This window comes from Burkholderia alba (assembly GCF_034721475.1).
GTDB lineage: Bacteria > Pseudomonadota > Gammaproteobacteria > Burkholderiales > Burkholderiaceae > Burkholderia > Burkholderia alba.
On sequence record NZ_JAWJWL010000002.1, the window covers coordinates 263,112 to 373,858 of the forward strand.

The following is a 110,747-nucleotide window of genomic DNA, read 5'->3' on the forward strand; positions in this document are numbered from 1 at the left end:
CGCATGCTCCGCGAGCAGCGCCTTCGATTCGGCCGCGCCGACGAAGCCGACCGGAAAACCGAGGATCAGCGCGGGGCGGGGCGCGCCCGCTTCGAGCATGGCGATCAGATGGAACAGCGCGGTGGGCGCGTTGCCGATCGCGACGACGCTGCCCGCGAGATGCGGACGCCACAGTTCGAGCGCGGCGGCCGAGCGCGTGTTGCCGAGGGTGCGGGCGAGATCGGGCACGGCGGGCTCGCCGAGCGTGCAAAGCACCGGGTTGCCGGCGGGCAGCCGCGCGCGGGTGATGCCTTCGGCGACCATCCGCGCGTCGCACAGAATCGGCGCGCCGGCCGCGAGTGCCGCGCGGCCGGCCGCGCCGGCGCCCGGGGAGAAGCGCAGATCGCGCGCGATATCGACCATCCCGCACGCGTGGATCACGCGCACGGCCAGTTTTTCGAGGTCGGGAGGGAGGCCGTCGAGGTCGGCTTCCGCGCGGATCGTCGCGAACGACTGGCGGTAGATTTCCTGACCGTCGCGTAGGTAATCAAACATCGGTGGTGAAGTCCTGAAGCGGGTCCGGTCCGTCGAGGCGGGCCGCGACCTGGTCGATCGTCAGATGGCGGGCGACCACGCGGCCGAAGCCCGCGGTGCCGTCGCGCCGATAAAGGTCGTAGTGTCCGGGCGCGGCCGCGAGCAGCGTGTGTCCGGCCGGGCGAGGCAGCGCGCAGCTGCGTTCGCAGCCGCTCAGATGCAGCTCGCGCGGTGCCGTGAGGCGTTCCGCCAGCCGCAGCGCATCGGTCTTGGTGTCGGCCCGCGCGCGGGCGCAGCCCGACGAGCCGGTGCAGGCGATCAGTGGCGCGACGGGATGCGCGGCGTCGCAGATCAGGCCGCATGCCCGCAGGCGCGAGAGCAGATCGCGCGCCGCGTCGCGCGGCACGCCGGGCAGCAGCACGCCTTGCCATGGCGTGATGCGCAGCGAACCGTCGCCGTGCGACGTCGCGAGATCGGCGAGCACGTCCAGTTGCGCGGCCGTCAGCCTGCCGAGCGGCGCCTGGCCGCCGACGTGACGCAGGCCGGCTGTGCGCTCCGGCCGGATGCCGAAGCGCAGCGCGGGATCCGGCATCGCTCGGCGCCAATGCGCGAGATGCGGGTCGCGGCGAAGCGCGAACGGCAACCGCGCTTCCGCCTGCGCGAGCAGGACATCGGGGGCGTGCGTCGCGAGCAGATGGCGGATCCGGGACGCGTCAGGCGGGGCGAGATCGAGGAACGCGCACACCAGCGCGCGGACCAGCTCGACCGCCTGAGCGGGCCGCACGGCGGCGAGCGCGGGCAGCCGGCGGGTATCGGTCGCCGTGTCGACGGGCGGGCAGCCGGCCAGCCCGATCGCGAGCCGGATGTCTCCCCGTGCGTCGGCCAGCGCCGACAGCCAGATGTCGTGCGGATGATCGAGCGCGGCGAGGCGTTCGCCGCCGTCGAGCAGGATCGAGAATTTCGGGGAGAGCGCCGCGATGCGCGGCTCAGTCTGCAGCATTGCGAGCAGCGGCGCGGCCAGCGCGGCGCTGTCGAGCAGCGCGTGCGGATCGCGGCCGGCGGTGGGACTCAGCATCAGGTTGCGCGCATCGTCGCGCGCGGCGGCGCGGGCCGCGTCGGGCGCGTCGTCGAGCCGCGGGCCGAGACCGGCGTCGAGCAGCGCGCCGAGCAGCGACGCTTCGCTTCCCGCACGCACGCCGCGCAACTGCAGGTTCGCGCGGTTGGTGGCGTCCAGCACGCCCGAGCCGTGGCGGCGCGCGGCCGCCGCGATCGCCTGCGCCTGCGCGGCGTCGAGCGCGCCGCCCGGCAGCCGGATCCGGCACAGACCGCCGTCGCGCGCCGCGACGATGCGCACGAGTCCCGGGCAGGCGGACGCGCGCGGCACGGACGCGGAATCGTCGAAAACGGCTTGGACAGGCTTCAAGGAGGCACCGGGTCAGCGTCGTGCGGCGGCCCGCGAGCCGCTCGCCCGCGGGCGCGGACAGCGGCACGTCATTGCATCGGTACACCCCGCCCGATGCGGGCCTGCACGAACGAATCTCACACCGGCAGGTCTCCTGGCTCGCAGGTCGTCATCCGTGCCCGGCCTTCCCGGCAGCCGGGCGGACCCGGCGAAACCAGTGGCGTGGGGAGGAAGCGGACTCGCTGCGCACAGTTGCGGGGGCAGCCGCAGCAGCACGGTAGCGTGCCCTGCGTTCCCTGTTAGGCCCATCGGGCACCGGCGAACGAACGCTGTATTATGCCTTTTTTTGAAACGGCCCCGGCCGCGCGACGCGCGCGGGCAGGGCGTTCTGGCGATGGCCGGATTGACGGGAAAAACGGATGGGGAACGGCGCATGACGGCCTGGCTGACGGTGGTCGGGATCGGCGACGACGGCGTCGCGGGACTGGGCAGGTCCGCGCGGCGCGCGCTGCTCGACGCGGCGGTGGTGATCGGCGGCGAGCGCCATCTGGCGATGCTGCCCGCGCGGCTCGGCGCGGTGCGCGAGCGCTGGCCGACGCCGTTCGATCTCGCCGCGCTGCTCGCGCGGCGGCCGGCGCGCGTGTGCGTGCTCGCGAGCGGCGACCCGATGTTCTACGGCGTCGGCGCGACGCTCGCGCGCACGGTGCCGGCGGACGAACTGCGGGTGCTGCCCGCGCCGTCGTCGCTCTCGCTCGCGGCCGCGCGGCTCGGCTGGGCGCTGCAGGACATCGAGGCGGTGTCGCTGGTCGGCCGGCCGCTCGCGGGCTTGCGGCGGCATCTGCACGACGGACGTCGCGTGCTGGTGCTGAGCGCCGACGGCGCGACCCCCGCGACGCTGGCCGCGTGGTTGGCGGAGCGCGGTTTCGGCGCAAGCCGGATGAGCGTGTTCGAGCATCTGGGCGGGCCCCTCGAGCGCCGGATCGACGCCCGCGCCGATGCATGGCTCGCGCCGCGCACGGCCGCGCTCAACCTCATCGCGCTCGACTGCCGCGCCGGCGACGACGCGCCGCGCCTCGCGTTGACGCCGGGCCTGCCGGACGACGCCTACCGCCACGACGGTCAACTGACGAAGCGCGACATGCGCGCGCTGACGTTGGGCCGCCTCGCGCCCGCGCCGGGCGAACTGCTGTGGGACGTGGGCGCGGGATCCGGCTCGATCGGCATCGAATGGATGCGTGCGCATCCGTCTTGCCGTGCGATCGCCGTCGAAGCGCATCCCGACCGTCAGCAGTGCATCGCGCACAATCGCGACGCGCTCGGCGTGCCGGCGCTGCAACTCGTCGCGGGCCGCGCGCCCGATGCGCTCGCGGGGCTCGCCGAGCCCGACGCGGTGTTCATCGGCGGCGGCGTCACCCGCGCGGGCGTATTGGACGCGTGCTGGTCGGCGCTGAAACCCGGCGGGCGGCTGGTCGCGAACGCGGTGACGCTGCAGGGCGAGGCCGCGCTGGCCGATTGGCGCGAGCGGCACGGCGGCACGCTCACGCGCGTCGCGCTGGCGGACGCCCAGCCGCTCGGCGGTTTCGACACCTGGCGGCAGGCGCTGCCCGTCACGCTGTTCGAGGCGCGCAAGCCGCGCGCGCCGCGGCCGGATTCCCGCTGATGCGCGACGAAACACCCGAGCAGCCGGCGCCCCTGCGCAGCGGCTATACGACGGGCAGCTGCGCGACGGCGACGTCGCTCGCGGCGGCGCGCCTGCTGCTCGGCGGACCGGCGGGCGACGCGGTCGAGATCGTGCTGCCGAAGGGCCAGCGGGTGCTGATGCGGCTGGTGTTTTGCAGGCTGAGCGGCGACGGCGCCGAAGCGGGCACCGTCAAGGATGCGGGCGACGATCCCGACGTCACGCACGGCGCGGTCGTGTTCGCGCGGGTGCGGCTCGCGGCCGCGCGCGGCGTGCGGTTCCACGCGGGGCCGGGCGTCGGCACGGTGACGCGCGCGGGGCTCACGCTGCCCGTCGGCGAGCCCGCGATCAACCCGGTGCCGCGCAGGATGATGACCGAGCATCTGAGCGCGCTGGCCGCCGAGTACGGCTATGCGGGCGGCTTCGAGGTCGCGATCGGCGTCGAGGGCGGCGAGGCGCTCGCGCTGAAGACGATGAATCCCCGGCTCGGCATCGTCGGCGGCCTGTCGATCCTCGGCACGACCGGCATCGTGCGGCCGTTTTCGTGCTCCGCGTATATCGCGTCGATTCACCAGGGCATCGACGTCGCGCGCGCGAACGGCATCCGCCACATTGCCGCGTGCACGGGCAACGCGAGCGAGGACACGATGCGCGCGCACTACCGCCTCGCGGACATGGCGCTGATCGAGATGGGCGATTTCGCGGGCGCGGTGCTCAAGCATCTGCGTCGCGCGCCGGTCGAACAGGTCAGCATGTGCGGCGGCTTCGGCAAGCTGAGCAAGCTTGCGGCGGGCCATCTCGACCTGCACAGCCGCCATTCGAGCATCGATCTGCGGCAACTCGCGGCGTGGGCCGCGCAGGCCGGCGCGGATGCCGCGCTGCAGGATGCGATGCGGGCCGCCAATACCAGCCAGCAGGCGCTCGCGCTCGCGCGCGACGCCGGCATCGCGCTCGGCGATATCGTCTGCGCGCATGCGTTGCGGGTCGCCCGCGACATCGTCCCCGCGTCGGTCGCCGTCGAGATGTTCGCGATCGACCGGCAGGGCGGCATCGTCGGCGTCGCGCGATGACGGCCGGTCCGCGCATCCTGCTGCTGGGCGGCACCGGCGACGCGCTGCGGCTCGCGCGCGCGCTCGGCCTGCGGCACGTGTACAGTCTCGCCGGCCTCGGCAAGGTGCCCGACGATCTGGCGTGCGCGGTGCGGGTCGGCGGCTTCGGCGGCGCGGCGGGCCTGGCCCGCTATCTGACGGACGAACGCATCGGCCTGCTGGTCGATGCGACGCATCCTTACGCGGCCAGGATCAGCGCGAACGCGGCGGCGGCGTGCGCGGCAACCGGCGTTGCGTACTGGGCGCTGCGCCGCGCGGCCTGGCAGCCGCGCCCGGGCGACGATTGGCGCGACGTGCGCGACTGGGCCGGCGTGCAGGCGGCGCTTGCGCCGTTCGCGCGGCCGCTCTTCACGCTGGGCCGCGAACCGCTCGCGCACCTCGACGCGATTCCCGTTCACCAGCACTGGGTGGTCCGCTGCCTCGATCCGCATCCGGGCCGGGCGCGCGCGCACGTGATCGCCGCGCGGGGGCCGTTTACGCACGACGGCGAACGCGCGCTGTTCGCGCTGTGCGGGATCGACGTCGTCGTCAGCAAGAACAGCGGCGGTGCGGCGACGGAAGCGAAACTCGACGTCGCGCGCGAGCGCCATGTGCCGGTCGTGATGGTGGCGCGTCCGGTGCTGCCGCCCGCCGAACGAGAATTCGGCGATGTGGCCGCGTTGCGCGATGCGCTGGCGGCCCTTGGCCCTTGATGGGCAATGATGCGCGGCGCGCGCAGGCGCCGCCCGTAACAATCAGACGGAGAACGGAATGACGGTGTTTTTTATCGGCGCGGGCCCGGGCGACCCCGAACTCATCACGGTGAAGGGGCAGCGCCTCGTGCGCAGCTGCCCGGTGATCCTCTATGCGGGATCGCTGGTGCCCGCGGCGGTGCTCGACGGCCACGGGGCCGAACAGGTGGTCAACACGGCGGACCTGGATCTCGACGCGATCGTCGCGCTGCTCGCGACGGCTCACGCGCAGGGGCGGGACGTGGCGCGCGTGCACTCGGGCGATCCGTCGCTGTACGGCGCGATCGGCGAGCAGATCCGGCGGCTCAAGGCGCTCGGGATTCCTTATGAAATCGTGCCGGGCGTGACGGCCACGGCGGCGTGCGCGGCATCGCTCGGCGTCGAGCTGACGCTGCCCGGGGTCGCGCAAACCGTGATCCTCACCCGCTATGCGGGCAAGACGACGATGCCGGAAGGCGAAGCGCTCGGCGCGCTGGCCGCGCACCGCGCGACGCTCGCGATCCATCTCGGCGTGCGCCACCTCGCGCGGATCGTCGACGAGGTGGTGCCGCACTACGGCGCGGATTGTCCGGCGGCCGTGATCTATCGCGCGAGCTGGCCGGACGAGACGCGCGTGAGCGGAACGCTCGCGGACATCGTCGGCAAGATTGCCGCGACGGGCATCGAGCGCACCGCGCTGATCCTGATCGGGCGCGTGCTCGACGCGGAGGCGTTCGACGATTCGACGCTGTACGCGCCGGCTGGCTGATTACGCGCGGCTGCCCGTCGCGGCGACGCGCACCGGCGCGAAGCGCGCCGCCATCGCGAACATCACGACGCAGACGGCGGCCATGAACGCCCACGCGGGCGTCAGGTCCGCGAGGTGCTGCCGGATCAGCCCGGCCGCGAACGGGAACAGCCCGGCGATCAGGTAACCGATCCCCTGCACGAAGGCGGTCAGCGCGCCGGCTTCGGCCGGATGATCGACGTGATCGAGCGCGACGATCAGCGACAGCGGGAACAGCGCGCCGATCCCCAGGCCGATCAGCAGCGATGCCGGCAGCGCCAGGCTCGACGGCGACGCGATCAGGACCAGCAGCCCCGCCAGCAGCGCCGCGATCGCGGCGAACAGAGCGGGCCGGCGGTCGTTCAGACGGTCGATGAAAGCCGATACGACGAGGCCCGAGGCCACCTCGGCGAGCGTGACGCCGCCGAGCAGTCCGCCCGCCGCTTCGGGCGACCAGCCGAGCGCGACGAAGTACGGCGGCAGCCACGCGAGCACCAGCGTGTACGCGCCGGTGCCGAGCCCGAAGAACAGCGCCAGGAGCCATGGCCGCGCGCCGTGCGGACGGCGGGTGGACGGGGCGGCGGTGCGCGTCGCGCCGGGCGCGGCGCGGCTCGCGAGCGGCCAGATCGCGACGGCGGCGAGCGCGGGCAGCGTCCAGCCGGCGAGCGCTGTGGTCCAGTGGGTCTGCGCTGCGGCAAACGGCGTGATGACGCTCGCGAACACCGCGCCGCCCATGATCGACGTGGAGTAGAAGCCCATCACGCTGCCGGCGCGCGCGCTGAAGTGCGTCTTGATGAACATCGGCAGCAGCGCCTGCACCATCGCGATGCCGACGCCGGCGCCGAGCGCGGTCGCGAGCAGCACGGCGGGCGCGGACGCGGCGAGCCGCGCGGCGCATGCGAGCGCGATCAGCGCGACGCCGAGCCAGACACCGGCGCGCACGCCGGCGCGGCGCTGCAGCCAGCGGGCGCTCAGCGCGCCCGCGCCCATCAGCAGGATCGGGACGGTCGTGAGCAGGCTGGCCGTGCCGTCGGCGATGCCGGTGGCGCGCTGGATCGCGTCGAGCAGCGGGCCGATCGACGCGAGCACGGGACGCAGGTTGAGGCCGACGAGCACGATGGCGGTGAGCCGCCAGGCAGGGGAAACAAGCGCAGGCATGAGGCGGAATTCCTTGGCGAACGGCCGGACGCCCTTCACGGACAGGCCGGCTGTTTCGTATAATTGTCTTGGCGTCAAGATAGTTCGAGTTTATCTCTACGTCAAGCTAACTGGATGAACGGGAGGGGAAATGGACCGAGCCGCCCACGCGGTCGAACAATGGCGCAACGAACGCCCGGATCTCGAGCCGTCGTCGATGATCGTGCTCGGCAGGCTGCAGGAAGCGGCGCTGGTGATCGCGCGCGACCGGCTCAATCCGCTGTTTGCGCGCTATGGGTTGCAGCCCGGCGAATTCGACGTGCTGGCGACCTTGCGCCGCAGCGGCGCGCCGTATGCGTTGACGCCGACCGCGCTGTACGATGCCGCGATGATCTCGTCGGGCAGCATGACGAACCGGATCGACCGGATCGAGAAGGCGGGCTGGGTCGAGCGGCGACCGAATCCGGCGGACGGACGCGGCACGCTCGTCGCGCTCACGCGCAGCGGGCTCGAGCTGATCGACGAGGCGGTGGGTGCGCATCTCGACAATCAGCGCGACATCCTCGCGGCGCTGAGCGCCGCCGAACAGACGCAGCTGGCGCGGCTGCTGGGCAAGCTGCTGCAGGGGCAGACGCCGTTGCCGGAATGACGGTCGGCGGGATCCGGGTCTGCGGCTTGCGTCGCGCGTGGGACACGTCGGCGACGGAGACGAATCGCGTTCCGGCCACGCCGGCATGTCGCCGTGGCGCACGTCCGGGCAATCTCGATGAGCGCATCGCGGGAGCGGTCGCCCGCCTGTCACGCGCGCCGCGCGGGCGGGGCGCGGCCGGCGCAAGCCGTTGCGCCGGCGGTGAATCCCGCCGGGCAGACGGGGGATCGTCGAGAACAAACGGCTAAAACCCCTCGCCGTGGCCGGCACGCTTCGTCCCGAAGCACGATTTCATTCGAACGCCGGTCCGTATTCGCTCGCTGCCGGAAAAGCATTGGATTTCAGCCGCGCGATTATCAATAACCGGATTTCAATACGCCGGAAGATTTGTGATTTTTCGTGGATTTCCCCGGCTTTCATATTCCATTACAAAAATTTACGAAGTATATTCACCCGGAGATTGAACGGTAGCTGAGGTGCGGAACGGCCCGGTACGCCATACCGCCGGATCGGATGAAGCATCGATTGCGCCGTTTCGTCGAGCGAGGGACCTGGGTGTCATCCCGGCGGGGTGGCAGCCGCCGAGCGGCAATCTACTGCAATTGAAATTCGCGAGCAGGCACGTGCCGAAGAACACGGCTTGTTTATCGATACGACATCAACAACAGGGCCGACCATCATGAATATCTTCACGTAGTTCTTCGTTAATTCATTCAGATATCGACGATGGCTTTTCTTCGCTGGCGATTTTTGGCGAGGAGGAATCGCTGTCGTTCGCTTTCGTGCGGCGTCCGCCGGTTTGTCTTCCGCCGGGGGAGGCGGTATGTGAATCGATCCCGACGTCTTCCACCTCGGCCGCGAGCCTGCGCCGGACGCAGTGTCGTCCGCGCGGATCCGCGCCCGGCCGCAGAGGCGTCTGCGTCATGCGGTGCCCTTCGGTTGCTCGATCGAAGGGAAAAGAGCGCTGGAATGTGTTTTTCCAATCGTCTTCGTCCAATTTGAATAGGATGACTGAATATGAAGAAGCTGCTGATGACATGCGCGGTACTGGCCGCCTGGGGATGTGCTTCGATGGCGCAGGCGGCCGATACGGCCGGGCTCTGGCATGACGCTCCTGCTTCGGCGGACGTCGCGACTCGTGGCGCGGCGACGTCCGTTCCCGCTTCCTATCGGGCGGTCACGCTCGACCTGGGCCATCTCAAGACCGAACTGTCGGCAAGCGCCGCGGCGATCGCCAAGGGGCAGGGCAGCCGGCTCGCATTGCCGCTGCCGGAAGGCGGCGTGACGTATTTCACGTTATCCGAATCGGATGTTCTGCCGCCGGCGCTGGCCAAACGCTATCCGGCGCTCAAGAGCTACAAGGGCGTGGACGACAAGGGGCGTCGCGCCCGCGTCGACATCACGCCGCAGGGTTTGCAGGCGGCGGTGTACGGAGACAAGGACGGCGTGTGGCTGGTGCAGCCGGCAGGGCAGCTATCGGGCCGGGCCAGCAAGGCGGCGGACAGCGGCGACGTGTACTGGTCGTTCAGGCGGGCAACCCTGCCGGGCTCGTCTCCGTTCAACGAGGACGGGGTCGACAAGAACCTGCTCAACGGCAGCGGGGTGCGAAAGAATTCGGCGAAGGCGGCGGCCGGCAACACGACCGGCTCGCGGGCGGGCGGCTCCGTGATGTACGACTATCGCCTGGCGATGGCGGCGACCAGCACGTATACCCAGGGCTTCGGAGGAACCGTCGTCGACGGGCTGGCCGCCGTGGCGACGATGGTCAACCGCATCAACGAAATCTATGAGAACGATCTCGGCGTGCACCTGACGCTGGTCGACCAGGAAGACAAGATCATCTACACGGATGCCAAGACCGATCCGTACGCGGGCCTGGCGCCCGGCGGTCCGCAGATCAACGGCAAGAACGTGCAGAACCTCGCCAAGGTGATCGGCAACAAGAATTTCGATGTCGGCCATGTGGTGGCGGGCAACGGCAGCGGCGGCAGGGCATCGATCGCCAGCACTTGCCAGGACGCCACCAAGGCGGCGGGCAGCACCGGCCGGCCCGATCCGGTCGGCGATGCGTTCGCGGTGGATTACGTGGCGCATGAACTGGGTCACTCGTTCGGTTCGTACCATTCGTTCAACGCCAATCGCAGTACGCCGGAGGAGGACGCGGTGGAACCGGGGGAAGGGTCCACCATCATGGGCTACGCCGGCGTCTACGGCGGCGACATTTCCTATCAGCCGCATAGCGATCCGTATTTCAACAGCAGCAGCATCGGCATGATCCAGGACTGGATCGCCAGCGCGGGAGGCAGCTGCGCGACCCGCACGCTCAACAAGAGCGGCGCGCCGTGGCTCGACCCGGAATCGCTGGTGCCGCCGGATGCGTTCGACACCGGTCGCGCGCACTATACGATTCCGGCCCGGACGCCTTTCACGCTGAAGGTGAAAGCGGCCCAGGGCAGCAAGGCCAGCGGTCTGACCTACACCTGGGAGCAATTCGATTTCGGCCCCGAGCAATTCGGCAAACTGAAGGACGACGGCCAGGGTCCGATCTTCCGTTCGTTCAAGCCGCACGCCGAGGGCGAGCAAACCTTCCCGCACCTGGCGGCTGTGCTGGGCGACGAGCCGCTCGGCAACGGCGAAGTCTATCCTGCGACCAATCGCAAGCTCAGCTTCCGCGTGACGGTGCGCGACAACGTGGCGATGGCCCGCTCGCTGGGCGTGGGACCGAACACCGCCAGCGGCAACATGTATGTGAACGTGGTGGATACCGGCGGCGCGTTCGCCGTCACGGCGCCGCGTGCCGCCGTGAAATGGGCGGCGGGCTCCGGACAAACCGTCGGCTGGAACGTGGCGCAGACCAATGCGGCGCCGATCGCCTGCGCCAAGGTCAAGCTGGATCTGTCGCTGGACGGCGGATACAGCTATCTGCCCGAACCGTTGCTGGCGAGCACCGACAACAACGGCCGCGCCAAGGTCACGCTGCCGGGCGTGGCGTCGAGCAAGGCGCGTATCCGGGTGAGCTGCACGGACAACGTGTTCTTCGCGGTGACGCCGAAGACTTTCACGATCGTGAAGTAAGCGGATGACCGACCTTGACGGCGGGTCGTTTCCGGCCCGTCCGTCAAGGCGGTTCCACGCGTGCGCGGCGGAAGGCGACGGCCGGCGCACGGTGCCGAAACGCCGCTCGCGCGGCGGGTCCGTCAAGCGTTTCGCCGCATGAAGGCATCGCATGACGACGCACGATGGTTCGCGTTCGGGCGGCATGGATTGCCCGAACGCGCCCCCTCGCCGACGCTTACCGAACCAGCGTCGTGATCAGATCCACTTTCGGGCTGCCCCAGCCGGTCACGAGGTCATAGCCCGTCGTCGCGGAGTAGCTGCCCGACTTGCCGCTCGTGATGTCGTGGAAATTCGCCGTATAGGCAGGCGTCAGCGCACCGTTGACCTCGTTCTGCGCATAGATCGACGGATTGAAGTAGCCGACGGGCGCTTGCCCCGACGCGGCCGCCTGCTGGTTCGCCAGCGCGATGAAGCCCGCCCACATCGGCGCGGCGAAGCTGGTTCCGCCATACTCGTTCGCGGTGCAGTCGGTCTGGTCGGCGCAGACGTAGAACGTGAAGTTGGCGTTGGCCGACACATCCGGCCCGTTGCGGGTGGTCGTCGATCCCTTGTTGCGGGAATTGATCACGCCGCTGATCTTCTGCCAGGACGGAATGGCGATGTGGTCGGGCGAGATGCCGCCGCCGCTGTCGGCCCACGCCGTTTCGGACTTCCACGCGCCGGCCGCCGAGCCGGTCGTCAGATCGGTTCCGCCGACGGAGATGACGTACGCGTCGTCCGCGGGCCACGCCTCGTTGGAACTCGACCAGGTCGAGGAGTCGCCGGACGCCGCGAAGAACGATTGGCCCTGGGCCGCCATCTTCTCGAAGTACGGGTCCAGCGTGGACGGATCGGCCGGCGTCCAGCCCCACGAGCAGCCGATCGTCGTCGGCAGCGGGCTGTTGGTCGTCATCGCGCTGAGGATCGCCGTGTCGGTCGAGCCCACGTACATCGTCAGGCTGGCGAGCCCGGGCGCCATGCCGATGGCCTGGGTCATGTCGAGCGTCTGTTCGCCGTCGTCACATTGGCTGGGGTCGCAGGACGTGCTGGTTCCATCGGTCGAGAGCAGCGTGACCGGAACCTGGTTGGTCTGGCCGATGTTGTTGAAATAGGTATTGAGATCGGCCAGTTCGGTTCCCGCGTATTCGAACAGGCCGAGATTCTGTCCCGCGCCGGTCAGGCTCGAGCCGCCGTAGTAGGCCGCGCGCATGTCGCTGCCGAGAAACGACGCGGAAGGTCCCGAGCCGGTCGTCGCATGGCTGACGACCGCGTCGGGGCTGATGCCGTGCGCTTTCGCGTAGTCGCTCTTCTTGACGAACAGCGGATGCGGGATCGAATAGTTGTCCAGCCCCGAGACGTGCCAGAGCGGAATCGCCAGCGAGGTCGTCGGCTCGCGATCCGGGCCGAAGAAGGTGCGGTTCTCCGACGGGTGATGGTAGAGATGGAGCTTGAGATTGAAGGCGGCTTCGACGGCGGACGCCGGTCCGGCGACCTGCACGTCCATCCCGTCGCGGCTGCCGCCCGTGACGGATAGCCCATGCTGGCGCAGATACTGCACGGTGGCATCGTAGTCGGCCTGGGTCGGACCGAATCGCGCGGTGAATTGGGCGGGCGTCAGGTATTGCCGGAAAGCGGGGCTGGCCGGGTTGGTCACGTTCGCCACGAACGCATCCAGTCCGGCGCGATCGCGCACCGGCAGGACCACGTCGAGCGCCATCCGGCGGTCGACGGGCACGTCGCCCAGCGTCGCCGCCGCCATCGCGGTGCTGAATCCGTCTCGCACGTGGCGGGTCAGCACGCCCGCCGCCTCGGCCGCCGATGCGGCGCCGAACGCCAGCACCACGGCTAGCGCGAGCGAAGCGGTGCGGGAAACCCGCCGCGCCGCGCCGCCGGTACATTGTTTTTCAATCGAATAGGTTTGCGTCATCGTTTGTTACCCCTTGAATGGACCCTGCACTGTTCAGAACATGTGTGAATGGAATGGCAGTCAAGCGTCTCGTCGGGCGTCTGTCTGGTGTCGGCCTCCTGGGTGAGTGATCGAATCGAAGCGGGAACGGGCATGCAGCCGGTGCGTCGTGCCGGCGAGCGCGCACGCGCTCATCCCGGTCGCGGTAATCCATTTGAAATTATCATTCGCACACCGAATCAATTGATGCGTTCGAGAAGCGGGGAATACCGACTGTTTCCGGATCTGCCTTTCATTATTTACGTGTTGCGGCGGTGTTGCGGAAGCGGCGGGCGAGCGCTCGCACCGGCACGGCAATCGATACTGCGCGCCTCCGGCACGAATCCCGTTTCAGGTACGGCTGAACGCGCGGGGCGAACCTGTCCCGCCGTGCGGTCCGCGTGCGGCGCTTGCAACTATCCCGGCAATCGGAACCGTTTTCGATCGGATGGTGCGTTCGTAGCTGGGAGAAGGATAGGGCGCGATGACTGAACGTCAAGCGCTTTTGTTCGCGCACCGGGTTCGATCGCGGCGGACCGCCGGATCGATGGGCAACGCCGGTGCGCGGGAGGATGGGGCGCCGCTTGCCGCGGGACGAGCCTGTCTCTCGCTCAGGACTCGCCACCGGGCGACAGGCGGCGCCCGCCGGCGGTCAGGACCGGCTGGGGATCGTCAGTCCGCGCGCGACCGCGGGCCGCGCGACGAATGCGTCGAGCACACGCGCGACGTTCGGGTACGCGTCGAATCCGACCAGCTCGCGCGCCTCGTAGAAGCCGATCAGGTTGCGCACCCACGGGAACGTCGTGATGTCGGCGATCGAGTAGGCGTCGCCCATGATCCATGCGCGGCCGGCCAGGCGGCCCTCGAGCACCGCAAGCACGCGCTTCGATTCGTCGACGTAGCGGTCGCGCGGGCGCTTGTCCTCGTATTCGCGGCCCGCGAATTTGTGGAAGAAGCCGACCTGACCGAATATCGGACCGATGCCGGCCATCTGGAACATCAGCCACTGGATCGTTTCGTAGCGCAGCGCCGGATCCTGCGGAATCAACTGGCCGGTCTTGTCCGCGAGGTAAAGCAGGATCGCGCCGGATTCGAACAGCGCGAACGGCTTGCCGCCGGGGCCGTCAGGGTCGATCAGCGCGGGGATCTTGTTGTTCGGATTGAGCGACAGGAACTCGGGCGACAGCTGGTCCTGCGTGTCGAAGCGCACGAGATGCGGCTCGTACGGCAACCCGATCTCCTCGAGCATGATCGACACCTTGACGCCGTTCGGCGTCGGCAGCGAATAGAGCTGGAGGCGGTCGGGATGCTGCGCGGGCCATTTCTTCGTGATCGGAAAAGCGGACAGATCGGGCATGACTAGACTCTCGTTCGATGAAAAGAGGGCAGACTGTTCCACCTGCCCGGGGGCGGCGGATACGCGGCGTTTCGGCGCGAGCGCCCAGTGTAGTCAAGTTTGTGAAGCCGCGCGGCATTCGCCGCCCGGCTCACCCCGCGGGCGGCGGTCATCGCTTCGCGCGCTCGGCTTCCTGCTCCTTGAGCACCGTGATGAACGCGCGCAGCTTCGCGCTGACATGCCGGCGATTCGTGTAGTAGAGCCACATCGGCGGCAAAGAGCGGCACGCGCCCGGCAAGACCTCGCGCAGCAGGCCGCGCCGCAGGTCTTCGTCGATCCGCTCCCGCATGAACACGAACGCAATCCCCACGCCCGCGCGCGCCGCCTCGATCACCGCGTCCGAATCGGTGCTGACGAAGTGTCCGTCGAGGCTGAGTTCGACTTCGCGCCGGCCCTCGCGTAGCGGCCATTTGTGCAGCCGCCCGCTTTTCGGGAACCGGAACCGGATGCACCGGTGCCTGGCGAGATCGGCCAGCTTCGCGGGGGTGCCGTGCTGCGCGAGATAGCCGGGGGCGGCGACGAGCGCGCAGGTCAGGGCGGGCGCGATCTTGACGCCGACCATGCCGGGCCGCAGACGATCGGCGAGGCGGATGCCCGCGTCGAGCCGTTCCTTCACGATATCGACGAGATGATCCTCGTAGCGCAGCTCGAGCGTGACCTTCGGGTAGCGGCGAAAGAATTCGGCGAGAACGGGCGCCGTCACGACGGATTTGGCGAGGTGCAGCGCGCTGATGCGCAAATGGCCCTCCGGTTCGTCGACGTCGGCGAGCAGCGCATCGCGCGCCCGGACGACATTCAGGTACGCGTGCGCGGTCTGCTCGTGATAGCGCTGGCCGAATTCCGTGAGACTCACGCCGCGCGTGCTGCGACTGAACAGCTTGACGTTCAGTTCGCTTTCGAGCTGACCGATCGCGAGGCTGACGGCGGCGGGTGTCAGACCAAGCGCCGCGGCGGCCCGCGTGAAGTTGCCATGGCTCACCACGTTCATGAAGACATGCAGGCCGCTGAGCGGATCGCGCCGGTTGGTCATTAAAAAAACTTAATACGTTTGTGAGCGGAATGCTGATTGTCTCAGATACCGGCGCTCCCTACACTGGCCCTCGGCAAAACCGTTAAGGACTCCATCGATGCAACCTGATCTCACCTTCGATGCCGCGCTGCGCATCGTCCACGAAGGGCTGGCGCAAGCTCGCGGGCGCGGTTTGCCGGGCGTGGCGGTCGCGGTCGTCGATCGCGGCGCGCACCTGGTCGCGTTCGCGCGCATGGACGGCACCTTTCTCGGCGCGATCGACCTCGCCATCGGGAAGGCGGCTACTGCCGCGCGCTTCCGGACGGATACCGCGACGCTCGGGACGATGTCGGGCGTCGGCGGGCCGCTCTGGGGCATCGAGCGGAGCAACGGCGGGCTTGTCACGTTTGGCGGCGGCCTGCCGCTGTTCGATGCGAGCGGCGCCTGTCTCGGCGCGCTCGGCGTCTCCGGCGGCACGGTGGCCGACGACGAATCGATCGCGCGGCGCTGCGCCGCCCCTTTTTCAACACATTGAAACGAAGGAGCCATCATGGAACGCAAACGCATTCTGGTGACGGGCGCAGGCTCGGGCTTTGGCCGGGAAGTGGCGCTGCGCCTCGCCGCGCACGGGCACGACGTCACCGCGGGCGTGCAGATCACGCCGCAGATCACCGAGCTGGCCCGAGAGGCGGCCGCGCGCGGCGTTGAACTGCGCGTCGAAAAGCTCGATGTCACGTCGGCGCGCGACCGCGCGTACGCGGCGCAGCGGGAGGTCGACGTCCTGTTCAACAACGCGGGCGATGCCGAGGCCGGGGCGATCAGCGAGATTCCCGTCGAGATCGTCCGCGACCTGTTCGACACGAACGTGTTCGGCCCGCTCGCGCTGACGCAGGACATCGTGCGCGGCATGGTCGGTCGCCGGCGCGGCAAGATCGTGTTCGTGTCGTCGATCGCCGGGCTCATCACGGGCCCCTACACAGGCGCGTACTGCGCATCGAAGCACGCGCTCGAAGCCGTCGCGGAAGCGATGCATCACGAGCTGGCGGTGGCCGGTATCCAGGTGTCCGTGATCAATCCCGGGCCGTACCGGACGGGCTTCAACGACCGGATGATGGAGACGCCGCGGCGCTGGTACGATCCGCGCCGGCATGCGACGGCGCCCGATAGCCTGCGTTTTCCTTTCGACCAGTTCGATCCGGAAGAGATGATCGCGCGGATGGTGGAAGTCGCGGAGCGCGACGACGGGCTGTTCAGGAACCTGCTGCCGGCCGGGATGGCGTCGTTCGTTCGGGAAGACCAGGCCGCGGCATGGACCCGGCGGCAGAACGGCGCACGTTGACCGCGCCTCGTCGCATCGGCCGGCGACGCATTGCGGCCGCTCGGCTCGCCGGGCGGCGCGGCTGATCGTGCGCGCGGCCGGATTGCCTCCCGGTTATCCCGGCGGCGTGGCGCGAGGGATGCGCGCCGAATAGTGTCGGGCGAATGCGCTCAGGCCAGCGCGAGCGGGCACCGCGCACGCCGCGCCCCGATCGATGCCAGCAGGCGCGCGATGGCGGCGCGCCCGAAGATCCGATTCGCCGCGCGCAACGCAGCCGGATCCGTGACGACGCGCAGCGCGACTTGCCCGTGCGCACCGAGCGACGGCGCGAACAGCGCGGCAATCTCGCCGTCGACGAGCAGCGCGACGCCCGTTTCGCCGTTGATCGATACCGCTTCGGCTTGAAAGGTCCGCTCGGCCGTCGCGCCGGCGCGGCCGACGACGTCGAGCGATGCCCGCGCGGCGGCCGGCGAATCGGCGACCCCGTGCGCTTCGTCGAGGAACCGCAGCAGCGCCGTCCGGTCCTGCGCGCCGATCGCCGCGCGCAGATCGTCGACGATTCGCCGCTGCCGCGCCGGATCGGCCGGCGCGGGCGGCCGATCGCTGCGCTGCAGGCGGGTTTTCGCGCGATGGACGATCTGCCGGCAATTCGCCTCCGTCTTGCCGAGGATCGCCGCGAGATCCGCATAGTCGCAGTCGAACGCCTCGTGCAGCAGGAACGCCGCCCGCTCGCCGGGCGACAGCCGTTCGAGCAGCAGCATCAGGCCGTACGAGAGCTGCGCGCCCCTGAGCGCCACGTCCTCGGCGGACGGCGCCCGTTCATCCAGCCAGGGCTCCGGCAGCCAGCCGGCTTCCCGGAGCGCGTGCTCGCTGCGCCGCTGCCGCAGCCGGTCGATCGACAGCCGCGTCGCGACCGTCGTGAGCCACGCGGCCGGCAGCCGGATGCCGGCCGTGTCGGCGAGACGCCATTTCAGCCACGCGTCCTGCACGACGTCCTCGGCTTCCGCGCGGCTGCCGAGCATCCGGTGCGCGAGCGACAGCAGCCGCCCGCGCTGGCTCTCGAACGATTCGACGGGATCGGGCGGATGCCGGTCGGTCTGAGGTTCCATCATGCTGAGTGCTCCGAAAGGGGCCGGCGCCGCTTCGGGCGCGACGGGCTCGCCGCCAGTCTGCCAGATTGCCGGCCTTCGTGCGCATGACGGCCGGGCCGGCCGCCGCGTGACAACGCCGAGCAAAAATATTCTCGTCACGCCGGGCCGCGCCGGGCCGTCATCAGGCTGATGCGCGACGCCGGCGGCACCGGCCGCCGCGCGCATCCCGAGCCCATTCCGCGAAAAGAGGAACCGCCATGTCCCATCCGTCCCGCCATCCGTCGTCGTCGAGCTTCGGGCTCGTGCCGACCGTCATCGAACAGTCCGGGCGCGGCGAGCGCGCCTACGACATCTTCTCGCGGCTGCTGCGCGAGCGCATCGTGTTCCTGGTCGGCCCGGTCAACGAACAGTCCGCGAGTCTGGTCGTCGCGCAGCTGCTGTTCCTCGAATCGGAGAATCCGGACAAGGACATCTCGTTCTATATCAATTCGCCGGGCGGCTCGGTGTACGACGGCCTCGCGATCTACGACACGATGCAGTTCATCAAGCCGGAAGTCTCGACGCTCTGCACCGGCTTCGCGGCGAGCATGGGCACGTTCCTGCTGGCGGCCGGCCAGCCCGGCAAGCGCTACGCGCTGCCGAACGCGCGCATCATGATCCACCAGCCGTCGGGCGGCAGCCAGGGCACGGCGGCCGACGTCGAGATCCAGGCGCGCGAAGTGCTGTACCAGCGCGAACGCCTCAATGCCGTGCTCGCGGACTGTACCGGGAAGTCCGTCGAGCAGATCGAGAGAGACACCGACCGCGACAACTTCATGTCGGCGGCGCAAGCGCAGGCGTACGGCCTGATCGACGACGTGCTCGCGCAGCGCGGCAGCGCCGCGCCGGAAGCGGCCCGCGCACCGGCATGAGCGCGGGCTGCCGCGGCATCACGCGGTGGCGGGGCGCCAGGCGACGGGCTCTTCCCAGGCGTCCGTCTGCGCGTCTCGCGCGACGGCGCCGCCGGCGGGCAGCCGGAAGGTCGCGACCGTCTCGTTCAGCTGCCGGCCCTGGGTCTCCAGCGATTTCGACGCCGCGGCCGCCTCCTCGACTAGCGCCGCGTTCTGCTGCGTCGTCTCGTCCATCTGGGTGATCGTCAGGTTGACCTGGTCGATGCCGCGGCTCTGCTCGGCCGACGCGGCGGCGATCTCGCCCATGATGTCGGTCACGCGCGCGACCGCCTGCGTGACTTCGCCCATCGTCCTGCCGGCTTCTCCCGCGAGCGTCGAGCCGTCCCGGATCGTCTGCACCGACGCGGAGATCAGCTCCTTGATCTCCTTCGCCGCGCTGGACGAACGCTGGGCGAGGCTGCGCACCTCGCTCGCCACCACGGCGAAACCGCGCCCCTGTTCCCCCGCCCGGGCCGCCTCGACGGCGGCATTCAGCGCCAGGATGTTGGTCTGGAACGAGATGCCCTCGATGATGCCGGTGATGTCGGCGATCTTCGACGAGCGCTCGCCGATCTCGGTCATCGTATCGACCACGCGGCCGACCACTTCGCTGCCGCGCTGCGCGACGTCCGACGCGTTCCCGGCCAGCGCGCTGGCCTGCTGCGCGTTCTCGGCGTTGAGCCTCACGGTCGACGTGAACTGTTCCATCGTCGCGGCGGTTTCCTGCAGCGACGCGGCCTGTTCCTCGGTGCGCTGGCTCAGATCGATGTTGCCCGCCGCGATCTGGCCGACCGCGACGGCGATATTGCCGCTGCCGTCGCGCACCCGGCCGACGATGCCGGTCAGCCGCTGGTTCATCGTGCTCAGCGCTTCAAGCAGATCGCGGGTCTCGTCGTTGCCGCGCACGTCGATATCGCTGCGCAGGTCGCCGTCCGCGACGGTCCGCGCGACCCGGACCGCGGTGCCGATCGGCACGGTGATCGCGCGGGTGATCCACAGTCCCGCCACCACCGCGAGCGCGACCGCGGCGGCGCAGATCGTCAGCAGCAGGTTGCGCTCGGAGGCGTAGCGATCGGAGAATTCCTGCGCGATCGCCCGTTCGCGTTCGTGCGTGTAGTCCGCATACGCGTTGGTCGCGCGGATCAGCTCGGCGAGCAGCGGGCGGCATTTGTCGTTGATTTCCGTGGTCGCCGCGTCGCGGGGGCCGGCCAGCGCCGCGTTGACGATCTCCAGCGCAACGGGGCCGTAGCGGGCTTCCACCTGCTCGATCTGCGCGACGAGCGCGCGGGCGCGATCCGTCGTGTCGGTGGCGCTCGCCATTGTCGACTTGAGCTGCCCGAGGTAGGTCTGGACGTCGGCGTGCGCGCGTTGCACGTCCGCCTTTTCGAGTTCGATGTCCTCGGGCCGGGTCACGAGCACCAGATTGCGGGCGGCGATGGCCCGCCGGTCCACCGCCATGCGCACCTGCGCGGCGAGGTTCGCGCGCGCGTTGATGCCGAGCGCGTAGCGGCTGAATGCGTCGTTCGACTCGGACAGGGCCTTGAGGCCCATGCCCGACACGATCACCACGACGGCCGCGAGTATGCCGAAACCACCGAGAAGCTTGGTCTTGATGGTCAGCCGAAATGATTTCATTGCTTGCCCCTTGCACGGAAAGAGATGCATTGATGGGTCATGCGCGACGGGTTGCGATGTCGTGCGTGCATTAACGGGACGATGGTCTTTTTCTTTACCCTTATAAACCCTGATTTTTATAATTGTAGATATTTTGAAATGCCAAAGAAATGTAGATTTATCGGTGAACTTAACTAAGATCGAAAGTGCCTGACGGGAGAGGGTGTCGGCGTGGAAAAACCGGACAGAAAGGTTGCTTCCAGCGAAAATCTCGACGGGTCTGGATTCAAATATGAATCAAGATCGGTTCTATTCGAGGTATTTTTTTAATTATAAATAATAGAATTTCCATTCTGGAATTCCCGATTCATCGTTTGAATAATTCTCGCAATGGCAGGCCGGTTTGCTGACGATGTGCTTGCATGTCCGAGGACGAACGAACCCGGACCGGACGCGCGATACGAATGCGCGCGGCGAGATGGACGGGGGGCGGGGAGGGCGCGGGCCGCCCTCCCCGAATCAGGCGTTCCCGCCGGCCGGCGGCGCGACCCGCCGGCCGATCCAGCCGAGCGCGTCGTAGACGAGCACCGCGAGCAGCGCGACGACGATCCCGCCTTGCAGAATGAAAGCGGTATTCGACGTCTGCAGTCCGGCGATGATCACGTCGCCGAGCCCCTTGGCCGCGACGGTCGAGCCGATCGTCGCGGTGCCCAGGTTGATGATCACCGCCAGCCGGATGCCGTTGAGGATCACCGGAAACGCCAGCGGCAGCTCGACCGAGCGCAACTGCTGCCAGGGGCTCATGCCCATCCCGCGCGCGGCGTCGAGCGTCGGCGGGGGGATATCCCGCAGCCCGGCGATCGTGCTCTCGAAGATCGGCAGCAGACCGTACAGGATCAGCGCCAGCAGCACCGGTTTCACGCCGAAGCCCACCGCCGGCACCGCCAGCGCGAGCACCGCGACGGGCGGGAAGGTCTGGCCGATGTTGACGATGCTGCGCGCGACCGGCAGGAAATCCGCGCCCGCCGGCCGGGTCACGAAGATGCCGGCGGCGAGCGCGAGCAGCGCGCCGATCGCGCTCGATCCGGCGACGATCGCCAGATGTGCGAGCGTGAGGTCGAGCAGGCTGGCGCGGTTGTAGATGACGGGCGCGCCGTTGTCCGCGAACGGTGCGAACAGCGGCGCCGCCCAGTCCGGCCGGAGCAGCAGCACGAGCAGGGCGGCGACGGCCGCCAGACGGGCGGCGAGCGCGAGGCGGCGCCCCTTCACGCCGGCCGCCTGGCGTGCGCGCGGATCGCGGCCAGCGAAATGCGCGAGGCGGCGCCCCCGTCGGCGTTCGCGACGGGCAGCGCGTCGACGCCGCGCCACAGCAGCTCGGAGATCGCGTCGCGCAGCGTGCCGTCGCCGGGCACCGGCGCGCCGTCCGCGTGGCCCGGTTCGGCGACCGCATCGATCCGGGTCAGCGACAGCAGCCGCAGCGGCCGGTCGACGCCCGCGACGAGCTGTTCGACGAAACCCGCCTCCGGTTTGCCCAGAATCTCGGCGGGCGTCCCGGCCTGCAGGATACGGCCGGCGTCCATCACGACAATCTGGTCGCCCAGCCGCAGCGCCTCTTCCATATCGTGCGTCACCAGCACGACGGTGATCTGCAGCCGCCGCTGCAGCGCGATCAAATCGTCCTGCGCCTTGCCGCGGATGATCGGGTCGAGCGCGCCGAACGGCTCGTCCATCAACAGGATCGCCGGCTCGGCCGCGAGCGCGCGGGCCACCCCGACCCGCTGCTGCTGGCCGCCCGACAGTTGGTGCGGGAGCTTGCCGGCGTAGAGGTCGGGATCGAGATTGAAGAGCGCGAGCAGCGCGCGCACCCGTTCGTCGATGCGGGCGGCGGGCCAGCCGAGCAGGCGCGGCACGGTCGCGATGTTGCGCGCGACGCTCCAGTGCGGGAACAGCCCGTTGCCCTGGATCACATAGCCGATGCCGCGCCGCAGCGATTCGGCGGGAACGGTCGCGGTATCGACGCCGTCGACGCGGATCGTGCCCTGCGTCGGGGCGATCAGTCGGTTGATCATCCGCAGCAGGGTCGACTTGCCGCTGCCCGACGCGCCGACCAGCGCGGTCACGGTGCCGCGCCCGATCGTCAGCGACACGTCGTCGACGGCGACGACCGGCGGCCGCCCCGGTTCGCCGAAATGGCGGCTCACATGGTCGATTTCGATCATTGACGGGATCCTTTCGCGAAGTCTGTCGCGGCTTCGAACAGCACGGCGCTCACCAGCGCGAGCGCGATCGTGGGCAGCGCGCCGAGCAGCACCAGGTCGGTGGCCGACTGTCCGATGCCCTGAAAAATGAAGGTGCCGAAGCCGCCGCCGCCGATCAGCGCGGCGACCGCGGCCAGGCCGATGTTCTGCACCAGCACGATCCGCACGCCGCTCAGGATCACCGGCAGCGCGAGCGGCAGTTCGATGCGGGCGAGCCGCTGCGCGCGCGTCATGCCCATCGCGGCGGCGGCCTCGATGACCTGGCCCGGCACCTGGCCGAGCCCGACCACGACGCTCGACGCGATCGGCAGCAGTGAATAGAGAAACAGCGCGAGGATCGCGGGCGCGACGCCGATGCCGCTGACGCCCAGCGCGGCCGCCAGCGGCACGCGCGCCGCGAGCAGTCCGAGCGGGACCATCAGCAGCCCGTACATCGCGATGCTCGGGATCGTCTGCACGATGTTGAGCAGCGGCAGGAACGCGCCGCGCAGCGTGGGCGAGCGGGCGCAGGCGATGCCGAGCGGCACGCCCGCGATCAGCGCCGCCGCCACCGAGCCCGCGACGAGCTGCGCGTGGCGCGCGGCCTCCTGCCAGAAACTGTCGGCGCGCACCGCGTATTCCTGCATGACCGACAGCCCATCCCAGGCCCCGCTGCGCAGTAGTGCCGCGACCGCCGCCACGGCGACGATCAATGCAATTAACCGCCGCGACGGCGTGAGCGAGAGGCGCGCCATCGCGTCGGCGATCAGGATCGCGTACGCGAACAGCAGCAGCCACGCGCCGGCGCCGGGCGACACGCGCGCGAGCGGCGTGTCCGGCGTGACGAGATGAGCGGGCGCCGCGCCCACCAGCAGGCCCAGCGCGGCGACCAGCGCGGCGCCGACCGCAAGCCGCAGCGCCGGCGGGCTTTTCAGCAGCGCGAAACCCGCGCTCGCTACCCACGCGGCGCAGACGATGCGCGCCTGCCAGGCCGGATAGACCCGGAACAGGCCGAGATCGGCGCCTGCCACGATCCGGTTCGCGCGGAACGTCATCCACGGTTCGAACAGCAGCGCGCCCAGCGAGAGCACGGCGACCAGCATGCCGACCCGGTCGATGCGCGAGCGCCACGCGGCCCGTCCGGGCAGCCCGGCGCGTGCCGCGCCGAGATCGTGCCGTACCTCTGCCGTCATTTCACGAAACCCTTCGACTTGAGGTAGCTGGCGGCCACGCTCGCGGCCGGCTCGCCGTTGAGCTGGATGCGGCTGTTGAGCGTCTGCAGCGTCTTGAGATCGAGGCTCGCGAACACCGGCTGCAGATAGCCGGCGATCTGCGGGTGCGCTTTCAGCACCGCTTCGCGGACGATCGGGGCGGGCGCATAGACCGGCTGCACGCGCTTGTCGTCGTCGAGCACGACGAGTCCCGCCGCCGCGATGCCGCCGTCGGTGCCGTACACCATCGCGGCGTTCACGCCGTCGGTCTGCCCAGCGGCGGCCTTGATGGTGGCGGCCGTGTCGCCGCCCGACAGCACCAGCAGCTGGTCCTGGCGCAGCTTGAAGCCGTAGGCCTTTTCGAACGACGGCAGCGCGGACGCGCTGTTGACGAACTCCGCCGACGCGGCCAGCTTGACCTTGCCGCCGGCGTCGACCCACTTGCCGAAATCGCCGAAGCTCTTCAGATGGTTCGCCTTCGCGACCGAGTCGAGCACCGCGACGCCCCAGGTGTTGTTCGCGGGCGCGGGCGCGAGCCACACGATCCGGTTGGCCGCGTAGTCGAGCTGCCTGGCCTGCGCGTAGCCGCGCGCGGCATCCTTCCAGACCGGGTCGTCCGCCTTGTTGAAGAAGAACGCCGCGTTGCCGGTGTATTCCGGGTAGATGTCGATTTCGCCGGTGGTCAGCGCCCGGCGGACGATGGGCGTGGTGCCGAGGCCGATCTTGTCGGACACCGCGAGGCCGTGCGCCTTCAGCACTTGCGCGATCAGATTGCCGAGCAGGTTGCCTTCGGTGTCGATTTTCGACGCGACGGTGATGGTATCGGCCGCGCGCGCGGACCCGGCCGCCAGCACGCACGAGACGGCGGCGACGGCCGCGAGGCGGCGGATCGGACGAACGGATTTCATGATGGCGAAGCCTCCTGCGGGCAGCGAATGAACGGGGAAAAGATCTGAAAATTGGGGGCAAGGAGCCGGCGCCCAGGTCAAGTTACTTGACTGAGCGGCCTTTGGCAAACGGCGGGGCGGCATTTGGCAGGCCGAAAAGATCGGCAGGGAACCGGTTGCGGCAGCCGTTAGTTGTTGGTCCGGCACCGGCCGTTCATACGAAAAAATGCGTGAGACGTGCATCTCTATCTGCTTATTTCGCAGGCAGAGCGATACAATTCACGTCGCGGCAAGCCGATCGACGTCCCGGCTTCGCATCCCGCCCGCCGATCCGTCGATCGGCGGGCGCCGCCAACGCCATGTCAAGGAGCATGCATCGTGAGCAGCGATCCCGGCTTCACCGATTCGGCCATTCCGCAGAACATCTACGACAACCCATCTTTCTTCGAGGGCTACCGCGGCCTTCGCGAGGAGGACAGCGGGCTGAACGGCGCGCTGGAGTTTCCCGCGCTGCGGCGCCTGCTGCCCAAGCTCTCCGGGCTGCATGTGCTCGATCTCGGCTGCGGGTTCGGCGATTTCGCTCGCTATGCGCGTGCCCACGGCGCCGCGTCGGTGACGGCGGTCGACGTGTCGTCGCGCATGCTCGACGATGCGCGCGCCCGCACCGACGATCCCGACATCACCTACCTGCAGCGCTCGATCGAAACCTTTCAGGCCGCGCCGCGCTCGTTCGACCTCGTCGTGTCGTCGCTCGCGCTGCACTACGTCGAGAACTACGCGGGCGTGATCGAGCGGATCCACGGCGCGCTGCGCTCGAACGGCCGGCTGGTGTTTTCCGTCGAGCATCCGATCTGCACCGCGTATCCGAGCGGCTGGGTGCGCGACGACGACGGGCGCAAGCAGCACTGGCCCGTCGATCGCTACCGTCAGGAGGGGCGGCGCGACACGCGCTGGTTCGTCGACGGCGTGATCAAGTATCACCGCACCGTCGAGACCTACGTGAACACGCTGCTGAAGGCCGGCTTCACGCTGACCCATCTCGGCGAACCCGCGCCGGTGGCCGACGCGCTGGCGATCCGCCCGGACCTGGAAGCGGATTGCCGGCGGCCGCCGTTCCTGTTCCTCGCGGCGGTGCGGCCGGCGGGCTGAGGCGCACCGGCGGCCCGCTCGCGACGTCACGACGGCCTGCGGGCCGGCTTGCCGTCGTGCGGCCCGAACGGCCGCGCGGGCCAGTCGGTCCAGAGGTCGTCGCAAGTGGCCTCGTGCGCGGGGTTCAGCGGATAGCGAATCCGGTTCTCCGGCTTCGACCGTTCGCCGATCACCATCAGCCGCACTTCGTCGTCGCTGTTGTTGATGAACGTGTGGCAAAGTCCGGTGCCCGCGGGGAAGCCGACCGCATCGCCCGGCGCGAGCCGATGCAGATGACCGTCCAGCCAGACGTCCGGCGTGCCTTCCAGCACGTAGACGAACTCTTCCTCCGCGCTTTCCGCGTGCGGATAGGACGTGCGGCGCCCCGGCGGGAGCCGGTCGTGATGGATGCCGATGCGCGTCAGGCCGAGCTTTCTCGCGAGCGGCGCGCCGATCGCGAGCCGTTCGGTGTCGTCGTGATAGTGCGCGTTGTCTTCGTCTTCCAGTTCGGTCCAGTGGCGGATGCAATCGGGGCGGCTCATCGTGGGTGCGCTCTCGGGGTAAGGGCGCCATCACACCACGTGCGGCGCCGGTTGTCCATGCGCCGCGGCGCGCATGGCGCCGCGCGCGGGGATCCGTCACAATGGCCCACCGCGCGTCCGGCGCGGCTTCCCGTTTCCCGCATCCCCGTATCGACATGACCGCGAATTCCTTTCGGCTGCCCGACAGCGAGGCGCTGTTCGCCGTGGCCGGCCTGACCGCGTGTCGGCTCGCGGCCGGCGGCCTGTCCGATCTGCAGGCCTTCTTCGAGCGCAATCCGGATTACTTTCTCGCCGCAACCGGCGAACCGCCTGCCTCCGACGAAGCCGCCGCCGAGTTCGAGACGGCGTTGCCCGGCGACTGGCCCCACTCGGCGCAGTGGCTGATCGGCTTCTACGCGGCGGACCGCTCGCTGACGGCCATGGCGACGCTGGTGGCGGACCTGTTCGCGCCGGGGGTATGGCATCTCGGGCTTTTCATCGTCGAAACCGGACAGCACGGACGCGGCGTCGCGCGGCAGCTGTATGCGGCGCTCGAAGTGTGGCTGCGCGTACAGGGCGCGCGCTGGGTGCGGCTCGGCGTGATCGCGGGTAACGTGCGCGCCGAGCGCTTTTGGGAGCGCAACGGCTTCATCGAGGTGCGGCGGCGCGTGGGCGTCGAGATGAAAGCCCGCACCCAGACCCTGCGCGTGATGGTCAAGCCGCTGCGCGGCGACAGCCTGCGCGATTATCTGGCGAGCGTCGCGCGCGACCGGCCCGACACGCCGTGAGACGGACGCGCGCCGCTGCCGCGGCGATTCCGCCGTCGCGTTGACCGGCGCGCCCGGAGCCGCTAGGATGACCGTCATGCGCTTCCCTCTCTTCCCCTCCGCCGTGACGTGCGCCTGTTGTCAAGGCTTGCCGGGGGGAGGCTGCGTCTAGCGCGATCGTCCGCGCCATCACGAAGCGCCCACTGGCCACCCGTTGAAAAACCGGTGGCCTTTTTGTTTTTCCCGGCCGGACGATCGCGCCTTCCGACGCGCCGGCCTCGACCCACCTCGATCTTTCCAACGGAATCCGACGATGCCGCTTGCCCTCTACGACACCTGGTCGCGCGCCGTGCGCCCCTTCGAACCGCTGCAGCCCGAGTTCGTCGGGCTGTATTGCTGCGGCCCGACGGTGTACGACCACGCGCATATCGGCAACCTGCGCACCTACGTGTTCGAGGACCTGCTGCGCCGCGCGCTGGAGTGGCATGGTCATACGGTGCGGCATGTCGTCAACATCACCGACGTCGGGCATCTCGTGTCCGATGCCGACGAAGGCGAGGACAAGATGGAGAAGGGCAGCCGGCGGACCGGCGAGTCCGCGTGGGCGATCGCCGAGCGCTATACGCGGGCGTTCATGGCGGACTGGCGGGCGCTGAACCTGCTGGTGCCGGCGGTGTGGTGCCGCGCGACCGATCACATCGCCGAGCAGATCGATTTCATCGCCGCGCTCGAGCGCAACGGCTACACCTATCGCACGTCGGACGGCCTGTATTTCGATACCGCCCGGCAGGACGACTACGGTTATCTCGCGCGGCTCGATCCCGCCGGGCTGCAGGCCGGCAAGCGGGTGGCGGTCGGCGACAAGCGGCGCGCGACCGACTTCGCGCTCTGGAAGTTCAGCCCGCCGGACACGCGCCGGCAGATGGAATGGGACAGCCCCTGGGGTCGGGGTTTTCCGGGCTGGCACATTGAATGCTCGGCCATGTCGGCGCGCTATCTCGGCCCGTGGTTCGACCTGCATTGCGGCGGCGAGGATCACATCGCCGTCCATCACAGCAACGAGATCGCGCAGACCCAGGCCGCGCACGGCACGCGGCTCGCCAATTTCTGGCTGCACGGGCACTTCCTCACGGTGGACGCGGCGAAGATGTCCAAGTCGAGCGGCGAGTTCCTGAGGATGCAGACCTTGATCGAGCGGGGCATCGATCCGCTTGCGTACCGCTACCTGTGCCTGACCGCGCATTACCGGAGCCCGCTGCGTTTCACGTGGGAGGCGCTCGACGCCGCCCAGATCGCGCTCGACCGGCTGCGCGCGCTGTATTCGCGCTGGCCGGAAGGCGGCGACGCCGACCCGGACTGGGTTGCGCGCTTCGCGGCGGAGATCGACCAGGATCTGAACCTGCCGCGCGCGTTGGCGCTCGCGTGGGAACTGGCACGCGGCGTGCTGCCGGCCGCGACGCGGCGCGCGACGCTCGACCGGTTCGACACGGTGCTCGGGCTGGATCTGCGCGCCTGGCGCCCGCGCGACGCACAGGTGCCCGACGAGATCCGGGCGCTTGCCGATGCGCGTCGGGCCGCGCGGGATGCGTGCGACTGGGCGCGGGCGGATGAACTGCGGGACCGATTGGCCGCATGCGGATGGCAGGCGCTCGACGGCAAGGACGGGCAGCAGTTGCGGCTTATCGAAGCGGCCCGACACGATCGGCGGGGAGGCGGCGCGGCGAACGACGCGTGAGGGATGCGTTTGCCCGGCCGCGCCGGCGGGCCGGTGCGTACCGCGCGCCGCTCACCGACCCGCCGGCGGTCATGCGGCGCGCGCCAACACGCGAGCGATGTATCGGGTGACGGAGATCGACATCGCGCAATCCGGGCGCGGGATCGGCATCGCCGCATCCACACGGTTTTCCGCGCTCTTACGCGTTAAGCGACTGTCTCCGATCCGGTAGGCACCCTCTAGAACGATGGAAGAGGCATGCCTGGATACCCGCGACGAGCGCGTCGACCTGGCGATGTGTCGGTTTCGGTCTGTGCCGATACAACTGCAATCCGCTTGAAGTGCTTGCGTTTTATCGTGCGGTTGCTTTTTTTGCTGGTGGGGTTTGTCGAATATTCCGTGTCATTGCAATACTGTGAACCACTCGATGCTCAATTCGGGCTGAAGTATGTTGTTTAGTTAATTATATAAACCAAAATTCGATCGATGAAATCCCTGCTCCAAATCCTCTTATATTGATTTAGCTGCGGGTTGCCCGAAAAAATATAAGAACAGGTGATTGAGTGGCGTTGGTTGTTAATATCCGCGAGTGGTTTAAATTGGCGCCCGCTAATTTCCAATTTACCGGGGATTGACAATAAAACGAACATAACCACCGATGAATCATGCCGGAACACTATTTTTGTGCTGATTTCTGACTAAATTTGACATTTCTCTTAGCCGTCAGTAACCATTCGATAGCGTTTCAAAAGTTAAAAAATTGGTATACGATGCGAATCATGATTAAAGAGCGGGTGGTATCCCATAATAATTTCTTCATGAATAAAAGATGAAGGTCCGATTTTTTATAAGCTCATCGGTTGAGCGTGGATGCGAGTATTGATCGTCGGTTGATAATCGATGATTCCAGTGAGAGAGGCTGCGAGCCAATTCCCGATTCGATTTGTTTGGCGGTTTGCCAATCGGATCTGCCGTGGTGCCGAATGAGCTATTCGAACCCGAGGCGATAAGGCGGGCGGCCGCAATCCGTCGATTGATAATTTAGGAATGCGAATATGCCGTCGGGAGCCGATCAGGTTGCCTCGACGGCATAAGGGAACGGCGGTTTTCCGGACCGTCGGGACGCTTGTCGTCCTGCGTTTCGCGTCACCGTGATGTCATCGAGATGAAAGGGTGATCAGGCGGTTCCGATCGCTTCTCGGCGATCGTTGATCTGCGTCAATCCTCGATGCGTGGGGACAACGCGGGGCAGTTTGAGGGGATGTCGTCGGACCGGTGTGCCTGTTGTGTCGCGGCGCTACGGGACCTGACGGATCCGCCGTACGTGGACCCGAAGGGGTTCCAGAAGGAGGGGTGATGAAACGCAGGGATGTGATTCGAGCGTCGGCCTTCGTCGCGAGTGGGGCGGCGTTGGCGAAGATGGCCACCTTGGGCCAATGGTTGGCGGGGGACGCCGGCGGGGGCGCCGGCACCGTTGCCGCGCGCGCTTTCACGCCGGTCAGCCTGCCGGGGCTGGACGGCACGACGCCGGTGTTGCCGCAAAAGGATTCCTATCCCGGCCAGTTGGCCAGAGCGGGCTACGTCCAGGCACAAAGACTGACTTACGTCTGGACCGAGCGGTTCGTCAACGCACAGGGGATCCCGTTGGCCGAGACCGTCATGCCGCAAGACCTGCCGAGCGTCGATTGGCTGCTGAAACTCGCGGGCACGCTGGTCGACATCCTCGTCAACTTCATCGCATCCGCGCCGGGTACCGCGGCTTCGCTGTGGCAGAACCGGCTCGACATCATCCGGGGCATCATCCAGTCGGCCCAAGAAACCTACGACCGTCAGTTGACCGGCAATCCGCTGGATCCGCTCGTGATTCAGCGCGTGGCGGAGGTGCAGGCGGTCCTGTTCGGCGCATTGGCGTCGATCGCCGCGTTGATCGCTGAAATCGTGCCGCAATTGAGCGACCTGTTCGCCGCGCAGGACGTCAATCGCAACGAGGCGAACTACCGGGCGCTGTTCGCCACCATTGCGCTTCCCGAGTTCGCGACGTCGTTTCACGGAGACGACGTATTCGCGCATCTTCGGGTCGGCGGACAGAATCCGATGCTGGTCAAAGGCGTCGCGAGCCTGCCGGGCAAATTTCCGCTGACGAACGCGCAGTATCAGCAGGTAATGGGACCGAGCGACGATCTGAGCACGGCGGGACTCGAGCATCGCCTCTATCTGCTCGACTATGCCGATCTCGGCCTGCTGGCCACCGACGGCCCGGCGCAGAAACTGCTGACGGGCGCCGGTTATTCCTACGCCCCGATCGCGCTCTTCGCCGTTCCGAAGGGCGGCGCGTCCCTTACCCCGGTGGCGATCCAGTGCGGGCAGGATCCCGCTGGCCATCCGATATTCCTGCCGGCCGCGCAAAGCGACACGTCGGCCCACTGGGCGTGGGAGATGGCGAAGTCCGTGGTGCAGGGCGCCGAGGAAAACTACCACGAGATGTTCGTGCATCTGTCCCGAACGCATCTGTTCAGCGAGGCCTTCGCGATGGCGACTTATCGCAATCTCGCCAGAACGCACCCGCTTTACGCGCTGCTCGTGCCTCACTTCGAGGGCACCCTGTTCATCAACGAGCAGGCGGCGCTGATCCTGCTTCCATCGGTGCCGCTCGGCTTCATCAATACGCTGTTTGCCGCGCCGATTGCCGATATCGCACAGGAAGTCCTGAAGGATCGCCTGGCCTTCGACTTCTACCAGAACATGCTGCCGGCCGATCTGGCGAACCGCCGGGTTGACGATCCCGCTCACCTGCCCGACTACCCGTACCGGGACGACGGCCTGTTGATCTGGAATGCGATTGCCGGGTGGGCCGCCGATTACGTGAATGTCTATTACGCGTCGGATGCGGATGTCGTCGGCGACTACGAACTGTCCGCCTGGGTGAACGACGTCGCGGCCAGCGGAAAAATCAAGGGGTTCCGGGCGATTACGTCCCGGACGCAGCTGAGCGACGTCCTGACGATGATCATCTTCACGGCGAGCGCTCAGCACGCGGCGGTCAACTTCTCGCAGCCGTCGCTGACCACCTACGCGCCCGCGGTATCCGCGCTGCTGTCGGCGCCGGCGCCGACCAGCGCGCTCGGGAAAACGCAAGCGGACTGGAACAAGCTGCTTGCGCCGATGGTTGCGGCGGTCGAGCGCGTCGCGATCTACGAATTGCTGGGCGGGATCTATCACCGGCCGCTCGGACAGTACCTGAGCAACGTATTTCCGCATCAGCCGCTGGTCACGGACCCCAAGGTAGCCGGCACGGGCGGACCGCTCGAGCGTTTCCAGACGGCGCTGAAGGACGTCGAGAACACGATCAACGCCCGTAACCGCACGCGAGCAAGGCCCTTTCTGCTGCCGAGCCGGATTCCCGCGAGCACCAACATCTAGCGCGGACGGATACGGCCAGGCGGCCCGTCCGGGAACCGCCGCTTTCGAAAAGGCGAGGGCGTGCAGTGAAAGTCGATCTCGAGTGGGTCCGCCATACGGTCTTGATCCTGGTCGGGATAGGTTCCGCGATCCTGTTCCTGACCCAGGCTCCTGTGTTTCAGGTGGCGAGCCACCCGGGCGGCGGCGTTCTTAAGTGCAGACAGGAATCCGCTTGCCGGGGCAGGTGAGCCCGGGCCGGCGAGAGGTGGGCGGTGAAGGATGTCGGCGTCCGGTCAGCATGCGTCGATTTTCCTTGATCGGTAAGCAGTGCTTCATAAATAAACCTGATTCGAAATGAGAGGGCCATTCATGAAAAAGCGATACGTTCTGTCGGCGGCGATCTCCATCATCGCCGCCGTGTTCTCGACCGCCGCGGCGGCGGCGGATTATCAAGGGTCCAGCTTCAACGACGTATGGGCCAAGGTGAAATCCGATCCCTACGCCAACGGCTACCCTCACTACACGTCGAATATCGTCGACATGTATTCCCATGGGGATCAGCTTTACAAGGATTCCAGGCGCACGCTGAGTTCGTCCGAGGACTTCATCGAGCCGACCCAGAAGCTGGTGCATCCGATCGGCATCTGTCTGGCCGGTACCTGGAACATCACGGCCGCGACGCATTGGACCGGCTATTTCAGCCAGGGCAGCAAGGGATTGATCGTGGTGCGCGCGTCGGAAATCGGCGGAAACGAAAAGCGCAGCCAGCTGCGCTCCTTCGGCCTGGCGGGCAAGATCTTTCCCACGCTCGATCCCAACCAGGTCGTCAAGACCGGCAACTTTCACGCGATTTCCGATGCGCCCGGCGCGCCGATTGCGCACTTTCTGGATGCGGTCATCAATTCGGACGTCATCAATCTGAGCCTGATCGGCCTGCCTTTCTTCGCGGTTCAGGGCACCGCGATCGCGACGACGTTCGCGGCGGCGGAGCTGACGCCGGATCTGACCCAGCCCGCGATCCGCCAGCAATATCCGGTGGCGCAGCTGGGGCAGGCGAGCGGCCAGCCGCACAAGGAGCCGGTGTGGCTGCGATTCGTCGGATCGCCGGATGTCCCGCGCAACGACGGCGACGATTTCCGGGACGAGCTGAACATCAAGAATTATCCCAACGGACTGAAATTCGACATCCTCGCGTCCGATCAGGGGATCCGCGCGCCGGACCTGAAGAACTGGGTGAAGATCGGCTACATCGAATTGACCGATTCCGTGGTCAGCAATACCTGCGACCACAGTTTGCATTTCCATCATGCGCCGTGGGTCGGCCTGCCGGCGGCAGCGACCATTGGGACGGGCAGCAACTGATCCGACGCCTACAACAAGGAGCATTCGCATGAAACCCACGATGAAATCGACTCTCGGCGTGCACCGGCTGGTCCGGTCCTGCGTCGTCGCCCTGGCCGTCGCGGGCATCGCGCCCGCCGCCTCTTCCCAGCAACTGTTCAGCAGCGATTCGCCGGCTGTCGCCGCGGCCTCCAGCAAGGAGGCGAAGCTGGCCTTACCCGCCCCGCGCGAGCGCGTGGTCGTGAGCACCGACGGCGCCCGCCTTGCCGTTCACGAATACGGCTTGCTGGCGGGGCAGGCGCCCACGATCGTTCTGGTTCACGGGTATCCGGACACCTCGCACGTGTGGGATCAGGTGGTCGCGCGTCTCGCGCCGAACTACCATGTGGTCGCCTACGATACTCGCGGGTCGGGGGACAGCGAGCATCCCGCTCCGGGTCTCTTCTCCACGCCGTACAAGCTCACCCAGCTTTCGGCCGACCTCAACGCGGTGCTCGACGCCACCTCGGGCGGACGGCCCGTTCACCTGGTCGGCCACGACTGGGGCAGCATCCAGAGCTGGGAGTCCGTGGCCCGGGGCGCGGTCGCGTCGAAAATCGCGTCCTACACGAGCATTTCCGGACCCAGCCTGGACCTGGTGAGCCACTGGGCGCGCAACAACCTGGTGAACCCGCTGCAATGGGGGAATCTGATCACGCAGGCCGTCTCGTCGGCCTACATCATCGGACTGGATTTTCCGGTTCTGCCCGAGGTGGCGTGGGCGACCGGCCTGCCCAACGGCCTTCTGAACTTCCTCGTGCAACTGGAGGGCGGCACGCGCGAGCCCTATCAATCCGGCGACGGCGCCACCGCGTTGAACCTGTATCGCGCCAACGTGCTGGAGCGGCTCCTGCTTCCCGCCTATGACAAGGTCGTCACGCAGAAGGTCCAGGTCATCGTTCCGACGCTGGACCTGTTCGTCAAGGAAGCGACGTCGGTCGATTCGCTGAAGGGCGCGATTCAGACTCCGCAGATCGTGCATATCGATGCGGGACATTGGGTGCAGCTGTCGCACCCGGACGAGGTGGCCCAGGCGATCGCTCGGTTCGTGGCGAACTGATCGCGTCCGGTTCGAGCGGGTCCGCAGCGCGGGCAGGCAGGGCCTGCGATCCGCCCGGGCCGGGGCGCGTTTTCTTTTTCGATCATCAGGGGAGGTTGACCGTGGGATTCAGACACATCATGGCGGCACTGATCATGTCCGCCGCCGTTGCGGTTTCCGGTGCATCGTTCGCGCACGACGCGCAGTGGGTGAACACGTTGACCATTTCTCCGCTCGACCTGTCCGGCGACGGGCGCCCCGCGAACGGCGAGGCGGCGCGCGTCCGGCAACTGGCGGGACATGCCGTGCCGGTTCCGGCCGGGCAGCTGTTCGACATACAGATTCTGCTGAAGCCGCAGAATCCGTCGCGGCAGGGCGAATCGGGCGCGGGCGGATTACCGGCCGATCCCCGCGCGCGCGCGGCGGAGCGTTTCGCACCGGCGCAGGCGCAGGTGGGCGACGTAGTCGCCTATTTGACGCGCAGCGGCTTTACGCGAGTCGACGCGGATGCCAGCCGTTTCAGCGTGCGCGCGCAAGGAACGGCCGAGAGCATCTCGAAGGCGTTTCATGTCGGCATGAAGACGTTCACGTACCAGGATCGCCGGGTGTTCGCGAACGATCGCACGGTTCAGGTTCCCGCCTATCTGGGCGCGGTGGTCGGGAGCGTGCTCGGACTTCAGAATCTGTATTGACGGGCGGGCGACGCATACACGGCCGTATCGGCGACCTAACGGTATCGGAATCCTTTGCCCATTGCCGCCTGCACGGTTGTTGCGCGGTGCCTCGCGGCGGGCAGCTTCGCCGGATGCACTTGGCTATTTTTGGCCATCCACCGAAAACTGAAAATCCCTCTCAAACCCTTTCCAGGCGAGGATTGCGGAGATGCTTGAGAGTGCAAAACGGGCCAGGCGAGGCGATTTTTGCCAACGTGACCGACGGTGGATGACCCGTCACGCGTGCCGGTCTTGCGAGATGACGATTTCGCGGTGGCCGGCGAAATGACTGGGGTGACCGGAATAGGTTCGAACAGTGCTTCAAGGTCATCGGCCGAGAACTTGACGGCGCCCGCGGCATCCTCGGACAGGATCGCATCCGCGAGCGCCGCTTTTTTCTCCTGCATCGAGACGATCTTTTCCTCGACGCTGCCAGCGATAATCAGCTTATAGACGAACACCGGCTTGTCCTGGCCCAGACGGTGTGCGCGGTCGGTTGCCTGGTTTTCGACGGCGGGATTCCACCACGGATCGTAGTGAATCACCGTGTCGGCCGCGGTCAGGTTCAGACCGACGCCACCGGCCTTCAGGCTGATCAGGAAGAGCGGCACCTCGCCCTGCTGGAAGCGTCTGACGGGGGTCACGCGATCGGTTGTTTCGCCGGTCAGTTGTAGCGGCTTGCAATCGAAAACACGCCGGCCTCGACTTCATTTGCCTGCTGACCCGATTCCGAAAGTAATCAGGACGGCCTTGTGATCTGAAGGCCATACACCTTCGGGTTCCTTGAATACATCGCTGGCGCTTTCGCCGACACGCTGGCTTTTCACGATACTGCGTGACGGGCCGACAATAATGGCGTCCCTTACCGACAATCTGCCGTCAGGATAATAAAACACGTAGTCGATACGATCACGCTCGTCGGCCGTCGGTGCCCATGTCAGCTCATTCACTTTTTTGGCGGGGTTGTCAGAGACCCAGGTAAATCCGGGGTTCAATATCGGGCTGGGATATTTGGCCCGGTAGGCATCCTGAAAGCCTGCTTCGCTCAGTAGCTTGGTGCTCGTCCACGCTATAACCACGCCGTTATGATCGAACGAGGTGCGATTCTCGTAAATCCAATCCAGCCAGGACGGTTCATTGAAGTCGCCAGCCATGATGATCGCGCTTCCGGACTCGATTTCTCGCTTTGCGTCGCTTATGAATGCACGAATCGACGCCGGTCGCGCAGAGCTGTCATTTGCTTTCAAAATGTTATCGACAGTTGTTTCTGGCTTTGGTAGTTTCGCGGAGGAATTTCCATCATATCCACGAGGTAGATAGGCTGCGTAGTTCTTGTAATCCAAATGTCCGCTATAAAATGCCAGATTCACCCCATTGACATCAATGACGCTTTTGGTGAATCGATCAAAATCAGTGTGACTTTTGATGGGAAATCGCGAAATGATTCCTGTGTCCTTCGATGCCTTGTATGAGTAATATTTAAACCCTTTCTTGCTGAGTGCGCCGACGAGGCGTTGCGTAAAGTCAACTCCTCCGTAATTGGACACCTCGGAGAGAGCCACGATGTCTGCATTGGTCGCGGATATTTCATTGACAATTCCGTCGAATCCGCCGGAGACCTTTGTTCCCTCAAGCCAAATGTTGAACATCAGCGTTTTCAGGTCAACATTTCCGGCGTCATCGGCAATGTCGAATAGCGTCGGGTTGCTCAGCCATGTATAGCCACCTTCCTTTAAAAGAAAGGCGGCATATCGTCCCGGCTGTAGATTGCGAGCATTGACGGTGATCTGGCCGTTTTCTTGCGTTACATATTGCCAGGCATCTGCCTTGTTGGTTTGGGTTTGATTCCATGGGCCATCCTGAAGGTCTCGTCCACTTGAGCCTGAGCCATCCTTGTAGCGCCATATTCCTATCCAATTATTTTTTGACGCAGGTACGTTGGCGTAATTTATTTTAATGAGGCCATCCTTCGGATACGCCTGTCGATCGACGCCAAGCTCTGCTCCCCTTGCCGCAGAACTTATAAGGAGGAGAAAAGATAAAAAATAGAATGAAATCATCTTTCTCACGATTTGTTCCTTTGTGGTTTTGAATTTCACTGAATATATGAGCGCGCAGGCGCATTGCTCATCGGCCAGACGCCAGTTCGGATTGAGGCTGATGGAATATCCGGAATTTAGAAAGCGATCGTCCAATCATTGTCGCCATTCATCAAACTCCTGCTCCTCATTCGTAAAGCACAGTGAGACTGATCTGATGTTTGCCATACGCTTAATCCATTGACGCAAGATGCATTCAGTATCGATATTTCCGCGTACCGCTAAACGTAAATTGCCGTTTTGTAGCTGCGCAGTGTGTCCGTCACGATGGTCCATGGAACCTGGCGGCGCTTGAGCAACTCGCGCATCAGACATTTGGCTGCTGCGGCAATGCGCCGGCGCGACACCAGGACGTCAAGCATGGCGCCGTGCCGATCCACGGCCCGCCACGGCCTTGATCGACGCGATAGGGCCGTCGAGATGCACTTGTCGCTGTGGATCGGTGCCATCAGGCGTATGCGTCGGGCGACCGCTCGGCCGAACTTCGGCACCCAGTACCGAACCGTAAGCCCAAAGTCCCGCGCGACCGGCATCTCCCGGATAAATTTCAAATCCCGACTCATCGAAAAAGTGGCACATGCCTACTAGACACTTATTTGATCGTATAGTTAATCTCTGGATTGGAAATGATGTTTAACACTCCGTCGACATTGCAGGTTCCGAAGTTTGTTGGATAAATAGTGATGCGCGATGAAAGATCCCAATTTGCCTTCAAGTCGCCATCGCAATATGCATTCGCCAAACTAATCACAAGATTGGAAAATTTAATGACATTGGGCGTGTTCGTTCCCTGCGTCCAGGAGACCGTCGAACTCTGAAATTGATTATCGGGTGATTGATAGAATCGACATTGGTCTCCGCCCTTGACAAAAGATGATGAAATGGAGATGGGAGAACCTCTTCCATTCGTCGTCCCAACAAGAAGGATGTCGCAGCTTATACTCGGGAAGCTTGCATTCTTGTATGGGCCGCTATCGCGAATATTAATAGTCCCGGAAAATACTATCGGCACATTATCTGCCGTTCCCGATGCGTTAGCGGCGCCGGCGAACGACCCCGCGATAAAAATCAGAATCATGTTGCGAATAAAAATAAATCTGATTATGACGCTTCGCATGATTTGCCTTTTTAAGGTGTCGTGAGACTGCAAATTGTTCATCCGTGAATATTGAAAGCCTATCATTTGCGCCCGACTTCAACCGAACGAGCTTTTTTGGCTGTCATGGCAGCGCGCGAGTTGGCGATCTCGGGCGAAACGGAAAGCAATGGCTTGGAAACCATTCTTAATGTTCCAAACAATTTGCACGTGGCGTTATTTCCCCCGTTGAAATACAGCTCGTCCTGAATTCCGCCGTTGTATCCTGATATGCGAACGTCGTTGGCTTCGCCTACGCAATCTCCAACGGAGGTTGAGAGATAAATTCCACTGATCTCAACATGATCGTATGGGGTGTTGGAGTTTTCCACGCCCTTGACAAATTTCATCGTCCACGGGTAATTCATTCCGCCGGAGGCGGATAGGGCGCATAGTTTGTCTCCATATAAATAGGCCTTTGTTATCGTTGCATTCTGATCCAGGTTGTTGGTTCTTCCCAGTAAAACGACATCGCACGTTATGCTCGAAGCGTTGAATTTTAGTGTCAATACGCCCCATAGCGAAAAAGGGATATCGCTTTGGGCGCCCGAGGCAAATCCCAGGGCCGGGGTTAAAAACGTCAGGATGGCAAATATGAAATTTCTAAAGATAGAGCCGGGCATGATTTTCTCTTTGTTGATGTCTGTTGGTAATACTCAAACGCTAAATCTGAAACTTCCATCAGTCGTGGCTGCAATATTCAGAAGCAAATCTCACGACGCGCCACGGCCTGGCTTCGCGACTTCGGCATGTCACACGCCCTCGCAACGGTGAGCGCCATGACCTGATAATCGACATCGCGAGCGAGGCGAAGCAGATGCGAGATGTCCAACCTCGCGATGTGCCGCCCCCTGCCATGCGCCCTTCAGCGTCCGGCGCCGCGAACCATGATCCTTGCCTGACGTGGCCGATTACCGGTTCGCCTGTCGGCGGCGCTTACACCCGAAATTTCGTATTGACCGCGATGGATCCGCCGGCCGGTGCGATCTCGGCGTCGACTACGCTACAACCAGCTCGACCAGCACAGCCCTCGGTTTCGCATCGCTCGGGATGACTCCCAGCAGGTTCCTCCTCTACCCGAGTTGCTCCGCCAATGTGTATCCGTCAAACGAATTGCCGGTCGCGTACCCCAACGATCAGGTCATTTCCGTGACCGCCAAGCGAGCCCTTACGCCGAACGCCAGGGGCGCTGGGCTCTGCATCACCGATGCGCTCCACCTCCGGCGCGTGAAGCGCGTGCAACGTATTTTTGTCCGTCGGTCACTGACACCAGAACTATCACGCCCGTTCGAGCCGGACAGTCAGCGTTTTAGTGGCGGCGACCATCCTGCGATTGATGTCGCGCTACCGTGCGCTGCCGTTTGTACTGCTTCGCGTGCTCATACCCACCGGCCTGGCGGTGTAGTGCCTGTCTTCGCGCGGGCAGGTTTGCGTGAGCATCAAGCCCACGCGCTGAACCCGCTTCACGAGTTTCGTATCGGTAACGTCCAGCAACCGGCTGGCGAATCCCTTTCTTCATAGACCGCACGCCACACCTGTCGCTACCAGTGACCCTCCGTCTTGTCTTCGGCAGACACCAGATAGAACGTGACTCGGAACGGCGGATGAAGGATCTCGTGTGTTCGGCGAGTAATAGCGGCGCGAACGCGCCGAACCAGTATCAATAAAGAGGTTTTGACGAGGTCCGCCGGTGACGGCTTTCCGACGTCCTCGTCTCGTCCTGCATTACAGGCCTGGCGATTCAATGAGTGCTTCAACCAACTGCCTGAGAGACAATCGAGATACCTGAATTATCTAAGTCGTTCGGCGGAAAAGAAAACCGTCTTATTATTCGTGGGCGTCGTAGAGGAGTTGACCGACCACCATTTTACTTCCCACCAACGGTATTGGCCGCCGGTAGAAACATAAATCTGTGCGGTTTCAACTTCTGAACCCGTCGCCTTTCCAAGAACAGCGGAATTTCCGCAGTAAACTTGATCGTCGATGTCCACGCTTTCAGAGGAGCCGCTGGCAAGCGAGGTAAGCGATACGGTTTTTGTTTGTGCGCCGAGAGACGAGTACGAGGTGTATCCGAAAGTGACTGGAGATCCGCTCAAATTAGTCAGAGTCGGTGCGCACAAATTGGGGTTCCCGTTTGCCATCGTATTAAAGTCTACAGTCAGGCCATCGATGACGGGAAGCTGGCTCTTGATCGTAGGCTGACTGCTGGCAAGTTTGCCATCCGTGGCCAACGAAATAATCGCCGTTGTCTTTTGAGCCTGGGACCAGGCCGGTGATGCAATAAAGCTCAATCCCATGAATGCGGCGATACAAATCATAGTAGAGCTAAATTTATTGCTCATTTAACTACCTCCGTACATTATGTGAAATTAGATGTGTTTCATTCTATGTTAAATCGATCGATCTTCAAAATTACATCAGTACATCAACGTCACCAGCAGACTACAAAAAATTTTAAGGTGCGCAATTCATGGGATTGGTCCACCAGGAACGTGTAACGCCATCCGCTCCTTCGAGAACCATATTTTTCGAAACGTTCCTGAAGGCGCTCGCTGCATTGGATTTCCAATTCAGCTGCGAAAACTTCGAAAATGCATCGCTTTCAACGAGCAGGACAGATTTGTTGGCGGGAGTGATGCGATCTGCATATCCTTGTCCCTTTTGCAAGCATCCCAATTGCTGATAGTACGCTGCAAGAAACTGTACCTTTACGCCCCAGTTATTGACGAGCTTGTATTGCTCGAAGCGCTGCATCCGCTTTCTAAATTCTTCCCTTGTGATTTTGGTTGCATTCTTTCTATCTATCTCGCCCTTGATGGCCGCAGCCAACCAGAATACCGTGGAAACAGCGAAGAAAAAGATGCCGGCTCCCGCGACGTACGGAGTAGCCCAGCCTACGCGAGCGACCAGGGAAATTGTCCCTAATACGCCTCCGATCGCATCGGCGGAATCGCTAATCGTTGACAAGGTATTGGCGATACTGCCCTCGCCGATGGCGATCTTCTTCGCATCAGCGTAGATGTTTAGAAATGACGCCGTGAGGCTGGCCAAACTCAACACAATGGACACAACGGACACGAACTTGGCTAAATTCGCGGACCTCTCTTGCATTCCGGCAATGTTCACGAATGAATATTTCGTTGCATTCGACCGTGCTTCGGCTGCGCTCGCCGATAAATCAAGTGCCGTTTCGCCCGCAAATCGTTGCCTGATGCTGGCTTGGACCTCGGCTGTGACATTCTTTTCTATCGTTGACGAATTGTTTAGGGCATTGGCCGATGAAAATCCTGTTTCGGCACTTCGGACGGCTTCATCGATTGTTCGTAACGTGGCCGTGTCGGTGCTGGTGCTCGGATAGAAGTTCAAAGCAATGGCCGTATCGGCTCCGTACCATTCGGGGATGGCCGCTTTTGCACCCCACATTTTGGTCCAAGCGGACACCATGTAGCGAGGCACCGTTCCGAAGAAGCTGCGCCAGGCCGGAAGCCCGGCAATGATACTCAGGCTGGCGGAGGCCAGGGAAATTCTATCGTCCTCGGTAATTTTATCGGATCGAGTTTTTTCTATAATGGACATGATGAGTGCGGAGATTGCCAGGCCGCTCCCAATCACGCCCAGGGTGCCGGTGTTATTGAAATCCCTGAGGGCGGATATAATTTGCTGCTTTTTGGTGATGTTGTTTTTGAATAATTTGTCGGCGGTCTGATTGATGTCGCTGTCCGAAACTTTGTTGCTCTTGTTTGTGATCGTGATGTTGTTGAAGCGAATCAGCTCGCACACCATGGCGGATTGATTTTCCTTGGCTTCACCCGAGATTATCGAAGCTATGGAGGTAATCGATGTCGCGGCGGTTTTGACGGTTGAGTTCGTGCTTCGAGCCAGGTTGATTGCACTCCTTTCCGCTGCCAAACTAAAATTCTTGACAAGCCCGGCCTGATCTGAAATAAATTTTTCCGGCGTGTTGAGTGCTGCCGCCAATTGGCTGGAGATAAGATTGTAGCTTAATGTTTTCTGCACGGCCTCCGCGGCGACCGGATCCAGGATGGATAGCCCAAAATTGTCGTCGGCAATCATCTGAAGCGCTATCTGCTTTTGCTCTGTCGAGCGAGTTGACTGCGGGTTGGTGAATTCCCATACGAATTTCGCATACTCCGGCCCTTTCGCCAGCAGGGCGATAGCGTCATCTCTGATCGTTTTCAGATTTTTATTCTCGTTATACGCCAGTGCAATAATCGTATTGTTCAAATCCGTTTTGATAACCGGATCCGCCAATAGCTGCATGTATATGTTGTTGGCGAGAATGTATCCAGAGCCGTTGTCGGACCCGCTGGAGCCATTAAAGAAGGAAATGACATCTTCGCTATTCATGAAGTACGTATAAGAACCGCCGCCTTCTCCCGAAACGTTGTCTGAGCTATATGTTTCCGTGGAAACGATACCGTCTCGAATTGCGTTCAAGGCATCTGCTGCCACCGCGAATTTCACCCGCTTTTCGCCGGCTTGTGAATCGGTTGGAACAGGCGCTTGGCCAATGATCGGGGGATTGGAGATTGTCGTGGCGGGTTGTGTGCTGTTTGATAAAAAACTCGTAATCAATTGTGCAACGGCTGCATTGTAAATGGTCATCTTTTCCGAACTGTTGGGATAGGTTCGGTCAATCAGCCAGCGATGTATGTTTAGAAAGTCCGATTTCGGAATACCTGCAACCCCCACGCGATAATCCTCGACGGCGGAAATGTCCGATTTGGAAAATTGCTTTGGAGTGTAACGAGCAGAAGTATTGGCAGCCCCTGCGAACACCGTCGTTTTGTTACTGCTTGCAGCTCCGGCGCCAATCGGGGAATCGCTATCCCCGCCGCAACCGGCCAAAAATCCCATGCCGCCGCCGGAGAACAAAACTGTAGTTGCCTTGACGATTGCGCGTCGCTTTGCATTGATTTCAAACGAGCTCATATATTTCTCTTTATGTTAAAAATCTGCACCGTAAACGACTTATTGATAAACAACTGCTGTAGTGATCAGCTAAATCATGGAACTCGGATGCGTCTCAACAACGTGCTCGACTGCACAACCAGTCTGTCGATCGATGTGTCATCAAAGCTTAACGCGTATGGAAAAATGACATTCGTGTCATAAAAAAATAAAGAGTACTAAAGGTATGGCTTTTGAGAAATCGCTTGACACTAGTTAGTTTCGTCAGCGGGAAGCGACCTCTGAGTAATGTGGCTGTAAGATAGAGGATTTCACTTTGAATTTCTACACCTTTTTTTTGAATTAATATTCTCGATTGAGCGGTGTTTATTGATAATTTCCAGGGCGCGCAACCGTTGATCCAGTCGTGGTTTTGGGAGGCGAAAATATTAGACGCGCGTCTCATATAAAAGAGTGCGGTCGTCGGCCGTGGAGAACCATACTGAGCGGGTCTGCCACAACAAACCGTCTGGTCGAGTAGGCGGGTGAATCGATCGAATCCGCGTAATGAAGCAAGCGCTGCATTCGGTATTGACCGAGGTGTTCTCGCGCTCGCATTCTCCTTGCGATGCGATTTGGCTATTTTAGCCATCCACCGAAAACTGAAAATCCCTCTCAAACCCTTTCCAGGCGAGGATTGCGGAGATGCTTGAGAGTGCAAAACGGGCCAGGCGAGGCGATTTTTACCAACGTGACCGACGGTGGATGACCCGTCACGCGTGCCGGTCTTGCGAGATGACGATTTCGCGGTGGCCGGAGAAATGACTGGGGTGACCGGAATAGGTTCGAACAGTGCTTCAAGGTCATCGGCCGAGAACTTGACGGCGCCTGCGGCATCCTCGGACAGAAGCAGGTCTCGCAGGCCACGATCGTGCGCAAGCTCTCGAGCTACAAACGCCAGAACCAGACGAAAAAGGCCCTCTGGGAACTCGACAACCTCTGCCGCACACGCCATATCCTGCGTTTCATCAACGACGTCGGGTTGCGCCAGTCCGTGCAGAAGGCCCTCAACCGCGGCGAAGCGTATCACCGGCTGCGCCGCGCGGTTGCCTTCGTCAACAGCGGCAAGCTGCGCGTGCATACCGAGAGCGAGCAGCAACTCTGGAACGAATGCGCGCGCCTGATCGCCAACGCCATCACCCACTACAACACCGCCTTGCTCTCGCGCGTCCACGAGCAGAAGCGGGCCGCCGGCGACGAGGCCGCGATGGCGTTTATCGCCGGTATGTCGCCAGTCGCCTGGCGGCACGTTAACCTGTTCGGTGCGATCGATTTCGGCGCCGCGACCCTGCCTGTCAACATCGATGCGCTCGCCTCGTATTACGCCGATCCCGAGTACTGGGCCCGTATGCTGCAAGCAGCGGATGAAGACGACGAACAGGCGGGGTAAAAGCCCGCTCGCGGGACGCTCAATTGCCATTCATCCAACCCGGCGAGCCTTATCCGGCAACGGTTTGAGAGGGATTTTCAGTTTTCGGGGGATGGGCAAAAATAGCCCACTTCGCCTGCCTGCCGGTTCTCTTGGCGGTACTGTCGCAGGCGAGGGTTCCGGTCGCCGCACGCGTTGTCCTACGGTTCGGATTCACGCCGGCGCCGGACGCCCGGCGCGTCCCCCCATCAAGCCGACGCGCCGCGCTTCGGCCCGGACAGCCCTTCGCCCGCATCGGCGGGCAGCGCCGCGAACATCGGCCAGGATGCGAGCACGACCAGCGCGATCGTGAGGAACGCCCACGAGAAATCGGCATGGCCGGCCTGGGTCCGGCCGCCGATCAGCATCGTCACCTGCATCGAACTGGCCGCGAGCGCGACGCCGACCGCCTTCATCAACTGCTGCGCGGTGCCCTGGAAGGACGTCGCGGCGGACAGCTGCGCGGGCGGGACGTCGGCGAACACCAGCGCGCCCATCGACGCGAAGCTGAGCGACCGGCTCAGGCCGCCGAGCAGCAGCACGGCGAAGATCGCCGCGTCCGGCCAGCCGGCCGACAGCGTCATGCAGAGCGCGAGCACCCCCGCGAACGAGAGACTGCCGGCGATCAGCACCGTGCGCATCGACAGCCAGTGCAGCGCGAAACGCGTCATCGGCCGCATGCACAGCGAGCCGAGCGCGCTGGCGAGCGAGATCAGTCCGCTCTTCGACGCGCTGACGCCGAACCCGACCTGCAGCGTCAGCGGCACGAGAAACGGCAGCGCGCCGGCACCGGCGCGAAACAGGCTGCCCGCGACGGTCGCCGCGTGAAAGGTCGGGATGCGCAGCAGCGACAGATCGAGCGCCGGGTGCGGCACGCGCCGGCAATGCCGGCGCGTCAGCCAGCCGAGCACGACGCCCGCCGCGATGAAACCCTCGGGCGCGCCGGCCGGCAGGATGCCGCGCCCGATCGACTCGACGCCGAGCATCAGCGCGGCCAGCGCGGCGCCGACGAGCAGCATCCCCTTGAGATCGGGCGGCGGCGCCTGTTCGCCGCCGCCCGACGGGATCAGCCGGCCCGCGAGCGCGAAACCCAGGATGCCGACCGGCACGTTGATCCAGAACACGCTGCGCCACGACAGCGCATCGGTCAGGAAGCCGCCGAGCGGCGGCCCGAGCACGGGGCCGAGCAGGGCGGGCATCGTGAGCCAGGTGGTGGCCGCGAGCATGTCCTCGCGCTTCACGCCGCGAAACAGGATCAGCCGACCCACCGGCACCATCATCGCGCCGCTCGCGCCTTGCAGAACGCGCGCGGCGAGCAGCGCGGGCAGGCCGTTCGATAGCGCGCACAGCACCGACGCGCCGGTGAACAGCGCGATCGCCGCCATGAAGACGCGCTTGGCGCCGAAGCGGTCGGCGATCCAGCCGCTGATCGGGATGAACACCGTGAGCGCGACGAGGTAGGACGTGATCACGCTGCTCAGGAACACGACGTTCACGTGCAGGTCGCGTGCCATGCTCGGCAGCGCGGTCGCGACGACCGTGCCGTCGAGGTTCTGCATGAACAGCGCGCTGGCCACCACGGCCGCGATCACGCGGAAATTGGTTTCGCTTCTCACGGCGGGATTCGGTCGGGTTAGAGGAGCCGGACGCGGCGCCTCGTGAGGGTGTCCGCGCCGGTACGTCATTTTGCCTGCGAATGCACGAGCGACGCGGCGCCGGATTGGACGGAACGGCGAGACTGCCGGGCGCCGGCCCTTCGGCTAGAACAGGTCGGGCTGCTGCGCCGGGACCATCGGGACGACATTCAATTCGTCGAACCTCAGGCGTGCCTTCGCGAGATCGTGCAGGAGCTGCCGTTGCAGCCAGGTTTCCGCGCCGCCGCCGAACGCCTTGTCGAGACGCAGCGCCATTTCGGGCGAAATGCCCGCCTTGCCGGTCAGCAGGTTGGTGAGCGCCTGGCGGCTCACGCCCAGGACGCGCGCGCCGTCGGTGACGCTCAGGTTGAAGCGCGCGAGGCAGTTCTGGCGAATCAGCGCGCCGGGATGAAGGAATTCGGGGTTGACCATGGCGCATAAGGTATCGGCAAAACGCCCGGGGGTCAATTGGCAAGCGACGCTTGTCTTTCTCGAGGCAAAGCGTTGTTCGAATAGTGGTTCGGGGGGCTCAAGGAGCGGATATCCGCCGATGCCAAGACCGTAGCCGGGATACGGAAAGTCGAGAGAGCCGTCGTTTTGTGTGGTTGGGGGAACACCTCGCTGATTTGCCGCGCGCTTGGCGTTGTCGCCATCAAAGCATCGCGCAGCGGGGGGCGTGCCGTGGATCGCCGTGCCGCATTTTGCGGGTTTACCCGCTATAGGCAATTTATTTCGGTGGAGCTAGATTGGGATCGATTGGTATTAAATTGGTTTTAATTTGAATGCCCCGGGGAAACCGGACATTACCAACCTTGAAGCACCAATTTCCTTGGCGCCGTACGCCATGGTGCTTGCGGGTCTGGATTCGTTCGGATTCCTTTGTTAATTAATCGCGTCGGCAGAGCATTCCGCGTTGCAGGGAAAGCCGATCCGTCGTCCGGATCGACAGGATGACTTTGCATGCCTCTGGATGAGAAACATGAACAGGGTACAACGAGGAAAGGGTGTCCAAGCAGCGATCCTGACCGCCTTCATGCTGACCGCATGCGGTGGCGATGACACGCAGACGAGCAGCGCAGGTCTCGTCGCCGGTTCAGGTTCATCCCGGCAGAGCAACGAAGCCGCTACCGGGGCGGACGGCACCGCGTCGCCCCGGATTTCCAACGGCGTGCCATCGGGAAACGGCGCCACGGCGCCCGCTGAACCGCTGCCTCGGCCGGTTGCCGATGCGTCGACCTGGCTGCTGACCAATACGCAGTTCACGACGACCGATCCGGGGTCGATAACCTACGTGGGCAACGGCTACCTGAGCGCGCAGATTGGACCGCTGGGCCAGGGTTACTGGTCGAGCAGCGATACGAACGGATGGACCACCTACCGCTTTCGCAGAACGTCTGCGTTTGCCGCGGATTTTCCGACCGGCGACGGCAGCTATATCGGCGACCTTCCGCTCTGGACGGGCTTGACGCTCGCGACATCGAGCGGGTGGCTGGACCTGAATCTGACGAGTCTTGCGTCGAGAGTAAAGCACTACTCGCAACAACTCGATACCCAGCACGGCATCGTAACGACGACGTTCCAGGTCGCGAGCGATCTGCAGCCGATCACATCCGCCAGCAATCTCGTTTCCGTAAAAATAGCGTCGATCGCTGACCGTAACGACGAACACCACGGGATGGTGACGCTGGAGGTCACGCCAACGACCACCACTCAGCTTTCCGTCATCGCCGATCTGGATATCAGCGGCAATGCCACCACCGTCGTTCAGCGCGCGCAGTCCGCCCCGACGCAAACCGCCAGCGTGACGGTCGTCAATGGCCCGGCATCGGCTTCGAACATGAAGTACGCGGTTGTCCAGCAGCGGGTGGTCCCGCCTACCGGGCTTCCCGCCGCAACGACCTTCCAGTGGTCAACGACCAACGGCACGCAAGTCACGTTCAATGCTCAGGCGGGCGTGACGTATCGTTTCGTCAAGCATGTCGGCGTCGGCGTAGCCGCCACGGCAAGCGATGCCGGCAACGTCGCGGCGTCCGCGATCGCGGCGGCGATGACATCCACGCCGGACACGATCCTCGCCAACCACTTCGCGGCATGGGAAAAGATCTGGAACAGCGACATTGTCACGCCCGGCAGCGTGGATCTGCAGCAGCGCATCCATTCCGCGGGCTACAACCTCTATTCGAGTCTTCGCCCGGACGGCACCGAGAGCGTGGGGCCGGCCGGGCTGGGAAGCCTCAGCTACGATGGCCAGATCTACTGGGATGCGGATAGCTGGATGCTTCCGCCGGTGCTCGTTCTGAACCCCGATCTTGCCGGTACGATCGTCAATTACCGGGTCAAGCAATTGACCACCGCGCAAGCGAGCGCGCAAGCGCTGTCGATCACGCCAAAGGTCGGCACGCCCGCCTACGTGCCGTGGTCGCGCCGCGAGCCTTACGCATACGGCAATCCCGATTGGCGCACTGCGCTGCCTCAGCCGCATCTGATGGGCGATATCGCGATGGGGCTGTACGATTACTATGCAACGACAGCCGACACGGCCTGGCTCAAGAGCGGCGCATTCGACATGATTTCGGGCATCGGCGACTGGTTCCGAACTGTCTCGGTCAAGAACGGCTCCGGTCAATACACCTTGAAAAACGTTCAGGGTGTCGACGAGACCGCGTCGAACGTCAACGATCATGCGTTCACGAATGCCGGCATGTGGCGCACGATGCAAATTCTCCAGCAGCTTGCACCCGCGGCGGGCAAGACGATCAATCCATCCTGGGCCGCCTATCAGAACGTTGCGATTCCGACCGATCCGAACGTCGCGAACGTGACGGCCGAGTACGCAGGCTTCACGACGACGGGAACCTACAAGCCGATTCAGATCGACTCGCTTCTCGTTCAATACCCTGCGCAATATCCGCTGCCGCCGGGCAGGGCGCTGAACGACTATCGGGCGTATTCCGCGATCACGCGCAGCAATCGGCCGGGGTTCGGCGACGCGGGGTTCTCGATCATCGCCTCGAAGCTCGGCACATGCTCGATGTCATCTCAGTTTCAGGCGGCGACGACGCCGTTCATGCGCGGCCCGTTTCTCAACTATTGGGAAACGCGCGATCTTGCCCAGTATCCCGACGCGAACGCCTATATCACGCACCCCGCGCTGCCGTTTCTGACCGGCGCCGGCGCGTTCTTGCAGACCATGACGCACGGGTTGACCGGTTATCGATTCCGCACGGACATGATGGAGTTCGATCCCGCATTGCCAAGCGAGTCGGTATTGCCTGGAACCTTGGCGATACGGGGCCTGCATTGGCAAGGGCGGATCGTCGATGTGCTCATGACGCGTACCGGCACGACGATTCAGCTGGTATCCGGTTCACCCACCCAAATTCAGACGCCGGCCGGCACCAGGCCGCTATCGGTCGCCGTGCCCGTGCGGATTCCAACGCGCGCGCCCGCGCTGCCGACTACCGGCGGGGGATGTGCATGAATCGACCCGGCGGCTCCGAGCGCACAGGCTCGTTCGGCGCACCCCGATGCGGGCGAGACGACGAGGTCGCGAGGGGCGCGTGGGTCGCGTGGGTCGCGGGCGGCGCGCCGGCATATAGCACAAGAATCGGGGCCGGTTCGACCCGATAGACCGATTCAATTGGCGTTGCCGGTTTTGAACGCTTCCAATAAGCGTCCGCGTGTGTGCCCTTAACCGTTCGTTTCAAGCCGGGGAGCAACATGGCCCAGATCGATGTCGCCGAGATCGTCCAGTCCATCGCGTTGGAGACCCGCGTGCCGCCCGAAACGGTGTCGCGTCTCTATGAGGAAACGCTGGCGGAATACAGCGACGGCGCGAGGATTCACGACTATCTGGCCGTCCTTGTCGCGAAACGGGTCCGGGAAAGTCTCCGCAGCCGCGCCGCGCACTGAAGGGCACCGCGGGCGAGCAGACCCGACGAGTCCGCCTTCGCCTGCGGTCGCCGCTGCACGGACCGCTTGGCGGTCCGGCTTGGCGGATCGCCCGAGCGATATCGCGCATCCCGTCCGCCACGCATGGGCAGCGCGCATTCCCGCGTTGTTCGCCGCATACCTTTGCCCCAACGATTCCGTTCGACACGACGCCATTCAAACGTCGCGCGCTCGCGGCCGCGCTGATGATGCCGCTCCACGCGCGGTGCGCTCCGGCGACGCCTCCCGATCGGACCGACAGCCAGCTCGAACGCTGCCTGGACGATGCGGCTCACCAGTCGACAGCCGGCCAGACCGACTGCATCGGCACGGCGAACCGCGCGTGGGACCAGCGCATGAATCGCGCATACGACCCGTTGATCCACACGCTCCCGGCCCAAGCGGCCGCGAGCCTGCGCAGCGTGCGTGGCTGACGTTTCGCGATGCCGAATGAATTCCTTGCGCAATCCGAACTGTGCGCCACCCGCCAGGGCACGATGTACGTGCCGATGCAGGCCGACGCCGCGCTGACGACGACCCGCGACCGCGCGCGCCAGTTCGAATCTCAGCCCGACGTATTGCGCATAGACGGGCCATGAGCGGGCGTCACATCTGCTTGAAGAGACCCGCGCACGCGCGGCTGACGGGCAGCACATCGCCGTGCCCGCGCAAGTGGATACGCAGGCGGCCGAGCAGATCGCGCTCGATGTGATCGATGGCCGCATACGCGACGATCACGCCGCGATGCACCTGCGCGAAACGCTCGGTATCGAGCCGCTGCAGCATTTCCTTGAGCGGCGTGCGGATCACGTGCCGCTCTCCCGCGGTCACGACCTCCGTGTATTTGTCCGTGGCCTGGAAGTACAGCACCTCGTCCACCGACACGAGCCGCGTCGTGTCCTTGAGGCCCACGGTCAGCCAGCGGATCGGCGCGGCATCCCGCTGCTCGCGCGCGTTCGCCAGCATCGCGGTATCGGCGGGGGCCGGGCCGCCGCGCTGCAGCTTGACGATGCAGCGCAGCAGGCGCTCGTCCGTCACCGGCTTCAGCAGATAGTCGATCGCCGACTGATCGAACGCCTGGACCGCGTATTCATCGTAGGACGTCACGAACACCACATGCACGTGCGGCACGAGGCTCGCGATCTTCAGGCCGTCGATCCCCGGCATCCGGATGTCGAGAAACGCGAAATCCGGGCGCTTCGCATTCAGCTCGGCGAGGGCGTCGACCCCGTTGCGGGGCATCCCGACGATCTCGAGCTCCGGCCATAGCGGCGCGAGACGCGCGGCCAGTTCCGCGGACAGGTTGGGTTCGTCGTCGGCAATCAGGGCGGTCGGCATATCAATCGATCGGGATCAGCAAGGTTGCGGTCACGCCCCGCACGGCGTCGGCATTCGCGCCGACCGACACGCGGCCGCGCTCGCCATAGAGGCTGATCATCCGCGCGCGAACGTTCGCGAGCCCCACGCCGCCGTGCAGCTTCGTGCCGCCGTTGCCGAGTCCCACGCCCGTGTCGCTCACGCTCAGCACGAGCAGGCCGCCGTCGCGCGTGCCGAGAATGACGACCTCGCCGCCGTCGACCGACGGCTCGATGCCGTGCAGCAGCGCATTCTCGACGAGCGGCTGCAACAGGAGCGGCGACAGCGGCAGCGCCCGCAGCGCGGCCGGCACGTCGATCGCATAACGCAGGCGCTCCTCGCCGAGCCGGATCGTCGCGATCTTCAGCAGCGCCTCGACGAGTTCCAGCTCTTCCTCCAGGGTCGAAGTGGCCTCGCGCGTGCGGCTCAGGCTCGCGCGCAAATAGCGGTTCAGGCTGTCGAGCATCGTCGTGGCGCGGGTCGGATCGCGCTCGATCAGGCTTTGCACGTTCGCCAGCGTGTTGAACAGGAAATGCGGCTCGATCTGGGCCTGCAGCAGCGCGAGCCGCGCGGCCGTTTCGGCCTGGCGCGCCTCGGCGGCCTCGCGCCGCTGCGTCTCGAGCGACGTGCGCATGCGCGCGGCCTGCACGAACACCGAGACGAACGCACAGGCGGCGCCGGCGACGACGAACGACGAGCCGTAGGCCAGCCATACCTTGACGCCCGCGTGGCCGATCAGGTGGGGAACGTGCCCGATCGTCGACGCCGCGATCTCGAATCCGATGAACACGCTCGCCGGCGCGACGATCAGGATCTTCGGCACCAGCGCCAGCTTGCCGCGCACGAGTCGGTCGGCGGCGACGCTGAGCAGCGACGCGCTGAAACCGATGCCGTTCGCGACGACCAGGTACGGCAGCAGCGCCTCGTTGCGGCGGGTGGCCCAGAAGATCAGCCCGACGCAGGAATTGAAAAGGAGCAGACCCAGCAGCGACCGCCCTCGATGGGCAGGACCGGCCTGGGGCGCGGACGACAGGAAGGGGAGGAGCCTGCTTTGCATGGCGGCGAGCGAGTGCAGATAGCGGATGGTAGCGTAATTCATATCGGTATCACCACCGGCGATCGGGCGCGACGACGCGCGCGCGACAGCCCCGATTCGCGCGGTGGCCCGGAGCGCTTGCGTCGCGTCGTCGCGCTGCTGCGATGCAGCAGCGCGCATGGGTGGCCCCGACGGCGCAGCCGCTCCGCGCGGACATTCGCCGGGCGTCAGCGCCATTCATCAGCAAATTCCCGCCGTTCATCGCAAAGCGCCGCGCGCGGGCCGGCAGGCGGCTATAGTCGTTGACATCTCCGCCGCTCGCGGCACTCTCGAACAGGTATCCCATGCCACATCTCCCGACCTACGTCTATGTGTTGTTCTGCGCGCTCGTCTATATCGGCGTGAAACGCTGCTTCGCGCGCGAAGTCCGGCCCGTGCGTCCGATCCTGTTTCCGCTCGTGTTCGTCGGGCTCGGTCTGTCGAGCCTCGGCCATCTGTTTCCGCGAGCGGGGGTGGACCCCTACGCGGCCGCGCTGGCCGCGCTCGCGGCGGGCGCGACGCTCGGCTGGTTCCACGCGCGCCGCTGGCTGCTGCAGTTCAGAACCGGATCGGAAGGCATGCTGGTGCGCCTGCCCGGCGATGCCAGCCTGCTGGTCACGCTGCTCCTGACCTTCGCCGCCGAGACGTTCATTCATTACGCGATCGCCACGTCGCGACCGTGGGCGGCCACCGGGTCTTTCGCGATCCTGTCGTTCGCGGTCTGGGGGCTGCTCGTCGGCATGCCGCTCGGCCGGGCGATCAACGTGGTCACGCGCTGCATCCGTCACGCGAACGGATCGTCCGACGAAGGGACCGCGCCCGCGTTCGAATCGCGCTGAACCGGCCCGGCCGCCGGCGAGGGCGGCGTTCTCGAGCGAAGCGATAGCGCCGCACTTTCGCGCTTCGTTCGGACGCCCCCGCGTCGCGCCGTCGACACGGCACGCGTCGACGCCCGACGCATTGCGCCGGGCGATTCGTTTGGCGCGCGGCGAGCCGTTCGTCGACCTCGGTTCCCGGCGACGCCGGGCCGCGTGCCGGCCGGCCCACCCGGCGCCCAGGCTGGCGGGTCCGCTCAAAAGAAGAACGTCACGATCCCCTGCACGATTTCGCTTTGCGCCTGCGCGCCGTAGACGCTGCGCGACGAGCCGTGATTGCTCTGCCACTGCACGGCGAAGTCCGTGCGCGGCCAGTGATAGCGTGCCTCGAGCCACGTGAAGTAGCTGTGATCGTCGAGGTTGTAGCGCGCCATCGCGGCCAGCGCCAGATGCTGCACGAAGACGTCGGGCATCGACGCATACACGAACAGCGAGTGCCGCGTCATCAGTTCCTGCGCGACGCTCGCCGCATCGCGATAGCGCCAGTATCGCGCCGGGTCGCCCTGCAGCGCCCGCCAGGCGGCGGCGCTCGCGCTGGCGCCATCGTAATCGTACTCGAGCGTCAGCGACAGCTTGTTCGCGAAGGTGTGCGTGACGCCCGTCGCGAGCTTCGAGGTCCATGACGACGAGGTCTGCGCGAAATCCTCGGTCGCGCTGCCGCGGCCGATCGCATATTCGAGGAAGCCGACCGTCGCGTTGTCGATCAGCGCCGTGGCGTTCACGCCGAGCTGAGGCGCGATGCCTTCGCCGCCGTACAGCAGCCATTGCGGCGCGAAGTCGCCGAACAGGCGCTGCGATCCGCTCAGCATGTAGCGCGTGCGCGCGTTCGTCGCGCCGAGGTCGGGGTTGAAGGTCGCGTCGTTCGGCTGCGTGTCGAGCCGCGGCGACACCAGAGCGGTCACCGAGCCGCCGTTCCACAGCATTTGCCCGCGCGCCATCACGCTGCCGAGGCGGTTCTCGCGCAGGCTTTCGGGATCGATCGACACCACCGAGCGCAGCGCCCCCGCCTTGAAGAAGTCCGTCGGATTGAAACCGGACGCGACGCCTTCGCGCAGGTTGATGCGGCCGGCGTCGACGATCGCGTTCGGGCTTGCCTGCCAGCTCACGTAGGCCTGCTTCAGCGTGTCGACCGCGTTGTACTGCGACGTGCCCGCGCGCCATCCCGCATCGAATCGATTCGACAGGATCGCCCGCCAGTTGCCGAACGTGCCGTCGTACGACAGCGTGTTCGACACGCGCGCGGTGTCGTTGAGCGTCACGGGTCCGGTCTGGCTCGCCGCCGTGTAGTTCGCGAGGGCCGCCTCGAACGTGCCGCGCCAATTGCTCGGCGTCACGGGCGCGGCGGTTGCCGCGTCGGCGAGGCGCAGCGCGTCGCCGTCCGCGTCGCCCGCCGCGAGCGCGGGCTGCGCGGCCGCGAGGCCCGCCGCGCAGACGAGCGCCGCGACCCGGGATCGCGCCATCGCTCAGTCGGCCTTGAAGCGCGACAGGTAGGCACGCTGCAGCCACGCGTCCGGGATGTCGCGCCACGCGTAGTCCGAGTAGCGCATCACCGTGACCCAGCCGGGATCCAGGCCGTCGATGATCACGGTCTCCGTCGGCCGTGCCGCGCCGAGCTGCTCCTGATAGTGCCGGTAGTACGCGATTTTCAGCACGCTGCCGCTCGCCGCGAAGAAGCGCGCCTTGACCGGGCGCTTCGTATCGCTCGCGATCCACAGGTCGATCGCGTGATACGTGACGTCCGGCGCGCGCGCCGTCAGGTGCAGCCGGTAGCAGTGGCGGCTCTGGTGCTCGCCGTCCGCCACGTTTTCCTCGCCCGCGAGCGACGCGTCGTAGTCGTTCGCCCAGTTGACGGTCACGACGTCGCCGTTCGCGGCCTGGCCGAGCAGGCGCTGCTGCGGCGAGATCCGCACGCTGGCCTGGCTGGACGGATCGTAGAACCACAGATCGTTGCCGTTCTTCAGCATCAGCTTGTTCGCATCGCGGGCCGGGGCGACGAACTGCACCAGCGTGCGGAACGGGCTGGTCGCCGAGTCCGCCTTCGAGTAGATCTTCAGCACCTCGGCGTCCGTCTGCTGTCCGTTGCGAAATTCGAGCAGCGTCGTCGTCAGGCCGAACGGCTTGTCCGGGTTGCGGACCGCGTCGCTCTGCGCGAGCAGCTGTTGCGCCGTGGGGTCCGCCGCGGCGGCCGCGGTTGCCGCGAGCGCCAGCAGCAGGCCGGCGGCGCGCATGATCCAGGCAAGGTGGGGATGTGTCATGGTGGGGTCTTCCAGTCAGGCGAAACGCAGGGCGTCGACGATGGGCAGGCGTGACGCGCGGTGCGCGGGCAGCCACGCGGAGAGCGTCGCGACCACCGTCACGCCGAGCGCATAGCGCGCGATCATGCCGAACTCGCCCCACACGCGCACCGACAGCGCGACGGGATCGGTCTGTCCGGGCGGGGTCCAGTGCAGACCGGCCCGGTTGATCGCGAAGCCCGCCGCGAGCGCGAGCAGCGTGCCCGCGGCCGCGCCGCTCAGGCCGAGCAGGCATCCCTCGCAGACGAACATGCGGCGAATACCGGTGCCGCGCAGGCCGATCGCGCGCAGCGTGCCGATCTCGTGCGTGCGTTCCATCACGGCCATGTTCATGGTGTTGCCGACCGTGAACAGCACGATCGTCGCGATCAATACCGCGATGAAACCGAAGATCGCACCGAACATGCCGGTGATCTGGCCGTACTGCGGATTCAGCGTCGTGAAGCCGAGCACTTCGAGCGGCTCGCCGGCGAGCCGGGTGCGCAGCAGCGTCTGGATGCGCGCGCGCGCGGCCGGAAGATCCGCCGTGTGCTTCAGCTGGACGACGATGGACGTCACCTTGGCGTCCGGGCCGCTGCCGTAGACGAGCTGCTGCGCCTGCGGCAAATGCACCTGCACGAACATGTCGTCCACCTGCTTGACGCCTTGTTTCTGCGCCGCGATCACGGTCAGTTCCGCGACGTTCGGCGCGCCGTAGGCGTTCGACGTCAGCAGCTCGAGGCGGGCGCTGCCGGACTGGCGGACGGGTTGTGCCGCGGCCTCGGCCCGGGCGAGCGACGCGATGTCGTCGGGCAGGCCCGATGCTTCGGCCGGGGCGGCCGCCGCCGGGTCGCGGCAATCGGGCACCCGCAATGCGTCGCACAGGCGCAGTACGCGCGCGACGCCCGTCCCGATCACGGCCGCGTTCGTCGCGCTGCCGGTCAGCGCGAGGGGCGTCGCCCGGTCGGCGAAGCCGTAGTCGTTCCACTGCCGCATCCGGTTCTGGTCGGCCACGACGATCCCGCTGCCCGACACGGTCCGCGATACGCCCGCCGCGAAGTTGCCGGCGATGCCGTTGATCGTCAGCACCGGCGTCACGACCGTCACCTCGCGCGCCAGCTCGGGGTCGCCGCGCACGGTGTCGATGACCTTTCGATAATCGGCGACGCCGTAGGAGACGGGGTCGCCGCTGCCGTACAGGAAATAGTCGCGGTGCTGGATCTGCAGATGGCCGCCCTGGCGCACGTAGCTGGTCTGGAGTCCGTAGTTGATGTCCCGCGCGTAGCCGCCGAACAGCAGGATCGCGGTCAGGCCGACGATCATCGCGAGCAGCGTCGTCGACGAGCGGCGGCGATTGCGCAGCAGGTTGCGAAAGGCGAGAACCCAGATGCTCATTGCAGGGCCTCCTCGCGCGAAGCGACGGAGCGGGTGTCGACGACGCGCCCGTCGCGGATCATCGCGACGTCGTCAGCGGCGGCGATCACCTGCGGGTCGTGCGACGAGAAGACGAACGATGTCGCGCGCTCGCGCTGCATCGCGCGCATCAGCGCGATGATCGCCGCGCCCGTCGCGCTGTCCAGGTTGGCCGTCGGCTCGTCGGCCAGCACGAGCGCCGGATCGGTGACGAGCGCCCGCGCGATCGCGACGCGCTGCTGCTGGCCGCCCGACAGCTGGCCGGGCCGCCGATCCGCCTTGTCGCCCATGCCGACGGCGTCGAGCAGCGCCAGCACCTGCTTGCGCCGCCGCGCTCGCGCGACGCCGAGCAGCGTCAGCGGATACTCGACGTTCTCGAACGCGCTGAATACGGGCAGCAGATTGAACGACTGGAACACGAAGCCGACGTGGCGCGCGCGAAAATCCGCGAGCGCGTTCTCGCTCATCGTGTCGATCCGCTGGCCCGCGACCACGATGCCGCCGCGCGTCGGGCGATCGATGCCGCCGAGCAGATTGAGTATCGTCGTCTTGCCGCTGCCCGACGGGCCGGACAGCACCGTGAAGCGATTCGCGTGAATATCGAGCGAAGCGTCGCTGACCGCCGCGACGGCGACCGTTCCCGCTCCATAGGTTTTCGTGACATGACTCAAGCTGGCCGCCAACACGGACACCTCCCAGGGTAGTCGATCCATGCCGCCACCTTAACGGGATCCGCGAGCCCGTATCGCACGGTGCGACGAACGGCGGAACGCGCGGACGAACGGCGTTTTCCTCCGACGAACGGCGGCCGCCCCGGCGTCCCTGCGCATGCCCGGGCGGCGTGCCGGCCGGGCGCCCGGGTGACCTTGCGTCCACGCTGCATTCCATCGGCGCCACGTGCGGTTCGTCGCCTGCTCGTGCAATTGGTCGCATGATTATTTCTTTCGACGACGGATCGCTACACTCGCAGCCAATCAGCAGTCGATGCACACACCACACCCGGCCGGCGTGAGAGCGGTCGCCGGGGGGGGGCGGGAAGCCAAAACACAGACATAACAAGGCACAACAATGAGCCATTCCAGGTTGGAGAGGGAGAGCAAGACGGCACGCAGGGGCTTTCTTTCTCTTTGTCGCGTGATCCGCGATCCGTCGGACCCGGCGCGTTTCGCCGGAGACGCCGATCCGCAGCGGTATCTCGACTGGCCGAGCACGCGGCCCGCGTTGCTCGTGGTCGAAGCGCTGCATCAGTTCGCCGTCAAGGCGGCGCGCGCGGTGCACGGCGAAGCGGCGCTGATGGTACCGGCGCAACTGCGCGAGCTGACGTTGAACGGCGTCGACGGCTACCCGCGGCTCGCGCTGGCGGGCACCGTCGCGAAGCACGGCGACGGCTATCGCGTCGACGTATCGGCGCGCGACGCCGATGCCGGCACTTATCCGGCCGTCGCGTCCGGCACCGTGTTCGTCGCGCTGCTGCCCGCCGGCCGGGCCGGCGACGCCGTGCCGGGAGACCGGTCATGATGCCTGCCACCGCGACGCCGGCGACTCCGATCGCCGGCGAACACTTCGGCACGATCGACGTGGCGCACGCCGCGCCGCTCTTCGACGAGCACTTCGAGCAGTTCCCCGTGCTGCCCGGTTCGTTCAGCCTGACCCTCGCGATCGAAATGCTGTTCGACGCGCTCGGCGTCGCGGCGACCCGGCCGGGCCGGACCCTCATCCTGCGCAAAGTCAATTTCACCTGTCCGGTGCTGCCGGGCGAGCGCCTGAGCGCGCATCTGCGGCGCTTGCAGCAGGACGGCGCACGCACCACCGCGCACGTCGAGCTGCGCGATGCGAGCGGACGCAGCGCGATGGACGGCATCCTCAGCTGGGAGCACGACGCATGACGAAACTCGCCATTGTCACGGGCGGCACCCGCGGGATCGGACGCGCGATCGTCGATGCGCTGGTCGCCGACGGCCACACCGTCTATTTCACCTATCGCTCGACCTCCGAGCTGGCCGAGGCGCTGGAGCGCACGCACGACGGCGCGGCGCGAGGCTTTCGAGTCGACGGCGGCGACTGGGACGCTGTGCAGGCCTTCGCCGATCACGTGAATGCCGAATCGGCCGTCGAGGTGCTCGTCAACAACGCGGGCATGAACGACGACGCGATGCTGATCGGCAGCCCGTTCGCCCGCTATTGGGAGGCGTTGCGGATCAATCTCGGCGCGACGATGGCGTTCTGCCATGCGTTCGGGGAGGGCATGCAGGCGCGCCGGTGCGGCTCGATCGTCAACGTCTCGTCGATCGCCGCGCGCAAGCCGAAGGTCGGCAACGGCGCGTACGGCGCGTCGAAGGCAGGGATCGAGCGCTTCACGAAGACGCTCGCGCTCGAGATGGCGCGTTTCAACGTGCGCGTCAACGCGGTCGCGCCGGGCTTCGTGCGTTCCGACCTGTTCGAGCGCTTCCTCGCGTCGCAGGACGCGGCGGCGTTCTATCGGCAGATCCCGATGCGGAAAATCCTCGAACCCGACGCGGTCGCGCGCGCGGTCCTGCTGCTCGCGAACGGCTCGCTCGAGACGACGGGAAGCGTCGTCGATCTCGGCCACGGCGAAAACATCAATGGCTGACCCAGAGACTCAAGGAGAGTGGACCATGAAGGAAGACATCAAGAACATCGTCGCGCAAATCCTCTATCTGAGCGGTCCCGAGCAGGTGGCCGACTCCGCCTCGCTGTTTCGCGAGCTGAACATGAGTTCGATCGACTACGTCGACTTGTGCTACGAGCTCAAGGACAAGGTGGACAACCGCATCAGCCTCGAGAACCTGTGGCCGTTCAACCGGATGCTGCTCGATCCGCAGTGCCACACCGGCACCGAATGGACCGACGCCGGCTGGCGGCAGGTCTGCGACGTGATGAGCTGGAACAGCCACGAGCGATGCAGCCTGCAGGATCTCTACGCGCACTTCTCGGTGAATTACATCGAACGCCGCATCGCGCAGTTCAACTGACCGGCGCTTTCCCGCCGTACCGCAGGGACGCCGCCCCGCTCGGCGCGGCGTCTCGCACCCGATCGATTCTCGACTCACGTGAATGGGGACTTGCCATGTCGTACATCACCGGCCTCGGCATCGCGACGGCCGTCTTTCCCGACATCGCTTCGTTGCGGGGCGTGGACTTCGCCGGGCGCGAACCGCTCGCGCCGGCAGCCAAGCCGGGCGACTACGCACGCGTCAACCTGCCGTTCCCGCTCGTGCAGCGCATGGCGCGCGAGGACCGGTCGCTGCTGAATCCGAGTTCGCGCCTCGCGCTGCAAGTCGCCGCCGAGGCATTCGACGCGGCGTCGGCCGGCCGGCCCTACACGGCCGAGGAGCGCGATCGGTTCGCGGTCTTCACGGGCGTCGAGGGAGAAGATGCGACGATGGCCGTGCTCGCGCCGCTGCACGAGCGTCGCGGCCTCGACAGCTGCGGGTTCTTCGGCGAGGTCAAGGCGCACCTGAATCCGCTCGACATGCTGCGCCTTCTGACCACCAACGCGCTGTATCAGATCTCGAAGCTGTTCGAACTGCGCGGCGAGGGCTATCCGCTGCAGCGGATGTCGCTCACCAGCCTGTGCGCGCTAGAGGAGGCGCACCGGCAGATCGAGGGCGGCGCGATCGACCGGGCCGTCATCGCGGCCGTCGGCGACATGACCGCGCCGGACAACGTGGGCGCGTTCGAGAAGATGGGCCTGCTGCGTACCGCGTCGCATCCGGTCGGGATCATCCCCGCGTTCGGCGCCGTCGGAGCGGTCGTCGAACGCACCCCGGCCGACGGGCGCGCGCGCTGCGCGCAGGTGCTCGACGTCCATTCGCTGTACAAGCCCGATACGTCCGTGTCGAGCGCCGACTGGTCGAGGCTGTTCGCCCGCTTTCCCGGCGAGGCCGCGCTCGGCGTGCCGCACGTGGTGCTGTACCAGAACGGCGAGCCCTCGCTCGGCAAGGCCGAACGCAACGCCGTGCAGAACGCGTGGCCGAACGCCGTCATGCACGCGTACAAGCCGCATGTCGGCTATACCGGGCGGGCGAACAACCTGATCGATCTGGTCCTGGCGATCGCGGACCCGGCCATTCCCGTCGGCGCGCCCGTGCTGATCAACGGCATCGGCGTGTCGTCGGGCATCGGCGCGATCCTGGTGCGCAAGCTGAGCGGGGTGGGGCAATGAAGCCGGGCTCGGACGCCATCGTCATCAGCGCCTTCGGCGCCGTCACGCCGCTCGGCGGAAGCTACGACGAACTGCGCGCCGCGCTGCGCGAAGGCCGCTCGGGTATCCGCAGGATCGAGAAGTTCGATTGCTCGACCTATACGACGCAGCACGCGGGCGTGCCGGAAGAAGGTAACGAACGGGTGCGCTGGCCGTCGGCGCGGCGCATCCCGGCCGAGCAGCTGTACGGCGATCTGGCGGCCGCGCGGCTGCTCGCGCAGGCGCCGTTCGTCGTGCGCGACTACGCGCCCGAGCGCATCGGCTGCCTGGTCGGCGTGGACGCGCCGGCCACCGACGTGCAGAGCGCGCTCGAGCTCGTCGACAAGGTGAACGGCGACAAATCGCGCGACGCGCTGATCCGGGTGCTCGTGTCGCACATGCGCATGAGCGAGTTCGTGAGCGGCGACGCGACCTCGGTGTTCGGCGCGATTCATCGCCACATCCCGTTCAGCGGATGCGCGCTCGCGCACGTCGGTCTGTGCTCGGCGTCGCTGCAGGCGATCGGGATGGGCATGCTCGCGCTGCGCCAGGGCCGCATCGACGCGGCCGTCGTCGGCGGCGTGTCCGGCAAGGTCAATCCGCTCAACCTCGCTCGGCTCGAATCGCTCGACGTGATCTCGACCGACCTGAACCTCGACCCCCGGCACCGTTCGCGGCCGTTCGACGTGCGCCGCTCGGGCTTCGTGCTGGCGGAAGGCGCGGTGCTGTTCCTGATCGAGCGCGAATCGGCCGTGCGGGCGCGCGGCGACGCGCCGCTCGCGCGCGTCGCCGGCTACGGCGCGAGCCTGGCCGCCGAGCACATCGTGATTCCTCACCTGCAGTCGCTCGAGATGCGGCTCGCGATGCAGCGCGCGCTGGCCGACGCGGGATGCGCACCGGCCGATATCGACTACGTCAACGCGCACGGCACGTCGACGGTGCTCAACGACAGGCACGAGTCCGAGGCGATCCGCGCGATTTTCCCGGCCCGGCCGGCGATACCCGTCACCGCCAACAAGTCGTTGCACGGCCATCTGATCGCGACGGCGGGGGCGATGGAAGTGCTGAACACGGCGATCGGGCTGCGCGAACGCTTCATTCCCCCGACCGTCAATCTCGACGAACAGGCCGAGGAATGTCCTGTCAACGTGGTGCGGACCGCCACGCCGAGCGACGCGCGGCGCGTGCTGAAGAACTCGTTCGGCATGGGCGGGCTCGCCGCGTCGCTCGTGCTGGAAGGAGCGGCCGCATGAAGTTCGCGTCGTTGCTCGGCCGGGATGCGAACTGGCGGATCGTGCTGCATGGCGAGCGTCTGAACGCCGCGGACCTGCGCGCGCGGCTGCGCGCGGCCCGCCGGGCGCTCGGCGCGCTGGAGCCGCAACTGCGCGGGCGCGGCTGCCTGATTGCCGTCGGATTCTCGGGGTTCGACTATTTTCTGTTCACGCTGCTCGCGTCGACGCTCGGCTGCCGGATCGTCCTGTGCGACCCGAGGCTGCTGTCCGCCGCGCTGCGCCAATACCGGCTCGACGCGCTGGCGGTTATCGCGACCCGGTCGATCGCCTGCGACGCGCTGCCGGTCGTCGTGCTCGACCCGGCGGCCGCCGAGGACAGGGGCGACGCCGCCGCGTGGGCGGATGCCGGCGCGCCGCGCGCCCAGATCGTCTTCATGACGTCCGGCACGACGAGCGCGCCCAAGCTGGTCGTCTACGACGAGGCGCAACTCGTCGAGAACGCGCTCGCGGTCGGCCGCTATCTCGGCGTGCGGCCCGGCGACGGCGTGCTGTGCATGTTCCCGACGCACTACATGTACGGCTTCTCGACCATGATGAACGGCTTGCTCGCGGACGCGACCGTCTGGCTCGAACGGGCGTCGCTGACCGCGCACGAGGTGCTCGGCTACCTGGGCGGCGGCCGGATCCGCTTCGCGCCGCTGATCCGCAGCATCGCCGAGCGCGTGTGCGAGCTGGCCGAGGCGACGCCCGGCATGCGTTTCGACGGGATCGTGGTGCTCAACGCGTCCGACCGCATCTACGCGGCGCAGGTGCGCCGCCTGCTCGCGCTCGGCGCGCGCGTCTGGAACAACTTCGGCCAGACGGAGTCCGGCCCGCGGATCTTCGCGCTGCCGCTCACGCCGGACGACCTGCCGCGTCTCGACGCGTACTGCTTCGAGGGCGTCCTGGCGCCGGGCCGTCCGATCGATCCGCGCATCGAGCTGCGGATCGTGGACGCGCACGGCCGGCCGTGCGCGTCCGGCGAGACCGGCCATCTGCATTACCGCACGCCGTACGCGATGCAGGGCTATCTGCTGCCCGACGGCAGCCTCCAGCGGTTCACGACGTTCGAGTCCGGCGACCTGGTGTTTCGGCGCGACGACGGCATCGTGTTCTGGGTCGGCCGCAAGGACGAGACGGTCAAGTGCAACGGGCGGCTCATCAACGTCAGTCTGCTGCATCAGCACTTCGACGCGTTCGACGACATCGCGAAAAGCTATTTCCTCGCCGATCCGCAGACCGGCGCACTGACGGTGTTCGTCGTGCCGGGTCCGTCGCCCGCCCGCGCGGACGTCGACTTCAAGGCCAGGATCCTGAGCCGCTACCGGGCCGCTTTCCCGCTGTATCCCCGCATCGCCGACGTGCTGTTCGTCGACGACCTTCCCGTCACGAGCACGGGGAAGATCTCGCTGCGTCTCCTGCGCGAAAGCGCATGACGGCGGCCTGAACCTGGAGCCCACGATGTCCGAGCGCACGACCCGCTTCGATTCCTCCGCCGTGAGCGAAGCGCTTTCGTACGATGCCCACTATGCGCGCGTGCTGCCGGCGGGCGTGGCCAGCTACGCGGCATTCCGCGCGCAGGTCGCGATCGAGACGGCTGACGACCTGAAGCGACGCGTGCTCGACCGTCTCGATCAGGACGGTCTCGCCGGCGCGACGTTCTACACCACGTCGGGCACGAGCGGCGACACGAAGCTGCTGCTGAGCGCGACGTGGCGCAAGCGGCCCGATGCGACCTACGGCCGCGCGCTCGCGAACGCGCTGGCGGGCCGGGCGATCGCGCCGACCGACCGGGTGGCGAACCTGTTCACCGCCGGCGGCTTTTCCACGCTGTACGACGGCGTGAACCGGCTGCTGGAGGCGATCGGCGCGAACGTGCTGCCGATCGGGCGGCTGGACGCCTACGGCGCCGATCTGCCCGCGATGCTCGACCTGATCGGCCGCACCCGTCCCAACGTGCTGGTCGGCACGCCGACGAGCGTGCTGCACTGCCTGCGGCTGCTCGACGCGCATGGCGTCGACCTCGACGTGACGAAGATCCTCTATACGGGCGAGCCGTTCGCCGAGCGCAAGCGAGAAATCGTGCGGCGGCGCTGGCACGGCGCCAGCTTCTTCGGACTGTACGGCACCACCGAAACGGGTTTTCTCGGCTATCACACGCCGCGTTGCGGGGACGGGCATTACCACGTGCTGGACGACTGGTTCTTCCTGGAGGAAGAAGACGGCCAGCTGCTCGTGACGAGCCGCGCGAACCCGGGGCTCGCGATGCTTCGCTACCGGATCGGCGATCGCGTGCGCATCGGGCCGTCGGTACGCTGCGCGTGCGGCGAGGCCGGGTCGGTCGTCGTGCTGCAGGGCCGCGCGGATCAGCGCTTCAAGTACGCGGGCAATCTCGTCAGCGTCGCGCTGCTCGCCGAACGGCTCGCGGCGTGCGCCGGCCGGCCGCTCGATTGCCAGTTTCGCCTGAGCGCCGACGCGCAGGGGCGGGATTGCCTGACGGTCGCGCTCGACCTGGCCGACGACGAGCTGGCGCCGCTCGCGCCGCGGCTCGCTCATGCGCTGCTCGAGATCGAGGACGTGCGCGAATGCATCGACAAGGGCGAAGGCCGACTCGACGTGCTCGGCCGTGACGCGTTGCGCTTCTCGGCGCGCCAGAAGCTGCCGCGCCTGATCGACGAGAGGCGCGCCGATGCTTGACGATCGCGCCACCGCCACGCCCGTCGCGGCGCGCGCGTCGCGGGCCGAACGCATGCGGCAGTTCGCGGCCGAGGTGCGCGCGACCTGGCTGATGCTCTACCCGATGGTGCTGTCGTCGATCGCGGGCTATTGCATGACGCTGTTCGACTACCGCTGGATCCGCGACCTGCCGGCCGAGGACATGGCGCTGCTCGCGCTCGTCAACGGCAGCGTCGTCACCTTCATGTTCCTTCTCAGCAAGAGCTTCGAGGAATCGTTCGTCGCGGTATTCGCGAAGGCGCCGCGCGCGGACCAGGGGCGGCTGTTCGTGCAGAGCCTGCTGTTCGCGGGCGGCATCGGCGTGCTGGTCGTGCTCGTGCTGATCGGCACGCGGGCGCCGCTGATGATGTTCATTTCCGGCGGCCAGTTCCGCGGCGAGCGCATGTTCGGCTACTACGCGCTCGTGATCGGCAGTTTCCCGCTCACACTGCTCAGCACCGCGCTGTCGGCGGCGATGCGCACCTACGGCGATACCAAGTCGCCCGCGCGCATCAGCATCGTGTGCGGCGTGATCAACAATCTGCTCGACCCGCTGCTCGTGTTCGGGCTGTTCGGCCGGCATCCGCCGCTGCAGCTGTTCGGCCTCGCGTTGACCTCCTGGATCACCAAGAGCCTGTACCTCGGCTGGAGCATCCGATGCATCCGGCCCCGGCTGCGGCGCGAGCAGGTCGTCTTGCCGCGTCCCGCGGCGGAATGGCCGACGCAGCGACGGCTGCTGCGCATCTTCGTGCCGTCGGCCGCGCTCGAGACGCTGACGTTCCTCGCGAACACGGTCGTCTATTCGATGATCGCGCGCTACGGCGTGCGCGCGATCGGCGGCTACGGGATCGGCTTCGAGCTGATGACGATCGGCTTCATCCTCATCAAGGGATTGAGCATGGTCTTCATGATCCGGATCGGCCATCTCGTGCGCAGCCGGGCGCCGTCGCGCGCGGCGCTGCAATCGGTGATGCTGCTCGGCGTGCTGTTCACCGCCGCGATCAGCATCGCGTTTTTCCTGCTGCGCGCGCTTGCGCTGCGCTTTCTCGCCTCCGACGCCGGCGTGATCGCCGTCGCGAGCGCGCTGCTCGACTACGTGCCGCTGTTCGTCTTCAGCTACCTGCTGACGAACCTCGTGACGGGATGCTTCCAGATCCTCGAACGCCCGGCGCGCGCGATGGCGCTCGGTCTGTTCTTTTCCTGGATCGTCACGCCGGGCGCGATCTATCTCGGCGTCACGCACCATCTCGCGCTCACGCAGCTGTTCGCGCTGCTCGCGGGCGTGAGCGTCGTACGCCAGACGGTGTATCTGACGATCTTCCTGCGGCTCATGCGCAGGCTCGGCGCGGCGCCCGCCGCCGCACCGGCCGGCGCGCGTCACGCCGTCGGATGAATCCGCGGCTGCTTCACCCCTCGACCTCACGACTGGAGACCTGCATGCGTACCAACACCCCCGCCGAAGTCAATGCCGATACCTACGATCACTACGTCGATGCCTTCACGCTCGAATGGAACCGCAATCTCGTGCAGCGCGTCGAGCACGAACTCGCGCAACGGCACATCGAATCGGGCCGGCTGCTCGACGTCGGCACCGGCACCGCGCGCACCCTGATCGAACTGGCCCGCGTTCCGTCGCTCGCGCCGCTGGGTTTCGTCGGCGTCGACTACTACGACGACATGGTGCGCCGCGCCGGGCAGAACGTGCGCGCGGAAGGCCTGGGCGAGCGCATCGAGATCCGCGCCGGCGACGTGCACGCGCTGCCGTTCGACGACGGGACGTTCGTCGCGGTGATCGGCCGCTCGGTCGTGCATCACTGGGCCGACCCCGTCGGTGCGTACCGCGAGATCTTCCGCACGCTCGCGCCCGGCGGCTTCGCGCTGATTCACGAGCCCTGCAGCGATCCCGATCCGGAGGCGCTCGCGTTCTTCAACGCGCGGCGCGCGGCCGCCGACGTCCATCCGGTCCATCTCGACGGCAAGTTCACGGTCGCGGAGTCCATCGAGCAATTGCGCGAAGCCGGTATCGGCGAATACGCGCACGTGTCGAAGGGATCGGGGATGCTCGCGATCGGCTTCGAGGTGCTGATCGCGAAACCCGCGCGGCAGTAAGCGAGGTCCGCCGATGCGACTCGACCACGACTTGCCCGCGCAGGAGGCGGCCCGGCCGCGCGCCGCGCGCGACGAAAGCGAGATCGACGCGGTCTCGATCGCACCCGACCGGCTCGCGGTACGGGGCGTCGATCTGCTGGAACTGATCGAGTCCGTCGATTTCAGCGCCGCGATCCTGCACGTGCTCACGGGCCGGATGCCGGACGCCGCCGATGCGCACGCGCTCGATCGCGCGATGGAGGCGCGGCTGAACGACGACGGCCCGCCGGAGGATCGGCTGTTCGCCGCGCAGCTGGCGCGCCGTCAGCGCAGGCCCGAGGTGTATCTCGCGGCGGCGGTCGCGGCCGGACTCGCCGCCGGGCCGCAGGCGTGGCCGGTCGCGTTGCCCGAAGCCTTGCGCGGCGTCGAGCAGGGCACGGAGATCGCGACGGGCCTCGCCATCGTCGCCGCGTTGCCGCGCCTGCTGTCGGTGTGGCGCGCGGTATCTCGCGAGACGGCGCCCCGAGCGCCCGCGACGGGCGCGGCGCGCGGTTTCAGCACGACGGTGCTGGACTGCCTGGGCGAGGGCGCGTCCCGCGACGCGCCGGCCCGCCTGTTCGACGTCCTGCTGGTCGCGCTGCATGGCGGCTTCGGGCTTGTCGCGCCCACCATCGCGCTGCCGCGTTTCTCGGCCAGTACCTATGCGAGCGTCGACCTGAACCTGATCGCGGGTCTGACGGGCAGCGGCCCCGCGCACGTGGGCGCCTGCAGCGACGCGACGCGCTTTTTCGCGAGCCTCGTCGGCAAGACGCCCGCGGCGATCCGCGATTGCGTCGCGGATCGCGTACGCGCGGGCGGCCGGATTCCGGGCTTCGGTCATCCGCTGCTCGAACGCGATCCCCGGCCCGCCGCGCTGGCGCGCCACGCGGCGCGGCTGGGCGTCGGCGGGGCGGCGTTCGACGCGTATCGAACCGTATGCGACGTCATGCAGGACGTGCGCGGCCTGCCGCCGAACATCGACGCGGCCGCCGCGGCGATCCTGCTCGAACTGGGTGTGCCCGCCGTGCTCGCCACGTCGGTGTTCCTGTTCGCGCGGATGCCGACGATGCTCGCGCACGCGCTGCAAAAGAAGGCGCACCCGCCGTTCGGCCAGACGCGCCCGATGGCGCGCGAGCGCCTGGCCGCGCTGCCGAAAGCCTGGATCTGACGCCGGCTCGCCGGCCCCCTTCAACCCGAGATTGGATCGACAACGACATGCTGACCCACCTGCCGCTCGCGCCGCATTGCGCGGCCAACGATACCCCGCGCCGCATCGATTTCGTGAAGACCCAGATCCATCGCTGGATCGACGAGATGTTCGTGTCGCCGGACCGGCACGATCTGCGTGCCTGTTTCGCGAAGACGCTGCTGATCCGCAACTACCTGCTGTCGCCCGTGCTCGATGCGCACGAGACGGAGCGCTTCCTGCGCGACGCGACGGTGCGCGAGTACATGAAGCGCTTCCAGGCGCTGTCGCTCGACAACGAGGTCCGCTTCGAGCGGCAGATGAGCGACGTGCTGCGCGCCGGGCCGTCGAGCGAGGGACTGCTCCTGATCATCAAGGAGTATTACGCGGAGATCTACCGGTTGCTCGCGCGGACCGAGATGTTCCTGTCGGACATGTCGGCGGAGTCGACGGTGGCGATGGTCGGCTCCGGCGGCATGCCGCTCTCGCTCCTGTTCATGCAATCGTTCAGCGGCGCGCGCATCGTCGGGCTGGATCTCAGCGAGGAATCGCTGCGAACCGGCGAGCGCTTCGTCGATCATCTGTGCGCGCTGCACCCGGCGCGTTATCGCCGCGACGCGATCGAGATGGTGCATGCGGACGGAGCGGCCTACGACTACGGTGCGTGCGACATCGTCATCCTGTCGATCCATATCGAGAACAAGGCGGAGATCGTCGAGCGGATCATCGAGACGGCGCCGCGCGATCGGCGCGTGATCGTGATCGAGCGGCAGGTGCAGGGACTCGGCCAGTATTTCTATCCGAACTACGGGTTCGAGCCGGCCGGGCTGCCGCTCGCGAAGCTGGCCACGTTGTGCTCGTCGCTGCTGGTGAGCACCGCCTACCAGCTCGACCAGTAGGCGGACGCGATGACGGCATGCGAGATGCGCGCGGGCGGAATCGGCCTGTTCCATGCGTGGGAACGGCAGGTGCTCGCGCTTTATATGGAGGCGTTCACGACCGGGGCCTACGCCGGACATTATCTGGACGAGGCCGGGGAGCGGGGCTGGATCTATCGCCTCTTCAGCGAGCACGCCGCGCGCTGCCATCTGTGGGTGGCCGGCGAGACGCTGGCCGGCTTCCTGCTGTCGGCCGATTCGGGCTACGATCGCAAACTGCCGGCGCCGCTGCGCTCGGCGCTCGGCGACGGGCCCGTGCGGTCGATCGCCGAACTGGCGGTCGCGCCCGACTGGCGCGCACGCGGGCTCGGCGAAGCGCTGGTGCGGCGCTGTGTCGAGGAGGCCGCGCCCGGCTATCGCGACGTCATCGTGCGCAGCAACGGCAACGCGGCCGCCGCGCACCGGCTCTATCTGCGTCTCGGGTTCGAGCCGTTCGGGTCGGTGCGGGTGCCGAACGACATGCTCAGCGACGGACGCCGCGGCATCGAGTGGGTCGACAAGCAGTATTTCCGTTATCGGACCGCCGGCGACTGACGGGCAGCTGGGCGGGGCAGGGCGGGCATGCTCGAAGCGGCTTGCGGATTGCGCGCGCGAGGCCGGACGAGGGGCGTGCCCCTGAACATTCCGCCCGATGCCCTTTGAGGCGCTGTTTCATCGGCCTGACGGTGCTTTTGCCGATGGTGCGCGTGAACCGGCTCATGCGCGCCTCGGCTTCACTGCGCACGAACCGCGGTCGCCAACGATCCCGGAGGAGCGTCGTGCCGAATGCGCTCACGCGCGGACCGCCGCGCCGAACGCATCCGCGCGCACCCGATTGGCTAAATTCGCGCGGTGGCATACCATCGCGGCAGTGCGCGGCTCGCCTCGATGGCAGTCTCGAATGCCGGCCGACGCACCGCTTGCGAGGAGAGCGCAAGCGTCAGGTTCCGATAGATGGGTACCGCCTCATGCCCGGCTTCCGGAACTGCTCCGCAACCTTTCGACAGACAACCAGGCGGAACATCCATTGGCACCCGGAATGGCGTTTGCCCGCGCTTGCCGCGCGGCCTTGCCGCTGCTGCTGACGGCGCTGGCCGGCCAGCGCGCCGATGCGCACCCGCACGTGTGGGTGCTGTATGCGCTGAACCTCGAGATGGAGCGCGGCGCCGCCGTCGCGATCGACGCGGAGTGGATGTTTACAAACGGCTTCCAGGCGTTGCTGCCGGTCGATTTGTCCCGTTACCCGAAGAACGGCGCGCTGTCGCCGCAGGACACCGAAGCACTGCGCCGCACGGCCTTCCAGTCGCTGAAGGACGTCGGGTACTTCACCCATGCGTATGTGCAGGGGCGCGCGGTGCCGCTCGGCGAGCCGCAGCGGTTCAGCGTGGCGATGCGCGACGGCAAGCTTGTCTATACGTTCCGGATGGCGCTGACGCAACCCGTCGACCCGAGCCGCACACCGCTTGAGCTGGGCGTCTGGGACGATGAGTTCTTCGTCGATTTCGAAATGAAGAAGGACGGCGTGAGAACGTCGGGCATCAAGCCGGCCGGTACCCGGGCAGCGTGCCGGGTGTTCTATACCCCCGACGCCAATCACGCGGTGTACTACGGCACTTACGCGCCGATGTCCGCGACCGTGGCGTGCTGACCATGCGAACACGCCCGCTGATCTGCCTGCTTCGCGTCTTCGCGCTGCTCGTCGTGCTGGCGGGCGCCGGGAGCGGCGCGCGGGCGGATGTGTTCGGGCGTCCGGACGGGCCCGCGCCGCATTCGCCCGCCGCCAGCCCATCGCCTCCGCTGCCGCTGCCCGGTTTCGTGCGGGCGGCGGTGCGCACCGTGATCGTCGCGCAGGCGCGTCTCGACGAGACGCTGCAGGACGAAGTCGTCCAATGGCGCGCCGGCGGATCGTGGCGCGCGCTGCTCGTCTTCATCGGTCTGAGTCTCGCCTATGGCGTGCTGCACGCGCTCGCCCCCGGGCACGGCAAGACCATCGTCGCGGCTTACTTCGGGTCGCGCGCCGCCTCGGCGCGGCGGGTCGCCGCGTTCACGCTCACCACCGCGCTGGGGCAGTCGCTCACGGCCGTCGCGTTGGTGGCCGGCGCGCTGGCGCTGTTCGAGGGGACCGCCAACGCGGTCATGCATACCGCCGCACCGCTCGAACTGGTCAGCGCCGTCGCGATACTCGGCGTCGCGTCGCTGACCGCGCTGCGCATCGTGCGCCGGCAGGAGTGCTGCGCGGCAGAGCCGGATGTCGATTTCAGCGCGGGCGGGCGCCTCGCCGCGTCCGGCGCGGACGGGGACAGCGACGGCGGCACGTATCTCGGCAGCCGGCTGTCCGCGCGGTTTCGTCCCGACGTCGCGCAGCCTTACAAGGCAAGCTGGCTTGCGCTCGCGGTTGCGTTGCGTCCCTGCGCGGGGGCATTGTTCGTGCTGCTGATCGCCGCCCGCTATCAGATCTTCTGGCTCGGCATTGCCGCGGCGTTCGCGATCGGCGCGGGCGTGGCCGCGACGACCTTCGCGCTGGGCTATGCGATCGGCAAGGGACGCGTGGCGATGCTGAACGCCGCCGCCGGTTCCCGGCTGGAGCGCTTGCAGCGCCGGGTCGCGCTCGCGGGCGCGCTTTTCATCGCGGCGTTCAGCGCATTGCAGATCGCGCTGATCGTCACCGGCATCGCGACGATGACGCCGAGCTGAACGCCGGACCCGCTACGTCTCGCCTCGGCGGTTTCAGGCGGCCCAGACCTGATGGGAAAAGCGCAGTGCCCACTCGGGCGGCCGGTTGCGGAAAAAGAAGTGGATACCCTCGGTGAAGGACGCGGGCGTCAGCCCGTGCGGCGCGCCGACCCGGGCGAGCGCCTGCGGCGTGAAGAACGAGATATGCCCGTTGCTCGGCGCGCAGTACCACCATCGCTCGATGCCTTCGTTCAGGACCGCCTCGGTGACGAGCGTCGTGCTGAACAGGATCACGCCGTCGTCGCGGAGGAAACCGGCGACCTCGTCGATCAGGGCCAACGGCGCCGGATGATGCTCGAAGACTTCGAAGGCGATGACGACATCGTATCGGCGGTCCGGGCGAGCCGTGCCGCCGGCGATCGGATCGTACGAATCGACGCTGCCGAAGCCGCGGTTTTTCAGATTCTTTTCGAGCAGACCGAGGCCGGAACCGTAATCGAGGATGTCCTTGCCGGACAGGTCGGGGAAATTCCCCGCGACGATTTCCGCGTTGTACGCCGGCCGCGACCCCAGATAATCGGGATCGTGCCGGACATAGTCGTCGTTGTAGATGTACGCCGAGAAATCGTCGTATGACCAGCCGTCGAACGCGCGGGTGAAAACGAAGCCGCATTGCTCGCAACGGTGGTAATAGACCGGCACGCCGGCACACGGCGCGACCTTCGCGCCGGGGCGATCGTTGCAGCTCCGGGAAAAATCGACGACGCCGCACAGACGGCTCGGGCCTGCGCAGCATTTGCAGAGGCTGGTCACTTCGCATACAGCCATGTCGGTCAATGACGCCATGCTTGCGATCCGCGTGAAGAGAGTGAGGGCGACCGGCGTTCCATCCGATCCGGCGACGCGCGAAAGCGCGCGGGGCTGAATACGGATTGTACGCGCCGGGCCCGACTCGGCGCAGATCGCGCGGCGATCGACGGCCGTGCGTTTCGTCCTCGACGACAGTCCGCCCCCGTTCGCGCGATGCCGAGCGATGCGTCGACGGAAACGATGAACGGACAGCCGGCGACACGATGCATGTCGCCGTTCGCACAAGCGCCTTGCAATCCCGATTCCGCCGCCTATTCTTTCATGGCGTCACGCAGGCCCAAGACAGGCGACACGGATACACGACAAGACTTCGGGGAAATCATGGACGACGACGATCAGGCATTGCGCATGACGTATCGCGACAATGAAGTGGTGCTCAAGATTGCCAGCCAGTACAGGATCGTGGAGGGCGCCTATACGGTCAGCGGATTCTCCGTGACGAGCGGGCAGGATCCCGACGGAAAGATCTATAGCGGCTTGCGCAAGACCTTCGGGTCCGACGGAAAATTTTCCTTCAGCGTGGGGCGCAAGAAATCGACTTCGGTGGCCAACTGGTTCAACGGGCAGGTGGCCGCCTATCAGACTACCTTCAATCATTCCGCCGGGGAGCTGAACTTCGCGTTCATCGGCACGCTGGTTCTGACGATCACCGGCGGCATCCTGGGAAGCCGGGTCGCGACTTATCGGTTTCAGAATGTCGCGCTGGCGCAAGGCAACGCCGGCGCCAGCAACAACTGGTGGTTCGGCGGCAAGGACTGCACCAACATCGGCTCGAACAAGGTCGTCGCGCGCGGCCACGACGCCGACAATATGCCGATGGAGCTGACCTTCCTGCGCGGAGGCAACGGGCCGGTCAATGAGGTCGTCGCCGAGAATCTGGTGCTCGTGCCGCCGGCGGACTGGATGGGCCGGCTGGATGCATCGACGCGGCTGGACCAGATCGTGATGCCCGGCACCCATGATGCCGGCATGTCCGAGACGAGCCATTGCGCGCCGCCGGAATTTCTCGGGTCCGGAGGGCTGTCCAGAACCCAGGCCGTCAACGTCTTCCAGCAGCTGTCCTGCGGTTCGCGATACTTCGATCTCCGGGTGGACTACGACTACGGCGAACTGGTCACCTATCATCGAAGCGGTCAATGGGGCTGCAACGGCATCAGCCTGCGCGCGGCGCTCGACGGTGCGCGAAACTTCCTCGGCACGCACGCGACGGAAACGGCCATCTTCAAGTTCTCGCATATCCGCAACGACTCCGGGCATGACGCAGCGGCGACGAAGACGCGCATCAATGCATTGCTCGAGGAGTTTTCCGGCGCCCTGTACCGGCATTCGGGGAACCCCAACCTCGCGGAGATCCGGCTCGGCGATGCGCGGGGGAAGATGATCCTGGTCTTCGATTACGACGAGTATGTCTCGCCCGCCGACGGCCGGTTCCGGTATTACGACGGGAGTTCGTCCAGAGCCGGTTTGACCGTGTTCGATCAGTATTCGAATACGGAGAGCTATTCGACGATGGCCAATGACCAGCTCGCGAAATGGCAGAGTCACGGCGGATTGGGCAAGGGCTATTTATTCCTGCTGTCGTGGACGCTGACGCCTCAGGGGGTGTTCTCTCCGACGATCGCGAGCCTGGCCGATACCGCCAACTCGAATCTCTCGGCCGTTCTGAGTCAGACCGTCGGCGAGCGCCGTACCAAACCGAACGTGGTTTACGTCGATTTCTTGAACGTCGAGATCGGACAGGTCATCATCCAGTACAACTTCATCTGATCGATCTCGTCCGTTGGGAAGCGGCGCGCCGGCGTGGCGCGCCGCGACGATCGGATGAACGATGTCCGGCCATCGGCGAGAGCGACGGCCTTCGAATGTCCAATACGCAAGGAAAACGCATGCACGAGTATGCCGATGGCGCAGCAAGTCGATTCGCTCCGGTGATCGAGACGGAGCGTCTGATCCTGTCCGGCCATCGCCTCGAGGATTTCGACAGCAGCCGGGCGATGTGGGCCGATCCCGACGTCACGCGCCTGATTCGCGACCAGCCGTACACGAAGGAGGAGTGCTGGTTTCGCCTGTTGCGCTATGTCGGCCATTGGACCCTGCTGGGCTTCGGCTATTGGGCGATTCGCGACCGGCACACGGGCCGCTTCATCGGCGAAGCGGGCTTTGCCGATGCCAAGCGCGACATGGTTCCCGCGCTCGGCGACGTGCCGGAACTCGGATGCGCGCTGACTTCGGCGGCATGGGGCAGGGGCATCGCGCGCGAAGCGCTGGGGGCCGTGCTCGACTGGGCGGACGCGCGCCTGGCGGTTGAGCGTACCGTTTGCCTGATCGGCCCCGACAATCATTTCTCCATCCGGCTGGCTGGGGAGTTCGGCTATCGGGAGATCGCGCGGACCGAATACAAGGCGCAACCGATCCTGCTGTTCGAGAGGCCCGCGAAGGGGCGAGCCGCTACCGGAGAGCGCGGGCAGCGCGCACCGGGCCGTCCCGGCTGACATGCGGTACGCTCTTGTGCAACGAGGCCGCGCGTCGTCTTCGCGCGACGGGTGATCCGGCAGGCCGGCTATCGGCCGCTTCCGGATCGACGGCACGGCAGGCGATTCAGGTGCGCCGATTGGCTTTGTCGTGCCGCGAGTAGAAATACACGAGGGACGTACGCTCGTGGGCGCGCACCGTGCGGACTTCGTGCCGGTACAGACAGTTCGTGACGATGACCGTCCCGTAGGTCGGTGCAAATACGCTCAGCGGCTGCCCTTCGCGATAGACCACGAATTCGCCGCCGTCGAAGGCGCGGCCCAGCTGGATGACGACGGAGAACTCGTAGTCGGGGTTGCTCGCGGCGTCGAGATGCTGGCCGATGAACGAGTCCTTCAGCATCCGGTTGATCTGGCAGCGTCGGATGAAGTATTCGGCCTGCGTGCCGAACATGTCGCCGAAGAATTGCGTTCGCCGGGCATCGGCGAGCAGATCCAGTATCGGGTCGGAATGCGGGCGGTTGACGCGCCGGGGCCGTTCGCCGGCCCGGTCGAGCATGATGCGCCGGACATAGATGTCGTGCGTGTCGCCGGCATCGCCCGCGGTCACGGCTTCTTCCGGGATCCGGGCTTGCAGCGCGTCGATGCGTTCCAGCTCGTGGGCGTCGAATGCCACGTAGGCGGGAAGCATCACGGTTCCCACTTCCCTCAGCTGTGCGGCGTAGTCCGCCATGCCGCCTTCGTTGCACTGGAAATGAATTTCGGCTGTTTCCATGCGTCTCTCCTGGTTGTTGTCGTCCGAGATCCGATACGCAAAAAACACTTCGATCCGATGAATTCGCGCGTTGCCGCTCAGCCGTCGAGAACGGCCAGCAACGCATCCTTTTCCGCCTGGGTGACGACGGCGGCCCACTGCACGCCCGCGCCGCTGCCCGCGTTGACCACGCGGGAGAAGCGATTCGAGCGGATCACCATGCCGCTTGCCTTGTCGCGATGAAGATACATGCCCAGGACGGGCCGGTGTTCGGCCGCGACGAAGGTCGCATCGAAAGGGTGGTGAATCGGCGCGACCTCGTGAAAGGCCTGACAGATCCAGTTTGTCACGCCGGCCCTGCGCACCCGGTCGGCGATGGTTTCGGCCGGAAGCTCCTTGCCGATCAGCACGTCGACGCCGCCGTACGACACATTCAGCTTGAACACCCATTCGTTTTTCCGAGCCAGCGCATCGGCCAGCGTGCGTTCGTCGAGCAGAAAGGTGTACGGAACGTGGCTGCGGATCGCGGCTATTTCGTCTTCGTCGAGGAGCGGGTGGAATTGCGCGTCGCACAGCATGGCGAGCCATGCCTTGTTCATCAGCAGTTCGGCTTCCAGCCCGTTGGAGAACTTCGCGCCGCTGGCATGGATGGCCCGGAACATGTCGAGATTGACCGTCATGTCGTCGTAGACGAAATTGCGGTGGACCAGCACGCGCGTTCCGTTGCCGCGACCGAGCCACTTCGACGGGTAGGTCAGTTCCGTATGCATTTCGATCGGCATGCCGTCCGCCATGCCCGCGAGATACCGGCGCGCCAGTTCGGGCGACGCGTAGCCGCGCGCCGCGTGAGAGCTCCAGTCCAGCAGTGCAACGCGATCGACGCCCAGGGCAGGGAGGCTGTCTTCATACAGACCGCGCAGGTTGGCATAGGGGGAATGCGCGCGTTCGACGGCAGGCCAGCCCGACGTCTGCATGAAGCAGCGATAGCAATCAAACAGCTCGGCGCCTCCGACCGCGGCGGAGAAATTCAGCTCGCAAATCGCATAGCCTTCCGGCAAGGGCAGGATGTCGACGCGGACCACCCGGCGCCGGCCCGCTTCGAGCTCTTCCCAGTCGACATAAGGCGCCAGCGCCTGGTCGATGGAGAAGCGCGCCAGAATGTCGGCCCGCGATTGATGCCGGCACAGATGGCGCACGATCTTGTTCTGGGCGGAGAGCACGGCGCGCGCGGCGCGGGCGAGGGCGTCGAAGTCGTCGGCGGGAAACAGGAAAGGGTGCGGCAGCAGCCTGAAAGCCGATGCGCCGACGTCATCCAGCAGTGCCTGCACCTGCCGGGCGGCACCGTATTCCGCGATCTTGCGTTTGTTTCTGGCAAACGCGTCAATCACGTCTTTATTGAACGATTCGAACATGGTCGATGGCATCGACTGAATGCGTTATTGAAATATCGCGACGAATGGGCAATCCGGTGTATGGGGTGCCGATAATCGGGAGACTCAACGAGACAAGGGCATCCATCTGTTCCGCATGCATGGGGATGCGTTGCAATGCTGCCAGATTTTCCGGCGCTGTGCGAGAAGCGAGGTGAAGGGCGGCGCCAACGCCATCGTGGACCGGGGATCGTTCGGATCCGGTCAGTCGAGGTGCCTCGTTGAAAACCCGACACCTTGCCCATCTCATCCGCTCAAGGTGACGGATTGATCGGATCGATGAATCAAGGGATATAGACCGATCCCGAGTTCACCAACGAGGCACCGCCCGGAGCAATGCCATAAATGAAAATACGGGTACCCGGCGGATAGCTCGCACCCAACTGAATACTGAACCGGTGGGCGCCGCCGGCATTGCAGGCCGTGTTGACGCTTTCGCCATTTATGGTCTGGTATCCGGCCGTTATTCGAAGCGGCGAGATCATGGCTTTTGGCGAAAGAATGCGTCGGTAGCGTTTCCGTGTGCCCGCGAGCGTGTCTCACCATGTCATTGATCCGGAGTGGCGCGAGCCGGCGCATATCGGCGCCGGCGTCTAGACCTGATGATCCGGGCGACGCAGGCAATGCGCTGGGCGCGGCGCCGGCGCTCATCGACACCGCCAGCACCGGACGGCGGACATTTCAATCTAGCCACTACAATCAAATATGTTGATAATTATGATTATGTCAAATTATAGGCGTAGACTGGGACGTGTGATTCGGGCAGTCAAAGCATCCCTGCTGCCGGCAATACGTCGACCGGCAACGGCGTAGCAAATCAAGTCCATCGATCTCTAATTCTTCACCCTCGAAGCGCGGTAAAACGCACCATCTTGATTGAACACGATGTTCTGCCCCGAACGAAAAACGTACCCGCACGGTTGTGCATCCAACGTCAACGTCCGAGCAGGTAATCTGCCTCAGTACACGGTTCCAAATGCTCCAACGTCCCCACGCCATCCGCTGACAACTGCCTGCTGAAATTGGCATTAGATTAGTTTTGGTTTTAGCCTTTGATTTCTGCAGATGCTCACCTCGATATTTTTAGCGAACGCTCTCAGAGCGGGATATTGTAGCGACTTCCGCTGCCTACGCTATAGCGTCAACTGTCTACATCCCCCTCGCCATCCAGATCAGCCAGCGGCATCTGGGATTCCCCGAGCAGCCCAGGTTATGATTGGGCTTCTTTAAATCGGCAGCCCGATTGATCACGTTTCATTCTGCGCCTTATGCAACCGTCCCCGAAAAGTTACCGCTTTTCCACGCTCGATCTGCCAGCGCGCGAGCGATTCGACGCGTGGCAGGCCGACAGCAGCCCGCTGTTCGACTTTGGCCTACCGGATGACCGTTCGATTCCATACAACTCATCCGTAGCGATTACGCGCCTCGGCGGGCCATTGCTTGGTCACACGATCTGGCAAAACCCGACGCACACCGTCTCGCAACGGATTCGGCGCGCGCCGGGTTGGATCCGGCGAGATGGCGCAGATCAATATTACTTTCGGATGCAGCGCGACCGCGCGTTCTCCGGCGCAGCCGGACGATCGCATTTCCAAGTCGGGGCGGGCGAAATATGTCTGCTCGACATGTCCGTACCGTTCGATCTCGATGTCACGATGGGCGACATTCTGTTCGTCGTCGTCCCACGCGATCTGCTGCCCACGCGTGTCGGCAACCTGCACGGACACGTGTTGCGCCGCGGAATGGGCGGCCTGCTCGGCGATTACCTGATGAGCTTGGAGCGGCATCTGCCGCTTCTGACCGACCACGAGATTTCGCTCGCGGGGAGCGCGTTGCGCAGCATGCTGAGTGCGTGCTTCGCACCGACGCCGGATTCGATCGCGCAGGCCCAAGGCGAGATAGATGACGTACTGCTGAACCGGATTCGCACGTACATCGAACAGCGTATCGAGAGCCCGGAACTCAAACCAGATCGAATCTGCCGGGACGTTGGCGTCTCGCGGTCAAAGCTCTACTTGCTGTTCGAGCAGAGTGGCGGAGTCATGCGTTACATCCAGCACCGGCGATTGCATCTCGCCCATGAACGTCTCGTTGATCCGGGGCAGCCGCGCCAGCGTATTTCCGACATTGCGTGGAAGCATGGTTTCGTCAGCGAGAAACATTTCTGCCGCATCTTCAAGACCGAATTCGGCTATAGGCCGAGCGAGACACGAGAAAGCCCGTCCCGCGACAGTGGCGAGACCGCCGCAGCACGCGTCACAGCGGACCTGTCCCGTCTTAGCTTTGACGAATGGGTGAGTCGGGCCGTTTGATGTTGGCGCGGCGCTAAGCGAAGGCGGCCGGATTGGTTTAGGGACGACCGGCGTTTTCAAGAGGGATCGCTGGGGAACTATCCTCGGTCGAGGACGGCATTCCCTGCGCATGCCGCGCAACGACAGGCTCCACGATCGAGATGTTCGTCCAGCTGTTCCCAGCCCCTCGGCCCCGAAAATCGATTGCCGGACACGTCCCCTGTTCCCTTTGCCCTACTTGCCTTCGGCGATCTCAAGATCGTCAGCGACGGGATCGGGCATTCGACGATCTCGGGAGGCGCGAGTGACCTGTCGGCGAACGTTACCTACCTGTCGGTGCCGCGGCCGGATCCAACTGAACGAACGGTGCAACTGGCCAGTCCGGCATCGTGATGCGGAAAAACGGCTGCGAAGTATTCGAAAAAGATCCACGCTGTCTCCGGCTGCGCCTGTCGCGTTCGCATTGACTGAATCGACGTCCGCCTGACCGATGCGATATTCGCGCCCGCATCCCCTTTCAGTCTGTGCGGACCATCACGTCGCCGGCACGCGTCCGATCTGATCGAGCGGCGGATTGAAGCCGAGGATCGTGTACTCGTTCGCCGACACCTTTGATCTTCCCGCCGGTCCTTGCACCACCACCGCGCGCACGGCGCCTGCCCGGTCGAATTTCAGCCGCGTTCCGGTCGTCGTGCCGCGCAGTGCCTCGAGCTCCTCGATGCGCGCGATTGCCAGCTTCCTCACCGCGCCCGACACGTACACCGGCAGGAACACCAGTGCGATGAACAACGAGAATGCATCCTTGAGCACACTCTCCAACACCGGCTGGCCGGACAGCACGAGCGAGATCGACGTCGCGCTGATGAGAATGGCCAGCACGGTCGCCCCCGCGCCAAGCGACGAGAAGCGTTCGGCCGCCTGCTTGGTGCGCGCCTTCACGACCGCCCTGACCGCCGACGGCGAGATGAGCCACTCACGCTTCGTGCCGTAGTACCCGGCCACCCCGAGAAACACGGTCGTCACGCCGCTCACCACGATGGCGGGCGTCATCAGGTCGAACGCCAGGCACAGCAATTCGACAACAAACACGCCGACCAATGGGAACAGCAGCAGGCGGAACGAATAGCCGTCGCGGCCCTGTCCGCGGATCCACCATTTCACCAGCGAAAATTCCCAGAAGCGACTTTCCCGGTGGAGCAAGAGCTTTTCAGCGTTCATCAATGTTGATTCTGTTGTCGGCGAGCGAATTCACTGTCACGTACCCCTTCCCGATTGCCGTGATGTCGTTCGCCGATCATACGGTTCGGTTCTCCGACAAGTCCCACCGTCCATCGGACGGCAGCGGCGACTGCAATCCACGCGAGTATATCGGGGGCTCGCCGCTGGCCGTTTTCGCGAGGATGAAGCCGGGTTATCGCCGACTTGAGAAAGACCGGGTGCCGCATCGCGTCAACCTGAGCACTTGCGATGACGATGACGATTCACCGAAATCACCAGGCCCGCCGTTTTCTATCGACGGTAGCCGCGCGGTGCTTCTCCCGGGAGAACGCCCTTCGCGCCGCCCTCCTCGCTTCCAATACCGCCCGCGGGCCTTCTCTCGCGCAACGCGCTCGCCGCCGCCCCGGTCGGGTTCATCGATGTTGGCAATTCGAAATTTTTCCGATTGAAATTTGAAATATTTCATGGGACTGTTGCGCAACGCATCACCCGGTCACCCCCGCAACCGAACCCGACTCAAACGATGAATCAAACAAGAACGCTGCCGATCGCCTCCGCGCTGCTCGCGGCGTCGCTGTTGGCGGCATGTGGAGGCGACGTCGAATCCGGCGCCGGTCCCGCGCCCGTGAAAGATCTGAGCTGCCTCGCGGTCGACAGCAGCGGATCGACCGTCGTGGTCGGCTCCAATCAACCGGGCGACCCGTCCCTGCCGGAGGCCGCCTCCGGTTACCGTAAGGGCCTGAAGCCCGTCCACGCGAAAACCTACATGGTCGCGACGTCGAACGCGTACGCGAGCGCGGCCGGCTGCGCGGTGCTGAAAAAAGGCGGCACCGCCGCGGACGCCGCGGTCGCGGTGCAAGCCGTGCTCGGGCTCACGGTGCCGGAGGCGACCGGCCTGGGTTCCGGCGGCGTGATGCTGTACTACGACGCGCGCAAGCGGACGGTCCAGGCCTACGACGGCCGGGAAACGGCGCCGGCCGCGGCAACCGAAAACTATCTGCGTTACGTCGACGACGTGTCCGATCAGACCGCGCCGCAGCCGAACGCGCGGGCGAGCGGCCGATCGATCGGCACGATCGGCATCCCGCGGCTGCTCGAGACGCTGCAGCGCGATCACGGAAAACTGGCCTGGAAAGACCTGTTCGGCGATGCCGTCGCGCTTTCGACGAACGGATTTCCGATCGGCGGCCGTCTCGCGTCCGCGATCGCGTCGAATGCCTCCAGCCTGAAGCGCGACCCGGAAGCCGCCGCATATTTCCTGAACGCGGACGGCTCACCGAAGACGCTCGGCACGGTGCTGAAGAACCCGGCCTATGCGCTCACGCTGTCGCAGATGGCGCAATCCGGCGCGAACGCGCTGTATGCCGGCCCGATCGCCCAGGACATCGTCGCGAAAATCGCGACGGCAAAGGGCGCGGACGGTTCCGTCATCACGCCGGGCAAGACGACGCTCGCGGATCTCGCGGCCTATGAGGCGAAGCGCCGCGACCCGGTCTGCACGACGTATCGCGCATACTGGGTGTGCGGGATGCCGCCCCCCTCGTCCGGCGGCATCGCGGTCGCCTCCGCGCTCGGCATCCTGGAGAACTTCGACCTGAAGTCGCTCGGCCCGACCGCGATCGATCTCGAAGGCGGCAAGCCGACCGTCGCCGGCGTACACCTGGTGACGGAGGCGGAACGGCTCGCGTACGCCGACCGCGACAAGTACGTCGCGGACACCGACTTCGTGCCGCTGCCCGGCGGAACCTGGAGCACGATGCTCAACAAACCCTATCTGCGGGCCCGAGCGGGTTTGATCAGCACCACGAAGAGCATGGGCACCGCGCAGCCGGGCGACCTCGGCGCGATGATGCTCGGCGTCGACAAGACGCTGATCGAACACGGCACCAACCACTTTACGATCGTGGACGGCGACGGCAACGTGCTGAGCGCGACGACGACGGTCGAGTCGAGCATGGGTTCGTTTCACATGACCCGTGGGTTCCTGCTCAACAACCAACTGACGGATTTCTCGGCCATCCCGACGGACAGCGCCGGCAACCCGGTAGCGAACCGTCTGCAGGCCGGCAAGCGTCCGCGCAGTTCGATGGCGCCTACGCTCGTGTTCCGGATCGCCGCGGACGGCTCGAAGGGCGACTTCGTGATGGCGACCGGCTCGCCGGGCGGCGGCACGATTCCGCAGTACGTGGTGAAGACGCTGGTCGGCACCCTCGACTGGGGGCTCGACGCGCAGCAGTCGGCGGGGCTCGTGGATTTCGGCGCGAGCAACAGTCCGACGACGACGATCGGCGGCGAGCATCCGAACGTCGACGGCACGGACAACGGCGCGCGCGATCCGCTGATTGCGGGCCTGGCCGCGCTCGGCCACAAGATCTCGACCGCGGCGCAGGCGAGCGGCGTCAACACGATCCTGCGCGTGCAATCCGGCCAGTCCCCCATGCTGCAAGGCGGCACCGATCCGCGTCGCGAGGGCGTCGTGCTAGGCGACACGCCCGCTCGCTGACGCGTCGGCGCGCTCTCGTCCCACGGCCGGTCGGGATCATCGGATCATCGACCGGCGCCGCGCGTCTTGGTCAGGTCTCCCCACCAAGCGCGAGTTCAAGGCATTCGTCGGGCTGGACGCGGTGGACATCGCGTGCGCGTTCTCCGCGCTGCCGCGACGGCGGCTGCCGGTTCCGGCCGGGTGAGACCTCGAGCGCGAAGCCTGCCGGCCCCCCCTGCCTCGCGCCCTCAACGATCCGCCGGCTGGCCGCGCGCCTTCTTCGGCCGCGCCGCCGGTAGATCCCCGGTCGGGCGCAACAGGAACTGCACGGCATAATCCGCCAGTTCGTCGAAGCTCAGCGACCCCGTCGCCTGATACCACTGCACCACCCAGTTCAGCGCGCCGAACATCATCAGTCGATCGACGGGCGTGGGCGCCGGCCACTCGCCCGACGCGTGCAGCCTCGCGATCACGCTGTCCCAGATCGCCTCGTACCGGTCCTTCAGCGTCAGAACCTGTGCCTGCATGTCGTGGTCGAGCGAGCGCCACTCGTACAGCAGGACCGGAATGAAATCGTGATCCGGCGACACGATCGTCTTCAGATGGGTCCGTACCAGCGCCTGCAATGCCTCGCGCGCGGGCAACCGGTCGACATCGAGGGCCTCGATGCGGGCCAGCGCGTTCGCCATGCCCTCCTCCATCACCGCCGCCAGGATGTCCTGCTTGGTCTTGAAGTAATAGAACCAGCTGCCCGCCTGAACGCCGGCCGCCGCCGCGATATCGCGCACGGTCGTCCGCTCGTAGCCCTGGGTGCGGAACAGCTTGGCCGACTGGACAATCAGTTCGTCGCGCAGGCTGGTGCTCTCGCCTTTCAACGGGCGGCCACGCTTGCGCGCGGCTTGGGGAATGGCATTCATGGAACAGGGAATCGAGTGGTCGGCGCGGCGACGGATGGGCCGGATCGGCCCGCCAGGCAAGAAAAGTGCGCCATTATCGGCCAGTTTGCATGCGTTGCAAAGCTGCGCCGCATGCTCCGGGTCCGGCGGAGCGCGCCCGCCAATCGGCTAGTAGTCCAGTTGCCGGGCGACCAGATCCTTCATGATTTCCTCGGTCCCGCCGCCGATCATGTTGACCTTGACCTCGCGATAGATCCGCTCGGGCCGCGTGCCGCGCATGTAGCCCATGCCGCCCAGGGTCTGCACCGCAGCATCCGCGCAGAACTGCATGGTCTGCGTCGCGAAATTCTTCAGCATGCAGATCGACGCGATCACACCCGGGTCGCGCCGCTCGGCATGATCCATCGTCCACGCGCACTGTTCGAGCCAGGCCCGCGTCGCGGCGATGCGCGTGGCCATGTCGACCAGCTTGTGGCGCATCACCTGGTGATCGGCCACACGCTGGCCGAAAGTCCTGCGCTGCCGCGCCCAGTCGAGCGCATCCTCGTAACAGATCTCGGCGAACCCGAGCGCGGACGCGGCCAGCCCGAAGCGCTCCAGGTTGAAGTTCTGCATGATCAGCGGAAAACCGCCGCCCTCCTGGCCGAGCAGATTGCCGGCCGGGACGCGGCATCGATCGAAGTGCAGATGCGCGGTATCGGATGCCCACCATCCCATCTTCTTGAGCGGCGCCCTCGAGAATCCCGGCGTGTCCCTGTCGATCAGCAACAGCGACAGGCCCTTCGCCCCGCCGGCATCCGGATCGGTGCGCACGGCCACCGTGTAGTAGTCGGCCCGCATGCCGGACGTGATGAAAACCTTCTCGCCGCTGACCACGTAGTGATCGCCGTCGCGCCGCGCGCTCGTGCGCAGCGCCGCGACGTCCGAGCCGCCGCCGGGCTCGGTGACCGCCAGCGCGGAAATCTTCTCGCCCGCCAGAATCCCCGGCAGCACGCGCGCCTTCAGCGCCTCGCTGCCCGCGTGCGCGATCGGCGGCGCGCCGATCGTGTGCGACATCAGCGAACTCACCACGCCGCCCGATCCGCATCGCGCCAGCTCGACGCTGCAGATCAGCCGGTGGAAAGTGTCGATCTCCGCCGCGCCGCCATACGCATCCGGAAAACCGATCGCGAGCAGACCGGCGGCCGCCGCCTTCGCGTACAGCTCGCGCGGAAAGGTCTCCGCCTCGTCCCACTCGTTCACGTAGGGCGCGATCTCCCGGGCCACGAAGCGCCGGACGGTCGTCTGCAGTTCCCGATGCGCGGGCGTGTAGTGGTCCGGGTTCGCGTAGCTGTCGTGCATCGAGGTCTCCTGTCCGCCGCGAGAGAAAGTGGAGACGATTCTAGAGTCCCTCCACTCATAAATCAATCAACCGATTGATTTATAAAAAGGACGCGGCTAGGATGAGCCCCATTCCGTCGCCACCCCATGCGAGACATCCTCATGACCACGCTCGAAGGCAAGACTCTTTTCATTACCGGCGGCTCGCGCGGCATCGGCCTCGCGATCGGCAGGAAGGCGGCGCGCCAGGGCGCGAACGTGGTGATCGCCGCCAAGACCGTCGAAGCCAATCCCCGGTTGCCGGGCACCATCCATAGCGCCGCCGCGGAGATCGAAGCCGCCGGCGGACGCTGCCTGCCGCTGCAGGTCGACATCCGCGACGAATCGCAGGTGGCGGCGGCGATGGCGCGGGCCGCCGCGCAGTTCGGCGGGATCGACGCGCTCGTCAACAACGCGAGCGCGATCAACTTGACCGATACCGCGCATACGCCGATGAAGCGCTTCGACCTGATGTTCGACGTGAATGTGCGCGGCACCTACGCCTGCACCCAGGCGGCGCTCCCGTACCTGAAGCAGTCGGCCGAACGCGGCCGCAATCCGCACGTGCTGACGCTGTCTCCGCCGCCCGACCTCAACCCCAAGTGGTTCGCGCCGCACGTCGCCTATACGATGGCGAAGTACGGCATGAGCCTGTGCGTGCTCGGACACGCGGCGGAATTCCGGCCGCTCGGCATCGCGGTCAACGCGCTGTGGCCGCGCACCGTGATCCAGACCGCCGCGCTGCAGATGATCCCCGGCGTCGCGCCCGAAACCTGCCGCACCGTCGAGATCGTGGCCGACGCCGCGGCGTGCATCCTGGCGCTCGACGCCGCCGCCCATACCGGCCGCTTCTTCATCGACGAAGCAGTGCTCGCCGAGCACGGGCGCACCGATCTGTCGCAGTACGCGGTAGTCCCCGGCACCACGGTGTTTCCCAACGATCTGTTTCTCGACTGAGGAAGGCCATGCCCTACCGCTCCCAACTCCGGGCCGGCAGCTTCGCCGGCCGGGTCGCGCTCGTGACGGGCGGCGGCAGCGGCATCGGCCGCTGCTGCGCGCACGAGCTGGTGTCGCTCGGCGCCGGCGTCGTGCTGCTCGGCCGCGACGCCGCCAAGCTGGAACGCGTCGTCGGGGAAATCCGCGAGGACGGCGGCGGCGCCGACGCCCACGTCTGCGACATCCGCGACGAGGAGACCGTGCGCCGGACGGTCGCCCGCATCGTCGAACAGCACGGCCGCATCGACCTGCTGGTCAACAACGCGGGCGGGCAGTTCCCCGCGCCGCTCGAACACATCAGCGCGAAGGGCTGGCAGGCGGTGCTCAACACCAACCTGACGGGCGGCTTCCTCGTCGCCCGCGAGTGCTACACGCAGTCGATGAAACCGCGCCGCGCCGGCGCGATCGTGAATCTCATCGCCGACATGTGGCAAGGCATGCCCGACATGGGCCACAGCGGCGCCGCGCGCGCCGGCATGCTCAATCTGACCGAAACCGCCGCCGCCGAATGGGCGCCCGTGCGCGTCAACGCCGTGGCCCCGGGCTGGATCGCGTCGAGCGGCCTGGATACCTACCCCGACGCGGTGAAGCCGATGCTCCGCAGCCTGCCGAAGCACGTGCCGCTCGGGCGCATCGGCAACGAGGCGGAAGTCTCGGCCGCGATCGCGTTCCTGCTGTCCGACGGCGCGTCGTTCATCAACGGCGCTTGCCTGCGCGTCGACGGCGGCGCGCCGAATGCGCGCCGCCATTACCCGCTCGCACCGATCGAACCCGGCCCGGCCTTCGACGGCTTCCATCGCGCCGTGCCGCCCGACCTCTTCAAGTCCTGACTGACATGCCGGTCTTCCCCACTCGCCTCGATACCGCCGGCGCCGCCTTTCGCGACAATGCCGCGCACCTGGAAGGACTGATCGACCAGCTGCGCACGCTGCAGGCGCGCGCATCGCTCGAATCGGCGAAGGCCGGCCCGCGCTTCGCGAAACGCGGCCAGCTGCTGCCGCGCGAACGGCTGGCGCTGCTCGTCGACGCCGGCGCGCCGTTTCTGGAACTCGCCGCGCTCGCCGGCTACCTCGTCAACGATACCGATCCCGACAAGTCGGTGCCCGGCGCGGGTCTCATCGCGGGCATCGGCTATATCAGCGGCACGCGCTGCATGATCGTCGTCGCCGATTCCGGCATCGAGGCCGGCGCGCTGCAGCCGATGGGCCTCGAGAAATTCCAGCGTCTGCAGCGCATCGCGCTCGAGCACCGCCTGCCCTTCGTTCACCTCGTCGAATCCGCCGGCGCGAACCTGCTGCAATACCGGGTCGAGGAATTCATCCACGGCGGCGGCCACTTCTACCAGCTGGCCAAGCTGTCCGCCGCCGGCATTCCGGTGCTGACGCTCGTGCACGGCTCGTCCACCGCGGGCGGCGCGTACATGCCGGGGCTGTCCGACTACGTCGTGATGGTGCGCGATCGGGCAAAGGCCTTCCTCGCCGGTCCGCCGCTGCTGAAGGCGGCCACGGGCGAGATCGCCACCGACGAGGAACTGGGCGGCGCGCTGATGCACGCGAGCACGTCCGGGCTCGCCGAATACCTGGCGGAAGACGACGCCGACGGCATCCGCCTGCTGCGGGAACTGGTCGACAAGCTCGACTGGCGCGCGCGCGAAACGCCCCTGCCGGTCGGCCCCGAACCCGCGCTGGACCCGCGGGAACTGCTCGGCATCCTGCCGCGCGACGGCAAGAAGCCGGCGGACATGCGCGAGGTGATCGCCCGCCTCGTCGACGCGTCCGACCTGCTCGAATTCCAGCCCCTGTACGGCCCGGCGACCGTCTGCGCGCACGCGCGCATCCACGGTCTCGCGGTCGGCATCGTGACCAACAACGGCCCGCTCGATCCGGCCGGCGCGACGAAGGCGACCCACTTCATCCAGAGCTGCTGCCAGAGCGGCATCCCGCTCGTCTATCTGCAGAACACGACGGGATTCATCGTCGGCCGGGAGTCCGAGCGCGCGGGCATGATCAAGCACGGCGCGAAGATGATCCAGGCCGTGTCCAACGCCACCGTGCCGCAGATCACCATCCTGTGCGGCGCGGCGTTCGGCGCGGGCAACTACGGCATGTGCGGACGCGGCTTCAACCCGGCGTTCCTGTTCTCCTGGCCGAATGCGCGCACCGCCGTGATGGGCGCGGAGCAGGCGGCGCTCACGATGGCGATCGTGATGGAAGGCGCCGCGCGCGCGAAGGGCCTGGAGCCGGATGCCGAACGCATCGACGCGCTTCGCGGGAAAATCGTCGCCAATTTCGAACGCCAGACTTCCGCGTTCTACACCTCGGGCCGGATGCTCGACGACGGCGTCATCGATCCGCGCGACACCCGCCGGGTGATCGCGATGACGCTGGCCGTCTGCCGCGACGGCCGCCTGCAGTCCGTTCAGCCGCTCACGTTCGGCGTGGCGCGCCCCTGACCAGGAGACACCATGCACTTCACCCCGGAACACGCTGCAATATCACGCACCGTCCAGCGCTTCATCGAACAGGAAGTCAATCCGCACGTCGACGAGTGGGAGGAAGCCGGCATTTTTCCCGCGCACGACGTCTACCGGAAGCTCGGCCGGCTCGGCATGCTGGGGCTCAGCAAACCGGCGGCGTACGGCGGCGGCGGGCTCGACTACAGCTATGAAATGGTGATGGCCGAGGCGCTCGGCGTCTGCAAGGCGGGCGGCGTGCCGCTGACGATCGGCGTGCAGACCAACATGGCGACGCCGGCGCTCGCGCGTTTCGGTTCCGACGCGCTGCGGCGCGAGTTTCTCGCGCCGGCCATCGCCGGCGAGCAGGTGGCCTGCATCGGCGTGTCCGAACCCGGCGCGGGCTCGGATGTCGCGTCGATCCGCACGAGCGCGCGCAAGGACGGCGACGACTACCTGATCAGCGGCACCAAGCTCTGGATCACGGGCGGCACGCAGGCCGACTGGATGTGCTGCCTCGCGAATACCTCCGACGGTCCGTCCCACCGCAACAAATCGCTGATCGTGGTGCCGCTGAAATCGAAGGGCGTGCATATCGAAAAGACGATCCGCAAGATCGGCATGCACTCGTCGGACACCGCGCAGATCTTCTTCGACGACGTGCGCGTGCCGCGACGCAACCTGATCGGCGAGGAAGGCGGCGGCTTCACCTACCAGATGCTGCAGTTCCAGGAGGAGCGTCTGTACGCGGCGGCCGCCGCTCTGCTCGTGCTCGACCGCACCCTCGACGAAACCATCGACTACACCCGGCAGCGCACGATCTTCGGCCGGCCGGTGCTCGACAACCAGGTCGTCCACTATCGGCTCGCCGAACTCAAGACCGAAGTGGAGGCGCTGCGCGCGCTCACCTACCGCGCGACGGAGCTGTACGTGAGCGGCGACGACGTGACGATGCTCGCATCGATGGCGAAGCTCAAGTCCGGCCGGCTCGCGCGCGAAGTCACCGACAGCTGCCTGCAGTACTGGGGCGGCATGGGCTTCGCGTGGGAATCGAGCGTGTCGCGCACGTATCGCGACACGCGGCTCTTCTCGATCGGCGGCGGCGCCGACGAGGTGATGCTCGGCATCATCTGCAAGAAACTCGGCACGCTGCCGAAGGCGTCACGCGAATGAACACGCTTGCCTCCCATATCGCGCCGCTGCGGCTGCGCTGCGCCGACGGCGTGATGTACGCGACGCTCGATCGGCCCGATAAACGCAACGCGCTGACCGACGCGCTCGTCGCGCACCTGCACGCCGCATGCGATCGCGCGGCCGGCGATGACGCCGTGCGCGCCTTCGTGCTGCGCGGCGCGGGCGGCACCTTCTGCGCGGGCGGCGATGTCTCGTCGTTCAAGACGCTGATGCGCACGCATGCTCCGGCCGCCGGGGAACCCGATCCCATCGCGCGCTACAACCGGCAATTCGGCGCGCTGCTCGAGAAGCTCGCCGCGCTGCCGATGCCGACGCTCGCCGTGATCGAGGGCGCGGCGCTCGGCGGCGGGTGCGGTCTGGCCGCCGCTTGCGATCATGTGCTGATGGCCGCCGACGCGTATTGCGCGATGCCGGAAGTCACGCTCGGCCTGCCGCCCGCGCAGATCGCCCCGTTCATCGTCGCCCGCCTCGGTGCGACGCGCGCGCGCTGGCTGATGCTCACCGGCACGCGCCTGTCCGCCGCCGAAGCCCTGCATCTCGGCCTCGCCGACGAAACGGCCGACGCGAACGCGCTCGACCTCGCGCTGCAGGCGCAGTTGTCGCGCCTCCTCGCGGCCGAGCCGGCGGCGCAGCGCGCCACCAAGCGCATCGTCGCCGACAGCCTCCAGTGGGGCCTGTCGCCCGCGCTCGACGCCGCAGCCGACGCGTTCGCCGCGGCGTTGCGCTCGGGCGCGGCGGCCGAAGGCCTCGCCGCGCTCGCGGACAAGCGCGCGCCGGCCTGGCGCGTCGCGGCGCCCCGCCCGTCGGAGCCGTCATGACGGCGCGCCGCTTCACCCGCCTCCTGATCGCGAATCGCGGCGAGATCGCCGTGCGCATCGCGCGCACCGCCCGGCGGCTCGGCATCGCCACCGTCGCGGTGTACTCGGACGCCGACCGCGCCAATCCGCACGTCGCGGCCTGCGATACCGCCGTGCCGATCGGCGGCACGACGCCCGCCGAATCGTATCTGCTCATCGACACGCTGATCGACGCGGCCCTGCAAGCCGGCGCCCAGGCGATCCACCCCGGCTACGGCTTCCTGTCCGAGCAGGCCGCCTTCGCGCGGCGCGTGGCGGAGGCGGGCCTCGTCTTCGTCGGTCCGCCCGCGGACGCGATCGATGCAATGGGCGACAAGGCCCGCGCGCGCCGACGGATGGCCGACGCCGGCATCCCGGTGGTTCCCGGCTACGACGGCGACGACCAGAGCGAGGCTCGCCTGATCGCCGAGGCGGTCCGCATCGGGTTTCCGGTCATGGTGAAGGCCTCGGCGGGCGGCGGCGGACGCGGCATGCGCCGGGTCGACGCCCCCGATGCGCTGCCCGGCGCGCTGACCCTCTGCGCGTCGGAAGCCCGCAAGGCATTCGGCGACGGCCGCCTGATTCTCGAGCGGGCCGTCGTCGAGCCCCGCCATATCGAGATCCAGGTATTCGCCGATACGCACGGGCAGGTCATTCATCTGGGCGAACGCGACTGCTCCGTGCAGCGCCGCCACCAGAAGATCGTCGAGGAAGCGCCGTCGCCCGCCGTCGACGATGCGCTGCGCGGGCGCATGGGCGATGCGGCCGTCGCCGCCGTCCGCGAGATCGGCTATGCGGGAGCGGGCACGGTCGAATTCCTGCTCGATCGCGCGGGCCGGTTCTACTTCATGGAGATGAACACCCGCCTGCAGGTCGAACACCCGGTGACGGAATGCGTCACCGGCCAGGATCTCGTCGAATGGCAGTTGCGGGTCGCGCAAGGCGAGCCGCTGCCGCTCGCGCAGGCGGACGTCCGCATCGAAGGGCATGCGCTCGAGGTACGCCTGTGCGCCGAGGATCCGGCCGACGACTTCCTGCCGCGCACCGGCACCGTGCTCGCGTGGCGCCCTGCCCCGCACGTGCGCTGCGACCACGCACTCGCGGACGGCCTGTCGATCGGCCCGTTCTACGACTCGATGCTGGGCAAGGTGATCGCGCACGGCCGGTCGCGCACCGAAGCGATCGACCGGCTCGCCGGCGCGCTCGACCGGACCGCGCTCCTCGGCGTAACGAACAACCGGCGGTTCCTGTCGCGCGTGCTGCGTCATCCGGCCTTCGTCGAAGGCGGCACGGTGTCGACCGCGTTCGTCGCGCAGCACTTCGCGACCAACGCCGATCGCGCCGACGAACCCGGGCCGGCCGCCTGGACGCTCGCCGCGTGGCTGTCGGCCGCCGGCATCGACGCCGCCGGCGCGTTGCCTGCCGGCTGGCGCGGCTGGAGCAACGGCGCGGGCCTGCCGGTGCCGTGCCGCCTCGGCTGGCTCGGCGCGCATGCGCCAGGCGCCCGCGCCGCGCGACGGGGCACCGTGCTGCTCGGCGGCCAGCCGATACAGGTGCGGCTCGATCAGAGCGAGCCCGCCTGGGTTCAAGGCGTTCCGGGAAACCCGGGCGAGCTGGCCGACGTCAGGATCGACGGCCGCGCGTTCCGCTACCGGCATGCGTGGGAAGGCAACCGGCTCTGGCTGCAGCTGGAAGGCGACGATTACCTTTTCGCGTCGCACCACCGCGAAGGCGCACAGCGCGGCGGCACGACCGAGGCCGACGGCATCCTGCGCGCGCCGATGAACGGCCGTGTCGTGGCGGTCAATGTCGAGGAAGGCCGGACGGTCGCTGCCGGTCAGACCGTGAGCGTGCTGGAAGCGATGAAGATGGAACACGCGATGACGGCGCCGTTCGCCGGCCGGGTCGTGTCGCTCCGCGCCCGCATCGGCGACCAGGTCGCGCCCGGGCAGATGCTCGCGCAACTCGAACGGCTGCCCGATTGACCGCGCCCGATACCCGATGAAAGGAGATACCCGATGAACCAGCCCGTCGTGATCACGTGCGCGTTGAACGGCATTTTCACCGACCCGAGGCAATTCAACATCCCGGTCACGCCGGAACAGATGGCGCGCGAGGCGAAAGGCGCCTACGACGCCGGCGCGTCCTGCATGCACGTGCATTTCCGTCGCCAGGAGGACGGCAAGGGACACCTGCCGTCGTGGGACCCCGCGCTTGCCGCCGAGATCAGCCAGGCGATCCGGGAAGCGTGCCCGGGCGTGATCTTCAATCAGTCGACCGGCGTCGTCGGCCCGGATATCGACGGGCCGTTGTCCTGCATCCGGACGATCAGGCCGGAAATCGCCGCGTGCAACGCCGGCTCGCTCAATTACCTGAAGGTCAAGGCGGACGGCGACTGGGCGTGGCCGCCGCTGCTGTTCGACAACCCCGTGCGGAAGGTCCAGTCGTTTCTCGAGGTGATGACGGAAATGGGCGCGGTGCCCGAATTCGAGTGCTTCGACGTCGGCATCGTCCGGTGCGTCGACATGTACGCGCGGGCGGGCCTGTTCGGCGGCAAGGCCAACTACAACTTCGTGATGGGCGTCGAGTCGGGCATGCCGGCCGATCCCGATCTGCTGCCGATCCTGCTCCGCCTGCTGCGCCCCGACGCCAGCTGGCAGGTGACCGCCATCGGGCGCGCGCCGATCTGGGCGCTGCATCGCCGCACCGCGGAGCTGGGCGGCCATCTGCGCACCGGGCTGGAAGACACGTTCTATCTGCCCGACGGCGAACGGGCGACGTCGAATGCACAACTGGTCGACGCGATGGCGAAGCTCGCCCGGGAAACCGGGCGGGAGATCGCGTCGCCGCGGGAAGCGCGGCGCATGCTGGGTGTGCGGGCCGGGGTCGGCGCGTCGGCCTGACGGGGTGTCGCGGGGGGAGGCGCGAATCGCCTCGGTACCCGAGCAGGCATCGCCGAATTTCGATCGCACCGGCCCGGCGCCGCGACGCGTCCCGGGGACGCTCTTCGTCGTCGAACCCCGCGTTCCGCCGAGCGCGCAGTGCACGACCTCCGCCCCGGGCACGCCGATCCGCCCGGGACGGACACACGTTCACGCCCCGAGCGCCTCCAACACATCCGCGGATTTCCGCACCAGGCCCAGCCTCGGGAAAATATAGTTCACCGACGCCTGGTGCTGCTCGGTGGCGCCGCTGCTCATCGCGTCCTCGACGAGCACCAGCGAGTAGCCGAGCTCATGCCCGGCCCGGGCGGTCGATTCGACTCCGATGTTGGTCGAAATACCGCCCAGCACAAGGGTCTTGATCCCGCGCCGGCGCAGTTGCAGATCGAGTTCGGTGCCGTGGAAGGCATTCCATTGCCGCTTGGTGATCAGCAGATCGCCGGGCGCCGTCTCGAGTATCCCGGGAATCTCCCACCATGCGGCGGGCAGCCCGCCTTCCGGCAGCACCGTCGGCTGATCGACCGGCTGCCTGAGCGTATCGCAGTAATCCTGGCTCCAGCCCACGCGCACCAGCACGACCAGCCCGCCCGCCTGCCGGAACCGTCGCGCCAGCGCGGCGGACGCCGTGAGAACCGAGTCCGCGGTGTACGGCCCCTTGGCAAATCCCAGAATGCCGTTCTGCAGATCGATCAGAACGAGCGCCGTTGTGCGAGGATCCATGCTTTGCATGATGCGAGCCTTCCGTATAGGGTAATGGGCTGGAACTATTTGTGAGGCCATCCTCACACAACGGAGTATATGAGGATGTCCTCACAAAAATCAACCGGCGCTCCGCCTCCGCAACCTGCGCGCGCGAAACAGCCGCAGCGCGAACGGGGACGCGCCCGGGTCGCCGCGCTGCTCGAGGCGGCGGGCGCGGAGTTCGCGCAGAAGGGATACGAAGGCGCGACGATGACGGCCATTGCCGCCCGCGCGGGAGCATCGATCGGCTCGCTGTATCAGTTCTTTCCGACCAAGCCCCAGGTGGCGGCCGCACTGCTCGATCATTACCTGGAACGGCTGGCGGCGGCCTTCCGGGCGCTGCGAGAACAGGCCGCGTCGATGCCCCTGCCCGCGCTCGCGGAGAAGCTGACGCGGTCGCTGGTGAAGTTTCGCGCCACCCATCCCGCCTTCGTGATGCTCGCGGAGACGTACGGTCATGCGCTGCCGGGCGTCGGCGGCATCCGCCAGCGGGTGCGCGGCGAAATCGCGTCGGTGCTGGCCGAACTGGCGCCGGACCTGGCACCCGATGCGCTCGATCTCCATGCGGCCGTGGTCCAGCAGCTCATGAAGGCCGCCGTGGCCCTGAACAGCGACACGTCGTTCAAGCGGCGCGATGCCGCCATCGTCCAGCTGGAGGCGCTGATGCTGCACTATCTGAGCGAGTCGGTCGCGACGGCGGTCTAGGCCCCAGGCCCCTTGCCTTGCCATTCGTCCGCCGTGGTGCCGCTTCGCTCGGCGCCGGCCGCCCCCCCCGTCGCATCCCGGCCGGAACCCGTGCATACTCACGTCCAGACAGCCGCCCGAGACAAGGACGCGTGACGCTGCTCACGTCCTCCGGAGCCGAAGCGCCGCCGGCGGGCTGTCGCGACTGCCGAGCAACCGGTCCCGTGCGTCATCCGTCGGGACGCACCGCGTTCCTACACGATCATGCAGACGAGAAACGAACTGGCGTCGGTTTATGCGCGAGTGCGGGCACACAGCGTCGCGCTGAGCGCCCCCTTGAGCGCGGAAGATCAGTGTATCCAGTCGATGCCGGACGCCAGCCCGACGAAATGGCATCTGGCCCATACGACCTGGTTTTTCGAACAACTCGCGCTGACGCCCCACGCGCACGGCTATCTGCCGCACGACGCCCGCTACGCCTACCTGTTCAATTCCTACTACGAATCGCTCGGCGCCCGGCATCCGCGTCCGCAGCGCGGCTTGCTCACCCGCCCCACGCTGCCCGAGGTGCTTGACTACCGGCGGCACGTCGACGACGCGCTCGCCGGACTCATCGCACACCTCGACGATGCTCGGCTGCCGGCGCTGCGCGACGTGCTCGAACTGGGCATCCACCACGAACAGCAGCACCAGGAGCTGATGCTCACCGACCTCCTCCACGCGTTCTCCTGTAATCCGCTCCTGCCGGCATACCGCCCGCCCGCCGCGGTACGATCCCCGACGTCGCCGGCGCTGCCGGCGCGCTGGCTCGACCTGCCGGGCGGCGTGGCCGAGATCGGCCGAGATCCGGGCGATGCCGGCTTCGCCTTCGACAACGAGACGCCCCGGCACGCCGTGATGCTGCGCCCTTGCTCGATCGCCGACCGGCTCGTCACCTGCGGCGAGTACGCCGCCTTCATCGCGGACCGAGGCTACGAGCGCCCCGAGCTGTGGTTGTCCGACGGCTGGGCGGCGGTGAGAAGCGGCGGCTGGCGGCATCCGCTCTACTGGCTGCCGCCGGACGACCCTCGGCTCGTCGCGCCGGCCGACGGCGCGTGGCACGTGTTCGGGCTCGACGGCGTGCAACGGCTGGACCCGGATGCGCCGGTCTCGCAGCTGAGCTTTTTCGAGGCGGCCGCGTATGCCGAATGGGCCGGCGCGCGGCTGCCGACCGAGTTCGAATGGGAAGCCGCCCACGGGCTGCCCGGCATGCGCCAGCTGACCGGCAGCGTATGGCAGTGGACCCGCTCGTCCTACGATCCTTACCCGGGCTTTCGGCCGTTGACGGGTGTCGCGTCCGAATACAACGGCAAGTTCATGGTCGGGCAACTGGTGTTGCGCGGCGGCAGTGTCGCCACGCCCGAAGGTCACCTCCGCACGACCTACCGCAACTTTTTCCCACCGGCGGCGCGCTGGCAATTCTCCGGCATTCGCGTTGCGCGAGACGCCTGACATGACGAAAACCGCCTCCGTGTTTGTCGACCCGCATTCCGACGCGCTGCTCGCCTCGACCGCGGCATTCGCGCACGATCTTGCCGCCGGCCTGTCGCGCAAGCCGTATCGGCTCTCGCCCAAGTATTTCTACGACGCCGCGGGCTCCGCGCTGTTCGACAGGATCTGCGCGCTGCCGGAGTACTACCTGACGCGCACGGAAACCGACATCCTCGCGCGCCACGCGGCGGACATGGCCGCGCACATCGGACCGAACGTCGATCTGATCGAGTTCGGCGCAGGGTCGATGACGAAGGTTCGCCTGCTGCTCGACGCCTTCGCCTCCGGCGAGCGGCCCGCGCGCTACTTGCCCGTCGACATTTCCGGCGAGCATCTGAGATCCGCCGCGCGGTCGCTGTCGGCCGACTACCCGAACGTCGCCGTCGAACCCGTGATCGGCGACTACACGTCGCTCGCGTCATGGCCGGACGCGTCGTCGCGCCGCCGGGTCGGTTTTTTTCCCGGCTCGACGCTGGGCAATTTCGAGTCCGACGAGGCGCTGGCGTTCCTCCGCTCCGCCGCCGGGCTGCTGAGAGGCGGCGGCCTGCTGATCGGGGTCGACCTCGTCAAGGATCCGGCCGTGCTGCATGCGGCGTACAACGATCAGGCGGGCGTCACCGCCGCGTTCAATCTCAACCTGCTGGCGCGCGCGAACCGGGAGCTGGGCGCGGACTTCGATCTGTCCGGCTTTGCGCACTATGCGTTCTACCAGCCGTCGGCGCGCCGGATCGAGATGTACCTCGTCAGTACGCGCGACCAGGCGATCGCGTTCGGCGGCCAGCGTTTCGTCTTCAACGAAGGCGACAGCATCCACACCGAGAATTCGCACAAGTACTCCGTGCCGGCGCTTCGCCAGCTCGCCCTGTCGGCCGGCTTCGTGCCGCGGACGGTGTGGCTCGACGCGGACCGGCTTTTCAGCGTGCACTGGCTCGAAGCGCCGCCGTCCTGACGCCCGTCGGCGGCCGCGACGCAGTGCGCCGCCCCTGGTGGCCGACCGTCGCGCCGATCAGCGATTCCATCGCAGGCTCCGTCATGCTCGCCCGCGCGTTCCGTTTCGAACCGGCGTCGGTTTTGCGTCGTTCGAAAACCGGACTCGTCTCACCCAGACAGGTCATGCCCGACCAGCGGGCGGAGTTCAGGATGCGCACCCAGCCGCTGCGCGAGGAAATCCATCAACAGGCGGCTGCGCTTCGGCAGATGGGCGCGTTCGGGCATGTAGAGAAACAGGCCGTAACGGCGCGTCGCATAGCGCGTCAGCAATGGCACCAGACGGCCGGCCTGGATATGGGCATGAACCGAGTAGCCGAAGAATTGGCCGAGCGCGGCCCCGCTCAGCACGGCGTCGAGTTCCGAGTCGATATCGTTGGTCGCGATGAATGGCCGCATGTGCCGCGTTTCAATCCGGCCGTCGACGAGGAACTCCCAAGGAAACGCCTTGCCCGTTCCAGGATGGAGAAACGTCGTGCAGCGGTGCCCGCTCAACGCATCGATCGTCTGCGGCACACCGTGACGACGTAGATAATCCTGCGTGGCACAGACGACCAGCTCCAGATCGGCGATACGGCGCGCCACGAGGGTGCTGTCGGGTAGATTGCCGGTGCGCAAGCCGATATCGATGCGCTGCCCGACGACGTCGACCATGTCGTCGCCGACGATGAGTTCGACCGCGACACCCTGCTGCTGTTCGCCGAATTCCGCCAGCAGCGGCGCGAGAAATCGCCGGGCCAGCGAGTACGGCGCCGCGACGCGAATCGTGCCGACGGCTCGCCCGCGGTCGTCGTCGACGTTGCGCAGTACGCCTTCCAGCTCGTCCACGGCATGCCGGCATTGCTCGAGCAGCTGCTCACCCTCGGCCGTCAACGCGATGCGGTGCGTCGAGCGCCGCAACAGGCGCACCCCCAGCAGCGCCTCCAGCGCGGCCATCTGCTTGCTCGCGGCTTGCGGCGTGATGCCGAGTTCGCGCGCCCCGCCGCTGATGCTGCCGACGGTGGCGATGCGCACGAATATCGTCAGCGCTCTCAAACGATCCATTCATGGCTCCCGTTGTACCCGTCGTTCGGTTGAATCGGTTTCAACCAGGCAGATCCTATCCTGATCCCGCCGGGCTTCGCACAATGGCGTCTCCCTTCACCTTCCCGCACACGCCATGCCCCGCTCATTGCCCCCGTTCGTTCTCGCCGCTGCCGCCCTGGCCGCCGGCCCGGCACCCGCCTGTCACGCGCAGACGGCTTCGGCCGCGCCCATCGATGCGAAGGTATTGCTGCAAGCCACGCACGCATGGGACGGTACGCCCTACCGCGCGTACCCGTCGACTCGGCCCGAAGTGTCCGTGGTGCGCTATACGCTTCCCGCGCATGCGGTGCTGCCGTGGCACACGCACCCGTCGATCAACGTCGGCTACGTCGTATCCGGACACCTCAGCGCGGTGCGCAAGCAGGACGGCAAGCGCATCTCGCTCGGCCCGGGCGATGTCGTGCCGGAGATGGTCGACGTATCGCATCGCGGTGAAACCGGGAGCGAACCCGTAGAGATGATCGTCTTCTATGCGGGCACGCCGGGCACGCCGCTCACCGTGCCGGACTCCGACGACTGAACGTCGACGGCCCGCAACCTTCAAGCCATGCATCGAGGAACGCACACCCTCATGATCGAATCGCTCTCCAACCTGCACGACACGACGACACCGCCACGCGGCCTCGACGAACGCATCGCGCTCGTCACGGGCGGCGGTACCGGAATCGGCCGCGCGAGCGCGCTGGCACTCGCGCGGCACGGCGCGACGGTCGTCGTGGCGGGCCGTCACCCGGCTTCGCTCGACGAGACCGTGCGGCTCATCGCCGAACGCGGCGGTGAGGCCATCGCCATCCCCACCGACATCACGTCGCCGGACGCGGTACGCGCGCTCGTCGACACCACGCTCGCGCGCTTCGGCGCGCTGCACGCGGCCTTCAACAACGCCGGTACGGAGGGCCGGTTCGCGCCGATCGCCGAGCTGTCCGCCGACGATTTCGATCAGGTGATCGCGACCAACCTCAAGGGCACGTGGCTGTCGATCAAATACGAGATGGCAGCGATGCTCGCGCATGGCGGCGGCGCGATCGTCAACACGTCGTCATGGCTCGCGAGCGGCGCGCTCGCCGGGTCGTCCGCCTATTCGGCCAGCAAGGGCGCGCTTGATGCGCTGGTCCGCGCGGTCGCGCTCGAAGGCGGACCGCACGGCATCCGAATCAACAATGTCAATCCCGGCATCATCGACACGCCCATGGCGCGCCGCTTCGGAGGCGACGACATGCTTCGTCCATTTGCCGCGTTCACCCCCGTGCGCCGCATCGGACGCCCGGAAGACGTGGCCGAGGCGGTCGCGTGGCTGTGCTCCGACGCGGCCGGTTTCGTCACCGGCCAATCGATTGCCGTCGACGGCGGCTACGCGATCGCCGGGATGCGTTGAGCACGCCCGGCGGCGGCACAACCATGGAGCAATCAGGCAATCATGGAATACGTAAGACTGGGTGCATCGGGGCTGCGGGTGTCGAAGCTCTGCCTCGGCTGCATGACCTATGGCGATCCCGCGTGGCGCCCGTGGGTGGTGCCGGAGGATGTCGCCCGCCGGTTCATCCGCACCGCGCTCGACGCCGGCGTGATGTTCTTCGACACGGCCGACATCTACTCGGGCGGCGAAAGCGAGCGCATGCTCGGTCGAGCGCTGGCGGAATTCGCGCCGCGCGACGATGTCGTGATCTCGACGAAAGCCTTCTTTCCGACGGGCGACGGACCGAATGCGCGCGGCCTGTCGCGCAAACATCTGTTCGCGAGCATCGACGCATCGCTACAACGGCTGGGGACCGATTACGTCGATCTGTACGTCATCCATCGCTACGATCCGGACACCCCGATCGAGGAAACGCTCGGCGCGCTCGACGCAATCGTGCGCAGCGGCAAGGTCCGCTATCTCGGCGCGTCGTCGATGCACGCGTGGCAGTTCATGAAAATGCTCGCGTTCCAGCGCGAACATGGACTGGCACCGTTCGTCTCGATGCAGGGGCATTACAACCTGATATACCGCGAGGACGAACGCGACATGCTGCCCCTTTGCATCGAGCAAGGCATCGCCTACACCCCGTGGTCGCCGCTTGGCCGCGGGCTGCTTGCGGGTTCGCGCGGCACGGGCACGCTGCGGGCCGCCAGCGACCGGCAGATCGGCGCATGGTACGACGGCCGGGAGAACGTGCGTGCGACCATCGAAGCGGTCGAGCACGTCGCGCAATCTCGCGGCCTGCCCGCCGCGCAAATCGCCCTTGCGTGGCTTCTGCAACGCAAGGGCGTGACTGCGCCGATCGTCGGCCTGTCGAAGCCGCATCATGCGGCCGACGCGTTGGCCTCGCTCTCGCTCGCCCTCGACGGCGACGAAATCGCGCGGCTGGAAGCGGCATCCGCCCCGGAGCCGCCGCGATGGTAACGCAGGTCGGCCCCGCTCCTCGCGGGCTTGCGGAACCGTTCCGACCGCGCGCCGGCACGGGTTTGCGGGCCGTGCGGGCGTTGCCGGACGCTCGGAAACGATCGCGATTCGTCGCGATTCGTCGCGGATTCCGGGCATCCGAGGACGTGGTGATGAACGACGGGGTCGGCGACGAGAGGGTACGCCGACGACGGCAAATCGATGGTGCTGGACAGGGTCCGGCGCTTCGAATCGGCGTCGATTGCGAAACCGCGCGCTTCGCGCGGTCCGCCGCCGCCAAGCCGGGAAAGGACGACGGGCCGCGCGGGCGACCACTCGAATCAGCGGGCGCCGCCGCGCATGGCGCGCCGGACGGCGACGAGATGCCGCCCGGCCGCCCTTACTTGCGCAGCAGCCAGACCAGATAAGGCCCGCCGATCAAGGTCGCGAGAATGCCCGCCGGCATCTGCTGCGGAAAGATCACCGTGCGCCCCAGCCAGTCGGCCAGCACCATCAGCGCCGCGCCGATCAGCGCCGAGACGAACATCTGCGAGCGCGCGCGCGGAAACCCGAGCAGGCGTGCGAGATGCGGCGCCATCAGGCCCACGAACGACATCGGTCCGATCACCACGGTGGCGCCCGCCGTCAGGATCGCCGAGACGACCAGCAGCATCAGCCGGGCGCGCCGGCTGCCGACGCCGAGCGCATCGGCGACATTCGCGCCGAGCGGCAGGATGTCGAGCCAGCGCGCGCACAGGAACGCCGCACCCGCCATCACGGCCGCGCAGACGGAAACCGCCGCCGCGGTGGCCGGCAGGATCACGTAAGTCGAGCCGTACAGCAGCGGACGCAGTACGTTCGCGTAGGCGCCGCCGCCCGCCGTCGCGAGCACGATCACCGATTGCGAGAACGCGCTGATCGCGATCCCCGCGAGCAGCACGTGTTCCGGCGCGAAACCGCTGCGGCGGCCGAGCGAGACGATCATCACGAGGCAGATCAGCGCGCCCACCGCCGACCCGCTCAGCAGCACGCCGGCGGTGGGCGCGGCGGCCGAGACGGCCGCGACCAGCATGCCGAGCATCGCTCCGCCGCTCACGCCGAGCAGTTCCGGGCTCGCCATCGGATTGCCCGTCACGCGCTGCAGCAGCGAGCCGGCCAGCGCGACCATCACGCCGGCGCCGAGCGACGCGATCAGCCGCGGCAGCCGCCAGAATTCGACCGCCGGCCAGTCGGCGGCGCTCGTCCACTGCCAGCCGTGGAACGTCATCCCGACCCGCAGCGACACGACGACCGCGGCCAGCAGCAGCGCGCCCAGCACCAGCGCAACCCCGGCCAGCCGGCGGCGCGGCGGCGCATCGGCGTCGGCGCCCGGCCGCGGACTCTCGACATGCACCCGGCGCAGCATCCACAGCAGCAGCGGCCCGCCGAGCAGCGCGACCGCCGCGCCCGTCGGCAGCAGTTCGGCGAACTGGCCGGGCAGGCTCTGCACCGCCTGGTCCGCGAGCGTCAGCAGCACCGCGCCGACGAGCGGCGCCCACAGCAGCTGATCGCGCAGCCGGCGCGCGCCCGCGAGCCGCGCGAGCGCCGGACCCGCCAGCCCGACGAAGCCGATCACCCCGACCGCGCTGACCACGAACGCGCTCAGGATCACCGCGATGCCGAGCGCGACGGGACGCGCCCACGCCAGCGACAGGCCGAGCTGGCTCGCGCTGCGATCGTCGAGCGAGAACAGCGTGAGCGGGCGCACCAGCAGCGCCGCGCCGATCCCGCAGACGAGCACGCGCGGCAGCAGCCACGCGACGGCCGCCCAGCCGTTCTGGCTCAGCGATCCGCCGCCCCAGATGAAGACCGCCACGAGCGAGCGCTCGTAGGTGATCGTCAGCAGCACCGCGATCGCGCCGCAGTACAGGTTCACGATCATCCCCGCGAGCACGACCGAAACCGATGCGAACCCCTTGCGCCAGGTCAGCGCCATCGTCGCGAGCATCGCGAGCCCCGCGCCGGCGAGCGCGACGGTGAAGCGCATGTCGGCGACGAGCGCGGGCGCCACGACCGCCGCGATCGTGAGCGCGAGATACGCGCCCGCCGACACGCCGAGCGTCAAGGGCTCCGCGAGCGGATTGCGCAGCACCTGCTGGAACACCACGCCCGCGAGCGACAGCGCCGCGCCGGCGATCAGCGACATCGCTAGACGTGGCAGCCAGCTGTAGCGGACCACCAGCTGCGGCAGCGTCGCGTCGCCGTCCGGCAGCAGCGCGCCCAGCCATTGGGCGGCGGGCAGCCGGGCCGACAGCGTGTGATAGACGAGCCACGTGGTGAGCAGAACGAGGAACGCGGGCGTGCGCCACGCGCGGGAAGCGGCGGTGGCCGACAGGCCGGCCGTCGTGCGATTCATGTAGTCACTCCTTGCAGCGCCTGCGCGAGACCGCTCGCGAAGCGCATCGAGGCGACGACGCCGCCGAGCGGCGGCATCGCGCCGAGCGGCTGCACGCGGTTCTGCTTGACGAACGGCAGCGCATTCCACAGCGGGCTGCGCGCCAGTTGCGCGGCGACGCCCGGCGGCACGCCGATCGTCAACACCTGCGTATCGCCGTGCGCCGCGAGCGCCGCCAGTTCGGCTTCCGCCGCGCCCTGCGGGTCGGTGGCGCCCTGCCATGCATTGGCGAGCCCGAGCCGGTCGAGCACGCCGCCGAACAGGCTGTTCGCGCCGAACACCGTGATGTGCCGGTCGTCGATCGGACGCAGTAGATAAAGAGGCCGCCGGAGCGCGCGAAACGCGGCAAGCCGCGGCGCGATGTCGGCAAGCTGCGCATCCGCGTGCGCGAGCAGCGCATCGGCCTGCGCGCGACGGCCGAGCCGCCGCCCGAGCTGCCGGGTTGCCGCGCGCACCGCCGGATAGACGTCGATGCCGGGGCCGGACAGTTGCACCACGCAGGTCGGCGCGACCCGTTCGAGCAGCGCGCGCAGCGGCGCATGCCATGGCGTGATGACGATCACGTCCGGCTCGAGCGCCTGCAGCACCTCGAAGTTGGGCTGGAACAGCAGCCCGGTGTCCACCACCGACGGCGGCAGCGGCGGCACGCCGTCGAGCTTCATGTACCAGGGCGGACGCGACACGCCCACCGGCACGACGCCGAGCGACAGCACCACCTCCGTGAGCGGCCAGTCGAGCACGACGACGCGCGGCGCCGCCGCCTCGGCGGCGAACGCCGCCGGCGCGAACAACGGCCATCCCGACGCGGCGAGCGCCGCGCCGAGGCCGGCCAGCGCGCGGCGCCGCGCGGGATCGAAGCGGGTCCGGCGCGTCATGCCGACACCGCGCGCGTGCCGTCGAAGCGGCGCGCGCGCCTCGTCTTGCCGTTGCCGATCACCATTGATAGCGCGCCGTCCCCACCACCGTGCGCGTCGAGCCCCAGTAGCAGACCGACGACGTCGAGCAATAGGAGATGTACTCGCGATTGAACAGGTTGTTCACGTTCAGCGCGAGGCGCCAGTTCTTCAGGTCGTAATGCGCGCCGAGATCGACGAGCACGCGCGCCGGCACGGTAAACGAGTCGAACGAGTCGCCTTCCGACGCGCTCGTGTAGCGCACGCCGGAACCGAAGCCGAAGTCGCGCAGCGGCCCGCGGTGGAACGTGTAGTCCGCCCACAGCGCGGCGGTGTGCCGCGGCGTGATCGGCGGCCGCTTGTCGACCGTCGACGGCAGCGAGCTGGCCGTCACGGTCTGGTTCACATACGAGTAGGACGCGATCAGCTTGAGGCTCTCGGTGACGTTCGCATGCGCTTCCGCCTCGATCCCGCGCGAGCGGATCTGGCCTTGCTGCACCGTGAAGGTCGGATGCAGCGGATCGGGCACCGAGACGTTTTCCTGGGTCAGGTTATACGCGGACACCGTGAAGTAGCCGTCGAACCCCTTCGGCTGATAGCGCACCCCCGCTTCCACCTGCTTGCCCTTGGTCGGCACGAACGGCGCACCGCCGAACGCGAGGCCCGGCACCGGCTGGAACGATTTCGCGTAGCTGACGAACGGCACGATGCCGTTGTCGAACTCGTAGGCGAGGCCCGCGCGATAGGTGAACGCGCGGTCGTCCGCGTGCGACTGGGTGTTGCTGGTCGGCGCCTGGGTCTGCTGGTTGGTGCCCGTCCAGTCCTCGCGGATGCCGACGGTCAGCACCCAGTTGCGATAGCGGATCTCGTCCTGCGCATACAGCCCCAGCGTGCTGAGCCCGTAGTCGTAGCGGGTGTTGGCCGGAATGGTCGGCAGCGCCGCGTAGTTCGGGTTGTACAGGTTCACCTTGCCGACGACCCCGCCGCCCATCGTGTCGCCCAGCAGCGCGCGCTGGTAGTCGACGCCGAACAGCACCGTGTGCTTCACGTCGCCGGTCGAGAACTTCGCCTGCGCATGCGTATCGACCGAGAACTGCGAGAAGTGCTCGTGGTCGGTGTTCGCCCACATGCTGATGGTGCGGCCGTCCGCGGCGAACGGGCTCGTGACCGAGGTCTGGTAGTAGCGCTGGTCGATATGCAGGTAGCGCAGGTTCTGCGACACGCTGAAGGTGTCGTTGAACGCGTGTTCGAACTGATAGCCGAACCAGTACTGCGTGCGCTGCATGTCGTCGCGGTTCGGATCGCCGTAGTAGCGGCCCGGCCCGAACTGGCCGTTCGGGTTGGTGAACACCGTGCCGCTCGCCGGCACCGGATTGAACAGCCCGCCGTTCGGATCGCGCTGGTAGCTGGCCTGCAGCGTCAGTTTCGTGTCGCGGTCCGGACGGATCGTCACCGACGGCGCGATCGCGATCCGCTGATCCTTGATCTGGCTCACCTGCGTCTCGGCGGTGCGCGCAAGACCGGTGACGCGATACAGCACGGTGCCGTTCTTGTCGACCGGGCCACTGAAGTCGAAGCCGAGCTGGTAGTTGTTGTGGTTGCCGATCTGCATCATCACTTCGTGATAAGGCTCCTCGGTCGGCAGCTTGCTCACGTAGTTGACGAGGCCGCCCGGGCTACCCTGCCCGTACAGCACCGATGCCGGGCCGTGCAGCACTTCCATCCGGTCGACGAAGTACGGGTCGATGCGCGGTGTCGCGAAGCGGGGCGACTGATACAGGTGCATGCCGTCGAGGTACGAGTCGAGCGAGAAACCGCGGCCGAACAGCTGGTCGAAGCGGATGTCGGTACCGTCCTGCGAATACGCGCCCGCGGTGTAGCGCAACGCCTGATCGACGGTTTGCGCGCCCAGGTCGTCCATCTGCTGGCGCGTGACGATCGAGATGCTCTGCGGGTTCGTGATGATCGCGGAATCGGTCTTGGTCGCGGTCTTCGAGCGCTTCGCGACGTAGCCGACGCCCGGCCCTTGCGGGCTTTCCTTCGACGCGCGCACGTTGACGGCGGGCAGTGTCTGGACTTCGGTCGGCGTGCCGGACGCACCCTGTGCCGCCTGCTGCGCATGCGCGCTTCCGGCCACGCCCAGCATCAATGCGACATAGCCCGGACGCAGCCGCGGCAGCTTCACGCGCCGCGTCGCGCGCGACGTCCCCCTCATGCGTTGCACCTTCATTCCCTGTAATCCCCGTTAAGTCTCGATGACGAACCGACTGTTGCAGACGGTTAAATTGTGTGAAAGGCAGAGCATAGTAATACAAACGATAATAAATCTCATTCAAAAACCATAGGGATTTCATCAGCTTACGAAAGCCTTAACGTCGGATGGGGGCGCTGCGTTCTGCTCGTGGAGTCCGCGCCGACGCGGGCGATTTCCTCTGCTTTCAATTTTCCTTCGCGGCTCCCGGCGCCAACAGGCTCGCGAGCTGTTCGCCGAGCGCCGGATGGTGGACGATGCTCGTATGCGTCGCGTCGACCGGGTGCTCATGCAGGCGCGCCGAGGTTTGCGGTGCCCAGGCCATCCTGCGGGACGGGGCGGCGGTATTGCGCAGCGCGCGCCACACGTGCAGATCGGTCGCGATCGTCGGCAGCGCGTGGCGCGCCATCAGGTCGGCGTGCAGCGTGTCGGCCGCGAACGCGTCGCGCAGCAGCGACGGGCCGGCCGCATCGAGCAGCGCCCGCTCCGGCGGCGCGTCGTCGTGGTCCGGCGCGGCGGATTCGGGACCGGCCTCCCAATGCGTCGCGGTATCGAGGATGCCGGTGAACGACACGTGCTTGCCGCGCTGCGCGAGATGCGCGGCGATCGCGATCGCGAGCCGTCCGCCGAACGACCAGCCGAGCAGCGCGTACGCGCCGGCGGGCTGCAACGTCTCGATGCACCCCGCGTAGTACGCGGCCAGCGCCTCGAACGTATCGCCCCGCCACGGCCGCCCGCGCACGGCGGGCGCCTGCAGCGCGATCAGCGTCACGCGGCCGTTCAGCGCGTGCGCGAGCGTCCGGTACTCGCCGATCATCCCGTAGCCGGGATGCAGGCAGAACAGCGTCGCGGGCGCGTCGAGCGCGTTCAGCGGCACGGCGGGCAGCATCGCGTCGTCCGGCGCGGCCTCCGTCGCGACGGACGGAAAACGACGCGCCACCCATGCGCGCAACGCATCGGCGGGCGGCACGGGCAGGCCGGCTTCGAACCGGGCGCGGGCAGTCCAGCTCGCGGCCACGCCGTCGCCGTCCTGCCGCGCGATCGCGTCGAACGCCGCCGGCACCGGCGGCCGCGCGGCGGCAGCGGCATCCGGCGCTGCGGGTGCGGCGGCCAGGTACTCGATCAGCGCGGCCAGTGTCCGTTCGAACGCGGCCGCGAATTGCGCGGCCTGCGTATCGGACAGATATTGCGGCGCGTAGCCCCAGCTGAACGACAGCGTGTCGCCCGTGATCCAGCCGTTGATGTCGAGCAGGCGGTCGGGCGCGCGTGCCGACGGCGCGATCGCGTTGCCCGGTTTCTCGCTCGCGAAACCGAGGCGGCTCTCGGCCTGGAAGGTCTGGTCGAAGCGGCCTAGATAGTTGAAGCTGATCTGCGGGTCGGGCAGCGCGGCAAGCGCCGCGCGGCTCGCCGGATCCGCGCCGTGCATCAGGAGCCCGCGGTTGAAGCCTTTCTGCGGCACGTTCGCCACGCGCTCGCGCACCTGCCGCAACGCATCGGCCGGCGCGCCGGCACCCGGCAGCGCGAGCGGATACTGCGTCGTGAACCAGCCGACGGTGCGGCTCAGGTCCGCGCCGTCGATCACATCCTCGCGGCCGTGCCCTTCCAGTTCGACCAGCACTTCGTCGCGACCGGCCGCGTCGCCGACGACCAGTCCGAGCGCGGCGAGCAGCACTTCGTCGACGCGCATCCGGTAGGCGCGCGGCGCCTCGCGCAGCAAGGCGGCGGTCAATGCCGGCGACAGTTTCGTCTGCAGGGTTTTCTGCGGCGCCGACACCGGCGACCGCGGCGGGAACAGCGGGCCGCGCAACGAAGGCGCATCGAGCGCGGTCTGCCACCACGCGAGTTCAGCGAGGCGGTCCGGCGACTGCGCATAGTGTTGCGCGGCGCGCACCCACGAACGCCAAGGCATCGACGGAGTCGGCAGCATGACCGGCTCGCCGCGTTCCGCCTGTTCGTAGCTCGTCTGCAACTCCTCCAGCAGCACCCGCCACGACACACCATCCACCGACAGATGGTGGATCGTGATCAGCAGCCGGGTTTCCTCCCGCGCTTCGAAGTAACCCACTCGCCAGATCGGGCCTCGCTCGATATCCAGGCTCGACTGGATTCCGTCGCACGCCGCCTCCAGATCTTCCATCGAAACCAGATCCTCTCGACGAATCAGATCCCCTTCCGCTTCGCTTGCCGCTATCGCATGTTGCTTCCACCCCGATTCATCCGCCGCGAATCGCAGCCGCAACGCATCGTGACGCGTGCGCAGCGCCTGTACCGCCTGCTCCAGTGCCGCCTCGTTCAATCGGCCCTTCACCTTCAGCAGCACCGCCTGATTCCAGTGCGACTCCCCTTCCGGGTACCGTTCGAAGAACGCCTGCTGGATCGGCGTCAAACTCTGCGGGTCGCCGTTGTCTTCTTCAACTTCGGTGCGCGCTTCCAATCGCTCCGCTCGTTGCGCCAATCCCGCCACCGTCGGATGCTCGAACACCTGTCTCGGCGTCAGCTTCAGCCCCGCTTCCCGCGCTCGTGCAATGATCTGCAAACTCTGGATCGAATCGCCCCCCGCTTCGAAGAAGTTGTCCGTCACGCCCAGATCGTCCCGACCCAGCACCGCCTTCCAGATCGACAGCAGCGCCGCTTCCGTCTCGTTCGATGCCTCGACCCGCTCGCGGGCCCGCTCCTGCGGCGCCGGCAGCGCCGCCCGGTCCAGCTTCCCGTTCGGCATCGCCGGCAGCTTCTCCAGCACCGTCAGACTCGACGGCACCATGTACCCCGGCAGCCGCTGTTCCAGTTCGTGACGAACCTGCACCGCCTCCACTTCGCCCGCGACATACCCCGCCAGACGTTGTTTCTCGCCTTCGCCCAGCACGATCACCGCCGCTTCGCGTACGCCCGCGCACTGCCTCAGCACCGCTTCGATCTCGCCCAGTTCGATCCGCTGGCCGCGCAGCTT

At 66.6% G+C, this 110,747-nt stretch carries 94 protein-coding genes, 2 pseudogenes and 1 riboswitch (1 of these 97 only partly in view); of the genes and pseudogenes, 56 read left to right on the top strand and 40 right to left on the bottom strand.

Going from position 1 to position 110,747, the window contains the following annotated elements:
• On the bottom strand, window positions 1-534 hold the 5' portion of the coding sequence (locus RZR99_RS02890) for a precorrin-8X methylmutase (protein WP_323118228.1). 93 nt of this gene lie to the left of the window's left edge; only the first 534 of its 627 coding nucleotides appear in the window; it begins with the start codon at window positions 532-534; its stop codon lies beyond the left edge, outside the window.
• Window positions 527-1,936: a precorrin-3B synthase gene (gene cobG, locus RZR99_RS02895; protein ID WP_323118229.1), complete on the bottom strand. Its 1,410-nt coding sequence runs from the start codon at window positions 1,934-1,936 to the stop codon at window positions 527-529. The genes RZR99_RS02890 and cobG overlap by 8 nt, the downstream gene beginning before the upstream one ends.
• Before the next feature lie 106 nt (window positions 1,937-2,042).
• A riboswitch (cobalamin riboswitch) is annotated at window positions 2,043-2,250 on the bottom strand.
• A gap of 98 nt (window positions 2,251-2,348) precedes the next feature.
• On the opposite strand from cobG, the gene cbiE reads away from it, so the two are divergent.
• Genes cbiE through cobM form a run of 4 tightly spaced genes read left to right on the top strand, consistent with a single transcriptional unit; the run spans window position 2,349 to window position 6,181 of the window.
• Window positions 2,349-3,575, top strand: a complete 1,227-nt coding sequence (gene cbiE / locus RZR99_RS02900; RefSeq protein ID WP_323118230.1) for a precorrin-6y C5,15-methyltransferase (decarboxylating) subunit CbiE — start codon at window positions 2,349-2,351, stop codon at window positions 3,573-3,575.
• On the top strand, window positions 3,575-4,663 hold the full coding sequence (locus RZR99_RS02905; RefSeq protein WP_323118231.1) for a cobalt-precorrin-5B (C(1))-methyltransferase: 1,089 nt from the start codon (window positions 3,575-3,577) through the stop codon (window positions 4,661-4,663). Before cbiE ends, RZR99_RS02905 begins: the two co-directional genes overlap by 1 nt.
• On the top strand, window positions 4,660-5,394 hold the full coding sequence (locus RZR99_RS02910; protein ID WP_323118232.1) for a cobalt-precorrin-6A reductase: 735 nt from the start codon (window positions 4,660-4,662) through the stop codon (window positions 5,392-5,394). The genes RZR99_RS02905 and RZR99_RS02910 overlap by 4 nt, the downstream gene beginning before the upstream one ends.
• 58 nt (window positions 5,395-5,452) lie before the next feature.
• Window positions 5,453-6,181, top strand: coding sequence for a precorrin-4 C(11)-methyltransferase (gene cobM / locus RZR99_RS02915; protein WP_323118233.1), 729 nt, complete (start codon window positions 5,453-5,455; stop codon window positions 6,179-6,181).
• On the opposite strand, the gene RZR99_RS02920 is transcribed toward cobM, so the two are convergent.
• Complete coding sequence (locus RZR99_RS02920; protein ID WP_323118234.1) at window positions 6,182-7,357, bottom strand: MFS transporter; 1,176 nt, start codon at window positions 7,355-7,357, stop codon at window positions 6,182-6,184.
• Between the two features lie 130 nt (window positions 7,358-7,487).
• On the opposite strand from RZR99_RS02920, the gene RZR99_RS02925 reads away from it, so the two are divergent.
• Complete coding sequence (locus tag RZR99_RS02925; RefSeq protein WP_323118235.1) at window positions 7,488-7,985, top strand: MarR family winged helix-turn-helix transcriptional regulator; 498 nt, start codon at window positions 7,488-7,490, stop codon at window positions 7,983-7,985.
• 1,017 nt (window positions 7,986-9,002) lie between these two features.
• Entirely contained in the window at window positions 9,003-11,060 is a 2,058-nt protein-coding gene (locus RZR99_RS02930; RefSeq protein WP_323118236.1) for a reprolysin-like metallopeptidase, read from the top strand.
• 217 nt (window positions 11,061-11,277) lie between these two features.
• Here RZR99_RS02930 and RZR99_RS02935 read toward each other — a convergent pair whose 3' ends face one another.
• The 3 genes from RZR99_RS02935 to RZR99_RS02945 all read right to left on the bottom strand — a co-directional run bounded on the left by RZR99_RS02935 (window position 11,278) and on the right by RZR99_RS02945 (window position 15,452).
• The gene (locus RZR99_RS02935) at window positions 11,278-13,008 is read right to left on the bottom strand and encodes a S53 family peptidase (RefSeq protein WP_323118237.1); all 1,731 of its coding nucleotides are present in this window, start codon (window positions 13,006-13,008) and stop codon (window positions 11,278-11,280) included.
• A 670-nt stretch (window positions 13,009-13,678) separates the two neighbouring features.
• Complete coding sequence (locus tag RZR99_RS02940; protein WP_323118238.1) at window positions 13,679-14,383, bottom strand: glutathione S-transferase N-terminal domain-containing protein; 705 nt, start codon at window positions 14,381-14,383, stop codon at window positions 13,679-13,681.
• 148 nt (window positions 14,384-14,531) lie between these two features.
• Window positions 14,532-15,452: a LysR family transcriptional regulator gene (locus tag RZR99_RS02945; protein WP_323118239.1), complete on the bottom strand. Its 921-nt coding sequence runs from the start codon at window positions 15,450-15,452 to the stop codon at window positions 14,532-14,534.
• Window positions 15,453-15,549: 97 nt separating this feature from the next.
• Between RZR99_RS02945 and RZR99_RS02950 the strand changes: the two genes are divergently transcribed.
• Window positions 15,550-15,966 (top strand): GlcG/HbpS family heme-binding protein, encoded by a 417-nt coding sequence (locus RZR99_RS02950; protein ID WP_323118240.1) that lies wholly within the window; start codon window positions 15,550-15,552, stop codon window positions 15,964-15,966.
• A 15-nt stretch (window positions 15,967-15,981) separates the two neighbouring features.
• Window positions 15,982-16,770, top strand: coding sequence for an SDR family oxidoreductase (locus RZR99_RS02955; protein WP_323118241.1), 789 nt, complete (start codon window positions 15,982-15,984; stop codon window positions 16,768-16,770).
• Between the two features lie 149 nt (window positions 16,771-16,919).
• On the opposite strand, the gene RZR99_RS02960 is transcribed toward RZR99_RS02955, so the two are convergent.
• Window positions 16,920-17,861 carry a sigma-70 family RNA polymerase sigma factor gene (locus RZR99_RS02960; RefSeq protein ID WP_323118242.1) on the bottom strand — a complete coding sequence of 314 codons (942 nt, stop codon included), beginning with the start codon at window positions 17,859-17,861 and terminating at the stop codon, window positions 16,920-16,922.
• 236 nt (window positions 17,862-18,097) lie between these two features.
• On the opposite strand from RZR99_RS02960, the gene clpP reads away from it, so the two are divergent.
• The gene (gene clpP / locus RZR99_RS02965; RefSeq protein ID WP_323118243.1) at window positions 18,098-18,751 is read left to right on the top strand and encodes an ATP-dependent Clp endopeptidase proteolytic subunit ClpP; all 654 of its coding nucleotides are present in this window, start codon (window positions 18,098-18,100) and stop codon (window positions 18,749-18,751) included.
• A gap of 18 nt (window positions 18,752-18,769) precedes the next feature.
• Here clpP and RZR99_RS02970 read toward each other — a convergent pair whose 3' ends face one another.
• The 5 genes from RZR99_RS02970 to osmF form a co-directional block, all read right to left on the bottom strand.
• Window positions 18,770-20,404, bottom strand: a complete 1,635-nt coding sequence (locus RZR99_RS02970; RefSeq protein WP_323118244.1) for a methyl-accepting chemotaxis protein — start codon at window positions 20,402-20,404, stop codon at window positions 18,770-18,772.
• A gap of 498 nt (window positions 20,405-20,902) precedes the next feature.
• A complete protein-coding gene (locus tag RZR99_RS02975; protein ID WP_323118245.1) occupies window positions 20,903-21,652 on the bottom strand; it encodes an ABC transporter permease in 750 nt (249 codons plus the stop codon).
• A complete protein-coding gene (locus tag RZR99_RS02980; RefSeq protein ID WP_323118246.1) occupies window positions 21,649-22,602 on the bottom strand; it encodes an ABC transporter ATP-binding protein in 954 nt (317 codons plus the stop codon). Before RZR99_RS02980 ends, RZR99_RS02975 begins: the two co-directional genes overlap by 4 nt.
• Complete coding sequence (locus RZR99_RS02985) at window positions 22,599-23,813, bottom strand: ABC transporter permease (RefSeq protein WP_323118247.1); 1,215 nt, start codon at window positions 23,811-23,813, stop codon at window positions 22,599-22,601. The genes RZR99_RS02980 and RZR99_RS02985 overlap by 4 nt, the downstream gene beginning before the upstream one ends.
• Window positions 23,810-24,739 carry a glycine betaine ABC transporter substrate-binding protein OsmF gene (gene osmF / locus RZR99_RS02990; RefSeq protein WP_323118248.1) on the bottom strand — a complete coding sequence of 310 codons (930 nt, stop codon included), beginning with the start codon at window positions 24,737-24,739 and terminating at the stop codon, window positions 23,810-23,812. Before osmF ends, RZR99_RS02985 begins: the two co-directional genes overlap by 4 nt.
• Window positions 24,740-25,096: 357 nt before the next feature.
• On the opposite strand from osmF, the gene RZR99_RS02995 reads away from it, so the two are divergent.
• The gene (locus RZR99_RS02995) at window positions 25,097-25,867 is read left to right on the top strand and encodes a class I SAM-dependent methyltransferase (protein WP_323118249.1); all 771 of its coding nucleotides are present in this window, start codon (window positions 25,097-25,099) and stop codon (window positions 25,865-25,867) included.
• A gap of 26 nt (window positions 25,868-25,893) precedes the next feature.
• On the opposite strand, the gene RZR99_RS03000 is transcribed toward RZR99_RS02995, so the two are convergent.
• Window positions 25,894-26,388: a cupin domain-containing protein gene (locus RZR99_RS03000; RefSeq protein WP_323118250.1), complete on the bottom strand. Its 495-nt coding sequence runs from the start codon at window positions 26,386-26,388 to the stop codon at window positions 25,894-25,896.
• Window positions 26,389-26,543: 155 nt separating this feature from the next.
• On the opposite strand from RZR99_RS03000, the gene RZR99_RS03005 reads away from it, so the two are divergent.
• From RZR99_RS03005 to RZR99_RS03030, 6 genes are all read left to right on the top strand, one after another.
• On the top strand, window positions 26,544-27,155 hold the full coding sequence (locus tag RZR99_RS03005; RefSeq protein WP_323118251.1) for a GNAT family N-acetyltransferase: 612 nt from the start codon (window positions 26,544-26,546) through the stop codon (window positions 27,153-27,155).
• A gap of 292 nt (window positions 27,156-27,447) precedes the next feature.
• Window positions 27,448-28,869 carry a cysteine--tRNA ligase gene (gene cysS / locus RZR99_RS03010; protein WP_323118252.1) on the top strand — a complete coding sequence of 474 codons (1,422 nt, stop codon included), beginning with the start codon at window positions 27,448-27,450 and terminating at the stop codon, window positions 28,867-28,869.
• Between the two features lie 1,335 nt (window positions 28,870-30,204).
• Window positions 30,205-32,268 carry a lipoxygenase family protein gene (locus RZR99_RS03015; RefSeq protein WP_323118253.1) on the top strand — a complete coding sequence of 688 codons (2,064 nt, stop codon included), beginning with the start codon at window positions 30,205-30,207 and terminating at the stop codon, window positions 32,266-32,268.
• Between the two features lie 348 nt (window positions 32,269-32,616).
• A complete protein-coding gene (locus tag RZR99_RS03020; protein WP_323118254.1) occupies window positions 32,617-33,609 on the top strand; it encodes a hypothetical protein in 993 nt (330 codons plus the stop codon).
• Between the two features lie 28 nt (window positions 33,610-33,637).
• Window positions 33,638-34,687, top strand: coding sequence for an alpha/beta fold hydrolase (locus RZR99_RS03025; protein WP_323118255.1), 1,050 nt, complete (start codon window positions 33,638-33,640; stop codon window positions 34,685-34,687).
• A gap of 101 nt (window positions 34,688-34,788) precedes the next feature.
• A complete protein-coding gene (locus tag RZR99_RS03030; protein WP_323118256.1) occupies window positions 34,789-35,358 on the top strand; it encodes a protease pro-enzyme activation domain-containing protein in 570 nt (189 codons plus the stop codon).
• A gap of 320 nt (window positions 35,359-35,678) precedes the next feature.
• Here the strand turns inward: RZR99_RS03030 and RZR99_RS03035 are convergent.
• From RZR99_RS03035 to RZR99_RS03065, 7 genes and pseudogenes are all read right to left on the bottom strand, one after another.
• A pseudogene (locus RZR99_RS03035) lies at window positions 35,679-36,053 on the bottom strand (helicase-related protein); the annotation flags it as partial.
• A gap of 33 nt (window positions 36,054-36,086) precedes the next feature.
• Complete coding sequence (locus RZR99_RS03040) at window positions 36,087-37,574, bottom strand: endonuclease/exonuclease/phosphatase family protein (RefSeq protein WP_323118257.1); 1,488 nt, start codon at window positions 37,572-37,574, stop codon at window positions 36,087-36,089.
• Window positions 37,575-37,699: 125 nt separating this feature from the next.
• Window positions 37,700-38,041, bottom strand: coding sequence for a DDE-type integrase/transposase/recombinase (locus tag RZR99_RS03045; protein ID WP_323118258.1), 342 nt, complete (start codon window positions 38,039-38,041; stop codon window positions 37,700-37,702).
• 29 nt (window positions 38,042-38,070) lie between these two features.
• Window positions 38,071-38,637, bottom strand: coding sequence for a hypothetical protein (locus RZR99_RS03050; RefSeq protein WP_323118259.1), 567 nt, complete (start codon window positions 38,635-38,637; stop codon window positions 38,071-38,073).
• A gap of 20 nt (window positions 38,638-38,657) precedes the next feature.
• Window positions 38,658-39,236 (bottom strand): hypothetical protein, encoded by a 579-nt coding sequence (locus tag RZR99_RS03055; protein WP_323118260.1) that lies wholly within the window; start codon window positions 39,234-39,236, stop codon window positions 38,658-38,660.
• 1,167 nt (window positions 39,237-40,403) lie between these two features.
• A complete protein-coding gene (locus RZR99_RS03060; protein ID WP_323118261.1) occupies window positions 40,404-40,955 on the bottom strand; it encodes a hypothetical protein in 552 nt (183 codons plus the stop codon).
• A gap of 112 nt (window positions 40,956-41,067) precedes the next feature.
• On the bottom strand, window positions 41,068-43,566 hold the full coding sequence (locus RZR99_RS03065; protein WP_323118262.1) for a hypothetical protein: 2,499 nt from the start codon (window positions 43,564-43,566) through the stop codon (window positions 41,068-41,070).
• Window positions 43,567-44,422: 856 nt separating this feature from the next.
• Here RZR99_RS03065 and RZR99_RS03070 point away from each other — a divergent pair.
• Window positions 44,423-44,974 (top strand): annotated as a pseudogene (locus RZR99_RS03070) (Tn3 family transposase); the annotation flags it as partial.
• Window positions 44,975-45,201: 227 nt separating this feature from the next.
• Here the strand turns inward: RZR99_RS03070 and RZR99_RS03075 are convergent.
• Complete coding sequence (locus RZR99_RS03075; RefSeq protein WP_323118263.1) at window positions 45,202-46,608, bottom strand: MFS transporter; 1,407 nt, start codon at window positions 46,606-46,608, stop codon at window positions 45,202-45,204.
• A 144-nt stretch (window positions 46,609-46,752) separates the two neighbouring features.
• Window positions 46,753-47,058, bottom strand: a complete 306-nt coding sequence (locus tag RZR99_RS03080) for a HigA family addiction module antitoxin (protein ID WP_323118264.1) — start codon at window positions 47,056-47,058, stop codon at window positions 46,753-46,755.
• A gap of 547 nt (window positions 47,059-47,605) precedes the next feature.
• Between RZR99_RS03080 and RZR99_RS03085 the strand changes: the two genes are divergently transcribed.
• From RZR99_RS03085 to RZR99_RS03100, 4 genes are all read left to right on the top strand, one after another.
• Window positions 47,606-50,107 carry a glycosyl hydrolase family 65 protein gene (locus tag RZR99_RS03085; RefSeq protein WP_323118265.1) on the top strand — a complete coding sequence of 834 codons (2,502 nt, stop codon included), beginning with the start codon at window positions 47,606-47,608 and terminating at the stop codon, window positions 50,105-50,107.
• A 239-nt stretch (window positions 50,108-50,346) separates the two neighbouring features.
• On the top strand, window positions 50,347-50,538 hold the full coding sequence (locus RZR99_RS03090; protein WP_323118266.1) for a DUF3562 domain-containing protein: 192 nt from the start codon (window positions 50,347-50,349) through the stop codon (window positions 50,536-50,538).
• Between the two features lie 224 nt (window positions 50,539-50,762).
• Window positions 50,763-50,990: a lysozyme inhibitor LprI family protein gene (locus RZR99_RS03095; protein WP_323118267.1), complete on the top strand. Its 228-nt coding sequence runs from the start codon at window positions 50,763-50,765 to the stop codon at window positions 50,988-50,990.
• Window positions 50,991-50,999: 9 nt separating this feature from the next.
• Window positions 51,000-51,155, top strand: coding sequence for a hypothetical protein (locus RZR99_RS03100; RefSeq protein WP_323118268.1), 156 nt, complete (start codon window positions 51,000-51,002; stop codon window positions 51,153-51,155).
• A 7-nt stretch (window positions 51,156-51,162) separates the two neighbouring features.
• Here RZR99_RS03100 and RZR99_RS03105 read toward each other — a convergent pair whose 3' ends face one another.
• Both RZR99_RS03105 and RZR99_RS03110 read right to left on the bottom strand, forming a co-directional pair.
• A complete protein-coding gene (locus RZR99_RS03105; RefSeq protein ID WP_323118269.1) occupies window positions 51,163-51,894 on the bottom strand; it encodes a LytR/AlgR family response regulator transcription factor in 732 nt (243 codons plus the stop codon).
• A gap of 1 nt (window position 51,895) precedes the next feature.
• A complete protein-coding gene (locus RZR99_RS03110) occupies window positions 51,896-52,969 on the bottom strand; it encodes a sensor histidine kinase (protein WP_323118333.1) in 1,074 nt (357 codons plus the stop codon).
• Between the two features lie 323 nt (window positions 52,970-53,292).
• Here RZR99_RS03110 and RZR99_RS03115 point away from each other — a divergent pair, with 323 nt between their 5' ends.
• Window positions 53,293-53,826 carry a hypothetical protein gene (locus RZR99_RS03115; RefSeq protein ID WP_323118270.1) on the top strand — a complete coding sequence of 178 codons (534 nt, stop codon included), beginning with the start codon at window positions 53,293-53,295 and terminating at the stop codon, window positions 53,824-53,826.
• A 233-nt stretch (window positions 53,827-54,059) separates the two neighbouring features.
• Here the strand turns inward: RZR99_RS03115 and RZR99_RS03120 are convergent, their stop codons facing one another.
• From RZR99_RS03120 to RZR99_RS03135, 4 genes are read right to left on the bottom strand one after another with little or no spacing between them, the layout of a single operon-like run.
• On the bottom strand, window positions 54,060-55,322 hold the full coding sequence (locus RZR99_RS03120) for a hypothetical protein (protein WP_323118271.1): 1,263 nt from the start codon (window positions 55,320-55,322) through the stop codon (window positions 54,060-54,062).
• A gap of 3 nt (window positions 55,323-55,325) precedes the next feature.
• Window positions 55,326-56,117 (bottom strand): outer membrane lipoprotein-sorting protein, encoded by a 792-nt coding sequence (locus RZR99_RS03125; protein ID WP_323118272.1) that lies wholly within the window; start codon window positions 56,115-56,117, stop codon window positions 55,326-55,328.
• A gap of 15 nt (window positions 56,118-56,132) precedes the next feature.
• The gene (locus RZR99_RS03130; protein ID WP_323118273.1) at window positions 56,133-57,530 is read right to left on the bottom strand and encodes an ABC transporter permease; all 1,398 of its coding nucleotides are present in this window, start codon (window positions 57,528-57,530) and stop codon (window positions 56,133-56,135) included.
• Window positions 57,527-58,234: an ABC transporter ATP-binding protein gene (locus RZR99_RS03135; protein WP_407655397.1), complete on the bottom strand. Its 708-nt coding sequence runs from the start codon at window positions 58,232-58,234 to the stop codon at window positions 57,527-57,529. Before RZR99_RS03135 ends, RZR99_RS03130 begins: the two co-directional genes overlap by 4 nt.
• 382 nt (window positions 58,235-58,616) lie before the next feature.
• Between RZR99_RS03135 and RZR99_RS03140 the strand changes: the two genes are divergently transcribed.
• The 15 genes from RZR99_RS03140 to RZR99_RS03210 all read left to right on the top strand — a co-directional run bounded on the left by RZR99_RS03140 (window position 58,617) and on the right by RZR99_RS03210 (window position 72,662).
• Window positions 58,617-59,066, top strand: coding sequence for a hypothetical protein (locus tag RZR99_RS03140; protein ID WP_323118275.1), 450 nt, complete (start codon window positions 58,617-58,619; stop codon window positions 59,064-59,066).
• On the top strand, window positions 59,063-59,434 hold the full coding sequence (locus RZR99_RS03145) for a hotdog fold domain-containing protein (RefSeq protein ID WP_323118276.1): 372 nt from the start codon (window positions 59,063-59,065) through the stop codon (window positions 59,432-59,434). The genes RZR99_RS03140 and RZR99_RS03145 overlap by 4 nt, the downstream gene beginning before the upstream one ends.
• Window positions 59,431-60,159, top strand: a complete 729-nt coding sequence (locus RZR99_RS03150; RefSeq protein WP_323118277.1) for an SDR family NAD(P)-dependent oxidoreductase — start codon at window positions 59,431-59,433, stop codon at window positions 60,157-60,159. The genes RZR99_RS03145 and RZR99_RS03150 overlap by 4 nt, the downstream gene beginning before the upstream one ends.
• Before the next feature lie 25 nt (window positions 60,160-60,184).
• Entirely contained in the window at window positions 60,185-60,541 is a 357-nt protein-coding gene (locus RZR99_RS03155) for an acyl carrier protein (protein WP_323118278.1), read from the top strand.
• A 95-nt stretch (window positions 60,542-60,636) separates the two neighbouring features.
• Window positions 60,637-61,734, top strand: coding sequence for a beta-ketoacyl synthase N-terminal-like domain-containing protein (locus RZR99_RS03160; RefSeq protein WP_323118279.1), 1,098 nt, complete (start codon window positions 60,637-60,639; stop codon window positions 61,732-61,734).
• Complete coding sequence (locus tag RZR99_RS03165) at window positions 61,731-63,005, top strand: beta-ketoacyl-[acyl-carrier-protein] synthase family protein (RefSeq protein ID WP_323118280.1); 1,275 nt, start codon at window positions 61,731-61,733, stop codon at window positions 63,003-63,005. The genes RZR99_RS03160 and RZR99_RS03165 overlap by 4 nt, the downstream gene beginning before the upstream one ends.
• Window positions 63,002-64,459: a long-chain fatty acid--CoA ligase gene (locus RZR99_RS03170; protein WP_323118281.1), complete on the top strand. Its 1,458-nt coding sequence runs from the start codon at window positions 63,002-63,004 to the stop codon at window positions 64,457-64,459. Before RZR99_RS03165 ends, RZR99_RS03170 begins: the two co-directional genes overlap by 4 nt.
• Before the next feature lie 25 nt (window positions 64,460-64,484).
• Window positions 64,485-65,720: a phenylacetate--CoA ligase family protein gene (locus RZR99_RS03175; RefSeq protein ID WP_323118282.1), complete on the top strand. Its 1,236-nt coding sequence runs from the start codon at window positions 64,485-64,487 to the stop codon at window positions 65,718-65,720.
• Window positions 65,713-67,131 carry an MATE family efflux transporter gene (locus RZR99_RS03180; RefSeq protein ID WP_323118283.1) on the top strand — a complete coding sequence of 473 codons (1,419 nt, stop codon included), beginning with the start codon at window positions 65,713-65,715 and terminating at the stop codon, window positions 67,129-67,131. The genes RZR99_RS03175 and RZR99_RS03180 overlap by 8 nt, the downstream gene beginning before the upstream one ends.
• Before the next feature lie 44 nt (window positions 67,132-67,175).
• Window positions 67,176-67,847, top strand: coding sequence for a class I SAM-dependent methyltransferase (locus RZR99_RS03185; RefSeq protein WP_323118284.1), 672 nt, complete (start codon window positions 67,176-67,178; stop codon window positions 67,845-67,847).
• Between the two features lie 13 nt (window positions 67,848-67,860).
• On the top strand, window positions 67,861-69,033 hold the full coding sequence (locus RZR99_RS03190) for a citrate/2-methylcitrate synthase (RefSeq protein WP_323118285.1): 1,173 nt from the start codon (window positions 67,861-67,863) through the stop codon (window positions 69,031-69,033).
• Between the two features lie 47 nt (window positions 69,034-69,080).
• A complete protein-coding gene (locus tag RZR99_RS03195; protein ID WP_323118286.1) occupies window positions 69,081-69,950 on the top strand; it encodes a class I SAM-dependent methyltransferase in 870 nt (289 codons plus the stop codon).
• A 9-nt stretch (window positions 69,951-69,959) separates the two neighbouring features.
• Complete coding sequence (locus tag RZR99_RS03200; RefSeq protein ID WP_323118287.1) at window positions 69,960-70,523, top strand: GNAT family N-acetyltransferase; 564 nt, start codon at window positions 69,960-69,962, stop codon at window positions 70,521-70,523.
• Between the two features lie 484 nt (window positions 70,524-71,007).
• The gene (locus RZR99_RS03205; protein ID WP_323118288.1) at window positions 71,008-71,616 is read left to right on the top strand and encodes a DUF1007 family protein; all 609 of its coding nucleotides are present in this window, start codon (window positions 71,008-71,010) and stop codon (window positions 71,614-71,616) included.
• 2 nt (window positions 71,617-71,618) lie between these two features.
• On the top strand, window positions 71,619-72,662 hold the full coding sequence (locus tag RZR99_RS03210; RefSeq protein ID WP_323118289.1) for a HoxN/HupN/NixA family nickel/cobalt transporter: 1,044 nt from the start codon (window positions 71,619-71,621) through the stop codon (window positions 72,660-72,662).
• Between the two features lie 33 nt (window positions 72,663-72,695).
• Here RZR99_RS03210 and RZR99_RS03215 read toward each other — a convergent pair whose 3' ends face one another.
• Window positions 72,696-73,487 carry a class I SAM-dependent methyltransferase gene (locus RZR99_RS03215; RefSeq protein WP_323118290.1) on the bottom strand — a complete coding sequence of 264 codons (792 nt, stop codon included), beginning with the start codon at window positions 73,485-73,487 and terminating at the stop codon, window positions 72,696-72,698.
• A 345-nt stretch (window positions 73,488-73,832) separates the two neighbouring features.
• On the opposite strand from RZR99_RS03215, the gene RZR99_RS03220 reads away from it, so the two are divergent.
• Window positions 73,833-75,278, top strand: coding sequence for a PI-PLC domain-containing protein (locus tag RZR99_RS03220; RefSeq protein WP_323118291.1), 1,446 nt, complete (start codon window positions 73,833-73,835; stop codon window positions 75,276-75,278).
• A gap of 119 nt (window positions 75,279-75,397) precedes the next feature.
• Complete coding sequence (locus tag RZR99_RS03225) at window positions 75,398-76,003, top strand: GNAT family N-acetyltransferase (RefSeq protein ID WP_323118292.1); 606 nt, start codon at window positions 75,398-75,400, stop codon at window positions 76,001-76,003.
• 106 nt (window positions 76,004-76,109) lie between these two features.
• Here RZR99_RS03225 and RZR99_RS03230 read toward each other — a convergent pair whose 3' ends face one another.
• Together RZR99_RS03230 and RZR99_RS03235 are read right to left on the bottom strand one after the other, a co-directional pair.
• The gene (locus tag RZR99_RS03230; protein ID WP_323118293.1) at window positions 76,110-76,757 is read right to left on the bottom strand and encodes a 2OG-Fe(II) oxygenase; all 648 of its coding nucleotides are present in this window, start codon (window positions 76,755-76,757) and stop codon (window positions 76,110-76,112) included.
• A 77-nt stretch (window positions 76,758-76,834) separates the two neighbouring features.
• On the bottom strand, window positions 76,835-78,148 hold the full coding sequence (locus RZR99_RS03235) for a hypothetical protein (protein WP_323118294.1): 1,314 nt from the start codon (window positions 78,146-78,148) through the stop codon (window positions 76,835-76,837).
• A 1,286-nt stretch (window positions 78,149-79,434) separates the two neighbouring features.
• Here RZR99_RS03235 and RZR99_RS03240 point away from each other — a divergent pair.
• The gene (locus RZR99_RS03240; protein ID WP_323118295.1) at window positions 79,435-80,478 is read left to right on the top strand and encodes a helix-turn-helix domain-containing protein; all 1,044 of its coding nucleotides are present in this window, start codon (window positions 79,435-79,437) and stop codon (window positions 80,476-80,478) included.
• 183 nt (window positions 80,479-80,661) lie between these two features.
• Window positions 80,662-80,850 (top strand): hypothetical protein, encoded by a 189-nt coding sequence (locus RZR99_RS03245; protein ID WP_323118296.1) that lies wholly within the window; start codon window positions 80,662-80,664, stop codon window positions 80,848-80,850.
• 141 nt (window positions 80,851-80,991) lie between these two features.
• Here the strand turns inward: RZR99_RS03245 and RZR99_RS03250 are convergent, their stop codons facing one another.
• Complete coding sequence (locus tag RZR99_RS03250) at window positions 80,992-81,675, bottom strand: hypothetical protein (protein WP_323118297.1); 684 nt, start codon at window positions 81,673-81,675, stop codon at window positions 80,992-80,994.
• A gap of 2 nt (window positions 81,676-81,677) precedes the next feature.
• Between RZR99_RS03250 and RZR99_RS03255 the strand changes: the two genes are divergently transcribed.
• Together RZR99_RS03255 and RZR99_RS03260 are read left to right on the top strand one after the other, a co-directional pair.
• Window positions 81,678-82,124, top strand: a complete 447-nt coding sequence (locus RZR99_RS03255; RefSeq protein WP_323118298.1) for a hypothetical protein — start codon at window positions 81,678-81,680, stop codon at window positions 82,122-82,124.
• A 74-nt stretch (window positions 82,125-82,198) separates the two neighbouring features.
• Entirely contained in the window at window positions 82,199-84,178 is a 1,980-nt protein-coding gene (locus tag RZR99_RS03260) for a gamma-glutamyltransferase family protein (protein ID WP_323118299.1), read from the top strand.
• Window positions 84,179-84,405: 227 nt separating this feature from the next.
• Here RZR99_RS03260 and RZR99_RS03265 read toward each other — a convergent pair whose 3' ends face one another.
• Window positions 84,406-85,074 carry a TetR/AcrR family transcriptional regulator gene (locus tag RZR99_RS03265; RefSeq protein WP_323118300.1) on the bottom strand — a complete coding sequence of 223 codons (669 nt, stop codon included), beginning with the start codon at window positions 85,072-85,074 and terminating at the stop codon, window positions 84,406-84,408.
• Window positions 85,075-85,221: 147 nt separating this feature from the next.
• Window positions 85,222-86,394 (bottom strand): acyl-CoA dehydrogenase family protein, encoded by a 1,173-nt coding sequence (locus RZR99_RS03270; protein ID WP_323118301.1) that lies wholly within the window; start codon window positions 86,392-86,394, stop codon window positions 85,222-85,224.
• A gap of 141 nt (window positions 86,395-86,535) precedes the next feature.
• Between RZR99_RS03270 and RZR99_RS03275 the strand changes: the two genes are divergently transcribed.
• From RZR99_RS03275 to RZR99_RS03305, 7 genes are read left to right on the top strand one after another with little or no spacing between them, the layout of a single operon-like run.
• Window positions 86,536-87,369 carry an SDR family oxidoreductase gene (locus tag RZR99_RS03275; RefSeq protein ID WP_323118302.1) on the top strand — a complete coding sequence of 278 codons (834 nt, stop codon included), beginning with the start codon at window positions 86,536-86,538 and terminating at the stop codon, window positions 87,367-87,369.
• Window positions 87,370-87,377: 8 nt separating this feature from the next.
• The gene (locus RZR99_RS03280; protein ID WP_323118303.1) at window positions 87,378-88,238 is read left to right on the top strand and encodes an SDR family oxidoreductase; all 861 of its coding nucleotides are present in this window, start codon (window positions 87,378-87,380) and stop codon (window positions 88,236-88,238) included.
• Window positions 88,239-88,243: 5 nt separating this feature from the next.
• Entirely contained in the window at window positions 88,244-89,860 is a 1,617-nt protein-coding gene (locus RZR99_RS03285) for an acyl-CoA carboxylase subunit beta (protein ID WP_323118304.1), read from the top strand.
• A 12-nt stretch (window positions 89,861-89,872) separates the two neighbouring features.
• Window positions 89,873-91,033 carry an acyl-CoA dehydrogenase family protein gene (locus tag RZR99_RS03290; protein WP_323118305.1) on the top strand — a complete coding sequence of 387 codons (1,161 nt, stop codon included), beginning with the start codon at window positions 89,873-89,875 and terminating at the stop codon, window positions 91,031-91,033.
• Window positions 91,030-91,872 (top strand): enoyl-CoA hydratase/isomerase family protein, encoded by an 843-nt coding sequence (locus RZR99_RS03295; protein ID WP_323118306.1) that lies wholly within the window; start codon window positions 91,030-91,032, stop codon window positions 91,870-91,872. The genes RZR99_RS03290 and RZR99_RS03295 overlap by 4 nt, the downstream gene beginning before the upstream one ends.
• A complete protein-coding gene (locus tag RZR99_RS03300) occupies window positions 91,869-93,875 on the top strand; it encodes an acetyl/propionyl/methylcrotonyl-CoA carboxylase subunit alpha (protein WP_323118307.1) in 2,007 nt (668 codons plus the stop codon). The genes RZR99_RS03295 and RZR99_RS03300 overlap by 4 nt, the downstream gene beginning before the upstream one ends.
• A 33-nt stretch (window positions 93,876-93,908) precedes the next feature.
• Window positions 93,909-94,793: a BKACE family enzyme gene (locus tag RZR99_RS03305; RefSeq protein ID WP_323118308.1), complete on the top strand. Its 885-nt coding sequence runs from the start codon at window positions 93,909-93,911 to the stop codon at window positions 94,791-94,793.
• Window positions 94,794-94,982: 189 nt separating this feature from the next.
• On the opposite strand, the gene RZR99_RS03310 is transcribed toward RZR99_RS03305, so the two are convergent.
• Window positions 94,983-95,561 carry a hydrolase gene (locus tag RZR99_RS03310; RefSeq protein WP_323118309.1) on the bottom strand — a complete coding sequence of 193 codons (579 nt, stop codon included), beginning with the start codon at window positions 95,559-95,561 and terminating at the stop codon, window positions 94,983-94,985.
• A gap of 75 nt (window positions 95,562-95,636) precedes the next feature.
• Here RZR99_RS03310 and RZR99_RS03315 point away from each other — a divergent pair, with 75 nt between their 5' ends.
• The 3 genes from RZR99_RS03315 to egtD all read left to right on the top strand — a co-directional run bounded on the left by RZR99_RS03315 (window position 95,637) and on the right by egtD (window position 98,736).
• Window positions 95,637-96,278 carry a TetR/AcrR family transcriptional regulator gene (locus RZR99_RS03315; RefSeq protein ID WP_323118310.1) on the top strand — a complete coding sequence of 214 codons (642 nt, stop codon included), beginning with the start codon at window positions 95,637-95,639 and terminating at the stop codon, window positions 96,276-96,278.
• Window positions 96,279-96,521: 243 nt separating this feature from the next.
• A complete protein-coding gene (gene egtB, locus RZR99_RS03320) occupies window positions 96,522-97,748 on the top strand; it encodes an ergothioneine biosynthesis protein EgtB (RefSeq protein ID WP_323118311.1) in 1,227 nt (408 codons plus the stop codon).
• Window positions 97,732-98,736: an L-histidine N(alpha)-methyltransferase gene (gene egtD, locus RZR99_RS03325; RefSeq protein ID WP_407655394.1), complete on the top strand. Its 1,005-nt coding sequence runs from the start codon at window positions 97,732-97,734 to the stop codon at window positions 98,734-98,736. Before egtB ends, egtD begins: the two co-directional genes overlap by 17 nt.
• A gap of 149 nt (window positions 98,737-98,885) precedes the next feature.
• Here the strand turns inward: egtD and RZR99_RS03330 are convergent, their stop codons facing one another.
• The gene (locus RZR99_RS03330) at window positions 98,886-99,818 is read right to left on the bottom strand and encodes a LysR family transcriptional regulator (protein WP_323118313.1); all 933 of its coding nucleotides are present in this window, start codon (window positions 99,816-99,818) and stop codon (window positions 98,886-98,888) included.
• 115 nt (window positions 99,819-99,933) lie between these two features.
• Between RZR99_RS03330 and RZR99_RS03335 the strand changes: the two genes are divergently transcribed.
• From RZR99_RS03335 to RZR99_RS03345, 3 genes are read left to right on the top strand one after another with little or no spacing between them, the layout of a single operon-like run.
• Window positions 99,934-100,380 (top strand): cupin domain-containing protein, encoded by a 447-nt coding sequence (locus RZR99_RS03335; RefSeq protein WP_323118314.1) that lies wholly within the window; start codon window positions 99,934-99,936, stop codon window positions 100,378-100,380.
• Between the two features lie 51 nt (window positions 100,381-100,431).
• Window positions 100,432-101,235 (top strand): SDR family NAD(P)-dependent oxidoreductase, encoded by an 804-nt coding sequence (locus tag RZR99_RS03340; protein WP_323118315.1) that lies wholly within the window; start codon window positions 100,432-100,434, stop codon window positions 101,233-101,235.
• Between the two features lie 42 nt (window positions 101,236-101,277).
• Window positions 101,278-102,243, top strand: a complete 966-nt coding sequence (locus RZR99_RS03345) for an aldo/keto reductase (RefSeq protein WP_323118316.1) — start codon at window positions 101,278-101,280, stop codon at window positions 102,241-102,243.
• A gap of 379 nt (window positions 102,244-102,622) precedes the next feature.
• Here the strand turns inward: RZR99_RS03345 and fhuB are convergent, their stop codons facing one another.
• The 4 genes from fhuB to RZR99_RS03365 all read right to left on the bottom strand — a co-directional run.
• Window positions 102,623-104,617, bottom strand: a complete 1,995-nt coding sequence (gene fhuB, locus RZR99_RS03350) for a Fe(3+)-hydroxamate ABC transporter permease FhuB (protein WP_323118317.1) — start codon at window positions 104,615-104,617, stop codon at window positions 102,623-102,625.
• The gene (locus tag RZR99_RS03355) at window positions 104,614-105,531 is read right to left on the bottom strand and encodes an ABC transporter substrate-binding protein (RefSeq protein WP_323118318.1); all 918 of its coding nucleotides are present in this window, start codon (window positions 105,529-105,531) and stop codon (window positions 104,614-104,616) included. Before RZR99_RS03355 ends, fhuB begins: the two co-directional genes overlap by 4 nt.
• A gap of 58 nt (window positions 105,532-105,589) precedes the next feature.
• Entirely contained in the window at window positions 105,590-107,779 is a 2,190-nt protein-coding gene (locus RZR99_RS03360) for a TonB-dependent siderophore receptor (protein ID WP_407655395.1), read from the bottom strand.
• 208 nt (window positions 107,780-107,987) lie between these two features.
• On the bottom strand, window positions 107,988-110,747 hold a 2,760-nt coding region (locus RZR99_RS03365; RefSeq protein WP_323118320.1), incomplete at its 5' end, for a condensation domain-containing protein.

Coding starts and splice junctions, on each gene's coding strand:
- RZR99_RS03315 (WP_323118310.1), top strand. CDS start 95,637: ATGTCCTCACAAAAATCAACCGGCGCTCCGCCTCCGCAACCTGCGCGC.
- RZR99_RS02930 (WP_323118236.1), top strand. CDS start 9,003: ATGAAGAAGCTGCTGATGACATGCGCGGTACTGGCCGCCTGGGGATGT.
- RZR99_RS03220 (WP_323118291.1), top strand. CDS start 73,833: ATGGACGACGACGATCAGGCATTGCGCATGACGTATCGCGACAATGAA.
- osmF (WP_323118248.1), bottom strand. CDS start 24,739: ATGAAATCCGTTCGTCCGATCCGCCGCCTCGCGGCCGTCGCCGCCGTC.
- RZR99_RS03260 (WP_323118299.1), top strand. CDS start 82,199: ATGAATCAAACAAGAACGCTGCCGATCGCCTCCGCGCTGCTCGCGGCG.
- RZR99_RS03195 (WP_323118286.1), top strand. CDS start 69,081: ATGCTGACCCACCTGCCGCTCGCGCCGCATTGCGCGGCCAACGATACC.
- RZR99_RS03150 (WP_323118277.1), top strand. CDS start 59,431: ATGACGAAACTCGCCATTGTCACGGGCGGCACCCGCGGGATCGGACGC.
- RZR99_RS03045 (WP_323118258.1), bottom strand. CDS start 38,041: ATGAGTCGGGATTTGAAATTTATCCGGGAGATGCCGGTCGCGCGGGAC.
- RZR99_RS03180 (WP_323118283.1), top strand. CDS start 65,713: ATGCTTGACGATCGCGCCACCGCCACGCCCGTCGCGGCGCGCGCGTCG.
- RZR99_RS02980 (WP_323118246.1), bottom strand. CDS start 22,602: ATGATCGAAATCGACCATGTGAGCCGCCATTTCGGCGAACCGGGGCGG.
- RZR99_RS02920 (WP_323118234.1), bottom strand. CDS start 7,357: ATGCCTGCGCTTGTTTCCCCTGCCTGGCGGCTCACCGCCATCGTGCTC.
- RZR99_RS02955 (WP_323118241.1), top strand. CDS start 15,982: ATGGAACGCAAACGCATTCTGGTGACGGGCGCAGGCTCGGGCTTTGGC.
- RZR99_RS03270 (WP_323118301.1), bottom strand. CDS start 86,394: ATGCACGACAGCTACGCGAACCCGGACCACTACACGCCCGCGCATCGG.
- RZR99_RS03155 (WP_323118278.1), top strand. CDS start 60,185: ATGAAGGAAGACATCAAGAACATCGTCGCGCAAATCCTCTATCTGAGC.
- RZR99_RS03235 (WP_323118294.1), bottom strand. CDS start 78,148: ATGTTCGAATCGTTCAATAAAGACGTGATTGACGCGTTTGCCAGAAAC.
- RZR99_RS03290 (WP_323118305.1), top strand. CDS start 89,873: ATGCACTTCACCCCGGAACACGCTGCAATATCACGCACCGTCCAGCGC.
- RZR99_RS03230 (WP_323118293.1), bottom strand. CDS start 76,757: ATGGAAACAGCCGAAATTCATTTCCAGTGCAACGAAGGCGGCATGGCG.
- RZR99_RS03130 (WP_323118273.1), bottom strand. CDS start 57,530: ATGAGCATCTGGGTTCTCGCCTTTCGCAACCTGCTGCGCAATCGCCGC.
- RZR99_RS02950 (WP_323118240.1), top strand. CDS start 15,550: ATGCAACCTGATCTCACCTTCGATGCCGCGCTGCGCATCGTCCACGAA.
- RZR99_RS03210 (WP_323118289.1), top strand. CDS start 71,619: ATGCGAACACGCCCGCTGATCTGCCTGCTTCGCGTCTTCGCGCTGCTC.
- clpP (WP_323118243.1), top strand. CDS start 18,098: ATGTCCCATCCGTCCCGCCATCCGTCGTCGTCGAGCTTCGGGCTCGTG.
- RZR99_RS03105 (WP_323118269.1), bottom strand. CDS start 51,894: ATGCCGACCGCCCTGATTGCCGACGACGAACCCAACCTGTCCGCGGAA.
- RZR99_RS03170 (WP_323118281.1), top strand. CDS start 63,002: ATGAAGTTCGCGTCGTTGCTCGGCCGGGATGCGAACTGGCGGATCGTG.
- RZR99_RS02940 (WP_323118238.1), bottom strand. CDS start 14,383: ATGCCCGATCTGTCCGCTTTTCCGATCACGAAGAAATGGCCCGCGCAG.
- RZR99_RS03165 (WP_323118280.1), top strand. CDS start 61,731: ATGAAGCCGGGCTCGGACGCCATCGTCATCAGCGCCTTCGGCGCCGTC.
- fhuB (WP_323118317.1), bottom strand. CDS start 104,617: ATGAATCGCACGACGGCCGGCCTGTCGGCCACCGCCGCTTCCCGCGCG.
- RZR99_RS03185 (WP_323118284.1), top strand. CDS start 67,176: ATGCGTACCAACACCCCCGCCGAAGTCAATGCCGATACCTACGATCAC.
- RZR99_RS03345 (WP_323118316.1), top strand. CDS start 101,278: ATGGAATACGTAAGACTGGGTGCATCGGGGCTGCGGGTGTCGAAGCTC.
- RZR99_RS03140 (WP_323118275.1), top strand. CDS start 58,617: ATGAGCCATTCCAGGTTGGAGAGGGAGAGCAAGACGGCACGCAGGGGC.
- RZR99_RS03215 (WP_323118290.1), bottom strand. CDS start 73,487: ATGGCGTCATTGACCGACATGGCTGTATGCGAAGTGACCAGCCTCTGC.
- RZR99_RS03055 (WP_323118260.1), bottom strand. CDS start 39,236: ATGCCCGGCTCTATCTTTAGAAATTTCATATTTGCCATCCTGACGTTT.
- RZR99_RS03250 (WP_323118297.1), bottom strand. CDS start 81,675: ATGAACGCTGAAAAGCTCTTGCTCCACCGGGAAAGTCGCTTCTGGGAA.
- RZR99_RS03240 (WP_323118295.1), top strand. CDS start 79,435: ATGCAACCGTCCCCGAAAAGTTACCGCTTTTCCACGCTCGATCTGCCA.
- RZR99_RS03335 (WP_323118314.1), top strand. CDS start 99,934: ATGCCCCGCTCATTGCCCCCGTTCGTTCTCGCCGCTGCCGCCCTGGCC.
- RZR99_RS02925 (WP_323118235.1), top strand. CDS start 7,488: ATGGACCGAGCCGCCCACGCGGTCGAACAATGGCGCAACGAACGCCCG.
- RZR99_RS03060 (WP_323118261.1), bottom strand. CDS start 40,955: ATGAGCAATAAATTTAGCTCTACTATGATTTGTATCGCCGCATTCATG.
- RZR99_RS03265 (WP_323118300.1), bottom strand. CDS start 85,074: ATGAATGCCATTCCCCAAGCCGCGCGCAAGCGTGGCCGCCCGTTGAAA.
- RZR99_RS03050 (WP_323118259.1), bottom strand. CDS start 38,637: ATGAACAATTTGCAGTCTCACGACACCTTAAAAAGGCAAATCATGCGA.
- RZR99_RS03110 (WP_323118333.1), bottom strand. CDS start 52,969: ATGCAAAGCAGGCTCCTCCCCTTCCTGTCGTCCGCGCCCCAGGCCGGT.
- RZR99_RS03360 (WP_407655395.1), bottom strand. CDS start 107,779: ATGAAGGTGCAACGCATGAGGGGGACGTCGCGCGCGACGCGGCGCGTG.
- RZR99_RS03120 (WP_323118271.1), bottom strand. CDS start 55,322: ATGGCGCGATCCCGGGTCGCGGCGCTCGTCTGCGCGGCGGGCCTCGCG.
- egtB (WP_323118311.1), top strand. CDS start 96,522: ATGCAGACGAGAAACGAACTGGCGTCGGTTTATGCGCGAGTGCGGGCA.
- RZR99_RS03330 (WP_323118313.1), bottom strand. CDS start 99,818: ATGGATCGTTTGAGAGCGCTGACGATATTCGTGCGCATCGCCACCGTC.
- cbiE (WP_323118230.1), top strand. CDS start 2,349: ATGACGGCCTGGCTGACGGTGGTCGGGATCGGCGACGACGGCGTCGCG.
- RZR99_RS02910 (WP_323118232.1), top strand. CDS start 4,660: ATGACGGCCGGTCCGCGCATCCTGCTGCTGGGCGGCACCGGCGACGCG.
- RZR99_RS03280 (WP_323118303.1), top strand. CDS start 87,378: ATGCCCTACCGCTCCCAACTCCGGGCCGGCAGCTTCGCCGGCCGGGTC.
- RZR99_RS03020 (WP_323118254.1), top strand. CDS start 32,617: ATGAAAAAGCGATACGTTCTGTCGGCGGCGATCTCCATCATCGCCGCC.
- RZR99_RS03115 (WP_323118270.1), top strand. CDS start 53,293: ATGCCACATCTCCCGACCTACGTCTATGTGTTGTTCTGCGCGCTCGTC.
- RZR99_RS03340 (WP_323118315.1), top strand. CDS start 100,432: ATGATCGAATCGCTCTCCAACCTGCACGACACGACGACACCGCCACGC.
- RZR99_RS03200 (WP_323118287.1), top strand. CDS start 69,960: ATGACGGCATGCGAGATGCGCGCGGGCGGAATCGGCCTGTTCCATGCG.
- RZR99_RS03300 (WP_323118307.1), top strand. CDS start 91,869: ATGACGGCGCGCCGCTTCACCCGCCTCCTGATCGCGAATCGCGGCGAG.
- RZR99_RS03255 (WP_323118298.1), top strand. CDS start 81,678: ATGTTGATTCTGTTGTCGGCGAGCGAATTCACTGTCACGTACCCCTTC.
- RZR99_RS03275 (WP_323118302.1), top strand. CDS start 86,536: ATGACCACGCTCGAAGGCAAGACTCTTTTCATTACCGGCGGCTCGCGC.
- RZR99_RS03305 (WP_323118308.1), top strand. CDS start 93,909: ATGAACCAGCCCGTCGTGATCACGTGCGCGTTGAACGGCATTTTCACC.
- RZR99_RS03025 (WP_323118255.1), top strand. CDS start 33,638: ATGAAACCCACGATGAAATCGACTCTCGGCGTGCACCGGCTGGTCCGG.
- RZR99_RS03285 (WP_323118304.1), top strand. CDS start 88,244: ATGCCGGTCTTCCCCACTCGCCTCGATACCGCCGGCGCCGCCTTTCGC.
- RZR99_RS03015 (WP_323118253.1), top strand. CDS start 30,205: ATGAAACGCAGGGATGTGATTCGAGCGTCGGCCTTCGTCGCGAGTGGG.
- cobM (WP_323118233.1), top strand. CDS start 5,453: ATGACGGTGTTTTTTATCGGCGCGGGCCCGGGCGACCCCGAACTCATC.
- RZR99_RS03065 (WP_323118262.1), bottom strand. CDS start 43,566: ATGAGCTCGTTTGAAATCAATGCAAAGCGACGCGCAATCGTCAAGGCA.
- RZR99_RS03175 (WP_323118282.1), top strand. CDS start 64,485: ATGTCCGAGCGCACGACCCGCTTCGATTCCTCCGCCGTGAGCGAAGCG.
- RZR99_RS02960 (WP_323118242.1), bottom strand. CDS start 17,861: ATGATGGAACCTCAGACCGACCGGCATCCGCCCGATCCCGTCGAATCG.
- RZR99_RS03160 (WP_323118279.1), top strand. CDS start 60,637: ATGTCGTACATCACCGGCCTCGGCATCGCGACGGCCGTCTTTCCCGAC.
- RZR99_RS02945 (WP_323118239.1), bottom strand. CDS start 15,452: ATGACCAACCGGCGCGATCCGCTCAGCGGCCTGCATGTCTTCATGAAC.
- RZR99_RS03190 (WP_323118285.1), top strand. CDS start 67,861: ATGCGACTCGACCACGACTTGCCCGCGCAGGAGGCGGCCCGGCCGCGC.
- RZR99_RS03085 (WP_323118265.1), top strand. CDS start 47,606: ATGAACAGGGTACAACGAGGAAAGGGTGTCCAAGCAGCGATCCTGACC.
- RZR99_RS02905 (WP_323118231.1), top strand. CDS start 3,575: ATGCGCGACGAAACACCCGAGCAGCCGGCGCCCCTGCGCAGCGGCTAT.
- RZR99_RS02935 (WP_323118237.1), bottom strand. CDS start 13,008: ATGACGCAAACCTATTCGATTGAAAAACAATGTACCGGCGGCGCGGCG.
- RZR99_RS03295 (WP_323118306.1), top strand. CDS start 91,030: ATGAACACGCTTGCCTCCCATATCGCGCCGCTGCGGCTGCGCTGCGCC.
- RZR99_RS03310 (WP_323118309.1), bottom strand. CDS start 95,561: ATGCAAAGCATGGATCCTCGCACAACGGCGCTCGTTCTGATCGATCTG.
- RZR99_RS03005 (WP_323118251.1), top strand. CDS start 26,544: ATGACCGCGAATTCCTTTCGGCTGCCCGACAGCGAGGCGCTGTTCGCC.
- RZR99_RS02970 (WP_323118244.1), bottom strand. CDS start 20,404: ATGAAATCATTTCGGCTGACCATCAAGACCAAGCTTCTCGGTGGTTTC.
- RZR99_RS03000 (WP_323118250.1), bottom strand. CDS start 26,388: ATGAGCCGCCCCGATTGCATCCGCCACTGGACCGAACTGGAAGACGAA.
- RZR99_RS03355 (WP_323118318.1), bottom strand. CDS start 105,531: ATGACGCGCCGGACCCGCTTCGATCCCGCGCGGCGCCGCGCGCTGGCC.
- RZR99_RS03125 (WP_323118272.1), bottom strand. CDS start 56,117: ATGACACATCCCCACCTTGCCTGGATCATGCGCGCCGCCGGCCTGCTG.
- cysS (WP_323118252.1), top strand. CDS start 27,448: ATGCCGCTTGCCCTCTACGACACCTGGTCGCGCGCCGTGCGCCCCTTC.
- RZR99_RS02985 (WP_323118247.1), bottom strand. CDS start 23,813: ATGACGGCAGAGGTACGGCACGATCTCGGCGCGGCACGCGCCGGGCTG.
- RZR99_RS03225 (WP_323118292.1), top strand. CDS start 75,398: ATGCACGAGTATGCCGATGGCGCAGCAAGTCGATTCGCTCCGGTGATC.
- RZR99_RS03095 (WP_323118267.1), top strand. CDS start 50,763: ATGATGCCGCTCCACGCGCGGTGCGCTCCGGCGACGCCTCCCGATCGG.
- RZR99_RS03090 (WP_323118266.1), top strand. CDS start 50,347: ATGGCCCAGATCGATGTCGCCGAGATCGTCCAGTCCATCGCGTTGGAG.
- RZR99_RS03205 (WP_323118288.1), top strand. CDS start 71,008: ATGGCGTTTGCCCGCGCTTGCCGCGCGGCCTTGCCGCTGCTGCTGACG.
- RZR99_RS03100 (WP_323118268.1), top strand. CDS start 51,000: ATGCCGAATGAATTCCTTGCGCAATCCGAACTGTGCGCCACCCGCCAG.
- RZR99_RS03145 (WP_323118276.1), top strand. CDS start 59,063: ATGATGCCTGCCACCGCGACGCCGGCGACTCCGATCGCCGGCGAACAC.
- RZR99_RS03080 (WP_323118264.1), bottom strand. CDS start 47,058: ATGGTCAACCCCGAATTCCTTCATCCCGGCGCGCTGATTCGCCAGAAC.